The following is a 113,706-nucleotide window of genomic DNA, read 5'->3' as shown; positions in this document are numbered from 1 at the left end:
CAGGCGTAGCGGATGCGGTCGGCGCCGGAGGTGTTGCGGATGGTCAGGTTGAGGTTGGTGCCGCTGCCGCTGAGGGCGAACATCGAGTACCAGTCGTAGCCGATGTTGCCGGGCTTGCCGCCGAGGGCCGGCCAGTAGGTGCCGCCCATCTGGTTGTCGCGCATGACCTGGGCCATGGCCCGGATGTGGCGCACGAAGTTGTCGGTGCTGTTCGCGTCGCCGTAGTTGAGGCCGTTGTCCATCGGCGCGCCGAACTCGGTGGCAACCGCGCGGGAGGCGCAGTTGCCCAGGCGGGTCTGGATGTGGCTGCGGAACGCGTCGTACGTCATCGCGCCGTAGAAGAACGCGTAGTGGTGGAAGGAGAACAGCGTTCCACTGAAGCGGCTGTCGTTGCAGACGTCCCGCAGGTCCTGACTGAAGCCGGTACCGCCGATGAGCACCCGGCCCGGCACCGCGGAGTAGTGGTAGCTGAGCCAGTTGGCGGCGACGTCGCGCCACTCCGCCGAGCTGTACCCGTGCGGCTCGTTCATCGGCTCGAAGTACACGTTGGTGTTCGAGCCGTAGGCGTTGGTCACCGTGGACCACATCGTGTTCCACGCCGCGAGGTTGGTGATCCGGCCGCCGGAGGCGGCACCGTCCTCCCAGTAGGCGAGGATGACCTTGAACCCACGGGCGATCGCCGCGTCGATGGCGCCCCGGTAGGCGTTCCACCATGTCGTACCCACCGTGTGGGTGTTGACCGGCAGCCGGACGGTGTTGACCCCCATCGTGGTGGCCATGTCGTCGTAGAGGGCGTTCGCCTTGGCCTGCACCGTCGCGTTGCTGTCGGACTGGCTCAGGCCGTGTAGGACGAGCGGGCCGGTGCTGAAGTTGTCGCCCAGTACGGCCCAGTTCATCCCTCGAAACTGGCGGGTGGCAGCGGTGGCCGGCGACGAGATGACCACGACGCTACCGAGTGCTGCCAGCGCGGCCACCACAGCAACCGTGAACCAGCGCACCTTCTTTGTCCTGAAATGTCCAGTCACCAAATCTCGCCCCTCTGGTCCGGACATCGGCTGATGTCGTTTCGGTTACATCGGTAACGGAAACAACAACGTGACGCCAGACTTCGATCCGAGACGTTCGGGAACGTTCAGGCTCGAACACGGGCGAACGTCCAGAGGTCGCGGGCGATGAGCGGACCCACGATAGCCGATTTCGACGCGGAAACCGACGCGAGTGCGCTATACGCGTTACGGTTTGGTGATGACGGAGAATCTCGTGGCCACTCCCCCAGCGGCGGGGACGATCAACATCCCAGGCCTGGTCGACGAGGTCCTGGCCGACTTCCTGGCCACCTCGACGGCCACCTTGGCCGCGTGGGATTCAGCGCTGTGCTGGCTGGCGGACGCCGCCCGCGACGCGGTGCTGGGCGGAGGCAAGCGTCTTCGTCCCACGTTCGCCTACTGGGGCTGGCGCGGCGTGGCCGGGCCGGCGGCGCCGGTCGACACCGTGCTGCCCGCCCTGGCGGCGCTGGAGTTTCTGCACGCGTTCGCGCTCGTGCACGACGACGTGATGGACGCGTCGGCGACCCGGCGCGGCCGGCCCACCACCCACCGGGCGTTCGCCAACCTGCACACCGGCCAGGGATGGCGCGGCGAGGCGGACCGGTTCGGGGACGGCGCGGCGATCCTGGTCGGCGACCTGTGCCTGGTCTGGGCCGACCAGCTGATCGCCGCCAGCGCCCTGCCCGGCCACCGGCTCGCCGCGGCCCGGGCCTGCTACGACCGGATGCGCCTGGAGGCGATCGCCGGCCAGTTTCTGGACCTGCTCGGCGGCGCCCAGCCGGCATGGACCGTGGAGCGTTCCCTGCTCACGATCCGGCTCAAGACCGCCAGCTACACCACCGTGCGTCCGCTGCATTACGGCGCGGCTCTGGCCGGCGCGCCACCGGGCGACAGCCTCCACCGCGCCTACACCGGCTACGGGCTGGCCGTCGGCGAGGCGTTCCAACTCCGCGACGACCTGCTCGGCCTGACCGGCGACCCGGCCGAAACCGGCAAGCCCGTCGGTGACGACAGCGCCGGCCACAAAGCGACCGTCGTCTCGCAGCTGGCCAGGTCCCTCGCCGAAGGACCCGACGGCGACCCGACCCCCAGCCAGACGGCGGCGGCGGTACGGCGAAGTGGCGCGGTCGACCGGGTCGAGGAGATGATCGCCGAGCGGGTCGCCGCAGCCCTGGCGGCGCTCGACCAGACGCCGATCCACCCGGACGCCCGCGCCGCGCTCACCGACCTGGCCAAGATCGCCGCCTGGCGGTCGGCGTGACGCCCCGCGCCGGGCACCGCGTCGTCAGCTGACCCACACCGTCTTGACGTTGACGAACTCGCGGATGCCGAATCCGGACAGCTCCCGCCCGTACCCGGAGTCCTTGATCCCGCCGAACGGCAGCTGGGGGAACGACGCGGTGTTGCCGTTGACGAACACCGCGCCCGCCTCGATCCTCGCGGCGAGCGCGGTGATCTCGTCGGGGTCGCTGGTCCAGACGCTGGAGCTGAGCCCGAACGGCGAGTCGTTGGCCCGCTCGACCGCCTCGGCGAGGTCGCGCACCGGATAGAGGCAGGCCACGGGGCCGAAGCACTCCTCGCGGTAGATGCGCATCCGCGGCGTCACTCCGGTCAGGACGGTCGCCGGGTAGAACCAGCCCGGCCCGTCCGGGACGGCACCACCGGTACGCACGGTCGCCCCCTTGGACCGGGCGTCCTCGACGAGCGCGTGCGCGTCGGCGCGGCCCTGCTCGGTGGCGAGCGGCCCGAACGACGTGTCCGCGGCGAACGGGTCGCCGGCCTTCTGCGCGGCCATACCGGCGACGAACCGCTCCTCGAACTCCGCGTACACCGCCTCGTGCACGTAGAAGCGCTTGGCGGCGATGCAGCTCTGCCCACTGTTCTGGGTGCGGGAGGCGACGCCCGCCTCGGCCGCCTTGGCGACGTCGGCGGACGGCAGGACGATGAACACGTCGGTGCCGCCGAGCTCCAGCACGCTCTTCTTGATGTTGCGGCCGGCCGCCTCCGCGACCGCCGCGCCCGCGCCGACCGAGCCGGTGAGCGTGACCGCCCGCACCCGCGGGTCGTCGAGGAGCCTCGTCGTACGGGCGGCCTCCAGCAGAAGCGTCTGGAAGGCGCCGGCGGGGAAGCCGGCGCGGGTGAACAGCTCGCCAAGATAGAGCGCGCACTGCGGCACGCTCGACGCGTGCTTGAGCAGCGCCGTGTTGCCGGCCATCAGGGCCGGCGCGGCGAAGCGGATGACCTGCCAGAACGGGTAGTTCCACGGCATGACGGCGAGGATCGTGCCAAGCGGCTGGTACACCACGCGGGCGTCCGAGGCGCCGACCTCGGCGGGCGGCACCGGCCGCTCGTCGGCGAGGTACGCCTCGGCGTGCTCGGCGTAGTGGCGCATGCCCCGGGCCGACTTCGCCACCTCGTACGCGGCGGTCGGCAGCGTCTTGCCCATCTCGGTGGCGATGAGCGCGGCGAGCTCGGCCGCCTCGGCGTCGAGGAGGTCCGCGGCGCGCCGCATCCACGCGCCGCGCTGGGCGAACGTGGTGGCCGCGAGCGCGCCGTTCGTGGCGTGCGCGCGGGCGAGGATCCGCTCGACCTGCTCCGCGGTGTGCGCCTCGAACGTCTTGAGGGTCTGTCCGGTCGCCGGGTTGACGGTCGCGATGGGCATCGGGGCTCCCTTCAGGGTGTGACCAGCCGGCGGGCCAGTGCCAGCGCGCCGGCCGCGGGTGGTCCGGTGAGAAGGTGGACGGTGAGGTCGGGGTGGCGCGCGGCGACCCGGCTGGCGAACGCCTCGTACAGCCGGGGCTGGTGGGTGACCACGCCGCCGGCGGCGACCACGTCACCGCCGGCCGCGCCCCGGCGCACGAGCTGGTCGACCAGTGTGGACAGATGGTCGGCGGCATCCTGGACCGCGCGGGCGGCCAGCGCCGAGCCGCGGTCGGCGGCGGCGAAGACCGCCGGGGCGCGCGGCCCCCAGTTGTCGGTCGTGGGTTCGTCGTTGACGGCGCGGGCGAGCCGCTCGGCGGTGCCGGCCCCGAACGCGTCGCACAGCGCGGAGAGCAGCCCGTCGTCCGGCTCGCCGTCGTCGTGGGCGCCCAGCGCCAGGCGGGTGGCCTCGCGGACCAGGCCGGCCGCGCCACCCTCGTCGCCGATGACCGCGCCCCACCCGCCGGTAAAGAGCCACTGGCCGGACGCGTCGCGGCCCACGCCGATCGCGCCGGTACCGGAGATCACGCCGATGCCGTCGTCGAGCCCGGCCGCCGGTACCAGAAGGGCGGCGTCATTGACCGCGACCGCGCGGTGGCCGCGGGCAGCGAGCGCCGCGGTGAAGGCGTGCGCCAGGGCTGTCGAGTCGAGCCCCTGCGCACCGACCCCGAGCGCCACCACCTCGCACCCGGGCGGTGTGGCGCGGCGCAGGGCGGCGTCGATCCAGCCGGCGCCGGCCTCGACCGGCTCGGCGTTCCAGCCCGTCGACGGTATGTCCACTGTGGCCACCCGGCGGCCGTCGAGCGCCTCGACAAGGATCGTGGTCTTGGTGCCGCCCGCGTCGATCCCGGCGATAGCGGCGCTCACGCCTCGACCTTGATGTCGTTGTTGTGAAACACGAACTCCTCGACGTCGACGCCGCGCACCCCGGCGACGGCGGCGGCGAGCACCTGCATGACCAGCGCCTCCAGCACCGCCCGCTGGTTGGGCGGCACGGCCGGCAGCTTGACCGCGCGAATGCCGCGCTGCTCCGGCACGTCGGCCGCGGAGACGAGTACCACGCGGTGGCCGGCGCCGGCGAGCGTGTGCGCCAGCGCGACCTCGCGGTCGTCGCCGAAGAGCACGTGAACGCCGTCTCCGGCCGACTCCATCGCGCCGTGCAGGTACTGCCGGGTGCTCATCGCGGCGGACGGCACCCGCGCGACCTCGCGCAGCAGCAGCGCGCCCGCCTCCGCGGAGCCGACCGAGGGGCCGGCGCCCACGAAGTCGGCCGAGCGGGCGTCGCGGAAGCTCTCGGCGAGCGAGGCGGCCCGCTCCCCCACCACCTTCTCGGTCCACCGGAACAGCTCCGGCAGCCGGGCCCAGCCGGGGTCGACCTCACCACCGTCCCACACCTCGGCGAGCATGCCGAGGGCGGCGACCGTGGCCGTGTACCCGATGGTGGAGGCGTAGCTGTCCGGAATGTTGCCCAGCTCCAGGCGGTGCGCGACGGCGGCGGAGATCGGCGAGGGGTGGGCGTTGACGACCGCGTACCGGCGCCGCGGCTCGACCGAGCCGAGCACCGCGAGCGTCTCGGCGCTGCGGCCGCTCTGCGACACGCCGACCACTGGATGCGGCGAAGCCGGGTAGGGCAGCGGGTGGTCACCGGCCCCGAGCCGCCACGCGTGCACGCCCCGCAGGCGCAGTGTCCACACCGGAGCGCAGGCCGCCGCCAGGCTCGCGCCGATGCCGACGAAGACCGGGCCCGGCCCGCGCAGTCCGCCGGCGTCCCGCTGGGCGCGTACGGCCGTGGTCAGCGTGCCGATCGCGTCCTCGAGCGCCCGTGCCTGGCCCGCCCTCGCCTCCGCGAACGTGATGTAGTCGTGCATCTGCGCCCTTGTCTAGTGGTGGTGGCTGTGGCAGTGGGCGGCCGCCGAAGGCGGCACGTCGAGGGTGGGGTTGCGGCCGAAGAAGCCGTACGGCTTGAGCGTGAACCCGGTGGTGTCGACCGGCATCACCGGCCAGTCCTCCGGCCGTGGAAAGTGGGTGAGGCCGAACGTGTGCCACACGACGATGTCCGCGCCGTCGATGTCGCGGTCGGCGGCCGTCCAGGCGGGCAGCCCAGCCCCGCCGGGGTGCATGTTGACAAGGTCACCGGCGGGATAGAGCTCGGCCGGGTCGTACGCGGTGACCCACAGGTGCTTCGTGGCGAAGGTGGCCCGCCGGTGGATGTCCGACTCGGCGTCGGCGAGCAGCACCGGTTGCCCTTGCGGGTGGAGGGTGTAGCCAACCGGCTGGCCGAGTCTGTTGTGGACGGTGGGGTTGGAGATGAACCAGATCCTGCCCTTGCCGTTGTCGGCCAGCCGCTGCGCCTGCGACTCGGTGCGCAGCCGGGTCACCACCGGGGTGAAGCCGGTGCCGGTCGGGTTGGCCGGGCCGCGCGGCACCAGCACCGCGTCGATCTCGTCGACCGCGTTGACCGGCCCGTCGACCGCCATGTCCAGCCGCGCGCTGAACAGGTGCTGGTGGTGTGGCGCGCCGAGCCCGGGCGCGATCTCGGTGGCGTACGCGTAGCCGGGGCCTGGATAGGCGGAGGTGAAGACCACTCCGGTCGCCTTCACCTCGAACTCGATCGTGCCGTCGAGGTAGAAGTACCAGTAGAAGCCGTAGTCGTAGTTGCCGACGGTGACGAAGAACGACACCACGAGGCGGCGCTGGCGGCGCGAGTCGGACGAGCCGTTCCAGTTGTCGGTGTGCTTCCAGAGGATGCCGTAGTCCTCCTCGTGCACGCAGATCGCCTGCGGGATGGTGCGCGCGTGGCCGTCATTGCCGGCGACCACCGCGTCCAGGTAGGTGATCTCCCCGACGCAGTCGCAGCCGAGCTCGAGGGAGTTGGCGTACCCGCCGAGCAGGTACTCGCCGCAGTCGAAGAAGTTCTGGAACCACCGTTGCGGGCTCGGGTCGCCGTACGGCACGACCATCTCGGCGATCGACGCGCGGTGGACGATCGGGCGTACCCGGTCGCCGTCGGTGATGCCGATGTCGTGCAGCACGAGGCCCTCGCGCTGGTCGAAACCGATCTGCAGGCTCCAGCCGGCCCAGGTGAGCACCTGGTCGGCGTCGATGTCAAAGCTCGGGCCCTCGGGTTGGGTGATCTCGATCGGCCGCAGCCCGGCCCGGCGCGGGCCGTCGTACAGGTGGAAGTTGCCGTCCTCGGCCGGTACCGGCAGGTCGACGTGGTCGACGACGTCGAGCACCTCGCCGGTGACCACGTCGACCATCGCGACGACACCGTCGACCGGGTGGGCCCAGCCGAGGTCCTCGGGCGTGCGCTGGACGAAGGTGAAGCAGCGCTGGATCCGGCGCCCGCGCTCGCCTTCCGCGAGCACGCCGGCCGAGAGCGGGTTGACCCGCAGCTGGGACAGGTCGGTGAGGCCGCGCCGGCGCATCGCCGCCAGCCAGCGCTCGTCGCGGTGCACGACCTCTTCGACGTACCCGAACTCGCGCACGACGACCGGTACCGCGCCGTCGCGGTCCGGGTCGATCCGCCGCTGACTGACCACACGGTCAGCTGCCGGGTCGACCACCACGTCGTGCGACTCGCCGGTGCGCATGTCGATGAGCAGGGCGCGCAGCTGCCGGGGCGCCTGCCCGGTGGCGAGCAGTCGCTTGTCCGGCTCCAGCAGGCCGACGTACGAGAAGTGGGTGTCCGAAGTGGCCAGTCCGGCCGCGAACAGGACCTTCCGGCACCGCTCGAACTCGTCGGCGCGGACCGTGGCTAGGGCAGCTGTCACGGATCACTCCAGTTGACTACATTGGTGAATACCACCGCATACCACTGGTGGGCGCACGGGGGTACACCGGATGCGGAAATGGGCAGGGCTCAGGCGCCGCCGCGGGCGAAGAACGTGCGCAGGCGGTAGCGCTCGCCGCTGTACCGGATCGTCGAGGTGAACAGGGGTCGCTCGTTGCTGTCGACGACGACCTGGTCCATCACGAGGATCGGCTTGTCGACGTCGATGTCGAGGTTTTTGGCGATGTGCGGGTCGGCACCGGTGGCCTGGATCGTCGTGTCGGCGCGGCGCAGGTCGAGGCCGGCCTCGACGAGCTCCTCGTAGAGCGAGCCGGTGGTGAAGTCCTTCTCGGTCAGGTGGGGCGCGAGCTGCGCGGGCACCTTGCTGACGTCGACCGCGATCGGCACGCCGTCCAGCAGCCGCACCCGCTCGAGGTGGAAGAGCGGGCTGCCGGGCGCGACCACCAGCCGCTCGGCCTCGTCGAGGTTGGCCGGCAGCACCTCGGCGCGCAGGATCCGCGAGGTCGCGCTCAGCCCCATCCGCCGGGCGGTCTCGGTGAACGACTCCAGGCTGTTCGGCCAGTCCTTGGCCGGCGGCGCGGCGGTGCCCGCCACGTACCACCCTCGGCCGTGGCTGGAGCGGAGCACGCCCTGCTCGACCAGCTGGGACAGGGCCTTGCGGAGGGTGACCCGGCTGATCGCGAGCTGCTGGCAGAGCTCGCGCTCCGGGGGCAGCCGCATCCCGGGCTCCAGTGCACCGCTGGCGATCTCCGCCTTGATCAGGTTGACCGCCTGGAGCCACATGGGCTCCGGGTTGTCGGGCCTGATCGAGGCCGAGGACGACATCTCGTCGCTCACCTGCGCACGCTCCTCCCCTGACCTGCGATGACCAATGTAGACCGGCCTATCGCCCCGTCGTGTTGACAGGTTCCCATACGCCCGATGCCATGGACCGGTAGCAGGCGTCGATGACGCAGTTGACCACCCAGCCGTCGTGGAACGTCTCGACCGGCGGCTCGCCCCGCGAGAACGCCTCCACGAAGTGCCGCATCTCCTGCGAGAAGCCGTACGCCCGGGTCTCCTCGGGGACCGGGTACACCCAGCCGGTGTCCGCGTCCGCCTTCTCCACGAGGCCGCTGACCGGGTTGCCGACGAAGCCCCAGACCGGCGTGGACGCGGTGTCCGTGACCAGCCGGCCGGCGCTACCGACGATCTCGTGGCGCAGCTGCATGCCACCCTTCTCCACCCAGGACGACTCGATGGTCGCGAGCTGGCCGCCGGCGAACTTCAGCAGCGCGATCGCCGAGTCCTCGCCCTTGGTCTTGTCGCCGTGCACGAGCGTGGCACCCCAGGCGAAGACCTCGGTGACCGGGTTGTCCTTGCCGAAGAACCAGCGGGCCGACTCCACGGTGTGGCAGCCCATGTCGAGCAGGGCGCCCCCGCCGGCCGCCTCGGCGTCCCAGAAATGCGGGGCGTGCGGCCCGGAGTGCCCCTCGCGGGCGCGCATCCAGACCACGTCGCCGATGCCGCCGGCCGCGACCATCTCGTGCGCCTTGGCCACGTTCGGCGAGAACACCGAGCTTTCGGCGTACCCGTGCCAGACGCCCGCCTCCGTGACGACCCGCAGGATCTCTGCCGCCTCGGCGCCGGTCCGGGCCAGCGGCTTGGTGCACACGACACCCTTGCCGGCCGCGGCGACGTGCCGCACCGCGTCGAGGTGCACCTCGTTGGGCAGGGCGATCACCACGAGGTCCACCGCCGGGTCCGCGCACAGCTCCTCCACCGAGGTGTACCAGGTGCGGACCGAGGGCCAGCGGGCGGCGAAGGCGGCGGCCCGCTGCTCACCGCGCGAGTACGAGGCCACCAGTTCGGCATCGCGGACGTCGCGCAGCGCGTCGGCGTACGTCTCCGCGATGAAGCCCGAGCCGAGCAGGCCGACTCCGATCACGTCATCCTCCCAATGGGTCATCGGTGGACCGCTAAGGTAGCACGCAGCAGACCAAAAGCAATACCTCTTGTTACCAGATGGATCGCACTTGTATGCTCCCGCTTCAGGCGCCGGTCGACGGGGAGCCAGGCGAGATCAAGACGATGGCGAGAGAGGCAGCCTCATGCGTGCACTACGTGGAACCGTTGCGCTGGTCGCCGCCAGCGCCGTGGGCCTCGGGCTCACGGCCTGCTCGGACGCCGCCAGCCCGATAGGCGGCGACGGCGGCAAGACCGTACTGACCCTCGGCAGCTGGCGTACCGAGGACCTGACGATGTGGCAGGACGAGATCCTGCCGGTGTTCGAAAAGGCCAACCCCACCATCGACGTGCGGTTCAACCCCATCAACACCAACGAGTACAACGCGGCGATCCAGTCCCAGGTGGACGGTGGCACCGGGCCGGACCTCATCACCTGCCGGCCCTACGACGTCAACCGCGCGTGGATCGGCAAGGGATACTTCGAGAAGCTCGACGGCAAGCCGGTGCTGGACAAGTTCGACGCCCAGTCACTCGAAGCGTGGTCCGGCGACGACGGCGGCCGCTACTGCGTGCCCACCGCGTCGGTGCTCGCCGGCTTCTTCTACAACAAGGACATCTTCGCCGAGCTCAACCTCCAGGTGCCGACCACGCAGGACGAGTTCCTGGCGGTGCTCAAGGCGGTCAAGGACAACGGCAAGTACGAACCGCTCGCGCTCGGCTCGGCGGAGTCGTGGCAGCTGGCGTACAACGGGCTCTACAGCATCGGCCCCGCCTACTGGAAGGGCGAGGAGGGGCGCAAGGGCCTCATCGACGGCACGAAGAAGGTCACCGACCCCGACTTCGTGGCCGCGTTCGCCGCCTTCGACGCGTGGCGGCCGTACCTGCCCAAGGGCCACGAGAGCCTCAAGTACGCGGACATGACCCAGCTCTTCTCACTCGGCAAAGCGGCCGTGCTGCCGGACGGCTCGTGGGACATCAACCAGGTCACCGCAAACGGCATCGAGATCGGCGTCTTCGGCCCACCGGCGGCCACCGCGGGCGGCACGAGGTACCTGCAGGAGATGCCGGACATGGCGATCGGCATCAACGCGGCAAGCAAGCACAAGGCCGAGGCGGAGAAGTTCCTCGACTGGACGGCGAGCACCGAGTTCCAGCAGCTGTACGCCAACAAGGTGCCCGGGTTCTTCTCGATGGGCAAGGAGCCGGTGAAGTACACCAACCCGCTCGCCCAGCAGTTCGCCGACCTCAAGACCGGCGCGCAGCTCACCCCGCGCCTCGGCCTCGACCGGCTCAGCTCGGGCACGCCGCCGTTCGACGACGAGGTGTGGCGGGTGCTGCAGCTCATGTACACCAAGGGGCTCACCCCGCAGGCGGCCACGAGCGAACTGCAGACCGGGCTCCAGTCCTGGTACAAGCCGCAGCAGAGGTGACGTGACCGCGATGCGCTCCCGCTACCGGCACCTGCTGGCGTTCACCCTACCCGCCCTGGCGGTCTACACGGTGTTCGCGGCGTACCCGCTGGCAAGCTCGATCTACCTGAGCTTCTTCGACAGCGACACGGGCGTGAGCCGGTGGGTCGGCTTCGACAACTACGTCTACCTGTTCACGAACCCGACGACCAGCGAGCGCTTCTGGAACGCGCTGGTCAACAACGTCGAGTTCTTCGCCATCCACCTGCTGGTGGAGGTACCCGTGGGACTGTTGCTGGCGGCGCTGCTGACCTCCGGTCGGCTGCGCCGCTCGGCGGCCGTCTACCGCACGCTGCTCTTCATCCCCACCACCTTGTCGGTCGTGGTGGTCGGCTTCATCTGGCGGCTCATCATCAACCCACTGTGGGGGCTGGTGGAACACCCGCTGCTCGGCGACGAGCGGACCGCGCTGCCGACCATCTCCCTGATGTCGGTGTGGCAGTACGTCGGCATCCCGATGATTTTCCTCTACACCGCGCTGCTGGCGATCCCCGGCCCGGTGCTGGAGGCGGCGCGCATCGACGGCGCGAACGGCTGGACCACGTTCTGGCGGGTCAAGTTTCCGCTCATCGCCCCGCAGTTCGGGCTGATCGCGATCCTCACCTACATCTGGACGTTCAACGGCTTCGACATCGTCTTCGCGCTCAACGGCTCGGCACCGGGCCCGAACTACAGCACCGACATCCTCGGCACGCTCTTCTACCGCACGTTCTTCGGCTCCAGCGGCCAGGTCTCCGACCTGGACCTCGGCGCCACGGTGGCGAGCGTCATCTTCTTCCTCATCCTGGTCACCACGGCCGGGTACTTCGTGCTGCTGCACCGCCGTCTGAAGTCCTACGAGCTGTGAGGGGCACCGCATGAGTGTTCTCGCACCGGCCCGTGCCGGCGCGCCCGCACCGGTACCGGAGGCGCGGCGCCGCGGGCGACGGCCGTCCACAATGGGCGGCACGCTCGCGGTGCACGGCCTGCTGCTGCTCTTCGCGCTGCTGGCCATCGCGCCGGTACTCCTCATCGTGTTGAACTCGTTCAAGACGACACCGGCGATCTTCGCCGACCCGTTCGGGCTGCCGGATCGGGAGACTTTCAGCGTGGCCGGCTACGAGCGGGTCTTCGAGCGGGGCAACTTCGCCGCCAACTACCGCAACAGCCTGGTCGTGACCGTCGGTACCACCGCGCTGACACTCGTGCTCAGCACGCTCGCGGCGTTCGCGCTCGTGGAGTACAAGGTGCGGCTGGCCCCGGTCCTCGCCGCGTTCTTCACGATCGGCATCATGCTGCCGATCCGCCTGGGCACCGTGCCGATCCTCAAGCTCGTCGTGTCCTGGCGGCTGATGGACACGCTCACCGCGCTGGTCCTCGTCTACACGGCGATGAGCGTGCCACTCGCGGTCGCGCTGATGATGACGTACTTCCGGGCGGTGCCCACGGATCTCAAGGACGCCGGGCGCATCGACGGCGCGGGCGAGCTGCGCACGCTGCGGCTGACGCTGCCGCTCGTCCGGCCCGGCCTGGCCGCCGTCGCCTCGGTGACGATGCTGCCGGTCTGGAACGACCTGTGGTTTCCGCTCATCCTGGCGCCGAGCCCGGAGCACCAGACCGTCACGCTCGGCGTGCAGCAGTTCGTGGGGCAGTTCCTCAACGACTACCCGGCGCTGCTCGCCGCGCTGACGCTCGGCGCGGTGCCGCTCATCGTGCTCTTCACGGTCTTCTCCCGGCAGTTCATCCAGGGGTTGAGCCAGGGCATCGGCCGCTGAGCCGGCTTCAGTGCGCCGCTGTGCGGGTCAGGGGGATGCCGGCGCCGAGCGGCACCTGGGCCGGCAGGTCCAGCCGCCACGATCGCGACAGCACCCTCGCCCTCTCCACCGCGAGCGTGGCTGTCGCCTCGCAGTCGCCGCCGGTCAGGTTGACGACCCGCCCCGCGCGTACCGTGGCGGCCAGCCCGACGACGACGAGCTCCAGCCGGACTTCGAGGTTCACCCGGCCCACCGGCACCTCGTTGACCAGCACGTCGACGTACGGATGCTGCTCGGACGTGATCTCGTGCCGGGCCAGCTCGACGACGACGCTGGCGGTCGGGTCGGCGCTCGTCGCCCGTCCCGCGTTCTGCAGCGCGGCGTAGCGGGACCAGCCCACCGCCAGAACGGCGCTGAGGTCCACAGTGGATGCGACCGCCGCGACGGCGCCGATCTCGTTGGCGGCGGCAGCTCGGGTGCCTTCCGAGAGTGTCCGCAGCGCCGGGCTCAACGTGCCCAGCCCGCCTCGCCGTCCCAACTCTTCGGCGACGGCGGCGGCTACGTCGCGCTCCGCGCCGAACGCGCAGAACCGGGGAGCGAGGCTTGTCACGGCGGCCTCCGGTGGTCGGGGTCGGCGGCCAGGCGCAGGGTGACGGTGACACCCGGGCGGCCCGGCAGGTCGCGGGCGGTGACACGCGGCGGCGGGTACCCGGCCAGGAACCGCGCCTCGCCGCCGGCGGCCGGCCGCCGCGACCGCCGGTACGCCAGCGGCACGAGCAGCAGCCCCATCACCGCCAGGAGGGCACCGCCGCCGCCGACGTAGGCGACGGTGCTCCAGGGCGGCCCGTCCACTCCGCCGCCGGGAGCCTCCGGGACGCGCGGCGGCGGCACCGACCGGAGGTCCGGCGTCACCGGATCTGCCGGCGCCGTCGCCGGATCCGTGACCGGCGGTTCGGTTGTCACGGGTGGGTCTGTCGAAGGCTGCGTCCCCGGTGGTGGTGGCGTCGACGCCGGGGGGCAGCACTCGGGCGTTGCCGGCTGGGCGCCCCAACCGGCCAGCGGAACCAGCGTCGCCAATGCGGCCAGAGCGAGCCAACGCATATGTACCAGCGTTGCACCCCACCGCTTACGACGGAGGCTGTTTCGTTCGCATTCGGGCGCCGTAGCGGAACGCCGTCCGCCGGATCGGGCCGCGCTGTAGCCTGATGTTCCGGTTATGACTGGAGGCCAGGCATGACTATGCGCCGACTTCGTAACGTACAGACGGGTCCGCTTGGTGAGCGGATCATCAGGATCGCCGACACGATCCGGACGCGTGCCGGCCTGTCTGAGAAAGACATCTACGTCACGTCCGCAATGGACGGTGACCACGGTCCCCGGCCGGATGGCAGCCACCACTACGGGCTGAGCGGGGCTGACGGGAGTCCGTCCGCCGCCATCGACTTCGGCGGCTACGACGACTCGGAAGACAACACCAAGGACCAGCGCGACATGCAGGCCTTCGCCCGCCAGTGGCAGAAGGACATCGGGTCGATCACCCTGGAGCTGATCCACTCCACGCCGTTCTCCGACGACACCGGCTTCTACATCAAGGAGGGTCGCCGTTTCGCCTATGACGCAGGCACCCGCGACTCGCATGTCAACCACGTGCACGCGGCGATGTCCCGCAGGCAGATCGAGGCGGCGGAGAGGAAGCTCGGCAGCGCGCCCGCGGCCAAGCGCGTACAGCCACCCGCCGAAAAGGCGGCGGCCGCGAAGCCGGGCACGCTGCTCTACGGCTGGGACGCGAGCGACTTCGACTGGGATCGGGGCGCACGACCGTCCCACGTCGCGGCGGCGGCGCGTGAAGGCATCCGCTTCTTCACGCACAAGGTGACCGACGGCACAGGGACCGTGCACAACCACGCCGGGCAGATGCTCAACGCGGCCAAGGCGGCGGGCATCCCGTTTCTCGGTGCCTACATCGTGCCCCGTACGCCCGGCAACAACGGCCACGGCTCGATCTCGGCCCAGGTGACCTTCGCGATCCGCGAGACGACCCGCCAGTTTCCGGCGTGGAAGACCTTCCCGGGCTGGTTCTGGCAGGTGGACCTGGAGCACTGGGAGTACGACCAGGTGGCGCCCGCCCACGGCGTGGAGATGGGACGGCTGCTGCGCCAGCGCACCGGCAAGGGCGTCGTGCTGTACGCGCCGCGCTGGTCGTACGGCGACACGTTGACCGGCGACGATCCACTGTGGGCGTCGAACTACCGCGACGATCCCGCGGTGGGCTTCAAGTCCGCGTTCACAAAGGGAGGTGGAGTGCGGCACGCCGGCTGGCATGCCTACTCGGGCCGCACTCCGCGCATCCTCCAGTTCGGCAGCCGCTGCGTCATCGGCGGCCAGCACACCTGTGACGGCAACGCGTTCAAGGGAAGCGAGGACGACTTCGCCCGCATGATCGGCGCTCCGGTGAGCGCAAGTCTGGAAGGCTACGAGCAGATGATCTTCGGCAAAATCAAGGGCAAGAAGGCCATCGTGAAGGCACTCGACAACAACACGTACGTCCCGATGGAGAGCTGGACGGCGTGCAAGAAGGTGCTCGACGCCGGTGCGGCGAAGCTCGTCGAGTTCGACAGCCTCGAGCAGCTTCAGTCCGTGCTCGGTAGCCGCGCCGAGGCGTGACCCTCGGGGAGCACGAGGTCGGCGCGCAGTCCCGGCCTGACGGCGCCGCGGCCGGTCAGGCCGAACGCACGGGCTGGCAGGCCGGTGGCTGCGCGGAGCGCGAGTCCGCCGGCGATCGGTGACCGGCGGCGCTAACGCAGTCCCTCGGCGAAGCCGGTGCGCCAGCTCGGGTACCGCGGCGTCCAGCCCAGCTCGCGTTTGATCTTCTCGCTGGAGATCCCGCAGCCCTTCGTCATCATGTGCACCGGGGCCTGACCGGCCACCAAACGGATCGGCCAGCCCGGCACCCGGCGTGGCGGCTTGGCGCCGAGCGCCCGGGCCAGGACCGGCAGGACGTCGCGCGCCAGCGCCGGCTCGTCGTCGGCGACATGGTAGAGACCCGGCCTGCCGCGCTCGATGGCCGCGACCGTGGCCGACGCGGCATCGTCGATGTGCACCCACGACATCGTCGCGCCGCCGCCACCGATGATCGGCACCCGTCGCTTGCGGACCAGCTCGGCCATGACGGCGCCCGGTGCTTCTTCGACGCCGGTCCCCGGGCCGTAGAAGGCACCGTAGCGAATCGCGATGCCGTCGGCCCAGCCGATCCCGGTCACCGCCTCCTCCAGGTGACGTAGCGCGGCCACCGCGGGGGCGGCGTCCGAGGGCGGGTCCGGGTCGAGTCCGCCGTTCTCGTCGACGACCGGCCCACGGGTACGTTCCACCCAGATCGCGTTGCTCTGCGCCACGAATGTGCGCACACCGACGGCGCGCCCGGCGGCCAACAGGTTGTCGGTGCCTTCGGTACGCAGCCGGTTGGTGGCAGCCGCCATCCGCTTGACCTCTCGAAGCGTCGGCCGCCCGCCGATCGCGGTGAGCTGATTGACGATCACCTCCGGCTGGGCCTTGGCCACCGCCTCGGCCACCGCGCCGGCATCGAGCGCGTCCACCACGACTGCTTCCGCGCCGAGCGCTCGCAGCGCGCCGGTCTTTGCCGCCGAACGCGTCGTGCCCACCACCTCGTGACCGCGCGCCACGAGTTGGGCGACAAGGGGCCTACCGATCGCACCGGACGCGCCGGCGATAAAGATCTTCATGACGTCTCCTGTTCGTTCGTGCTCGCTAACACGAGACGAACCGACTCGACGCCCTATAACCGGCAGTTACCCAACTCACAAAGCGCCTAGCTCGACGGCGGCTGGCAAGCCGTGGCGAGGTCTGGGCGCAGGTCGAGCGCCTCGGCCATGCCGGTGATCGTGAAGACGCGCACCACGCCGGGATGCTTCGCGACCACCCGCAGGCCGGCCGACCGTTCACGCAGGTCACCGCGGGCTCGCACGAGGATCGACAGGGTGCCACAGGACATGAAGGTCACCCCTGACAGGTCACACACCAGCACGGTGGTGGCCGGATCTGTGGTGGCGGCTCTGACAGCGGCCTCAAGCAGCGGCTCGGTGGAGAGGTCGAGCTCGCCGCGAACGGTGATCACCAGGACACCCGGGCGTGGTCGGCTACTGCCAGTCACCAGCGACGCACGTTCCGACCTGTGGCGGTCGCCCTGGCGCGCGGGCCGTGACACCGTCATGCTGTGGCCTCCATGGGTTGCGCCCACCAGCGGTGCTTGCAGGGCGAACTCGTCAGAAGCGCACGGCTGACTGTGTAACCGTGAGCGAGCAGAAGTCTATCCGCCCGAGTGCCGGCCTCCCCGCCCCGGGCGGGCCTGTGCAGGCCATCTACATCACACTGTGACGATGACCGACGAGTTGATGCCGCTGGCCGCGGAGCTGGCCGAGATTACCCGCCTGGTCGAGGGGGATGACTTCGGCGCCACCCTGGACCGTTTCGTGGCCCGGATCGTCCGCACGGTGCCCGGCTGCGACGCCGCGCTCCTGACCGTCCGCTCCAACGGCGTCCTGCAGTCGGCCACGAGCATCGACGCGCTGGGCTTCGATCCGATCCTGCCGGGGCCGATCGTGGAGGCGGCCACCTTCGACGAGCCACGCCGCCTCGACGACGTCGCCACCGACCAGCGGTGGCCCAGCTTCAGCGCGCAGCTGGCCGGTGCCGGCTTCCACAGCTGCATCGCGCTGCCGCTGAGCACCGAGGGCGAGGACACCGCGGTACTCACCCTGCTGTCCCACACCGGCGGCCAGTTCACCGGCATCACCTACGACGTGGTTCTCCTGCTGACCCTGCACGCCGGCGTCATGTTCGACAACGCCGCCGTCTACCACGACAGCACCAGACTCATCGAGCAGCTTCGGGCCGCGCTGCGTACCCGCTCGATGGTCGGCCAGGCGCAAGGCATGCTGATGCGCCAGTTCAACATCGACAGCGAGCACGCGTTCGAGGCCATGAGACGCTCCTCGCAAAACAGCAACACCAAGCTGCGTGACCTCGCCGGCCTGCTCATCGCCGCGCACGAGCAGGGCGAGTTCGAGGAGCAGATAGCCAAGCTCGCACTCACCGCCGCCCGCTAGCCGACGGTCACGTGAGGACGCTAAAGGTCAGATGCGTGACGTTCGGTGACTCGACCGCCGCGGTCCGTTCGAGTTCGATGTGGTCGGTGCCCAGGTTGTCGAACAGGCGCACGCCAGCCCCGAGGAGCACCGGCACGAGCTGCACCACGATCTCGTCCACCAAGCCGGCCTTGACGAACCGCTGACCTGTCGTGGGCCCACCCATGATGAGGACGCTCCGGTCGCCGGCGGCTTGGCGCGCCCGGCTCACCGTGCTGTGGAGCCCATCGCTGACGAACGTGAAGGTGCCGCTGTTCATCGTCAACGGCTCGCGCGGCTCGCGCGTGACCACGAAGCAGGGCACCGGAAACGGCACGTCCTGCCACAGGCCGACGCCGACGTCGAACGTCCGTTTTCCGATCACCACGGCGCCGGTCGTCGCGTAGCGTTCTCGTGCCTGCGCCGCGTCGACCTCGCCGCCGTGAAACAGCCACTCGTGCAGCCGCTCGCCGCCTTTGCCCATCGGCTGTTCGGCGGTGACGTCAGGTCCGGCCGCGAAGCCGTCCAGCGACACGCTCATGCTCAACACCGTGCGGCCCATGTGGCGCCCCCGTCGCTCGCGTCCTGCGGAAACGGTAGGTACCCGCGGCCCCAGCGGTAAGGTCCACTTTCCCACCGCGGGAGTGGGCCACTGTGGCGCACATGCTGCTGCCCACGCCCCATCGCGAGTCGGGGCATGGGCAGCACGTAACGGCGACTACCGGCGCGGGGTGGGCGGTGAGCGTTGCCGAGCCGGCTGTTTGCGGCGCCGCGGCCGGTGGCGCAGCCGCGGCGGCTGGTCTTCAGGCTGTGCCGCACGCCGGGGTGGCGGCCGGTCCGCCGGTGTGGGGTGTGGTGCCGGTGGTGGCGGTTCCCAGGACGTCGCGATCAGCTCGTCGAACTCCGCGTCGACCGTTTCCTGGTCCGCGTACACGAGGTCCAGGAACGCGTCGTTGAGCGCCTTCTCCGCTGTCGTGGGCATCGCCACCACCTCGCACCATGCATGGCCCGGGACAGCGAACCGCTGTCGCCTGGCCGAAACGGGAACGTCAGGCGTGGATGGCCTTTCGATCGCCGGCCGCGGCCACGGCGATCTTGCGTGGCTTGGCCTTTTCCGCGACGGGGATCCGCAGTAGCAGGACACCGTTGTCGTAGCTGGCCTGCACGTGGTCGGTGTCTAGGCCGTCGCTGAGCAACAGCTGCCGGGCATAGACGCCCAGCGGGCGCTCGGACAGCTGCAGCTTCGCGTCCTCGCCGAGCTCGGGCGGGCGCCGCTCGGCGCGGACGGTGAGCACGTTGCGCTCGATATCGATCTCGATCGCGTCCGGTGCGACGCCGGGCAGGTCGAATGCCACGAGGAACTCGTCGCCGGTGCGGTATGCGTCGATCGGCATTGCGGTGGGCCGCGACCAGGTGCCTGTCGGGCCGCTGCCGAGAAGCTGTTGGGTGAGCCGGTCCAGCGTGTGGAACGGGTCAGTGCGCATCAACATCACTCCACCTCCCAATCCGTTGACTATCGGATGGTCAATGCGCTCACACATCTTCTATCATGTCGTCGTAACGATGACAAGCCCCTGTCATCGTGGCGATGACGGAGGAGTAGCGATGGCGGACCCGAAGGATGACGGGGTCCTGCAGGCCCTGGCCGTGCTCCGTGAGCTGCGCGACCTGCTGGACGAGTGGGAGCCTCAGCTGATCGAGGTCGCCCGCGCCAGCGGCTTTAGCTGGGCCGAGCTCGCACCGGCGCTCGGCGTGGCCAGCCGCCAGGCGGCGGAAAAGCGGTACCTCCGGCTGCGACGCACCGATCCCGACGATGCCGGCGTCACCCAGGACCAGCGGGTGCAGGCGGTCCGGGACCGCCGCGCCGGTGACCGCGCGGCTTCGGCCTGGGCCCGCGACCACGGCGCCGACCTGCGCCAGCTGGCCGGGCAGGTGAGCGCGCTGACCGACCTCGGCCCCACGCCCAGCCGAGCCTCGACCGCCTGCACGACGCTCTCGCCTCGGCCGATCCCGGCATGCTGGTGCCGCTCCTCGCGGCGACCCACGAGCACCTGCCCGACACCCACAACGCCCTCGCCGAGCGGGTCGCGCAGGTCACCCGCGACAGCGACCAGGCGCGCCACGACGGCCAGCACAGCCGGCAGCGAGCAGCTCCGATCACCTAGGAAGTCGGACTGGGTTGCCGCGACAGCCTCGGCCGGGTCCACCCCTCACCGGCGGCGACGAGAAACGGCACCAGCAGCACCAGGTCGACCAGGTGGGCGACCCATTCCACGCGCGGAATGCGGCTGACCGGAAACAGCAGCGCGCCGGCGCACAGCAGCAGGGCCACCGGGCGCGGCAGCCGGCGGGTACGGACCAGGCCGGCGCCGAGTGCGAAAAGCGCTGCCGGAAACATCGGGCCAAGTCCCCACAGCAGGATCCCCGCGGTGACCGGATGCGCGTCGAGGGCGGCCAGCGAGGTCTGCTCGTCCAGGCCGTACACGGACTCGAAGAAGCCCTGGAAGCCGAAGGCGGCCCCGCCCATCGCGCCGACGAGGGTCAGCAGAAGCACGACGGCGGCGTACCGGGGCAGGTCGGCGCGCATCCGGTCGAGCAGGGCGACGATCCCGTAAGTCCACAGTGGCATGGCGAGGACGAGCAGTGTGCCACCGGCCGGGCCGTAACGGCCGTCGCTCCAGAAGAACGTCGACGCGGCCAGCAGCGCCGGCCCGCCGGCGAGGCAGGCCCGGGCCAGCGGGGATGGATAGTCGGTCATGAGCCGATCGTGTCCGGCGCGCCGGGCCGTGGCCTCGTGCCCGCGGATGGTCGCGGCGTACGCGAACCGCGTACGCCGACCCTGACCCCTCAGGCGGTCAGACCAGCCATCCCGGCCGCACGAGCCGCGTCTCGTAGGCGAGCACCACCAGCTGCACCCGGTCGCGCGCGCCGAGCTTGGCCTGGATGCGGGTGACGTGCGTCTTGGCCGTGGCCGGGCTCATCCCGAGCCGCTGGCCCACCTCGTCGTTGTTGAGCCCGGCCGCGACAAGCAGCAGTACCTGGTGCTCCCGGTCGGTGAGCCGGTCCAGCCCGGTGCCGTCGACCTGCCGCGGCGGCCGGGCCGCGAACTCGTCGATGAGCCGCCTCGTCACGGCCGGCGACAGCAGGGCGCCGCCACCGGCCGCGGCCCGCACGCCGGCCAGGATCTCGGCGTGGCCGGCGTCCTTGAGCAGGAACCCGCTGGCACCGGAACGGAGCGCCTCGTACACGTACGCGTCGAGGTCGTAGGTGGTCAGCACGACGACCCGCACCGCGTCCAGGGCGGGGTCGGCGACGATCCGGCGGGTGGCGGCGAGCCCGTCCAGGCCGGGCATGCGCACGTCCATCAGCACCACGTCGGGCAGGTGGGCGCGGGCCAGCGCCACCGCCTCCTCACCGGTGCCGGCCTCCTCGACCAGCGCGATGTCCGGCTCGTCGAGGATCATCCGCAGCCCGGCCCGGACCAGCATCTGGTCGTCGGCGACGAGCACGCGGATCACCGGGCGCCGCCCCGTGGGAGCCGTGCCCGTACCAGGAAGCGGCCGTCACCCAGCGGCTCGGCGTGCAGCTCACCGCCGAGCGCCTCGGCGCGCTGCCGCATGCCGGGTATCCCGCTGCCCTGCCGCCCCGCCGTCGCACCGGCGCCGTCGTTCGTCACTTCGAGGACCACGTGCTCCGGCTCGTACCCGATGCTCAGCCGCAGCCGCCGCGGCCTGGCGTGCCGGGCGGCGTTGGTCAACGCCTCCTGGGCGATGCGGACGACGGCGCGTTCCACGGCCGCGGGCAGCGGGTCCGGCGGGCCCGGCGCCGTAAGGTCCACCTCGACTCCGGTGGCGCGGACCCGCTCGGCGAGCCGGGGCAGGTTGTCCAGCGAGACCGGCGGCTCCACCCCCGCCGGCTCAGTGGCGCGAAGCGCGCCGAGCGTGGTGCGGATGTCGCCGAGGGCCTCCCGGCTGGCGGCGCTGATCGTGGACAGCGCGGCCAGGGCGGCCTCCGGCCGCGTCCGGTGGCGGGCGATCGCCGCCTCGGCCTGCAGGTTGATCACGGCCAGATGATGGCTCACCGCGTCGTGCAGCTCGCGCGCGATCCGCAACCGCTCCCCTCGACCGCCCGCTGCCGGCTCTGCTCCAGGAACGCGCGCCGCACCCGATGCGCCTCGCCGGCGGCGACGACCGCGGCGAGCGTGCCGGCCACGCCGAACAGGTCGCCCCAGCTTTCGGCGGCCCCGCGAAGCGCGTCGGCGGAGCCCGCGACGAGGCACGCGGCAGCCACCGCGGCGACCGCGAGCAGCCGCCGGCCGGCCGCGGCGACGGCGAACAGCGCCACGACGAACGGCACGACCTCCGGCCCGGGCGGGAAACCCGCCAGGTAGTACGCCAGCGCGGCGGCGACCGTGAGCGCGAGCACCGCGGTGGGCCGGGTGTGCCGCCAGTACAGGGCGACGAGCGCGGCGGCCAGCAGCGGCACGCCCAGCGGCCAGGCCATCGGACCGTCGCCCGGCCCGGCCACCGACACCGCCAGCAACGCCGCGGTGGCCGCGGCCGCCACGGCCGGCAGCGCCAAGCCCGGCACCCGCCACACGGCCACCACGGTCACGCACCGATCGAACCACCGGCGCCGCTACACCGCCAGCGACGGCGGTACGCCGGGACGCGGTGATGCGCCATCGAACGCGGCTTGCAGCAGGTCGCGTACGCCGGCGCGGGTGACCGGGCGCGGGTTGGCGTAGGCGTCGCGGGTGGCGAGGCCGGCCGCGTGTTCAAGGTCCGCGGCGCGCATGCCCAGCGCACGCAGCGAGGGCGGTGCGCCCACGGCCACCGCGAGCCGGTGCAGGCCGGCTGCGCCGGAGTCCGCCCGGAGTGCCCGCGCGACGGTGGCGTCGGCGTCCGGGGCGTGACCGGCGTTGTACGCCATCACGTACGGCAGGAGCACCGCGTGCAGGCCGGCGTGCGGCAGGTCGAAGGCGCCGCCGAGCACGTGGCAGAGCTTGTGGTGCAGCGACATCGCGGTGCTGCCGAGGCAGGTGCCGCACAGCCACGCCCCGTACAGCGCCCGCGCGCGCAGGTCGGCGTCCGGCGCCGTGACCAGTGCCGGCAGCGCCTCGCCGAGGGCGCGGATGCCTTCCTCGGCGAGCAGGTCGACCGGCGGGGAGCGATCCGGGGCGTACAGCGCCTCGACCGCGTGGGCGAGCGCGTTCAGCCCGCTCGGCCCGGCGACACCGGGCGGTAGCGCGCGGGTCAGGTCGGGATCGTAGATCGCGGTGCGGGGCAGTACCCGCGGATCCCGGCCGGTCTTTTTTACCCCGTCTTCGGTCAGGCCCCAGATCGGGGTCATCTCCGAGCCGGCGTAGGTGGTCGGGACCGCCACGATCGGCAGCCCGTCGGCCCGGGCGATCGCCTTGGCGAGCCCGATCGCGGAGCCGCCGCCGATGGCGACGAGGCCGTCGGCGCGCAGGTCCCGCACGGCGGTGCGGGCGCCTTCGACCACGGCGGCGGGCACGTGCGCGACGGCCTGCGGCAGGTAGCCGGCGATGCGGTGGGTGTGCGCCGCGGTCAGCTCCCGAACGGTGGCCGCCTGCCCGGGCGTGGAGATGATCACCGGCCGGTGCAGTCGCAGCCGGCCCAGCTCGTCGGGCAGGGCACCGGCCGCGCCCTCGCCGAAGACGACGCGCACCGGCGACGGCTGGTACGTGAAGCCGCGCACTGTCACCCTCCACCGAGGACGATGTCGAACTCCACCTGCCGGAACGGGTTGGCAAGGCCGGCGGCCGCCGCCCGCGCCTCGTCGTCGACCAAAGTGAACTCGCGCACCAGGCTCGGCTTGACCGCGAAGACCGCGTCGGAGTCCAGGTACGGCCCGCCGGCCACGAACACGTGCGTGGTGACCGGATGGTGCCCGTCAGCCGCCGCGATGAAGTGGATGTGCGCCGGCCGGTAGGGGTGGCGGCCGGTCAGCCGGAGCAGCTCGCCGACCGGACCGTCGGTGGGGATCGGGTAGTGGCTGGGCACGACGGTGCGGAAGTGGAAGCGGCCGGCCGCGTCGGCGGTGAACAGGCCGCGGCCGTTGCCGGGCGGCTGCGCGTCGGGACGTTGCACGTCGTAGAAGCCGTCCTGGTCGCACTGCCACACGTCCACGGTGGCGCCGGGCAATGGCTGGCCGTCCTCTGCCCGGACGGTGCCGGCCACAAGGCAGGGCTCGCCGCGGCCGACAAGGTCGATCGAGTCGCCGTTGGCGCGCGGCGGCGACGCCACGACGTGGAACGGGCCGAGCACCGTCGACTCCGTCGCGGCGGCGCCCGCGCGGGCGTTGAGCGACTCGACCAGCGTGGAGACGCCGAGCACGTCGGAGAGCAGGATGTACTCCTGGCGCGTGTCGGTGCACGCTTGCCCGGTCGCGGTCAGGAAGCCGATCGCGGCCTCCCACTCGGCCAGGGTCGGCCGCACGTCGCCGACGAACGCGTGCAGGTGGCGCACCAGGCTGGCCAGGATCGTGCGCAGCCGTTCGTCGCCGGCGCCGTCGAAGCTCGCCGCCACGCGGGCGGTCAGGTCGGTCGATTCGGTACCCATGGGCCTATCCTCCGCCCAGTGCCCGCCGCAGCGCAGCTGTCTGCGACTCGCGATCCTGCCGGGACAGCGCGGTGTCGAGCACGTCGAAGCCGCGCACGCGATGCCTTCGTCGCGTAGCGGGTCCAGGTCACAGGTGAGCACGTAGGCGGGCGGGAGTCCGGCCAGGTCGCTCGCCCGCGCGGCGGCCGCGTACGGGCAATCACTTGACGCTGGCGGCGATCCGGTCGCACCGGCACCGCTGACGGCCGTCGGTGGCTCATACGCTCCGGCGGGCCGAGGACACCGGTCCGCTGTCGGTCCACAAGGGACGCCTAGCGGTCCGGCCCGCGGCTCGCGGCTTCGCGGTCGACCGCGGCGATCGGGGGTGCGGCGGCCGGTGCGCGCGGCCGCCTGAGTGGTCGATCAAAATGATGCCCGGCGATGGGACTTCCCACTAATCCCATCGGTTCAGTAGACTACGCGGCCATGAACAGGTCAGCGAACCGTGGCTACAACCGTGCCCGCCGGCGACTCGCCGTGCTCGGCGCCGTCGTGATCGGCGCCGCCGCCATGCTCACCGGATGTGGTGGAGGCGACTCGGGAGGCGAAGCCTCCCCACTGCGGGTGGGCTACCAGCGCTACGGGAGCCTGAGCCTGCTCAAGGCCCGCAACGAGGCGCCCGGCGTGACGTGGTCGCTCTTCGAGAGCGGACCAGCCCTCACCGAGGCGCTCAAGGCCGGGTCGATCGACATCGGCGAGACCGGCGAGGCGCCACCGATCTTCGCCGCCGCCGGCAAGATCCAGTTCAAGATCGTGGCGACCTCGGACGAGGTGCCGGAGGGTGAGGCCGTGCTCGTCAAGGAGAGCAGCGGCTTCAAGACCTTCGCCGACCTCAGGGGCAAGACGGTCGCGCTGAACAAGGGCTCCAACGTGCACTGGCTGCTGGTCAAGCTGCTGGAGGCCAACAACATGACGCTCCAGGACCTCACCGTCAGGTACCTCAAGCCCGCCGAAGGACGGCCCGCCTTCGACTCCGGGCAGGTCGACGCCTGGATCATCTGGGACCCGTACTTCGCGCTGGCCGAACAGCCCGGCGTGAAGGTGCTCGCCGACGCGACCGGGCTGGCCAGCAACCGCGAGTACATCCTGGCCGCGCCCGATGCCGTGGAGAAGAAGGCGGACCAGGTGCGCGACCTGCTCACCAAGCTCGACACCACCACCGAGTGGGGCATCGCCAACCCGGACGAGCGGGCCCGGGTGCTCGCGCCCGAGCTGAAGATCGACGAGGGCGTGGCCAAGCGGTCCCTGGCCCGCAGCGCCAAGCCGCTGGCCCCGGTCACGCCGGCGATCGGCGACGAACTTCAGGCCATCGCCGACGGGTTCGCCGCGCTGAAGCTGATTCCCGAGCCGATCGACATCAAGGCACGGGTGGACACCCGGTTCACCGAGGTGTTCACGTGACAGCGCTGGCCACGCCGCCGGTCGCCACGGTGCCGAAGGCGCGTACGAAGGCGCCCCGGCCCGCCCGGCGCCGGTGGCGGCGGCTCACCATGCCGGTCGTGCTGGTCGTCTTCTGGGAGACCGCCTCGCGCACCGGCCTGCTGCCCGAGGAGAAGCTCTCCCCACCCAGCCAGGTGCTGCGGACGGGCTGGCGGCTGGCCGAGGACGGCACGCTCGCCATCCACCTGCTCGACTCGCTGACCCGCGCCGGCGCAGGCCTTGCCATCGGCGCCGGCCTTGCCCTCGTCCTCGGCTCGGTGGCCGGCCTGCTGCGGGTCGGCGACGACCTTGTCGACCCGCCGGTGCAGATGGCGCGCATGCTCCCGCACCTGGCGCTGGTACCGCTGCTGATCATCTGGGTCGGCATCGGCGAGTCACTGAAGATCACGCTGGTGAGCCTGGGCGTGTTCTTCCCGATGTACTTCAACCTCTACGCCGGCATCCGCGACATCGACGAGCGGCTTGTCGAAGCGGCACGCACCTGCGGGCTCGGGGCGCTGGCCCGGATCCGCCACGTGATCCTGCCCGGCGCGCTCCCGGCCCTCTTCCTCGGCCTGCGCCTCGCCATCGGCGCCGCCTGGCTGAGCCTGGTGGTCGGCGAGACGGTCGCCACGCAGAGCGGCATCGGCTTTCTGATGATGGAGGCCCGCGAGTTCAGCCAGACCGACGTGGTCGTGGTCGGCCTGTTCATCTACGCCCTGCTGGGACTGCTGTCCGACCTGATCCTGCGGATCGCCGAGAGGAAGGCACTGACATGGCGACGCGGCCTGCGGGCGACGTAGTCACCGCGACCGGCGTACGGCGCGCCTTCGCCGACACGGTCGTGCTCGACGGCGTCGACCTGACCATTGCCGCCGGCGAAGTGGTTGCCCTGCTCGGCGGCAGCGGCTCCGGCAAGACCACGCTGCTGCGGATCCTGGCCGGCCTGGACGCCGACGCCACCGGCCACTGGCGGGTCGACGGCAGCCTCGCGGTGGTCTTCCAGGAGCACCGCCTGCTGCCCTGGAAGCGGGTCGCCGACAACGTCGCCCTCGGCGTCACCGGCCCCGACGTGCGCGGGCGGACCGCCGCGGCGCTCACCGAGGTCGGACTCGCCGGCCGCGAGCGGGCCTGGCCGGCCGAGCTGTCCGGCGGCCAGTCCCAGCGCGTCGCGGTCGCCCGCGCGCTGGTCCGCGAGCCGGACCTGCTGCTGCTCGACGAACCGTTCGGCGCGCTGGACGCCCTCACCCGCCTGCGGATGCAGGGCCTGTTCGGCCGGCTCCGCGCCCAGCACGGCTTCGCCGCCCTGCTGGTCACCCACGACGTCGACGAGGCGCTGCTGCTGGCCGACCGCACCCTCGTCCTCGACGGCGGGCGCGTCGTCCACAACGCACCGGTGCCGCTGCCCCACCCACGCGCGCCCGACGCCCCGGGCTTCGGCGCCCTGCGCCGGCAGCTGCTCGAACGCCTGGGCGTGCCCGCGCCGAGCTAAACGGGCGGTCCGCACGGCTGGCGGCGCAACGCGCTGCTAATAATACTTAACGAGTGGGATATGTGGGTTGGGTCACGCGGGCTTGATGAAAGGCCAGCGCCGCGAGCAGGGTTGTTCCGGGTCAACATCCCTATCGAATCCCACTTCTCAGGACGGACGTCAGCCCGGTGATCCGCATCAACGGCCTCCACAAGACGTACCGCGGCCGCGGCAGTGACGTCGTCGCGGTGGACGGCGTCGACCTGACCGTGCGCAAGGGGGAGATCTTCGGAGTCCTCGGCCGCAGCGGCGCCGGCAAGAGCACGCTGCTGCGCTGCGTCAACATGCTGGAGCGCCCGGACAGCGGCACGGTCACCGTCGACGGGGTGGACCTGGGCGCGCTCAGCGAAGACCGGCTCCGCAAGGCCAGGCAGCGGATCGGCATGATCCACCAGCACTTCGCCCTGCTCTCCTCGCGCACCGCGGCCGGCAACGTCGCGTTCCCGCTGGAGGTCATGGGGTGCCGCGGCGCGAGCGGACCGCCCGCGTGCGCGACCTGCTGGAGCTGGTCGGCCTCGCCGCGCGGGCCGGCGCGTACCCGGCGCAGCTTTCCGGCGGCCAGAAGCAGCGGGTCGGCATCGCGCGGGCGCTGGCCGGCGAGCCTTCCGTGCTGCTGTCCGACGAGGCGACGTCCGCGCTGGACCCGGAGACCACCGGCTCGATCCTGGAGCTGCTGCGCGACCTCAACCAGCGGCTCGGCCTGACCATCCTGCTGATCACCCACGAGATGGAGGTGGTCAAGCGGATCTGCGACTCGGTGGCGGTCATGCACGACGGGCGGATCACCGAGGTGGGTACCGTGCCCGAGCTGCTCGCCCGTCCCGACTCCGAGCTGGCCCGCGGCGTCTTCCGGCTCGGTCCCCCGCCCGACCTGCCCGGAGCCACCGTGGTGGACGTGACCGTGACCGGCGATGACGCGTTCATCTCCGACCTGGCCCGCGCCTACGACCTCGACGTGCACATCCTCGCCGGCGCGGTGGAGACGGTCGCCGGCGAGCGCGTGGGCCGGGTCCGCATCGCGCTGCCCGGCTCGCCGGAGGCGAACGAGGCGCCGCTGCGCCACCTGCGCGAGACCGGCCACACCGTGCGGGTGCCGGCGTGAGCTGGTCCGACATCTGGCCGTTGCTGTGGGAGGCCACCAAAGAAAGCGCCTACATGGTGGGCGTCGCCACCGCACTGACCGCGGTGGGCGGGCTGCTCATCGGGGTACTGCTCGTGCTCACCGACCGCGGCGGCCTGCTCGCCGCGCGCCCGGTCAACGCGGTGCTCGGCCTGATCGTCAACATTGGACGGTCGCTGCCCTTCATCATCCTGCTGGTCGCCATCATCCCGTTCACCCGGGCGGTGGTCGGCACGACGATCGGGACCACGGCGGCGATCGTGCCGCTCACCGTCGGCGCGATCCCCTTCTACGCCCGGATCGTCGAGACATCGATCCGCGAGGTCGACCGCGGCGTCATCGCGGCCGCGCGGGCGATGGGCGCGTCCCGGCCGGAGATCGTCCGCAAGGTGCTGCTGCGGGAAGCCCGGCCGGGCCTCGTCGCCGGGCTCACCATCACCGTGATCGCCCTCGTGGGCTACTCGGCGATGGCCGGCGTGGTGGGTGGCGGCGGCCTCGGCGACCTGGCCATCCGCTACGGCTACCAGCGCTTCGAGAACGAGGTGATGGTCGCCACCGTCCTGCTGCTCGTCGTCTTCGTCCAGCTCACCCAGATGCTCGGCGACCTTGTCGCCCGGCGGCTGTCCCATCAGTAGAAAGGCAATCCCGTGCGTCGCACCATCGCCACCCTGCTCGCTGCCACCGGTCTCGTCCTCGGCCTGGCCGCGTGCGGCTCGGACGACTCCGGCTCCGGCGGCTCCGCCTCCGCTGACCAACCGCTCAAGGTCGGCGTCAGCCCGGTGCCGCACGGCGAGATCCTCAAGTACGTGGCCGACAACCTCGCCGCCGCCGAGGGCCTCAAGCTGGAGATCGTCGAGTTCAACGACTACATCCAGCCGAACGTCGCCCTGCAGGACAAGCAGCTGGACGCCAACTACTTCCAGCACGTGCCGTACCTGGAGGAGGAGGTGGCCAGCAAGGGCTACAAGTTCACGCCCCTCCTGCCAGTGCACATCGAGCCGCTCGGCGCGTACTCCAAGAAGGTCAAGAGCCTCGCCGAGGTGCCGGACGGTGGAGTGGTGGCGATCCCCAGCGACCCGTCGAACTCCGGACGCGCGCTCAACCTCCTCGCCACCAACGGCCTCATCACGCTCAAGGACGGCGCCGGCGTCAAGGCCACCGAGGCGGACATCACCGGCAACCCCAAGAACCTGAAGTTCGAGGCGCTGGAAAGCGCGCAGCTGCCCCGCAGCCTCGACGACACCGCCCTGTCGGTCATCAACGGCAACTACGCGATCGAGACCGGCCTCACCCCGGCCAAGGACGCGCTGGCGCTGGAGAAGGGCGAGAACAACCCGTACGCCAACCTGCTCGTCGTGCGAACCGGCGAGCAGGACGACCCGCGGGTGGTCAAGCTGGAGAAGCTGCTGCACTCCCCCGAGGTCAAGAAGTTCATCGAGGACAAGTACGCCGGTTCGGTGCTCGCCGCGTACTGAGATCACCTGGCGGCTCACCGCGCCGCGGTGGGCCGCCAGGTGTGTGCCGGTACGAAGTCGAGCAGCTCCCGGCTCAGCCGGGTGGAGATCGGCACCGCGAACCCGTCCAGCGGTTCGGTGAGGACGGCCTCGGGGTAGTACCGGCGCAGCAGCTCGGCAGTCGGCACCAGCGCGACCGTGTCGGGCGCGGCGACGTGCACGATGGCGTGCCCCTCCACCGGCCGGGTCAGCGCGGCGGCGACCGCGTCCGCCGCGTCGTGCGTTTCGAGCCAACCCCACAGGCTGCCCCGCTGGCCGCCGAGGTCGGCCTGGACGTGCGCGAGATGGTGACGCAGCCGCTCGCCGGTGCCGATGAACGGAAACCGCAGGCTGACGGCCGGGATGCCGAACCTGTTGCTGACCGTCGCCGTGACGAGCTCACCGACCTGTTTGGACAGTCCGTACGGGTCGTCGCCGACGTACGGGTGGTCCTCGGCGACCGGGACCCGCAGCGGTGCGGCGCCCCGCCGCGACCACGCGAACCCGAGGGCGGAAAGGCTGGAGACGTAGACGATCCGGCGCACACCGAGCGTCCCCGCGGCTTCGAGCAGGTGGTACGCGGCGCCGACGTTGTTGTCGAACACCTCGTCGTCCACCGGTGCGGGGATGGCGGCGGCGTGCACCACCGCGTCGATGCCGGCGAGCAGGCGGTCGAGGCCGGAGGCGTCTCGCAGGTCGCCGGCGACGATGTCGTCCGCCGGGCCGGGCGGTGGGGTCCGGTCGTGCGCGCGGACGGTGTGCCCGTCCGCGCGCAGCCGCGCGACCACCGCCTGGCCCACCATTCCGGCGGCGCCGGTGACCAGAACTTTCACGCAACCCTCCTCATGCCGCGTCCACCGGTGCGAAGTTGGCGGTCAGCTCCTGCGCACCGGCGACCGTGAACGTGTACTGCGGCGCCGTGGACACCTCGGTGCCGCCGGCGGTCCAGTTGACAAAGCGGAAGCCGGGCGCGGCCTCGGCCGAGGCGGTGACCTGACTGCCCGGCTCGTAGAAGCCGGGCCGGGTCTCGTTGCCCGCCAGTCGTACCGTGCCCGCGCCGGCCGGAGCCGCCGCGGCGGTGACGCCGTGCTCGACGATGTTGATCACCATCACGTTGTGCAGCGTCGCTGGCCCGGTGCTGGTGGTGCCGTTGTAGCGCATCAGGTTGACGACGGTGACGTCGCCGCCGGCCACCTTCACCGAGTAGCCGTCGGTCCCGAGGTTGTCGGTGCCGAGGTTGAAGACCTCGACGTCGCCGGAGTTGACGACGAGCCCGTTGTGCAGGCCGTAGCCGAACACGTCCACGACGGTCAGCCGGGTCGCGCCGTCCACGGTGACGAGGTCGGCGTGCTCGCGCGTCCAGCCGTCGATGACCTTCGGGAACAGATCCCGACCAAGCACCCAGTTGGGTACGTAGAAACCGGTGCGCACGAACGTGTTGCCGTTGCTGAGCACGCCCTCGACCCGGCCCCGGTCGCTCCTGCCGACGGTCACGCCGTGCCGCACGAACGTTCCCTTGATCTTGCGGACCAGGAAGTGGTCGTTGCGGTGCGTGGCCATGTCGATGGCGTTCCACGCGTTCGGCAGGCCGATGTTGACGGCGTACGTGTGACTGCCCTGGCCGCGGATGGTGAACGGGTAGGGCACCAGTCCCTCCGGTGCCGCCGGGTTGTTCTCCGGGTAGAACACGCGCAGGCCGTTGACCCCGGCGCCCGTGCCGCGCAGCGTGATGGCGGCCGGGTCGGTGTCCGGGTCGGCGGTGTCGCGCCCGGCGTATGACATCAGCACGGTGCCGCCGCTGCGCCCGTCCTGGTCGCGGTTGGGCACCGAGGACGCGCCGCGCAGCTCGACGCCGGCCGGCACGACGAGACGCCCTTGCAGCCGGTACCAGCCGGCCGGGAGGTAGACCACGCCGCCGCCGTCGCGTCCGGCGCGGTCCAGCACTCGCTGGATGCCGGCGGTCGCGTCCCGCGCGGGGACGTAACCGTTGCCGCCCAAGGCGCCGACGTTGTAGAGGACGTCGCGTCTTGGCTTGACCGTGGCGGGCGGGTCCTCCTCGGTGGGTACGGTGCCGGCGAGCTGGTACACGGTTCCCTGGACGGCCCCGGTGAGCCTTGTGTCGGTGAGCTTGACGTAGCCGCCGCCGTTGTTGACCACCGCGGCCTGGCTGCCTTCGAGGACGCTCGCCGCCATCGCCAGCCCCCACCGCGCGTCGAACTGGTCGACCCGCAGGGCGGTGTCGGTCCGCGCGATCCGCACCCGCTGGAAGATGCCGGTGAACTCGGCCCGCAGCCCCTTCACCACGTGGATGCCGACGCGGTAGTCGGCCACGGACAGGTCGGCGAACTGGTCCCACTCCAGGTCGCCGAGGACGAAGCCGGTGCCGTGCGCGCGGGTCCACGCGTCCAGCGCCGCCCGCCGCGGCGGGTGGTACGCCGCCGGGGCCTGCGCCCAGTAGGCGTTGCTGAAGGTGACGTGCTCCCACGTGCCGACGTCGGCGCCGTTGTACGCCTCGACGCCCTCGAACAGGGCCGTGCCCTTGACGTTGCGGACGGTCGCCGACTCGTGGACCTGGCCGTTGCCGGGCGGGCGACCCCGCTCGTCCCGCATGGTGCTCAGGCCGATGCCCCGGTACGAGTTGAGCATCGTGACGTCGGAGACCGTGCTCATCATGTAGTTTTCGTCGCTGGCCCAGGAGCTGCCCGGGATCTCGAACGTGAAGTTGTACGGCACCGGCGCGGTCGCGCTCTGCCGCGGGTAGTAGGTGGTGAGGCCGACGACACCCGCGCTGCCGCCGATCCGGAACAGCACCGGCCCGTCGTCGCCGGCGGGCAGGTCGGCGCTGACCACGGTGCCGTAGGAGCCTCGGCCGCGGTCCGGGTCGCGGCGGTCGCCGTGCAGCGTGCAGAAGGCCGGCACCTCGACCGTGCTGGTGACGCGGTAGGTGCCCGGCGGCAGCCAGACCGTCCCGCCGCCGGCGTCGTAGCAGTCGTACAGCGCGGCGCGGATCGCCGAGGTGGCGTCCTTCCTGCCCGTGGGGTCGGCGCCGTAGGCGGTGGCGTCGAAGTCGGCGACCACGACGCCGGTCGTCGGGTACTTCGTCTTGACGATCCTCGGCGCCGGCGTGACGGTGCGCTGGTGGCGGACCTGGAAGCCGGCCACGTCGAAGCTGGTGAGGCCGGCGGCGTACCCGGTGAGGTTCAGCCGGACGTACCGCGCGGTCGTGGTGGGAAACCGGGTGCGGGACGACTTGGTACCCGGCGCGCCGGAGTGGCCGACGGTGGTGTAGCTGGTGCCGTCCCGGGAGACCTCGACGGTGTAGTCGGGTGAGTAGGCGTTGCCCCACTGCACCAGCACGTCATTGACCGGCCGCGCCCGGCCGAGGTCGGCCCGCAGCCACTCCCCCGCGCCACCGCCCGCGCTGGTCCAGGTGGTGGTGGCGTCACCGTCGTTGGCCGCGGCCGGGCTCGAACCGGCGGCACTGCTGCTCGCGGTGACCGTGCCGGGCCGGGCCAGGTCGGTGTCGACGGCCGAGGCGAGGAACGTCCGATGTGCGTCGTACAGCGCCTGCAGCGCGGCAGCCACCTGCGCTTCGGTGGCGGAATCGTTGTCGAGCACGCCCCGCGCCTGGGCGATCGCCGCCGCGAGTGCCGCCTTCGAGCCGGGCGGGTACTGGCCGTCGCGGGTGCCTTCCCGGGCCGCGTAGTGCGCGAGCTCGGCCGTGGCGACGAGGTCGCGCAGGCCGGCCTTGAGGTCGAGCTGGCGCGGCACGACGGTCACCCGTACGGCGGCAATGGTCAGCTCGACCGGGGAGCCGTCGTGGGTGAGCCGGAAGTCCGAGCCGTTGCTGCGGTTGGTCAGGATGGCGTCGTCGAGGACGAAGTCGTGCGTCTTCCACGTCTGGCTGTCGCCATAGGACAGTGCCGGCGACGCCTTGAACATCTCGGGGATCGTCGCGCCCGGCGAGTCGTAGTGCAGGAAGAGGCTTCCGTTGCCGGCGTCGAAGTAGTCCACACTGACCATCACGATGTCGCTGGTGTTGTAGGCGTAGCTGTCGGCGACGTTCATGTACAGGTAGTTGGTCGCCGGCGGGGCGCGGCGGCGTTGGTCCGCCAGAAGCCGCGGCCGGCGATCGTGCCGGTCACGAGCCCCGCCTCGTTGTCGCCGGCCCGCGCGCTGATGCCGGTGTCGGTCGCGGTGGGCCCGAGGGTGGTCTGCGGCCCGGTCCGGGTGATGCGGACCTGGGCGACGGTGATGTCCGTGGGGCGTCGCCGCCGACCCCGGCGAGGCGCAGCTCTCCCCCGCCGAGCGCGGCGCCGTCGAGGCCGACCGCGGCCAGCCGCCAGGCGTTCGTGCCGGCGAGCGCGGCGACGGCCGTCGTCTGGCCCGCCGCGGTGCGCAGCGTCAGCTGCCCGCTGCCGGCGTCGTGGTAGGTGACCACCACGACGACCGACGCGCCGGCCACGCTCGAGGCGTAGCCGGCGTCGGGGGTGACGCCGACGTACGAGGTGCCCGCGGCGACCTGGGTCTGCCAGTACGTCCGGCCGTCCAGCGTGCCGGTGCGCAGCCCGGCCGGGTCGTCGCCGCCGCGCACCGTCACGCCGAGGGCGGTGACGTCCGGGCCGAAGTCCGCGCCGATGCCGCGCGGGTACATGACCGGGCCCGCCGCGTGCGCGGCACCGGCGGGCGCGACGAGTGCGGTCACCAGTAACAGCAGCGGCCCAACCAGGGACCTAATTCTCACGGGTTGCCTCCGGGCTCGTTGGCTGCGGCGGATCGGTCAGGACTTGACCGCGCCGATCAGGCCGTTGACGAAGTACCGTTGCGCGGCGATGAACAGGATGATCACGGGCACCACCACGATCAGGGCGCCGGCCATCAGGACGTTGTAGTGCAGCACCGCGCTGGACTGCAGGTTCTGCAGCGCGATGGGCAGGGTGTACGCCTCGGGGTCGTTGAGCGAGACCCGCGTGAGCAGGTACTCGTTCCAGGTCGGGATCGCGGTCAGCACCGCGATCGTGATCAGGACCGGCCGGGACAGCGGCAGGTAGATGGTGGTGAAGATGCGCAGTTCGCTGGCGCCGTCGACCCGGGCCGCCTCGCGCAGCTCACCCGGGATCGAGGAGAACGCGTTTGTCATCAGCAGGATCGACAGCGGTGCCGTTCCGTTGACGAACGGCAGGATGAGTCCCCAGTGGCCGCCGAGCAGGCCGAGCTTGTTCTCCAGCAGCACGACGGGCAGCAGCACGGTCACGCCGGGCACGAACAGCAGCGCCAGAAACAGCCGGTACAGCGCCTTGCGTCCGGGGAAGTGCAGCACCGAGAACGCGTACCCGGCCGCCGAGTAGATCACCAGCACCAGCAGCACGGTCAGCCCGGTGACCTTCAGGCTGTTCAGGAAGTAGTCGAAGAAGTGCAGCTCGTTCCACGTCTCGGTGAGCGTGCGCAGGGTCGGCCGGTGCGGGATCAGGTGCCCGCCGGAGACCACCTCGATCTCGTCCTTGAACGCGGCCGACACCATCCACAGGAACGGGTAGAGGCTGATCGCCGCGTACAGCAACAGCAGCACGCCGACCGTGCCACGAGCCAGCACAGTGGACAGTGACAAGTGGACTCTCGACCCGCGGGCGGGACGGCCGGTGTCGGGTGCGCCGGTCGCGGCCGGGCGCAGGGTGTCGGTGCTCACGTGACCCTCCGCAGTACTCGCACGTTGATCGCCGCGAGGACCAGCGCGCCGACGAACAGCATCCAGCCCAGCGCGCTGGACAGCCCGAGCGTCGGACTGAGCTGGGACAGGAAGGCCAGCCGGTACGTCTGCAGGCCCAGGACGTTTGTGTGGTTGCCGGGTCCGCCGTTGGTCATGATGAGGAACGTCTGAAACCCCTGCAGCGAGTCACGCAGGGCCAGCAGCACGACGATCGCGGTGATCGGTCGCAGCAGCGGCCACACGATGCGCCGGGTGACCTGCCAGGTGCTGGCGCCGTCGACGCGGGCGGCCTCGATGAGCGACGGGTCGACCGCCTGGAGGCTGGCCAGGTACAGCAGCATGGCGACCGGTACCGACGTCCACACGGTGATCACGATGAGGGTCGGCAGCGCGGTCGTCGGGTTGCCCAGAAAGCCTTGCGGCTGCTGGAGACTGCCCAGGCCCAGCGAGCGCAGCAGCAGGTTGATCGCGCCGTCCGGCTGCAGCACGTACACCCAGGCGAAGTAGACGGCGATGCCGCTGGTCACGTGTGGCAGGAAGTAGACCGAGCGCAGCACGGTCTTCAGCCGCCGCACCGAGTTCAGCAACACCGCCAGCGGGAAGCTGACCAGGACGGTGAGCACCGGTACCGCGATCATCACCCACATCGTGTTGAGCGCGGCCTGGTGCACCAGCGGCGCGTACTGGGGGTCGGCCCACAGCAGGTCGGCGTAGTTCTTCAGGCCGACCCAGCGCCACTCCGGCGTGAAGCCGTTCCACGAGGCGAAGCTGAGGGAGAACCCGTACACGATGGTGTAGACGCCCATCACCGCGAACAGGGCGATCGCCGGCAGCACAAACGCGTAGCCCCAGGCGGTCTCCGAGCGGCGGTACCTGCTCCTGCCGCGGCTCGGGGCCCGCCGGGTCGGCGACGGGCCCTTCGCGATCGTCGATATCGCCATTACCGCATTACCGCCATTACTGCTTGGCCCAGAAGGCGTCGATCTGTTTGGCCATCTGCGCACCGGTGTCCGCGGCGCTCTTCTTCTTCAGCGGCGAGAAGTCCATCAGGGTCGATGCGACCGGGACGCCGTCGTACGCACCGGGCCGGTATGAGGTGTCACCGGGGTTGTACGCCGAGGGGCCGGAGCCGAACGACGCGATCATCGCACCGAGCACCGGGCCGACCGCGGTGCTGGGGTCGGCGCCGAGGTCGGTCGGCGGGATGTCCAGCGCCTCCTTGGCGAAGGTGGCCGACACGTCCGCCTTGGCCAGGTACTTGAGCCACTGGATGGCACCGTCGCGGTTTTTGGTGGTCGCCGAAACCGACACCCCGGTGAGGGTGAACGGTGCCAGGCTCAGGTCCTTGACCGCGCCGTTTGCGGGCGCCGGCACCGGGAAGGTCACCACGTTGCTCGGGTCCATCCCGTTCTGGGCCAGGAACGCGAGGGTGAACGTGCCGCCGATGTCGAAGCTCGACTTGCCCTGCGCGAAGGCCAGGTCCGCGGCGTCGATGTCCAGGCTCTGCGTGCCCGCCTGCCAGTACGGCGTGATCTGCCCGTAGGTCTCCAGCACCTGGGTGCCGGCCGGCGAGGAGAAGTTGCTGCTCTTGTCCTTGCCGAACAGGGCGTGGAACTTGTCGGGGCCGAGCAGCCCGTACGCCATCGGCTGCATGAACCACTCCAGGCCGGTGGTGGGAGCCTTGAAGCCGATGGTGACGCCACCGTTGTCGGGGTTCTTCGCCTTCACCTTCTGCAAGGTGGAGATGAAGTCTTCCCAGGTGGTCGGCGCGGTGGTGACGCCGGCGTCGGTGAGTCGCTGCTTGTTGGCGTACACGATGCCGAACGTGCCGATCGTGAGCGGGACGCTCCACCGCTGGCCCACCTGGATGCCCTTGGTCTTGGCGTCCTGGGCCAGCGACTTCTGGTAGAACTCGTCGTTGACCAGGCCGTCCTGCCGCACCGTCGGCAGGTAGCTGTTCAGCCAGGCGTCGTCGACGTCCTTGGCCAGGTCGGTGAGCAGGCCGGCGGCGCCCCAGGCGAAGTCGTCGCCGGTGGTGTGCACCTCGAAGAGGTCGGGCAGGTTCTTGGTCTGCGCCGCGGCCTGCACCTTGGTCACGAAGACGTCGTCCGGCCCGTACGCCTCGACCTTGACCGTGACGCCGGTTTCCTGGGCGAAGCCCTCGGCGACTTTCTCCAGTGCTTTGACGTGGGACTGCTTGAAGGTCCACATCACCAATGTCTTGCCGGACGAGCTGCTGTCGTCCGAGTCACCGCCGCACGCGGCGGCGGTTGCGGTCAGTGCCAGTGCTACCAGGACGGCCAACGCCGGCCGCCGTGCGCGTCGTACGTATGTCATCACGGGTGCCGAGCCTTCACGTCGAGGGCGCCATCGACATGCGCCACCTTAGGCTCGGAAACCTAAATCGAATCGATGTACTGTGTCAACGGCGTCACGGCTACGTTGTCAAAACGTTAAGACCGCCCGTGACCTCGGGTAACGTAAGGCCCCCAAGATCGGCTGGTCAGCCCAGCAGCAGCGACTGCGGTTGGACCGACAGGATCTGGTCCAGGACCAGGCACGCCGCACCGATCGCGCCGACATCGACGCCCAGCGCGGTCGTGGTGACCACGGTCGGATGGATCCGCTCCACGAACGGCGAGCTCTCCACGATGCCCGGCACGATCGCCATGAACCGCTCCTCGAGCAGCGGCCAGATCGGCCCACCGAACACGATCATCTCCGCGTCCACCAGCGTCGCGGCGGCGCTCACGCCACGCCCGACGCGGACCGCCCAGCGATCGATGATCTCGCCGGCGGTCACGTTGCCGGCCGACGCGTGGCGGGACAGGTGCCGCAGGCCCTCCTCCGCGTCGCGCGGGCCGGACGGCGTGAAGTCCGGGCCCAGCACCTGCTGCTCGATCGCCTCGGCGACAAGGGCGTTTGTCGTGCAGGCGGCGTAGAGCCCGCCGACCTCGCCGGCGTTGCCGGAAAAGCCGCGCAGCACCACGTCGTCGACGACCAGCCCCATCCCCGAGCCGGTGCCCAGGTAGAAGAACAGGAAGTTGCCCGTGTTGCGCGCCGCGCCGGCCCACCGTTCGGCGACGGCCGCGGCGATCACGTCCTTGTCCAGCAGCACCGGCAGCCCGGTCGTCTCGGCCAGGTGGTCGCGCAGCCGCACCCGCCCCCAGCCGGCCAGCTCGGGTGGCGCGATCACCTGCCCGGAGGCCACGTCCAGCGGTCCCGGCGCGGCGATCCCGAGCCCCAGCACCGCCTCCCTGGGCACCCCGGAACCGCCGATGAGCGCGGCGATCGACTCGCTCATCTCGGTCAGTGTGTGGTCCGGGTCAGCCACCTCGGGCGTGGGACGCTGGGCGCGCGCCACCACGTTGCCCAGCAGGTCGAGCACCACAAGGGTGAGCACCGCGGGATCGAGGTGGACGCCGACCGCGTACCGCGCGTGCGCGTTGACCTGCAGCAGCCGCCGCGGCTTGCCGCTGCCGGAGCTCTTGGTGCCCGCCTCGCGCGCCAGGCCGGTGTTCAACAGGCGCCGGCAGATGTTCGACACGGTCTGTGCGGACAGGCCGGTGGCCTCGACGAGCTCCACGCGGCTGAGCCCGTCCGGCACCCGCCGGATCGCGTCGAGCACCACCGACTCGTTGAAATCGCCCATCCGCGGCAAGTTGGTGCCACGCCTGGTCGACAACCGCTTGTCCACTGTCCTCCCCAGATCGGTCGGCGCTCAGACTTCCTCCATCAAATCGATTTACCGTATCATTGCGCGCGCCGAGCCCTCACCAAGCCGCCGGCTCTGGTTTGCGCGTCACTGAGGGTGGCGTTTGTCCGGATCCGTGGCGCGGCGGACGGGCGGATTGCGTGGCCGCCACGGCGGCGAGTGGCCGTGATCGACCGTGGCAAAATCGCTGGGTGCAGATCGGGATACTTGGACCATTCGAGGTACGCGCGGACGACGGCGCCCTGGCTGACGTACCGGGTGCCCGGCTGCGCGGGCTGCTGGCCGCCCTCGCGCTCGAACCCGGTCGGGTGGTCCCGAAGGCGACGCTCGTCGACTGGATCTGGGGCGAGCAGCCGCCCTCCGACGCGGCGAACGCGCTGCAGCGCCTGGTTTCCCGGCTGCGCAAGGCCCTGCCGGACGGTGCCGTCGAAGGCCTGCCGGAGGGCTACCGCCTGAAGGTCGAGCCGGACGCTGTCGATGCCGTGCGGTTCGAACGCCTCGTCGGCCAGGCCCGCAACGACGACGACCCGCGGCGGCTGCGCGAAGCCCTTGCCCTGTGGCGCGGCGCGGCGATGCAGGATGTCGGCTTGCAAGACAGCGCCGCCTTCGACGCCGCGGTCACCCGCCTCGACGGGCTGCGCCTGGCGGCCATGGAAGACCGGTTCGACGCCGAGATCAGCCTGGGCCACGGCGCGGAGGTGGTCACCCAGCTGACCGACGTCGTGGCCGCGCACCCGGTGCGGGAGCGGCTCGTCGCCGCGCTGATGCGCGCCCTCGTCGCGTCCGGCCGCGACACCGAGGCGCTGCTGCTGTACGAGCGCACGCGGGAAACCCTCGCCGACACGCTCGGCGTCGACCCCTCGGCGGAACTGTCCGCGCTGCACGTCGCACTGCTGCGCGGCGAGCTGGGCCGGCGGGAGGAGACCCGCACGACCAACCTGCGCGCCGAGCTGACCACCTTCCTCGGCAAGGACGCCGACGTCGCCGCGGTCCGCGAGCTCGTCGCCGGACGCCGGCTCACGACCCTGATCGGGCCGGGCGGCTCGGGAAAGACGAGGCTCGCGACCGAGACCGCGCGCACGCTGCTCGACGACCTGCCGGACGGGGTCTGGATGGTCGAGCTCGCGGCCATCGGCGCCGACGGTGACGTCGCGCAGGCCACGCTCGGCGCGCTGAGGCTGCGCGACGCGCTGCTCGGCGAGGCACCCGACGCGGAGCCGACCGACCGGGTCATCGCCGCGCTGCGCGAGCGGACGATGTTGCTGGTCCTGGACAACTGCGAGCACGTGATCGAGTCCGCGGCGACGTTCGCCCACCGGGTGCTCGGCGAGTGCCAGCGGCTGCGGATCCTCGCCACGAGCCGGGAACCGCTCGGCATCACCGGTGAGGCGCTGTGGCCGGTCGCGCCGCTGGTGCTGCCCGCGCCGGACGCCCACCCCGGCGAGATCGAGTCCTCGCCGGCCATCCGGCTGCTGCAGGACCGGGCCAGCGCGGTGCGCAAGGATCTCGGGACCGACGCCCGCACGCTGTCGACGATGGCGCGCATCTGCCGGGCGCTGGACGGGATGCCGCTGGCCATCGAGCTGGCCGCGGCCAGGCTGCGCACCATGTCCCTCGACCAGCTCGCCGTCCGGCTCGACGACAGGTTCCGGCTGCTGACCGGCGGCAGCCGTACCGCCCTGCCCCGGCACCGGACCTTGCGGGCGGTGGTCGACTGGAGCTGGGAGCTGCTCAGCGACGCTGAGCGGATGGTGCTGCGCAGGCTCTCGGTGTTTTCCGGCGGGGCGAGCCTTGAAGCGGCCGAGCAGGTCTGCGCCGGCGCCGCGGTCGAGCCCTGGGAGGTGCTCGAGCTGCTGACCGCGCTCACCGAGAAGTCGCTCGTGGTCACCTACGGCGAAGGCGCACCGCGCTACCGGATGCTCGGCACCGTCAAGGAGTACGCCGAGCAGCGCCTCGCGGAGGCCGGGGAAACGGACCTGACACGCCGCGCCCACCTGGCCTACTTCACCGCCCTCGCCAGCACCGCGGATCCGCACCTTCGCCGCGCCGAGCAGCTGGAATGGCTCGCCACTCTCGAGGTCGAGCACGACAACATCGGCGCCGCCATGCGCGGTGCCATCGCGGCCGGCGACGCGGACGGCGCGATGCGGCTCGCCGCCGCCGGCACCTGGTACTGGTGGCTGGCCGGGCACCGCACCGAGGGCAACGAGCTGATCATGGCGGCCGTCGCGCTGCCGGGTGAGGTGGACGACGAGACGCGAGCCGTGGTGTACGCGTTCATCGTGCAGTTCGTCTCCTCCGGCAAGGGCGACCAGTTCCAGGCGGAGGAGTGGATCCGCAAGGCGTACGAGATCAGCCAGCGTGTGCCGAGCCACCACATGGCGCTGAAGTTCGTCCCCGCGCTGGAACGCCTTCTGCACGGGCCGGACGCGCTGCTGTCCGCGTTCGAACCGCTGACCGCCGACGACGATCCCTGGGTACGGGCCCTCGCCCGGCTGCAGCTCGGCAAGATGCGAATCATGCTGGGCGTGGGCGGCCACGAGGCGGACGCACACCTTGAGACCGCGCTCACCGAGTTCAGCGCGCTGGGCGAACGGTGGGGCATCTCCTTCGCCCTGACCGAGTTGGCGAACCGGATGGCGGTGCGCGGCGAGTTCGCCGGCGCGTGCGCGCACCTGGAACAAGCGGTCGAGGTCGTCACCGAGGTCGGCGCCATCGACGATGTGGTGCCGATCCGCTCGCGGCAGGCCCAGCTGTACTGGCTGATGGGCGACGAGGACGCCAGCGCGGCCGCCATGGCCGAGGCGCAGCGGTACGCCGAACGGGTCCCCTGGCCGAACGCGCTCGCCGAGCTGGCCCTGGCGAAGGTGGAGCTCGCCCGCTGGAAAGGCGAGACCGAGCAGGCACGCCGGCAGCTCGACGTCGCGACGGCGATGCTCGGCAACGACGTCGAACGGGCCAACATCCGCCTGTTCGTGGAAGACCTGCTCGGCTATCTCGCCGAGGATCTCGACGCCGCGCGTGAACACCGCATCGCCGCCTTCCAGGCCGCGTCCGAGGCGGGGCATTCCCTCGGGATCGCGGCGATCCTCGTCGGTATCGCGGATCTGGCCCTGCGCAAGGAGGAGTACGAGCAGGCCGCGGCGCTGATCGCGGCGAGCACCGCGGTCCGCGGTCTGCGCGATCGTTCGCAGCCGGACGTGGCGAGGATCGAGCAGGCCACGCGAAGTCGCCTCGGTGAACCGGGGTTCACCGAGGCGACAGAACACGGTGCGCGGGCGGACTGGCGCGAGCTTGTGGCGGTCACGCTCGCTTCGTGAACGTGTGTGACGCCCACAGGTAGCCCACCAGGGCGATCGCGGCGCACCAGGCCAGGGCGGGGATGACGTCGCTGGCCGCTGGGGTGCCGTTGAGCAGGCCGCGCAGGGTTTCGATGATCGGTGTGAAGGGTTGGTACTTGGCGAATTGGGCGAGGCCGGGGCCCATTTTGTCGGCCGGGACGATGGCGCTGCTGAAGAACGGCAGCATGACCAGTGGTACCGACGCCAGCCCTGCGGTTTCCGGCGACTTCGCGGCCAGGCCGAGGGCGACGGTGAGCCAGCCGGCGGCGAAGCCGAGCAGGACGACCATGCCGAGCACGCCGAGCCAGTCCAGGACGCTGGCGGACGGGTCGAAGCCGAGCAGGAACGCGACCGCGATGATCGCGCCGATGGCGACGAGGTTGGTCAGCAGGCTGGCGATGACGTGTCCGGTCAGCACCGCGCTGCGGGGGATGTCCATGACCTTGAACCGGTTGATGATGCCTTTGGTCATGTCCGAGTTGACCGCGGTGGCGACCGAGCCGAGGCCGTAGCAGACGGCTAGCAGCAGCAGGCCGGGGGTGGCGTAGTCGACGTAGTCGACGCCGACGTTGAACGCGTCGCCGAGCATGTAGACGAACATCAGCATGACCACGACCGGCATCAGCACGGCGTTGAACACCGAGGTCGGGTTGCGGGCGATGTGGGTGAAGTTGCGGCGCAGCATCACGAGCGAGTGGGATTTCATTTTGCGACAACCTCCGTGGTGTGGCCGGTCAGGGCCAGGAAAACGTCATCAAGGTCCGGGGTGTGCACCGAGAAACTCTCGGCCGCCACCGCATGCTCGTCGAGCAGGTCGAGCAGAGCCCGCAACGAGGCGGTACCGCCGTCGCTGGGCACCCGCAGGGTCAGTGCCTCGTCGTCCCGGGTGGCGCCGGGCAGGATTTCGGCGGCCACGTCGAGCTGCGCCGCGGTGGCGAAGCGGAGCCGGACGTGGGTGCCGGGGATCTGCCGCTTGAGCTCGTCGGGCGTGCCCTCGGCGACAAGCCGGCCCTGGTCGAGCACGGCGATCTGGTCGGCGAGCTGGTCGGCCTCTTCCAGGTACTGGGTGGTCAGGAAGATGGTCACGCCGTCCGCGACCAGGCCGCGGATGATCTGCCACATCGTGCGCCGGCTGCGCGGGTCCAACCCGGTCGTCGGCTCGTCCAGGAAGATGATCCGCGGGCTGCCGACCAGCGTCATCGCCAGGTCGAGCTTGCGCCGCATGCCGCCGGAGTAGGTCGCCGCCGGCTTGCCCGCCGACTCGGTCAGGTCGAAACGGTCCAGCAGCTCCGCGACGATCCGCTTGCCCTCGGCCGTGGGGAACCGCTTCAGGTCCACCATCAGCTGCAGGTTCTCCCGCCCGGTCAGCAGCTCGTCGACCGCGGCGAACTGGCCGGTGACGCCGATCGCCGCGCGCACCGCCTTGGCCTCGCTCGCGACGTCGTGTCCGGCGACGCGGACCGTCCCGCCGTCGGCGGTCAGCAGCGTGGTCAGCACGTTCACCGTGGTCGTCTTGCCCGCGCCGTTCGGGCCGAGCAGGGAGAAGACGGTGCCCGCACGAACCTTCAGGTCGATGCCGTCGAGAACGACTTTGTCTTTGTAGGACTTCCGTAGGCCGGAAGCCTCGATCGCCAGGTCTGTCATGCCGACCACCGTCGTCGGGCGTGCCGCCACCGCCCTGACACGCCCCTGACACGGCCGTCGAGCCCAGACCCGCACGGTGGCGGGCAGGTGTCAGAGCGTCCGGCGAACCTGGCTACATCGCTCACCCGGCACTGTCAGGAGGACAGCCCGATGCCTACTTTCCACACTCCCGGCCCGATCTCGGCGACGGTCGACATCGTCCTCGGCAACATCCAGTTCAAGGCCAGCGACCGCGCCGACACCGTGGTCGAGGTGCGGCCGGCGGACCCGTCGTGGGAGCTGGACGTCAAGGCCGCCGAGCAGGCCAACATCGAGTTCGCCGACGGGAAGCTACTGGTCAAGCACTCGAAGCTGCGTACCGCGTTCAGCAACAAGTACGGCTCGGTGGAGGTGCTGGTGCAGCTGCCGACCGGTTCTGACGTGCAGGGCGACACCGCGAAGGGCAGGTACCTGGTCGAGGGTGTGGTCGGCTCCTGCCAGCTGAAGACCCCGACCGGGGACATCCGGGTCGAGCGGGCCGCCGAGGTGCGGCTGCGGACCACCAGCGGCAAGGTGAGCGTGGACCACGTGACCGGGCAGGCCGACGTGAGCGCGAACGGGGAGATCCGGGTTCGCCAGGTCGACGGCGGCGCGGTGGTCAAGAACATCGGCGGTAACAGCTGGGTCGGCGAGGTCGCCGGCGACCTGCGGGTGAACTCGGCCAACGGCCACATCACCGTCGGCGCGGCGCGTGCCGCGCTCAACGCCAGGACCGCCAGCGGCGACGTCCGCGTCGGCGAGCTGGGCACCGGCCCGGTCGACCTGTACACCGCAACCGGTGAGGTGGAGGTCGGCGTCCCCGCGGGCATCACGGCCCGGCTGGACGCGCACACCTCGGCCGGCCGCGTGCGCAACCAGCTGGAGGCTCCCGCCCCCTCCGACCGTACCGTTAAGGTGCGCGCCCGCAGCCACGGCGGCGACATCACCGTCCACCGCCCGTGACCGATGCCTGGTGGTCGCCCGCTCGACGGGATCGTTCTTGTCCGCCAGGAAATACGCGCGCGTCGCGGTGGCCACGGCGATGTGGCGCCGCAGCACCGGCGCCGCCTGCTGCGCGGACGCCTCCCGGATCGCGTAGTGGCGCGTGGTGAAGCCCCGGCTGAGGCTCACGCTTCCTCCTCCGGCCGGCCCCCACCCACCATGCCACGAGGCTCAGGCCGCGGTCACGGCCACGTTGGCCGTCTGCGCCGCCCCGCCGCGGGTGTAGCTCACCGGTACCGTGTCGCCGGGGTTGTGGCTGCGGATCGCGACCTGCATCTGATCGACGCTGTTGACCGCGGCGTCGCCGATCCTGGTGATGACGTCACCCGCCTGGATCCGCGCGGCGGCGGCGCCGAGTCCGGGCAGCACCTGCTCGACCCGCGCGCCGCGGGGAAGCCCTGTCGCGCTGGCCATCTCGTCGGTGACCGTCACCGCGAGGACGCCGATGGTCGGATGCGTGGCCCGCCCGTTTTCGATGAGCTCGTCCGCGACAGCGTTCGCGAAGGTGATGGGGATGGCGAAGTTCAGCCCGATGCTGCCCCCGCCGCCTCCCGGCACCTGCGCGCCGGCCGTGTTGACGGCGATCTGGCGGCCGGCGCAGTCCGTGAGCGGGCCGCCGCTGTTGCCCGGGTTGATCGCGGCGTCGGTCTGCACCGTGTTGACCAGCGTGGCGGGTCGCGCGCCCTCCCCCACGTCGACGTACCTGTTCAGCGCGCTCACGACGCCGGCCGTGATCGTGCCGGACAGTCCCAGCGGGGAGCCCGCCGCGACGACCGGCTGCCCGACGATGAGCGCGGCCGAGTCGCCGAGCGCGATCGGCACCAGGCCGCCACCGGGCGGCTGCGCCCGCACGACGGCCAGGTCGGTCGCCGGGTCACGGCCGACGATGGCCGCCGCGACCTGCGTGTACCCGCGGGCGAAATCGACCGTCACGGTGCCGCCGGGCACCGCCTGCGCGATCACGTGGTCGTTGGTCAGGATGTTGCCCTGCTGGTCGAGGACCGACCCGGATCCGTTGCCCGAACCAGCGGGTCCGCGCACGTGGATCGTCACCAGCGAGGGCAGCACCGCGGCCGACACCTCGGCGACATCACATCCCGCGCCGCTGGACGCGGGCCGTTCGGCGGCGGTGTCCGGGTCGGAGCGCAGTCCCGCACCGACCAGCCCGCCGAGCGTGGCCGACAGCACCGCCAGCGCCACCGCACCCACCACCAAGCGCCTGGTCGTGAAGTGCATGGCAGAGCCTCCTCATCCGGAGGCTACAACCATGACAAAAGACGCGAGAGGTACATAGAGCAACGCGCTTCTGGTCGTCGTCAGACGACCGCGACGGCGTCGATCTCAACGAGGACGCCGGGACCCAGGGCCGCGACCACGTGGACCGTGATGGCCGGCGGCGGGTCGGACCTGTCCCACACCTCCTGGAAGGCGGCCACACCCTCGTCGAAGCTCTGGCCCTCCACCGTGGCGATCCGCCAATGCACGATGTTGGCCAGGCTCGCGCCCTCGCTCTCCAGGATTGTCGCCAGGTTGCGGAACGCCTGCCTGGACTGCTCCCCCACCGTGGGACCGACGACCTTGCCATCGGCGTCGACGCCGTTCTGCCCGCCGATGTAGATCGTCTTTGTCGGCTGCTCGACCACGACGGCCTGGCTGAAGGCGGGGCTGCGGTGCAGTCCCTCCGGGTTGATGTGCCGGACACCCATGTCGTTGCCTCCTCGATCGGTGACACCGCTTAAACCGGTGTCTGCTTCCGACACCAGTTATAGTGGGTTCATGCGAGCGGGCGCAACCGGAAGGCTCTTGCAGGACCCCAAGGGCGGGTCGTTCTGGTTCGACGCCGGCGCCGTCTGCCTGGACTTCGCCCACACCGGCGGCGAGGGGCAGTACGCGAAGTTCGAGTCCCTGCACGAGCCGGCCGACCTGGCCGAATGGCTGGGCCAGCCACCGCTGGGGCCGTCATGACGGTCCCCGTCACGGCGGCCGACCTGGCCGCCGCCAAGACCCTGCGCCAGGCGATCTGGGAGGCGGCACACGCCCGGGCGGCGGGCCGCCCGCTGCCCGCCGGAGCGCTGGCCGCCATCAACCGCTCCGCGACCGCGGCGCCGCTGGTCCCGGAGCTCGCCGCGGACGGCGCCACCGCCGGGTGGGCACCGCCGGTCGAGGTGACGCAGGTCCTGTCGACACTGGCCCGCGAGATGATCGAGCTGCTGTCCGGGCCGCTGTCCGGGCGCATCCGCGAGTGCGCGAGCGACAACTGCCCGATGGTCTTCGTCGACTCCTCCCGCCCCGGCGCCCGGCGCTGGTGCGCGATGGAGCGCTGCGGAAACCGCCACAAGCTGCGGGCCCTGCGCGCGCGGCGGGCCACAGAGCCGTAGCCTGCCGGCTCCGCACCAGTCATCTGACAGATGCCCGCGCCGGCCCGCGAGCCGTAGCGTCCCATGCCAGCGACGAAGGGAATCGACATGGCGCAAGGCGCGTACGCCCAGGTGAACGGCATCGACCTCTACTACGAAATCCTCGGCGCCGACCGGCCCGGCCGACCGCTGATCATGTTGCATGGCGGCGTGCTCACGTTCCATCTGAGCTTCGACGCCTTGCTGCCGACGCTGACCGCCGAGCGGAAGGTGATCGGCGTCGAGCTGCAGGGACACGGACACACGGCCGACAGCGACCGGCCGTTCTCCATCCGGCAGTGCGCCGAGGACGTGATCGCGCTGCTCGACCAGCTCGGCATCGAGCAGGCCGACTTCTTCGGGTACAGCCTGGGTGGGCTTGTCTCCACCGAGGTCGCCGTCCGGGCCCCGGAGCGGGTCGGCCGGGTCGTGCTGGCGGCCTCGCATTTCCGGCCGGACGCCTACTACCCCGAGATCACGGCGCCGGAGGGGGATTCGCCTCGGCTGCCGACCGAGGAGGAGTCCGTGGCCATGAAGCGCGCCTACGACGAGGTGGCGCCGAACCCCGAGGACTTCTTCCCGTTCGTGGAGAAGATCCAGCCGGCGGTACACGACTTCGAAGCGTGGACCGACGAACAGCTGGCCCGGATGACCATGCCGGTACTCATCATCATCGGCGACACCGACTTCATCCGGCTCGAGCACGCCGTCCAGATGAAGCAGCTGGTGCCCAATGCCCAGCTGGCGATCCTGCCAGGCACGAAGCACATGCATGTCATCCGGCCCGAGTTCGTGCTGCCGATGGTGACGGCGTTCCTGCGGCAGTGATCAGAGCCGAAAGGGCCGGCGCGCCATGCTCCGCCGTTTACGGTGAAACGGTGAGCGATGGCTGGCTGCGCCGTCTCGGTGGGCTGACGCTGATCTGCGGCCTGCTGGGTGCGTGCGCCGACCAGAGCCCGGCCCCGGCCGGCACACCCGCGGACTCGCGCGTCGCCCTACCGGCGACAAACCAGGCTTGGCGGCCGCCGCCGGCCAACGCGGTCTTCGACTACCAGATCGGCGGCCCGTACCCGCCGGCCGAGGAGGTCGGTGTGCTCGTCCGGGACCGTGCGGCGCCGCCGGTGTCCGGGCGATACACCATCTGCTACGTGAACGCGTTCCAGACCCAGCCTGACGACAACTCGTGGTGGCAGTCCCACCACGACTCACTGCTGTTGAAGGATCGCGGGGGGCGGTACGTCGAGGACCCCGACTGGCCCGGCGAACACCTGCTGGACATCTCCACCCCGGAGCGGCGGACCGAGCTGGCCGCCATCGTCGGCGGCTGGTTCGCCGACTGCGCCGCGCACGGCTTCGACGCGGTCGAGCCGGACAACCTCGACTCCTGGACCCGCTCCGACAGCCTGCTGTCCCAGGCCGACGCGGTCGCTTTCGCCCGCCAGCTTGTCGAGGCCGCACACACGCGGGGACTGGCCGTCGGGCAGAAGAACACCCCGGACCTGAGCCAGACCGGCCGCGACGACATCGGCTTCGACTTCGCCCTCGCCGAGGAGTGCGCCGTCTACGAGGAATGCGATCTCTACCAGGCCGCCTACGGCAACCAGGTCTACGAGATCGAGTACACGGACAACGGCACCGACGCCTACCGTCGCGCCTGCGCCGACCGCGGTGCCCAAATCTCGATCATCCTCCGCGACCGGGACGTCGTCCCCGCGGGCGCCAGCGGCTATCACCACGAACACTGCTAGGCCCTGCGGCCGGTGGGTCACAGAAGGTCGGCGAGCAGTGCGGCCGCGCGGGCGGCGCCGTCCGTGGGAACGGGACGGTACCGCACCTCGCGGCCGATCTCGGCGGTGATCGCGTCGGCGAGCGAGTCGGGCGTGAGGTCGGCGTAGTCGAGGCGGCGGCCCGCGCCGTGGCGGCGGAGCCGGTGCGCCACGTGGAAGTTCTGCTCGAAGTGTTGGCGCAGCGGCACGTAGATGAACGGCCGGTTGGTGGCGGTCAGCTCCATGCACGTCGTCAGGCCGCCCTGCACGACGGCCAGGTCGCAGGCCGCGAGGTGCCGGTGCAGGTCCGGCACGTACGGCCGGATCTCCAAGCCGTCGCGGGTCGGCAGCGAGCCCGGGTCGATGCGCGGGCCGGTGACCACGATCATCCGCAGGCCGGCGACGCGGCGGGACGCCTCGGGGAAGGCGTCGACGACACGGCGCAGCATGTCGGTACCGACGCCGGAGCCGCCGACGGTCACCACGCAGACCCGCTCGCCGGGCCGGTAGCCGAGCTGCGCCCGCAGCGCCGCGCGGTCGGTGTAGTCGCCGGGGTCGAAGCCGGTGACGTACCCGGAGAAGTCGTAGTGCGCCTGCGTCCACTCGCGAATCGGTGGCAGGTCCCGGCCGAAGCGGTCCGGCACGATGTCGTCCGGGTCGCCGACGTACACCGCGCGGTCACGCAGCCGCGGGAAGCGCGCGATGTGGCCGATCATCTCGGCGTTGTAGTCGGCGGCGACCAGCGGCTCCCGCTCGCCGCCGCCGGGCATCGGCAGGTAGCCGACGAAGTCGGTCAGCCAGGCGTAGGCGAACCGCTTGAGCTCCGGGTTTTCGTGCAGGAAGTGGTCGACGTCCCAGGCCTCGTCGCCGACGACCAGGTCGTACCGCTCTTCGGTGACCACGTCCCGGAACACCATGAAGTTCGACAGCAGGATCTCGTCCATCCGGCGCAGCGCCTGGAAGCAGTGCAGGTCGTGCTCACCCGCCTCGCTCTCGATGTGCTCGGACTCGTTGGCCAGCCACCGGCTCGCCGGATGGACGTGCTCGCCGGCGTCGTCGAGCATCCGCGTGACCGGATGCTGGGTCAGCCAGTCGATTCGCGCGTCCGGGTGGCGCGCGCGCAGCTCGCGGGCGATGGCCAGGTCGCGCCGCGCGTGTCCCAGCCCGATCGGAGAGCACAGGTAGAGCACCCGCTTGCGCCGCCGGTCCCACCGGGTCCACGTGCGGCGGGACGGCGCCGGCGGGCGGAACCGCTCGGCGAACGCGCGGATCAGCAGGTTGAGCCGGACCGGATCGCGGGCCATCGGGATGTGGCCGGCGCCTTCCAGCACCACAAGCTCGCCACCGGACAGCTCGGCGACCCGCTCACCGCAGCGCAGTGGGATCACGCGGTCCTCGTCACCGTGGATGGCCAGCAGTGGTGACGCGATGCGCGCGCACCAACCTTCGACGGTTTCCCGCTTCGGGTAGGCCGCGGCCGACTCCGCGGCGAGCACCGCGCCGCTCGTCTCCAGACCCCAGGCGACCGCGTCCTCGATGGGTTTGGTGGAGTGCGCCTCGCTGAAGCACTGTCCGAAGAAGAACCAGAGGAAGTCCTCGTACCGCTCCAGCCAGTACTCCCGGTTGTATTTCGCCCAGTGCTCGCCGGGGTCGGTGCCGAGCGCCGGCACCCCCGACGGTTCGAGCAGCGGTGCGGGCCCGGTCAGCGACATGTGCGCGGCGCGCACCGGGTCGCGCGGCGCGAGCGGGACCGCGGCGCCGACGACGATCGTGCCGTGTACCCGCGACGCGTGCTCGGCGGCAAGCTCCAGCGCCCAGTTGGCGGCCCGCGACAGCCCGACGACGACGGCCCGGTCGGTGCCGGTGGCGTCGAGGACGGCGAGCGCGTACGCCACCTGTGCCGCCTGCCCGTACGCGGCGGGTGTGACCGGCCGGTCGGACTGCCCGTTGCCCGGACCGTCGTACACGACGACCCGGAAATGCCGGGCCAGGTAAGGCACCTGGAGCTTCCAGAATCGCTTGTGGACGATCGTCCAGGTCGGCAGCAGGAGGATGGTGGGCCCGCCGGACCCGTGTACCTCGTAGTGGATTTTGACGCCGAGGTGCTCGACGAAGCCTTCGGTGTCAGCCTGCCTGGCGTGCATGCCGCCGCCTCCCCCCGATTGCGCTTGGGCGCGGCACAAAGCGCGGTACACGCGCAAGATACCTCTCGTACGGCTCGCCGAGCTGGCGGCGCAGGTCGTGCTCCTCCAGCCGCACGGCGACGAGGATGTAGCCGGTGGCCGCCGCGGCGAAGAGCAGCCGTCCGGCGCTCATGTCGGGTGTGACCCAGAAGGCGATCAGGAAGCCGACCATGAGCGGGTGGCGGACCAGCCGGTACAGCCACGGCTCGCGAAAGTCGGGCTCCGCGTAGCGGCGCTCGCGGGCCCGCGACAGCACCTGCCGCAGGCCGAAGAGGTCGAAGTGACCGATGAGGAACGTGCTGAGCAGCAGGACGGCCCAGCCCAGCGCGTACCCCGCCCAGAGCAGTGCCCGCGCCCAGGTGACCTCCACCGACCAGATGTGGTCCGGCAGCGGCCGCCATTGCCACAGCAGCAGCGCGACGACGAGGCTGGCCGCCAGCACGTACGTGCTGCGCTCGATGGCCGGCGGGACGGTCCGCGTCCACCACCGCTTGAACCAGGGTCGCGCCATCACGCTGTGCTGGACGGCGAAGACGCCCAGCAGCGCCAGGTCGACGAGCACCGCTCGCCAGGCCGGGCCGGCCGGGCCGTCGTCGACGTCCTTGGGCACGCCCACGCCGGCGAGAAAGCCGACCGTGTAGACCAGCACTGCGACAAACAGGGCGTACGCCGCGAGTCCGTACGCCAGCACCGATGCGCGGCGAAGCATGTCCATCCCCTCCCGTTCGGTCGACCGACCGATAAGATGGGACGCTAGCATTCGGTCGACTGACCGACAAGTGTCGGAAATCGGCGACGGGAGCGTGCGATGGCGGAGCGAAGCGGCGAGACGGCGGACCGGATCCTGCAGGCCGCGCGCGACGCCCTGCTCGCCGACGGCTACGCGGCGCTCTCCACCAGGCGGGTCGCCGACCTGGCCGGCGTGCCGCTCAGCCAGATCCACTACCACTTCGGCGGCAAGCAGGGCCTGATCCTCGCGTTGCTCGACCGGGAAAACGCCCGGCTGGTCGAGCGCCAGCGCCAGATGTACGGCACGGAGACGCCGCTGTGGAAGCGCTACGAGCAGGCGTGCGACTTCCTGGAGGACGACCTCGCCTCGGGGTACGTGCGGGTGCTGCAGGAGATGATGGCCGCCGGCTGGTCCGACCCGGCGCTGGCGCGGCAGGTCGTGGCGCTGCTCAACGCGTGGTTCACCGTGCTGGAGGAGGTGGCGCACGAGGCGCAGGGTCGGTTCGGGTCGCTCGGCCCCTTCACACCCGGCGACCTCGCGGGCCTGATCGGCCTGTCGTTTCTGGGCGGCGAGGCGGTCATCCTGCTCGGCGAGGAGCAGTGGAGCCGGCGGGTGCGCGGCAGCCTGCGCAGCGTCGGCGAGCTCATCCGCCGCTTCGAGGAGCCTTCGTCCGGGGATGGCTGATGACGCCGTCCAGGATGGTGGTCAGGCTGTGGTGGAAGGTCACCTCGGCGTCGAGGTGGGCGCCGTCGACGACGAGCCGGGCGACGGTGGGATAGCGGCCCGTTTCGAGCATGCGGGTCAGGTAGGGCCCGAGGGCGGCCTGCCAGGTGGACACGTCGGTGCCGGTCGAGCGGGCGGTGCGGCGCTCGGTGACCTCCCTGCGGAGGGCCCCGACGATGAACGCGTTGAGGACGCCCAAGGCCCGCTGGAGGTCGTCGATATCGCGCACGCCGGGGGCCCGGCTGAGCGCCGCCGCGGTCGCCTCGCCCACGGCGAGCGCGTGAGGTCCCAGGTGTGGCCTTCCGCCGAGCAGGTCGACAAACCACTCGTGGTCGAGAGCGACCTCGCGGGTCCGGTGGACGATGGCCAGCACCGTGGTGCGCCACCCTGAGTGCTGGCCGGCCTCGGCGATCCGGGCATACACGGCGTCGACCATCAGATCGAGCAGCTCGGACCTGTTCACCACGTAGTCGTAGAGCCGCATCGGACCGACGCCGAGCTCCTTCGCGATCTTGCGTACCGACAGCCCGTCGAGACCGTGCGCGTCGGCGATCCGGATCGCCGTGTCGGCGATCTTCGCGCGGCTCAGTGGCACCGGCGCCGCCCTCGGCGCGGGCTCGGGCCGCTCCCAGACGGGCAGTGGCGCGCTACCGTACGGTGTATCCACGAAATACAGCGTACGGTAAGGATGGTAGAGATGCGAATCGCGATCGCCGGCGGCGGCCTCGGCGGCCTGACGCTGGCCCGGATCCTGCACCGGCACGGCATCGACGCGGTCGTGTACGAGCGCGAGGAAGGCCGATCCGCGCGGTCACAGGGCGGGATGCTCGACCTGCATCCCGAGTCCGGGCAAAAGGCGCTGGCCGACGCCGGCCTCACCGGCCACTTCCGGTCGCAGGCGCGCCCCGAGGGCGAGGAGCACCGCATCCTCGACCCGGCCGGCCGCGCCCTCGTGCACCACACACCGGAGCCCGGCTCGTTCTCCGGACGCCCCGAGATCGACCGCGGGGCACTGCGCGACCTTCTGCTCGACTCGCTCCCCGATGGCACGGTCGCGTGGCACCACCGGCTCATCGCGGCGACACCACGACCCAGCGGAGGCTTCGCGCTCACGTTCGACGGCGGCCGCAGCGCCGACTGCGAGGTCCTCGTCGGCGCGGACGGCGCACGCTCGGCCGTCCGACCGCTGCTGACCGACGCGACACTGTCCCCCGTCGCCACCTTGGTGGAGCTGAGCATCGCCGACGCCGACCGCCGCCACCCCGAGCTCGCCGAGCTCGTCGGCCCCGGAAACCTCTGGTGCATCGGCGTGAGCCAGATCCTCGCGGCGCAACGCCAGGGCGACGGCAGCATCCGCGTCGGGATCTCCCTACCCGCCGACGACCGTCCCCTGGACGCCTACCGCGGCAAGCGCGCCCTGCTGGCCATGTTCGACGGCTGGGCCCCCGCCTCACGGCACTCATCGAAGCCGCCGACGGCCCGCCCGCCCCACGCCGGATCGAGGCGATGCCCACCGCGGCACGCTGGACCCACAAACCGGGCCTCACCCTCATCGGCGACGCCGCCCACCTCATGCCGCCGGTCGGCGAGGGCGCCAACCAAGCCATGCTCGACGCCGCCACACTCGCCGCCGAGCTCGCCGCCAACCCCGCCGACCCCGACTCGGCGATCCAGGCGTACGAGGAGGCGATGTTCGCCAGGATCCACCCGATCGCCGAGATGTCCGCCCGGGTCCAGGCCATGATGCTCTCCCCCACCGCGGCCGACGACGTCGTCCGCTTCTTCGCACCGCACCCCACCAGCTAGAGACATGTCCGCGGTGGTAGCCGCTTCAGAGGAATCAATTCGAAACGGATCCGGGCTACCGCGATGCCCGTCGTGGTCCGGACCGTTGCTCCCGCGGCCTCACCCGCCGCGGTGGGCAAGCCCACCCCAACCCCCGGTTGCCGTTGAGATCGTGGTCGTTTGCCGCCCACCGTGGGGGCAGCGACCACGATCTGCTCTATGGGCCTTTGTTGACACCGACCAAGGAACCACTGTGGTCCAGACCGTTGTTCACCCCCGCGGCCGCCCAGCTCAACCCGGGAGCCCGCTCCGGCAGATCTGCAAGTTGGGCGTCGAAATGGCGCGCCTCGACCTCCGGAGTTTGTCGTTGTCTGGGGGTGTTTCGCGATCAAGGTGGATGTGAGCTGCCGCTATGCCCGCGGTTGCCGCCTCACCCTCCGCGATCGCTCAGCTCAACCCAGGAGCCGCTCCAGGCAGATCTTGGCAAGTTAGCGTCGAAATAACGCGCCAACTCACCAAGATCTCGGGGCTCACATCGCCTGCAGCTGATCGACAGTCACAGACCGCGACGACGGTGCCGAACCGCGGGTGGACTCGCGCAGTCCCGCCTCGAAAGATCTGCCGAAGCACGGGTTGGGGGAAGATCAGAGGCTGCTGCGGCGCGGACACCGCGAGCTGGAAGACACCGGAAGCTGTCGCGCGGGAAGTAAACCCAAACTCCGACGTCGAGCGACCGCTAGGTCTCCACGATCTGCGGGAGCGGGGTGAGCTAAGGGACCGCGGAGGGTGAGGCCGCGGGAGCAACGGTCTGGACCACCGCGGGCGTCGCGGTAGCTCGCGTCTCGTTTGGGTTGGGTTTACTGAAGGCCGCGGAGACAAACGTGGTCGGGGTCGCCATCGGCGACCCCGACCACGCTCCCGGAGGAGGTCAGATCATCCAGCGGTTCTTCTGGACGAAGGGCAGGCGGGCCCAGAGCCGGCCCAGGCCCCAGGTGTGCCCGGCGTAGGTGAGCGCCAGCACCACCAGGACGATCGCGTAGATCAGGTGGTAGTCCATGAACGGGTTGGTCGAGCCCGACGCCTCACCAGCGGCGGTGAACCGGTCCGGCGGGAACTCCGCCGCCCACATCATCACCATGATCAAGGAACCGGCGGCCGCCGCGACGCGCAGGCCCACACCGGCGATCAGGGCCAGACCGACAGCACCCATACCGATCATGAACAGGGCGTCGACCCACCACAGACCGGCCATGTCGTGGGAGATCGACTGGAACGGGCCGACCTCCACGCGGGACAAGAAGCCCTTCGTGGGGGAGCCACCGTTGATCCACGCCCGCTCGTCCGGCGTGGCGAAGCCGAATCCGAACGTCTTGTCCAGGAACGCCCACAGGAACACGATGCCGGTGCTGATCCGCAACACCGCCAACGCCCGGGCGGCAGCAGTAGTAAGCATGTGGCCGGGAGCCTCGGCCTTCTCCAGCGCGTGCGCCGGGACCTTGACCTGGCCGGTGTTGGTGGTCATCGTTGCCTCCGGGAGTGGAAGTCTCACTTTTTCTTTGACACCCACAGCCTCTCGCCCCCCGCCCGTGCGCACCTGAGCCGGAACTCCCGACCTCCGCAGGACCAAGGTCCCCACCTTCCCGGGACCAACGGAAAAATCCTCGGCCCGCCCCCAACCTTTTCTGGCCGACCGTCGTCTTGGCTGGTACATCACCCTCAATGTCCGTCGAGAAGAGGCGCACGTGGACGCTCTCGCTCCTGACTTCGACGCGTTCGTCCGGGCCAGGACGCCAGCGCTGCTCCGGTCTGCGTACCTGCTGACCGGCGATCAGCACCTGGCCGAGGACCTCGTCCAGACCGCGCTCGGACTCACCCACCGCGCCTGGCGCAACCTGCACGCCACCGGCAACGCGGAGGCGTACGCCCGCAAGACGATGTACCACCTGCAGGTCTCCCGCTGGCGGCGACGGCGCATCGTCGAGTCGTTCACCGGTGACGTGCCGGACCGGAGCGGTGTACAGGTCGACCACGCCGAGCAGACCGTGCTGCGTCTGTCGTTGCGCAGCGCGCTGTCCCGCCTCACCGCCAAGCAGCGCGCGGTCATCGTCCTGCGGTTCTTCGACGACCTGACCGAGGCGCAGGCGGCCGAGACGCTGGGTGTCAGCGTCGGCACCATCAAAAGCCAGACCGCGAAGGCACTGGAACGGCTGCGCGACCTCGCGCCCGAACTCGCCGGCGTCAACGTGAGCGGAGATGCGCGATGACCGAGATCGACAACCTGCGCCGCGGTCTGAGCGAGCTCGCCACCGAGGTCGAAGCCGTCGACCTGCGCGAGCGGGCCCTGGCCACCTCCCACCGCATCCGCGTCCGCCGCACGGTCACCACCGCCGTGGCCGGCCTCGCGGTCGCCGCGGTGGCGCTGGGCACCGCCGTCACCGTCCAGGCCGACCGTTCACCACGTCCGCCGGCCGTCGACCCCGCGCCCTCACCGACGGTGCTGCCGACCGAGCAGCAGGTCAGCCCGGACCTGGGGCCCTTGAACTCGGCCACCCTCACCGTCCCCTCGTGGGGCGCCGGCGCACACGCCGGCTGCGTCACCGGCCGCATCACCGTGACCAACGGCCAGTACGTGCGCGACGCCGCCCACAAGACGGTGAACATCCTGTCGTACGTGACCGCGGACGTCGACCGCGACGGCACCGAGGACTACGTCGCCTACCTGATGTGCGGCGAAGGCCCGGAGTCGGGCGGCCGGCAGATCGTCGCGTTCCGCCGTAGCGGTCAGGAGCTGGCGCCGATCGGACGGGTCGTCGGCACCCAGGACGGCTTCGCGATGATGGACTACTTCGAGGCACGCGACGGCGGCCGGATCGCCGTGCTTGTCTCCGAGGAGTACACCGACATCGGCCAGAACGCCGTGCCGAACCAGTGGCGCACCTACGCGTTCCAGGACGGGCGGTTCCGGCAGGTGGAGGGTCCCACGACCTTCCCCGCTCAGCCACCGTCCGCGCAGCTGTCCGTCGAAACCTCCACATTGGCCTTCCAGCGGCAGGGCGGCGCGCTCACCGGCCAGCTGACGGTCACGGTGCGCAACACCGGCGCCATCGACGTCGCCCGCGTGGAGATCCTGTTCATCCTGCCGAGCCAGGTACAGCCGTCCGGAGACGACTGGCGCGACTGCACCGCCCGCCCAAGCCCGGACCATACGGCGCTGGTGTGCACCGTCCCCGGCCCGCGAGCGCAGTCCCGCGTGTCCGTGCCGTTCACCTTCGTGGCCACCGCCAAGCCGGTCCTGCTCGGCGACCCGATCACCCTCGGCAACCACTACCTGTCCCTCACCCAGGCCCCGCCCTTCAACGGGCAGGTCACCATCGGCACCCCGGAGACCGTCATCCCGATCACCGCGCCCTGAGCGCGGGCCCCCGCTTGCGGAGGCTGCGCACGATGATGCGGTGAACACCCGCGGCAGCACCGGCGACGCGCATCCTCCAGCTCGATGGTCGCCGGCGGAGCGGGCGATGTGGCGGGCGTACAGGCAAGGAGAATGGTGCACCCCCGCCGCCGGATCGACCGATCCCGCCCTGCGGGCCGACCGGATCTGGGGCGCCGTGCAGGACCTCGCGGTCGGGTACGGCTACCGCCCCGGGCGCGCGGCCGCCATCTTCGGGGCACTGCTGCTCGGCGGTACCGCCTACTTCGCGGCCGTGCCGGACTGTGCGGGAGCCGGCGGCCTGTGTCCGGTCAACGCGGGCGACCAGCGCACCTGGGACCCGTTCCTGTACGTGCTCGACGTCCTGGTGCCCATCGTCGACATCGGCCACGAGAAGGCCTGGAACCCCAACGGCCCGGACAAGGTCGTCATGATCGCGTTGCTGGTGAGCGGCTGGGTGTACGCGACCGCCCTGGTCGCGGCCGCCGGCCGGGCGCTGAGCCGGTCCTGACCGGCCGCCTGATCCGTTCGGGTCTGAGGCGCAGCCAGACCACCGTGCCGTGGGCCGACCTGCGCCTGGCCGACCGCCCCTGACCTCGTACCCGCTCAGTCGCCTGCCCGGGTGATCTCGCCGTTCCAGGAGCGGGCCACGTAGCCACCGGTCAGCTCCTGCAGGTTCAGCTGTACCTCGATCAGGGTGTTGATCTCTTGAAGCACCTCGTCGAGGTCTTCGAAGGTCACCTCGTAGCGGCTGCCGTGACCGGCCAGCTCCGGCTCCCCATGAAGCTGCGCAAGCTCGTCGGAGTCGGCGGCGACCTGCGGCCCGGTCGCGTGGGCGACCCACATCAGCGGACCGTCGTCGGCCCAGCGCACCGTCAGCCGGTGCTCGTCCTCGGCGATGACGAGCCCCTTGAGCTGCTGGGCGGCGTCGGCGAGCGTGAAGGCGCCGGTGAAGTAGACCTCGAAGTAGTCGCCGGCGTCGAACTCGGACAGCGCCTGCGCCGCGTGCTCGAAGACGGCGACGGCGTCTCCGGGCCGCGCCTGCGCCTCGCTGAGCGGCAGCTCGAGCTGGGGATCGAAGGCGGTCAGGCCGGTGACGGTCGCGACCACGTGCCCGACCCGGTAGAGGACGGCGACAACGGCCTCGGCGTCGGCCCCGGTGTACCAGAAGGGCACGCTCACCGATGCCCGGTCGGCCCGGCAGCGCACCTGGATGCCGCTGCGCTCGTGCGTCAGCCCACGCTCGGCCCCCGCGTCGTCCGTGCTCACGTCGCCGACGATCTGCTCGACCTGCCCGACCAGGACGTCCCACAGCGCCGGATCGAGACCGTCGCCCGCCGCAGCGGGCTCCGCTTCGAGCGCCTCGGCCCAGGACTGCCCGTCACGCTTGGGCACGATCACGAGGTCGTAGCTCATGGCCGCCAACCGTAGCCCAAATGGCATCAGCCACGGTGAATCCCGCCGCGAACCGCCGGTCTCGTCTCACAGATGGATTCCCGTTCGCCGTTAGAAGCCGCACCTCGGGGGTAACGGCGAATCCTCGAACACCCACCGGTAAGGAGCCGTCGTATGGATGCGCGCAAGCCCGTCGAAGTGGTCAAGGAGGCGGCGGAGAGCGCCGCGACCAAGCTGACCGGCGCAGGTACGCCCGTGGTGCCCGGCTCCCCCGGCAGCGGCACGCCGGCACTGGAGGAACCGACCGAACCGCGCGAGCCGCTGCCACCCAGGCCCGAGCAGGGAACGCCGGAGACGAGGACTCCCACCGGGGCTGTCACCGGATGCCCGGCCAGCGCGTTCGGCCAGCAGGGAGCGTTTCTCACCACCGCCAACGGGGCGCGGCTGCGCGACAGCGACCACTCCCTCAAGGCCGGCCCGCGCGGTCCGATCCTGCTGCAGGACCACCACTTCCGCGAGAAGATCACGCACTTCGACCACGAGCGGATCCCGGAGCGGGTGGTACACGCCCGCGGCACCGGCGCACACGGCGTGTTCACCGCCTACGGCACCGGCGCGGCGATCTGCCGGGCCGGGTTTCTGAAGAAGGGGCGTGAGACGCCGGTCTTCGTCCGCTTCTCCACCGTGCTCGGCTCGCGCGGCTCGGCCGACACGGTGCGCGACACTCGCGGGTTCGCCACGAAGTTCTACACCGACGAGGGCACCTTCGACCTGGTCGGCAACAACATTCCGGTCTTCTTCATCCAGGACGCGATCAAGTTTCCGGACATCATCCACGCGGGCAAGCCGCATCCCGACCGCGAGATCCCGCAGGCACAAAGTGCCCACGACACCTTCTGGGACTTCGTGTCGCTACACACCGAGGCGCAGCACCACACCATCTGGAACATGTCCGACCGGGGCATCCCCCGTTCGTACCGGACGATGGAAGGCTTCGGGGTACACACCTTCCGGCTGGTCAATGACGCCGGCGAGACGGTGCTGGTCAAGTTTCACTGGAAGCCCAAGCTCGGCGTGCACTCCCTGACCTGGGAGGAGGCGCAGTTGATCAGTGGGGTCGACCCGGACTTCCACCGCCGTGACCTGTACGACGCGATCGAGGCCGGCGCGTTTCCCGAGTGGGAGCTCGGCCTGCAGGTCTTCCCGGACAACCCGGAGGAGACGTTCGCCGGCATCGACCTGCTCGATCCCACCAAGATCGTGCCGGAGGAACTGGCCGAGGTGCAGCCGGTGGGCCGGCTGGTCCTCAACCGCACACCGACCAACTTCTTCGCCGAAACCGAGCAGGTCGCCTTCCACCTCGGAAACCTGCCGCCGGGTATCGACGTGACGAACGACCCGCTGCTGCAGGGCCGCCTCTTCTCGTACGTGGACACGCAGCTGACCCGCCTCGCCGGTCCGAACTTCACGCAGATCCCGATCAACGCCCCGCACGCGCCGGTCAACGACATGCTGCGCGACGGCTTCCACCAGCACGCGGTGCACGCCGGGGTCGCGCCCTACCGGCCCAACTCGCTCGACGGCGGCAACCCGTTCGAGGCCGGCGACGCGGAGAACGCGTTTGTCGACGTGCCGGTCCGCGTCGCCGAGGCGCCGAAAATCAGGGCCAATCCCGCCTCTTTCGACGACCACTTCAGCCAGGCACGGCTGTTCTGGCAGAGCATGTCGGCGGTCGAGAAGGAGCACATCGTCGCGGCATACACCTTCGAGCTGGGAAAGTGCTACGAGCAGGTGATCAAGGAGCGGCAGCTGCGCTGTCTGGCCCAGATCGACCCCGTGTTGTGCGAGCAGGTCGCGGTCGGCCTCGGCCTGCCGGTGCCCGCACCGGCGTCCGAGCTGGCCGACGTCACCGCCAGCCCGGCGCTGTCCCAGCTGGGAGCCGAGTGGCCGGCCGACGGCCGGATCGTCGGCATCGTGGCCGGGCCGGGCGCCGACCTCGTCGCGGTCACCGCGGTTCGCGAAGCCGCGCTCGGCGCGGGCCTGATGCCGCTGGTGATCGGGCCGCACGGCGGTCAGCTGGGCGACCTGGCCGTGCAGCGCACGTTCGACACCGCGCGATCGGTCGAGTTCGACGCGCTCCTGCTGGCCGACGCCCCCGGCCCGGCGCCCGGAGCGGTGGCCGCCCGCGACGCCAAGGCCGGCACCACCGCCCCGACGGCGATCGACCCGCGGGTGCTGCGCCTGATCGACGAGGCCTGGCGCCACGCCAAGCCGATCGGCGCCTGGGACGGCGGGACCACCGCGGTGCGGCAGGCGGGCATCGCCGACACACCCGGCGTCGTATCGGCGGGCGGGGGCGCGGATGCCTTCACCGCGGTACGCGAGCTGCTTGCCGGCCACCGGGTGTGGCACCGCTTCCTCACCTCGATCGCCTGACGCTGCCGCGCGGTCAGGCGTGGAGCCACGATGAGGCATTCGCATGGAGCTATCGCCCTAGTATCGTGGCCTCGTGCCTGACCGCGCCGCGGGAAACCTCACCGCACGGGGCGAGATCGAAAAGCTGCCCAGCGGTTCGCTGAGGGTGCGGGTCTACGCGGGCGTCGACCCGGTCAGCCGGAAGCGCCGCTACCTGGTGGAGACCGTCCCGGCCGGTCCGAGCGCGGCCGCGGACGCAGAGGCGGTGCGGGCACGCCTGGTGCGGGAGGTCGACACCCACCGCGCCAGCCGCACCAGGACGGGTGGCGCACCGGGCCCGGCCGCGCCGGCCGGCGGGCAGGCGGTGACGCCCGCTGTCGCCCGGCAGCGCGAGCGCCGCACCAGCGACCTGACCGGGGCCACGATCGCGCGGCTCGCCGGTGTCTCCACCGCGACGGTGTCCAAAGTGCTCAATGGACGCTCCGGGGTGGCGGCGAGGACCCGCCAGCGGGTGGAGACGGTGCTGCGGGAGCACCACTACCGCCGGCCGGACTCGCCCGCGCGGGCGGCGAGCATCGAGGTTGTCTTCTACGGCATGCTCAGCAACCTGGCCATCGCGGTGATGCACGGCGTGGAGCAGGTCGCCGGTGCCCACCACCTGTCGGTCGGCTTCACCGACGTGCTCCAGCTGTCGACCCATCGCTCCTGGGCGCAGGACCTGCTGGCCCGGCGCCCCACCGGCGTCGTCACCGTGCACCTCACCTCCCCCACCGAGCCGCACACGCTGCTGACCGCCAGCGCGATCCCGCTCGTCGCGCTCGATCCCACCGGCGAGCCCCAGCACCCGGTCCCGTCGGTCGGCGCAACCGACTGGAATGGCGCTCTGGCCGCCACCCGCCACCTGCTCGACCTCGGCCACCGCCGCATCGCCGTCATCACCGGGCCGCCTGACCGGCTGTGCGCCCGGGCCCGGCTTGACGGCATCCGGGCCGCGCTGGACGCCGAAGGGGTGCCGCTGGACCAGCGGCTGGTCCGCACGGGCCTGTGGTTCGCCTTCGAGGACGGCCTGAACCATGGGCGCGAGCTGCTGCGCCTGGCCGACCCGCCGACCGCCATCCTCTGCGGCAACGACCTGCAGGCGCTCGGCGTCTACGAGGCCGCCCGCCAGGCCGGCCGCATCATCCCGGACGAGCTCAGCGTCGTCGGGTTCGACGACATCGCCCCCGCCATGTGGTGCGGGCCGGCCATGACGACGGTGCGGCAGCCGTTCACCGAGATGGGCGCGACGGCGGCCAAGCTGGTGCTCGCCATCGCCGCCGGCAAGCCACTCGGCCACGACCGCGTCGAGCTCGCCACCACTCTCATCGTCCGCGACAGCACCGCGCCGCCGCGGCCGCCGGCGTGACAGGCCGTCCACCCCAGGAGTGCGAGCGGTGCCCCTGGCGTTTCGGCGACGTCAGGGACACCCGGATTACGTCCGTCAGCTCGCGTGGATCACGCGGCCGGCGCTCCGTCAGCTGATCCGGACGAGGCGCCAGCGGTTGTCGGCACTGCCGTTGTCGGGGTCCTGGACGGCCTGCGCACCCCAGGCGGTGTTGCCGTTGAGGACGCCGAGGAGCTTGCCGCTGTTGGCGTTGCGGATCCGGTAGGTGCCGTCGCCGTTGTCGACGAGGATCCAGCGGTGGTCCGCGGTGCCGTTGTCCGCCCACTGCAGCACGCGGGCGTTGTCCGCTGTGGACATGTTCTCCACACCGAGGACCTTGCCGCTGTTGACGTTGCGGAACCGCACCGCGTTGCCGTCGGTCACCATCACCCAGTTGTGGTCGGCGGTGCCGGTGTCTCCCCACATGACGGCGAGGCCACCGTCCGCTGTGGACATGTTCTGCACGCCCAGGACCAGGCCGGTGGCGGCGTTGGTCAGCTTGTACGTGCCGCCGGTACCCCCGCCGGATCCGGTGTTCCAGTAGACGGTGTAGTTGAAGCCGTGCGCGTCGTGGAACGGACCGAGGTTGACGGTGGTGCCGTTGGCCGTCGCGGTGAACGCCAGCGAGCCGGTACCGGTACGGGTGATCGTCGAGGTGTTCAGCGACGGCAGTGAGCCGAGCGTGGAGTTTCCGTAGTTGCCGCAGAGCACGACCGGGCCGTACGTGATCGCCTGCACGTTTGTGTTGTCGTTGGCGGCCTGCATGATGACCCGCATCGGGAGACGCACCGTGATCTGGTCACCCGCTGCCCAGGTCCGGGTGACGGTCGCATAGCTGCCCGGCGTCGTCGAGACACTCTGCGCCTGCCCGTTGACGCTGATCGTCGCGCCGCTCGTCCAGGCGGGGATGCGGATCCGGATGCTCCACGAGCCGCTCACCGAGCCGCCGAGCGTGAGCGTCGTGGTGTCGCTGACCGGGTACGTGGTGCTCTGGGTGACGGTGATCCCCCGCTGCGTCCAGTCCAGCACCGACGGCACGAACAGGTTCACCGTCAGGGTGGTGCCGTTGTAGAAGTAGATGGAGTCCATCAGCTTCGTGTTCGTCTCGATGCCGGTGCCCTGGCAGCACCAGAAGGAGTTGTAGTCGGTGCTCCAGGTGCCGCCACCCCACGCCGGGCCGACACCGCGCCGCCCGCCGGGGTTGAGCGGTGTGAAGTACGTGATGTGGCCGCGGCTGTCGCCGGGGTTCTGCGCACCGATCAGGTGGTTGAGCAGCGCCCGCTCGTAGTAGTCGAAGTAGGCCACCCGGTTCGGGTCGATCAGCCACAGCTCCCGGGTCAGCCGCAACATGTTGTACGTGTTGCACTGCTCGCAGGTGTCGGTGTTGAGGTAGCCGGCGATCGCGTTCGGCGCGCGGAAGTGCTCGGCCTGGCTGTTGCCGCCGATCACGTACGTATGCGCGTTGACGGTGATGTTCCAGGCGTTGCTGGCGATGTCACGGTACCGGGTGGTGCCGGTGGCCTTGTACTCGCGGGCGGCGCCGATCCACTTCGGCACCTGCGTGTTGGCGTGCAGCCCGTTGAGCTGGTCCTGGTTGGACGCCAGCGGGTTGAAGACCGAGGCGTGGTCGAACCGCTGCGCGGCGGTCAGCCAGCGGCCGTCGCCGGTCTGCTGGTAGATGTCGGCGAGCACCTGGTTCATGCCGCCGAACTCGGTGCCCAGCATGCTCTGCATCTGGCTGGAGGAAAGCCGCGAGGTGCGCGTGTCGACCCAGCCGGCGAGCGCGAGCAGGACCGTCCGCGCCTGCGCGTTGTCGAGGTACCGCCACGCGTCCAGCAGCCCCTGCAAGGTCTTGTGGATGCAGTAGTACGGGACGTTGCCGTTGCTGAGCGTGCGCGCCTCGAGCGCCGTGAAGTCGGACTCCGGGAAGCCGGACAGGTAGCCGGCACCGAACCCGGCGGCACCGTTGTTGGCCTGGCACTTGGCCAGCTCGGCCACCATGTAGTTCGCCTTGTCGCGGCAGGTGGTGTCGCCGAGCACCGCCCACGCCTGCGCCCAGGCGGTCAGGAAGTGCCCCTGCATGTGCGTGCGGAACGGGAAGGTGGGGGCGTCCCAGCCGCCGTTGGACGCCGCGCCGTTTGTGGAGAGCCGGTGGTTGGCCCGGAAGTTGTAGAGCAGCCGGTCAACGTCGACGAACCGCAGATAGTTCAATGTGCGGGTCTGGTTGTCCATGAACCGGCCGGAGTTGAGCCGGACCTGGCCGAGCGCAAACGGGTACGCCGAGACGCCGATGTCCGCGCGGGCCGGGGGCAGCTCGGCGGCCGAGGCCGGTCCGGCACCGAGCAGTTCGGCACCCGTCGCTGTCACGAGGGCGCCGCCGGCGGCGGCCTGCATCAACCGCCGCCGGCTGAGGGGGTGGGAAGCCATACGTTCTCCAGAGGTTTCAGGGAGTGGTGAGGTCGAAGCGGCTCACGGTGACCGCCCCGCCGAGAGCGGAGGTGGCGTAGTTGAAGATGCCGAACCGGTAGCCCATGAAGAACTGCCACGCGTTGTTGAGCGTGAAGGCCTGCCCCAGGTTGGTAAACGTCGAACCGTTGGTGCTGTACGAGAACGTCGCCTGCCGGCCGCTACCGGGTCGGATGTCAGCCGAGACGCGCAGCCAGATCCGCCCGCCGGAGATGGCGGCCGATGCCTGCTCGCTGCCGGTGCCGGTGGTGGCCCAGCTGGAGTTCATCGTCAGCCCGTTGGTCATCGACACCCGGTAGGCGCCGTTGTCCCGCCGGACCCCGATCCACGCCGACGAGTCGCGCAGCATCGCCAGGCCGGCCCGGTCGCCGTTTGCCATCGTGGAGTAATCCAGCTCGATCGTCGCCGTCGACGACGGTCCCTGGATCCGATGCGTCAGCGTGTTGCGGGCGCTGTAGAGGTCGTTGGTCACCGTCGCGGTCTGCAGGCGCAGGCCGTTGCCGACGGAGTAGCGGGACGTGTCCGGGTTGTGGTTCCACTCCCACCGGTGCCCCAGCGTAGGGCCGGTGAACGTCTCCGGGCCGGTCATCGGTGCCACGGTCCGCGTGGTGGTGATGTTCGGCCTCGGGTAGTTGACCGCCCAGCGGCCGTTGACCGTCTGCACGCTCGGCCAGCCGTCCGACGACCAGGACAGCGGTGCCAGCGTCGGCATCCGGCCACCGGGGTAGGCGTCGGTGAAGGCCATGTAGTACCAGTCGCCGTTCTGGGTCTGCACGATCCCGCCCTGGTGCGGCACGCCGCCGCCGGAGATCGGACCGGGCAGGTCGAGCAGCACCTGCCGCTGCTCGTACGGACCCCACGGGCTGGTCGAGCGCAGCACGTACTGGCCGTTGGCCGGCCGCGTGAGCCAGATGTAGTAGTAGTTGCCACGCTTGTACATCCGGGCGCCCTCGAGCGTGCCGATGCTGGACGGCGTCTGGTACACGGTCTGCGCACGCACCTGGCTGGTCAGGTCCTGCGAGAGCTGCGCCACGCTGATCGTGCCGTTGCCGTAGGCGACGTACGGGGTGTCGTTGTCGAACAGCAGGCCCGCGTCGTAGTAGCAGGGAAGCCGCGACCGCTTGGTCCACGCGCCGTCGACGGCGGTGGCGGTGTACACATAGGAGCGGTTGAACTCGATGCAGCCCAGCCAGTAGTAGGTGCTGTTGCTGGGCCGGTAGTTGAGCGTGGACGCCCAGATGCCCTTGACGTACGCGCGACCACCGCTCATGTCGTACGCACCGGACTCGAAGTCCAGCCGGGGTACCGAATGGCCGGCGTACTCCCAGTCGACCAGGTTGTACGAGCGCAGGATCGGCGCGCCCGGCGAGTAGTGCATCGTCGAGGCCGAGTAGTAGTAGGCGTCGCCGACGCGGATGATGTCACCGTCGGCGAAGTCCTGCCACACCACCGGGTTGGTGAACTGCCCTGTGTTCGGCGGTGGAGTGGTGGGCGTGGTCGTGGGCGGAGTCGTGGGCGTGCTACCGCCGACCTGGACGAGCTGCCACTGCTGGTTGTTGCCGCCCCAGTCGGTGTACTGCACGATGTTCGCGCCGTCGGCCGTGGAGGCGTTCTGCACCTCGACGGCCTTTCCGCTCTGCCGGCCGATCAGCCGTACGTAGCCCCCGGCCGAGTCGGCCAGCCGGAACTGCTGGTTCTGACCGTTGCCGTCGGCCCACTGCACGATCGCGCCACCGTCGGCGGTGGAGAAGTTGTAGACGTCCAGCACCTTGCCCGAGTGCCGCGACTTGATCCGGTAGTAGCCGCCGCCGGAGTCGACGAACTGCCACTGCTGGTTGTTGCCGTCACCACGCGTCCACTGGGTGATCCGCCCACCGTCGTTCGTGGCGAAGTTGTACACGTCCAGCGCCTTGCCGCTGTTGCGGTTCACCAACACGTACCACGCGTTGGTGTCCACCGTCGCGGCCGAGGCCGACGTCGCGGCGACCGTTACGAGCGTGCCACCGACGACCACCGCGGCCGCCACCGCGGCCAGCCCTGCCCGCCAGCCTCGACGCCGTTGCCCGGAAAGCCCTACCGGCATCCGTGCCTCCTCTCAGAGCCTCTTGTTAGCGTTAACAGCATCGCTGGGCTTGCCATGCGAGCAGCAGATATCCAGGACTTGAGGGGCCGCGAGTACCGGCCCGAGCGCGGAGGGGCACCCCTCGCACATGGACTGTGAACGATAACAGTGATGCACGTCAAGGTGTGTCGTAAATGTTTCGCGGTTGACACCATGGACCCGCAGGTCACGCACTGAGCCACGAATCTGGCTCCACGAACCGGCCGCCGTGGAGCTAATTTTGGAGACGTTATGGAGCCATGACCGCGGTGAGGGCCAGCCCTGTAGCGGTGGAACGGGGCCCGGAATTACCGGCTCCATGTATCGCCGTGGAGCAGCTCCACGACAAGCTCTGGTGCTGCCACTTGTCAACGCTAACGGTTTCGATCGATACTGCTAACTGTTTTGGAGCCGGGCACGGTCTGGGAAGGGCACCCACGACCGCCAGCGGCGGAGCCGGCCGGCTTCGCCGAACGAGCAGCACGAGGAGGCGCCGCACAGTCCCGCTGAACCCATCGCTGCGCCATCACAGCCGTCCGGTCGCCTTTCAGCACCGGGACCGCGGGTGTGACGGCCAGCCTGGCGTGGACGTCCGGTCGCCGCGCTGGCATCGCGCCGGCGCACCCTTCTGCCTGCTGCGCGCCACGTCTCGTCTGTCGGGCATCAGGAAGCGCTCCCCGCGCCCGCACGAAGGCGGCCCGTCCCCCTTTCAGGAGAAGTCGTTTATGCGAAAACCTAAAGTTCGTAGCGCCGCGTTGGTGTCGGCCGGTGCCGTTGTGCTGGCATCGGCCGCCGCCGCCGTGGCGCTGCCCGCCGGGGCCGCGGCCGCCGGTTGTTCGGTGAACTACACGGTGGCGTCGCAGTGGCAGGGCGGCTTCGGTGCCAACGTCACCATCACCAATCTCGGTGACCCGGTCACGAGCTGGACGCTGACGTGGTCGTACACCGCCGGCCAGACCGTGACGCAGGCGTGGAACACGACGCTGACCCAGAGCGGCGCCGCGGTCACCGCCCGGAACGTCAGCTACAACGGGACCATCGCCACCAACGGCACGGCCTCGTTCGGCTTCAACGGCTCGTGGACCGGTAGCAACCCGGCACCGACGAGCTTCGCGTTGAACGGCGTGACCTGTACCGGCGGCGTGGGGCCGACGACGGCACCGCCCACCACCGCACCGCCCACCACCGCGCCACCGACGACCGCGCCGCCCACGACCGGGCCACCCACCGCGTCGCCGGACATCACGGTGAACGCCGGCACCAGGTACCAGACCATCGACGGGTTCGGGGCAGCGACCTCGATCTGGGGCAGCGCCTGGTCGACGGCCGAGACACAGACGCTGGTGGGACTCGGCGCCAACCAGCTCGGATTGTCCATTGTGCGCACCGGCATCTCGCCGGTCTCCAGCGAGTGGGCGACCCACGTGAACGCCTTGAAGACAGCGAAGTCGTCCGGATCCGGCGTGAAGATCCTGGCCTCGCCGTGGACCGCACCGGCGGCGTGGAAGACCAATAACAGCCGGACCAACGGCGGCAAGCTGCGGACCGACTACTACGACGACTACGCCAACCATCTGAACAGCTACGTCCAGTACATGCGCGGCCAGGGCGTGACGGTCGACGTCACCTCGGTCCAGAACGAGCCGGACTGGCACCCCGACTACGACTCGATGGACTGGAGCGGCGCCGAGCTGCGCGACTTCGTGCGTGACCAGGGTGCGAGGGTGCAGAACACGAGGCTGATGGTCGCCGAGGCGGTGAACCTGAACTACAGCTACACCGACCCGACCCTCAACGACGCGACCGCCCGGAACAACATCGGCTACATCGGCGGCCACCTGTACGGCACCGAGGCGTCGGGCCGGCTCAGCCCGTACGCGTTGGCCAACCAGCACAACAAGCCGGTGTGGATGACCGAGTGGAACCTTCACGAGGCCGACGGCAGCGGCTCCAACATCTGGGGCAACCCCGCCAACCAGACGGTCTGGAACGAGACACTCGACGACATCATGCGGACGGTCCACAGGTCGATGGAGTCCAACTGGAGCGCCTACATCTGGTGGTACGGCAAGCGCTACTACTCCTTCATCGGCGACGGGGAGTCGGCGTTCGGCACCACCGCGGGGACTCCGCTGAAGCGCGGGTACGCGTTCTCGCAGTTCGCCAAGTACGTACGCCCCGGCTACCAGCGCGTGGCCCTGACCAAGAGCTCCAAGGCCTCGCCGCTGGAGGTGACCGCGTACCAGGGCGGCGGGAAGGTCACGCTGGTGATCCTCAACCGGTCGAACAGCGCCGTCAACAACGCCGTCATCCAGGCGCCGCAGAACGTCACCCGGGCGGAGCACTACCTCACCTCGCTGAACGCCAACGCCGCCAGCCAGCCGACCAGCGTGAACGGAGGGCAAGTCACCGTCAGCGTCGGCGCGCGCAGCATCTCGACAGTCGTGTTCACGCTCTGAGGTTTCCCTGCGTGTGAACGTGAACATTGCCAACCATCCCGATGGAGGATCTGATGAAATCCCCACCCCCACGCACCCGATCCCGGATTGCGGCCGCCTGTGCCGCTGGCCTCACCCTGGCCGGAGCCACCGCGGTGCTGACCGCGAACACGGCCCAGGCGGCCGCCGGCTGCCGCGTCGACTACGCGATCTCCAGCTCGTGGCCGGGCGGCTTCGGCGCGAACGTCACCATCACGAACCTCGGCGACGCGGTCAACGGCTGGCGGCTCACCTGGTCGTTCGGTGCCGGGCAGACCATCACCCAGCTCTGGAACGGGTCGGTCACCCAGTCCGGCGCACAGGTCACGGTCACCAACGCCGGCTACAACGGCAGCATCCCCACCAACGGCACCGCCGCATTCGGGTTCAACGGCTCCTGGAACGGCTCCAACCCGGCACCCACGACGTTCGCGCTGAACGGCACGACGTGTACCGGCAGTACGGCGCCGACCACCGGAGCCCCGCCCACCACGACGGTACCGACCACGGCACCGCCGACCACCGCCCCACCGACCACCGCCCCACCGACGACCCCGCCGCCGAACAACTGTTCGCTGCCGTCGAGTTACCGGTGGTCGTCGTCGGGTGTGTTGGCGAACCCGCGGTCGGGGTGGGTGTCGTTGAAGGACTTCACGCACGCGCCGTACAACGGTCGGCAGCTGGTCTACGCCACCACCCATGACACCGGCACCTCGTGGGGGTCGATGAACTTCGGCCTGTTCACCAACTTCTCCGAGATGGGCTCGGCCAGCCAAAACCAGATGCCGTTCTCCGCGGTCGCACCCTCACTGTTCTACTTCGCCCCCCGCAACCTGTGGGTCCTGGCCTACCAATGGGGCGGCCCCGCCTTCTCCTACCGCACCTCCACCGACCCCACCAACGTCAACTCCTGGTCAGCACACCAAACCCTCTTCTCCGGCAGCATCTCCAACTCCAGCACCGGACCCATCGACCAAGCACTCATCGGCGACAGCCAAAACATGTACCTGTTCTTCGCCGGCGACAACGGCCGCATCTACCGCGCCAGCATGCCCATCGGCAACTTCCCCGGCAGCTTCGGCAGCAACTACACCACGATCATGACCGACAGCACCAACAACCTCTTCGAAGCCGTCCAGGTCTACAAAATCCAAAACCAAAACCTCTACCTCATGATCGTCGAAGCCATCGGCTCCCAAGGCCGCTACTTCCGCTCCTTCACCGCCACCAACCTCGGCGGCACCTGGACCCCCAAGCCACCACCGAAAACAACCCCTTCGCCGGCAAAGCCAACAGCGGCGCCACCTGGACCAACGACATCAGCCACGGCGAACTCATCCGCACCAACGCCGACCAAACCATGACCATCGACCCCTGCAACCTCCGACTGCTCTACCAAGGACGCTCACCCAACTCCGGCGGCGACTACGGCCTCCTCCCCTACCGCCCCGGCCTACTCACCCTCCAACGCTAAACACCACCCACACAGGCGGGCCCGGCACAAAACCGGGCCCGCCCTGGGGTGGCGCACGCCGCCTAGGGTGGACCGATGACCGGGATCGACCTGGATGTCGTACCCGTGACCGCCACCGGGCGGCGTCCGCCGCGGTGGCGCCGCTGGCCCGCGGTGACCGCGATATCCGTGGCGGCTCTGCTGCTCGGTGGCGGCGCCGCACCGGTGCGGCGGCCCTGGGACCGGCCGGTCACGCTCGACGCGGTGCCGCCCGGCGGGATGGTCGTGGTTGACGACAGCCTCTACCTGGTCCGGCCGGACGGTGTCGTGACGGCTTACGCCGCCAGCGGGGAGAAGCGCTGGAGCGTGCCCCTCGGCGCGGCCAACCTGTACCACGCCGAAGCCGTCGCAGATCTCGTCGTGCTGGGCGGGATAACCGGGGGCGCCGATCCCGGCAGCGGGTTCACCGTGGCGGTCGAGGCCGCCACCGGCGTGCCGCGATGGCGCCGCAGTGGTGCTGTCCGTCTGATCGACCGCGCGGCGGGGCTTGTCGTGATCGACGAGCCGAGCCGGCAGGTCGCCCGGCCGCGGGCGTCGTACCGGCTGCTGGAGCTGGCAACCGGGCGGGACGTGTGGCCCTGGGCGACCCGCCCGGTCGACGAGACGCTGACCCCGGTCGCCGATGACGGCGGCCGCCTGGCAGGGCTGCTGCAGCGCGACGCGTCCGGCCGCACGCTGCTGCTCGACGCCGGCACCCGGCAGGACCGGCTACTGGCCGACGCGCCGCGGGTGGCGGACGCCTACCGCTCCGGCGACGACCTGCTGCTGCTCACCGACGGGACCGGCGCGCAGCTGGTCATGTACGACTGGGAAACGCTGCGGCCGCGCTGGCGGGTCGCCGCGCCGGTGGGTCCGCTGTCGGGCCGGTGCGGGCCCTGGCTGTGCGTGGTCGACGAGGACGGTACGGCCGCCGTGGATCCGGCCACCGGGCAGGTCCGCTGGCGGCACTCGGGCGTGCCCGCCGTCGTCGGGCAGCCGCTGGTGCTGCACGAGTTCGGCGGTACCGCCGCCCGCCTGACGCTTGCCGACCCGACCAGCGGGCGGCCCTTGCTGGAGCTGCCCGGCTGGACCGGGATCGGCGCGCCCGCGGCGGGCCGGCAGGTCGCCAGCCGCTGGAGCGACGACGGCCGCAACCACATCGTGGCGGTCGAGTTGGCGTCACGGCGGGTCCAGCCGGTGACCACCGTGGTGGTCGCCACCGACTCCTGCGCCTCGTCCGGATTGCTGCTGGCCTGCCGCGGCCCCGGAACGCTGACCATGTGGCGGCTGGGCTGACACCTTCACGCCCAGGCACGCAGGCGGTCATCCGGCTTCGCACCGCCACTTCGCCGGCCGGCGGAAGTCTGGCGCAAAGTCGCTGTTGGCCACGATCGTGCGGCCGCCGTCGCCGACCCAGGCGGCCTGCGCGCGTGCGGCCTCGACGCCGTCCCGGTTTCGTGGAAAGAGCACCTGGCCATCCGGCCCGAGCAGCGCCGTCTTCTGTTCGGAGAGCTGAACGGACATCCAGCCGGTCTCGGTCACGGCGTCGACGATCGGCATCATGCTGTCGGCGGTGATCGCGGATCGCAGCTCGACCTCACCGGTGCTGAGGCGCCAGCGCGCCGGCGCGAAGGTGGCGCCGAAGGGCCTGTCGCGGGTCGTCGCGCTGGCGTAGACCGAGCCCAGCACCCAGTCGCCGTGTACGCCTCTGGGGAGGCCGCCGTCCCAGCCCGCCGGCACCGCCAGCTCCCGACCCACTCCGTCCGGCGGCCAGGCGTAGGGCGTGCCCCCATTGCCCGTGACCGCGAACCCACGCGGGTCGTCGGCGCCGACGGACCCGACGACGGTCCCGTCCTCGGCGATGTCGGCCAGGTCCAGGTCGGCGAAGGAGGTAGGAAACACGCGGGGCCGGTCCGGTGCGCTCGCCGGCCACACCACCACCGCGAGCCCCGTCGCGCCGCTCGCGGGGGCGGCGATGTCGCCCCGCTCGTTGATGAACGCCGGGCCTCCGGCCCGATACCCCGATGGGTTCGGCAGCTTCGTGACAGTCCCGTTCCGGTAGCTCCAGGCGAACGTCCTGCCGCTTGCGGTGCCGGAGGCGCCGCCCACCACCGTGCCCGCCGAGTTGACGTCGGTCGGATCCGTGAACGGACCCGCGCCGGGCACCTCGAAGGTAGTCGGGGACTCGTCGACCCACACGACAACGCGGACCTTCTCCGTCCCGTCCTGCAGCGCGTTTCCGACCAGATGGCGGCCGGTCGCGTCCGCGGCGACCAGGCTCACCGGGCGGTAGCCCTCCGGGGCGGGCAGCACGGTGACCGTGCAGGCCACGGGGGTGGCCGTCGGCGATGGCGTGACCACCGGGCGGTCCGGGCCCTGGGGAGCGCCGACGCCGGCGACGACCGCCCCTGATCCGACGGCCACGGTCGCCGCCGCACCCGCCGCCGTCAGGATCTGCCGCCATCGCCTGCCCCGCCGTCCGGTCCGCACGGCACGGTCGATGTCCAGTCGGGACGGTGGCAGTTCGACGCGCGCCATCAGAGCGCGTACCGCTTTCGCGCCGCGGTCGTCGTCGGAGGTCATCACTGTCTCCCGCCGCTCAGCTGTCCGGGGTGGACAACTCGTCGATTTCGTACACGTGCCGCAGCGCCGCCAGGCCCCGGGTCGTGTGGCTCCGCACGTTGCCCGGCGAACAGCGCAGCACGGTGGCCACCTCGTCGACGGACATGTCGCAGGCGAAGCGGAGCACCAGCACGGTCCGCTGGGTCCGGGGAAGCCGGGCCAGGGCCGCTCGGAGCACCTCCCGCTCCTCGACGCTGGCCGCCGGCGACGCGGGCGCCTCGGGCGTTTCCGCGACCAGCCGGACCCTGGACCAGGCGAGCCGCTGATCGTCCAGGTACTTGCGGACCAGGATGCGATGCACGTAGGCGTCGATGTTGTCCGCGGCCCGCGCCCTGTGCCAGTGGCGGTACAAGGCCGTGATGGTGTTCTGCACCAGGTCGTCCGCGCGGTGGCCGTCGCCGCACATCAGGTAGGCGGCCCGGCGTAAGACCTCCTGGCGCGCCGTGACGTACTCGACGTACTGACGTTCGTCGTCACCGCGCATCAGCCGCCTCCACCCGGACAGGACCCTCATCATGGTGACGGCGCGGCGACCTCGCGGCGCTGCAACCGGAATAAGTCCGGCAGAAGGAGCGAAATACCGAAAAAGCCTTGCGCTACACCGGGCCCAGGGCGCGCAGGCCGGCGGCGAGCAACGCTGGTACGGCCTGCTCGGCGCGCGCCGAGCTCGGGTCGGCCGCGGCGCCCTGCCGGGCGCGGTAGCTGATGCCCTGCGCGATGACGGCGAGCTTGAAGTTGGCCAGCGCGAGGTAGAAGGGCCAGTGGTCGAGGTCGACGCCGCGCCGGCGGGCGTACGCCTCGGCGATCGCGTCGCCGTCCGGCAGCCGGTCGCTCGCCCAGGCCGCGTCGAGGCCGAGGATGGGGTCGAGCTGCGGCTGGCGGTAGACGCACATGAGCGCGATGTCGGTGAGTACGTCGCCGACGGTGGCCAGCTCCCAGTCGACCACGGCGAGCACCTTGCTGATGTCGGCGCTGTCCAGCAGCGTGTTGTCGATCCGGTAGTCGCCGTGCACCACGCCGATCTGGGTCGAGCTGGGTGGCAGGGCGGTGACCAGGCGCGAGTGCAGCCGCGTCGCGTCGGCGTGGTCCTGGTTCTTCACCTCGGTCCACTGCCGCCACCACAGGCGGACCTGGCGCTGCAGGAAGCCGTCCGGGCGGCCGAGGCCCTGCAGGCCGACCTCGTGGACGTCGACGGAGTGCAGGTCGGCCAGGACCCGGACCAGCTCCGTGACGCATGACTCGAGCTCGGCCGAGGTGTAGACGTGCAGCTGCGCGCGGGTGCGCACCACCTCGCCGGGGATGAACGCGGTCACCGCGAACGGCGCGCCGATCACGTCCGTGTCCTCGCAGAGGGCCACCGCCGGAGGTACGGGTACGGCGCTGAACTGCAGGGCCTGCGCGACCCGCCATTCGCGCGCCACGTCGTGGGCCGACGGGGTGAGGCCGGAGTGTGGCGGCCGCCGCACGACCCAGCGGTGGGTGCCGTCGGTGACGACGTAGGTGAGGTTCGACTTGCCGCCGCTGACCAGCTCACTGGTCAGCGGCCCGGCCACGGGGACGTGCTGCCGTTCGAGAAAGGTGCGCACGCCCCGCACGTCGAGGGGCGGTGGGTCGCCGTTCATGCCTGCTGTCCCCGGGTGCCGGCGCGGCCGATCACGATCTCGTTGATCACGGTGCGCGGTGACATGTCCAGCAGTGCGGTCACCGCCGTGACGAGGTCGTCGACCGGGATCATCGTCTCGGGCGGCACCGTGTCGTGGACCCAGGCGCTCATGTCGGTGTCGACGTAGCCGGGAGCGATCGCCGTCGCGGTCACGCCGGCGGCGGACTCCTCCGCGTTCAGGCCGCGGCACAGCGCCAGCAGCGCGGCCTTGGTGGCCCCGTAGACGGTCAGGGACGGTTCGGCGTAGACCCCGGCGATCGATGCCAAGGCGATGACCCGCGCGCCCCGGGACGGGCGCTGCCGCGCCGCGGCCCGCAGCAGCGGCAGCGCCTGGCTGACCAGAACGAACGGCGCGCGGGTGTTCAGCGCGAACTGCTTGTCGTACCGCGCGGCCGAAAAGCTGTCCAGCGGCCCGGCCGAGCCGACGCCGGCCGCGAGGACGAGAGCGTCCATGCTGTCGTACCGGGCGGCGTGCGCGGCGACGGCCGCGGCCGGCGCGTCGGGTGCGGCGAGGTCGGCCTCGACACAGTCCACATGCGACGCTCCGGCCGCCCTCACCTCGGCCGCCGCGGCGGCCAGCCGTGCCGGGTCGCGAGCCACCAGGGTCAGGTGCCAGCCCCGCTTCGCGAGCCCGAGCGCGATGCCGCGCCCGATTCCCCGGGAGGCGCCGGTGACCAGCGCGGACCGGGCCGGCTCAGGCGTCGGGGTCATCGCGGCTGTCCCGGCTCTGTCTCCTCGGTGATGCCGACGATCGAACGCGCGATCGTGAGGTAGCGGTCGAGAAGAGCGTCGACGGAGAGGCTTCCGTCCGGCCGGTACCAGGACGCGACACCCACACAGAGCGAGGCGATGGCCCGGCTCGCGTCCTTGGGGAACGGCGTGGCGAAGATCCCGTCCCGCACGCCGTCGAGGATCACCTTGTCGAGCATGCGTTGCTGCTCGTCGCGCTTGGCGACGTAGCGCTCCCGGTTGCCCGGCTCGAGGCTGCGCAGCTCGGCCGTCGACACCATGGCGCCGGTGCGCCGGTACATGTGGAACCGCAGCAGCGACTCGACCAGCGCGTCGAACTGTGAGCGCGGGTCGGCGGCCGATGTCGCCAGGGCCTGCCGGCTGCGGACCAGCAGCTCCTCGATGATGACCATCATGAGGTCGACGAGGATGTCCTGCTTGGAGGGGTAGTAGTGGTAGACGCCGGGTACCGAGAAGCCGGACCGGCGCGCCAGGTCGCGGGTCGTCGTGCCGTGGTAGCCGTGTTCGTAGAAGGCCTGCAGAGCGGCTTCGAGGATGCGGGAGAACTCGAGCGGTCCGTACTCCCGCCAGTCAGACTCGGCAGACATCGACTCCGTCGTCACCTCTCTGGTCGTGGACCTCACGGCTCACGCCGCTTCGCGGCGCGCACCGAGGCGATGAGCGTGTCCAGGGCCGCCGGGTCGTCGACCGCGCTGCGGTCGATGACGCGTTCCGGGTCGGCACCCTGAAGGATTCGTTTGACCGGGACCTCCAGGCGCTTGCCGGTCTTGGTGTGCGGCAGTCCCGGCACGACGATCACGTCGTCGGGCACGTGTCGGGGCGAGGCCCGCTCGGCGATGCGGCGGCGGATGCGGCTGACGAGATCGGCCGGGGTGTGGTCGCCGTCGGGGACGACGAACAGCGGCATCCAATACCCTCCGTCCGCCTCCTCGACGCCGACCAGGAGGGCGTCGGCCACCTGCGGCAGGTCGCTGATCGCCGCGTAGATCTCCGCGGAGCCCAGCCGGACCCCGTGCCGGTTGATGGTCGCGTCCGAGCGACCGAGGATCACGACGGTGCCACGTTCCGTGATCGCGGTCAGGTCCCCGTGTCGCCACACGCCGGGAAACATATCGAAATAGGTGTCTCGTAGCTTGCGGCCGTCCGGGTCGTCCCAGAAGCGCAGCGGCATCGACGGCATCGGTTCGGTGATCACCATCTCCCCCGGCGTGCCGGCCGGGGCGGGCGCACCGTCACCGTTCCACACCTGGACCGCCGCGCCCAGTGCGGGGGCGCTGATCTCGCCGTCGTACACGGGGGTGGTCGGTGCGCTGGCGACGAAGATGCCGACGATGTCCGTCCCGCCGCTCATCGACCCAAGTTGGACCCGCGCGCTGACGTGTTCGCGGAACCACTCGTTGGCGGTGGCGGGCAGCACCGAACCGGTCACGCCGACCAGCCGCAGGGCCGCGAGGTCAAGGTCCTTGCCGGGCGTGAGGCCGGCCCGCTGGGAGGCTTCGAGGTAGCCGGGGCTGGTGCCGAACACGGTGACGCCGAGGTCGGCGACGAGGCGCCACAGCGCGTCGGGGGCGGGGTAGGTCGGCCGGCCGTCGTAGAGGACGGTTGTCGCGCCGTGCAGCAGCCCGCAGATCTGGGCGTTCCACATCATCCAGTTCGGCGTGGTGTACCAGAAGAAGACGTCACCGGCGTGCAGGTCCATGTGCAGGCCGGGTGAGACGAGCTGCTCCAGCAGCACTCCCCCGTGCCCGTGGACGATGCCCTTGGGCTTGCCCGTGGTACCGGAGGTGAACAGCACCCAGAGCGGGTGGTCGAAGTCGACGGCGACGCCACGCGGATCGGGCTCGGCGGCGAGCGCCTGCGCCCAGGTGCTGGTGTCGGCACCGGCCGCGGGGTGGGCCAGCCCCGCGGTCGGGACGGTGATCGTGTGCCGCAGCCCGGGAAGCAGCTCGCGCAGCTGCTGCGCGTCGCCGCGGCGGTCGTGCACCTTCCCGCCGAACCGGTAGCCGGAGCCGGCGATCAGCACGCGCGGCGACAGCTGCCCCATCCGGTCGGCCGCCGCGGGTGCCGCGTAGTCCAGGCCGGTCTGCGCCCACACCGCGCCGACCATGGCGGTGGCCACGAACGCGACCACGCCTTCGACGCAGTTCGGTAGGTAGGCGGCGACCCGGTCTCCGGGCCGGACGCCGAGGGCGCGCAGGTGTCCGGCGACGGCGGCGGCCTGCTCGCGCAGCGCGGCAAACGTGATCGACGATCGTTCGCCGGTCTCCGCGACGAGGATCACCGCGTCCTGGTCGTCCTGGCCGGCGCGCAGCATGTGCTGGCCGAAGTTGAGGGTGCCGCCGGGAAACCACACGGCGCCGGGCATCCGGCGTTCGGCGAGGGCGGTGTGCGGACGGCTCTGCCAGTCCACGCCGAAGAAGTCGGCGACCGCGGCCCAGAACGGCCCGGGCGAGGCGACCGACCACGCGTGCAGTGCGCGGTAGTCGGTCACGTCGTCGAGCTGCGCGCGGCCGTGCTCCACGAGCCACCGCGCAAACCGCACGATCCGGGTCTGCTGGACCCGCGCGGGGTCCGGCACCCAGCTCGGTGCATACGAGGTCATGGTCAACGCCGCCCCGGCAGCAGGGATCCGCGGGTGAGGACCACGTCGACGGCAACCGCGACGATGAGTACCGAGCCGGTCGCGAAGTACTGCACCTCCGTCGACAGTCCGAGCAGCTGCACGCCGTTGCTGATCGAGCCGATCACCAGCGCGCCGAGAACCGCCGACCAGATCGATCCGCGCCCGCCGAACAGGCTGGTACCGCCGACGACCGCGGCCGCGATGGCGTTGAGCATCAGCGGGCCGGAGCCTGAGGTGACCGAGACACCGAGCTGGCGGGACGCGTCGACCATCCCCGCGATGGCCGCGCAGGCGCCCAGGACGAGGAACGAGTAGAGCACCATCCGCCGCACCGGAATCCCCGCGCGCTGGGCCGCCTCGCGGTCGCCGCCCACGGCGTACAGGTGGATGCCGTAGCGGGTCTGTGTGGTGAAGTACCAGGCGATCAGCAACATGACCGCGACGATCAGCACGGGCATCGGCAGCCCGCGCTGGCGGGTCAGCGTGAACACCCCGCCGAAGAGCACGGCGGCGACGAGCGCGGTGGGTACGAAGACCGTGGCCAGCGAGGCTAGTGAGCCGGTGGACAGCCGCTCGCGGTACTGGAACAGCCGGTACGCCGCGAACGCCACGGTGGCCGCCGCGGCCAGCGCGTAGCTCGTCCCGGCCGGGATCGCGGTGCTCGCGATCTTGGCGAACGGGGTGCCGGCCACGCTGATCGTGAACTCGGGCGGGAGCACCACGAGGATCAGGCCCTGCAGGATCACCATGCCGCCGAGCGTCACGATCAGCGACGGCACGCCGAACATGATCACTTGGGCCTCGACGAACGTGATGGCCATGCCCGCGCCGATCGCCGCCGCGATGCCGACCGGCAGGGGCAGGCCGCTGTTGACGGTCAGCCCCGCGGCCACCGCCGCGCACACCCCGGACAGCACCGCCGAGGACAGGTCGATCTCGCCGACCAGCAGGACGAAGACCACGCCCAGGGCGAGGATCGCGGTGGTCACGATCTGCAGCGTGAGGTTGGTGAGGTTCTGGAAGCTGAGGTACGCCGAGCTCTGGCTGTAGAAGGCGACCCAGATGATCGCCAGCACGACCAGCACCGGGATGCTGCGGTGCCCGCGCGCGGCCGCCTCGATCGCCCGGCTGACCCGGGTGCGGCTGGCCGCCGGCGCACCGACCGCGGGTGATGTCGAGATGCTCAAGACCGTCCGTCCTCATCATCGCTGGGCTCGTGCGCGCCGGTCATCGCGCTGACCAGGTCTGACGGCGTGTACCCGCCGCGGTGGAACTCGGCGACCTTCGCGCCGAGCCGCAGGACCACGATGCGGTCGGCGACCTGCCGCACGTCCTTCATGTCGTGTGAGACCACCACGACGCCGCGCCCCTGGTCGCGCAGGCGGCGGATCAGGTCCAGCACCTCGGCGCGCTGGGACACCCCGAGCGCCGCGGTCGGCTCGTCGAGGATCACCACCGCCGGGTCGCTGATCAGCGCGCGGCAGATCGCGATGCCTTGACGCTGACCGCCGGACAGGGCCACGACCGGGGTGCTGAGCGAGCGGAGCTTGACCGACAGCGACTGCAGCACCTTCTGGGCCTGCTCCTCCATGACGTGGCGGCGGATCCGCCGGCCGGACCAGGCCGAGCCGTGCCGCTCCTGCCCGAGGAACAGGTTCTGTACGGCGTCGAGGTTGTCGCACAGCGACAGGTCCTGGAACACCGTGCGGATCCCCGCCTCGGCCGCGGCCCGCGGCGACTCGAGGCGCGTGCTCTGCCCGCGCACCCGGATCTCCCCCGTCTCCGGAGACTCCACACCGGACACGATTTTGACCAATGTGGACTTGCCGGCGCCGTTGTCGCCGATGAGGGCGACGACCTCACCCGGGTGCACCGACATGTCGACCTCGTGCAGTGCCCGTACGCCGCCGAAGTGCTTGGTGACCTTGGTGAGCTCGAGTAGGGGCCCGGAAGTTTGCGTCATGGTTGTCCTCCGCGCGGGCGGTCGGCGGCCACCGACCGCCCGCTGCCGATGGGTCGGGCTACTTGTTCCTCGTCTTGCAGGTCTCGGTCTCCGCGGCCGGGCCGGTGCAGATCTGCGCCCAGGTGAACATGCCGAGGTCGACCGCCTTCTGCACCGCGTCGCCGGGGTCCTTGCCCTCTTCGAGGTGGATGAGCGTGGCGTCGAGCTTGGCCGTGGGCACCTGCATCGCGCCGTTGTCGATGGTGTCCTTGACGAGGTCGGCGGGCGGCTGCTGGCCGGCCACCGCGGCGAGCGCGATCTTCGCCGCCGCCTCCGCCTCGACGGAGAACGCCTTGAGCACGTTGTCCTGCTGGTCGCCGGTGAGCATGTACTGCAGGCCGGTCAGCTCGGGGTTCTGGCCGCCGTACACCGGAGTGTCGAGGTTTTTGCCCTTGAGCGCCGCGATGATGCCCGCCGTGATGCCGTCGTAGAAGCCGAGGAACGCGCCGACGCCGTTCTGCGTCTTGGTGAGGCACTGCTCGGTGGCCTTGGTGGCGTTGTCCGGTGCCCAGTCCTTGATGTAGTCCTCGCAGACCACCTGGATGTCACCGCTCTGGATCAGCGGGTCGAGGATCTTGTTCTGCCCGGCCAGCATCTGGGTGGTGTAGACGTCGCCCTTGTTGCCGTACTGGCGGGCGACCTTGACCGGCTTGGCGCCCAGCGCGCCGCTGGTGACCTGCTCGGCGAAGTAGGTGGCCTGCTGCGCGCCGACCTTCTCCGGGTCGAAGATGACCTGCGCGTACAGGGTGCCCTTGACGGGCGGGTTCTCGTACCCGATGACCGGCACCTTGGCCTGCTCGGCGGCCTGCAGCAGGCCCGCGCTGGTGTTCGGGTCGGCCGCGACGACGACAAGCGCCTTGGCACCGGCGGCAATCGCGGCGTTGGCCTGGGCGAGCTGCTGGCTGGAGTCGCCGCCGGCGTTGACGAACTTGACCTCGACGCTGGGGTCCAGCGCCTTGATCGCCTTCTCGAACGCCGGGCCGTCCTGCTGGATGTACCGGGTGGGTGTGGTGTTGGGCGCCATGAAGTAGACGAGCTTCGAGCCGCCGCCGCTGTCGCCGGTGCCGGAGTCGTCGCCGCCACAGGCCGCGGCGGAAAGGAGGCCGGCGCACGCCACGGTGGCGATTGCCGCTCTGGACAAATGACGTTTCACTGGGTAACTCCCCTGCTTAACCGGAGTCCCGCGTGCTTCGCGGTGATCTGTAGAGCCAGGTGCTTGGCGTAGATGCGGACCCAGGCGAGCGGGCCGCCCATGTACCAGAACGCCGGGTGACCCGTGCGCCGGTAGAGTCCGCCGAGCTCGCCGTCCTCGCCGACACCGAGGACGAGCGGGAGCCGGTCGGCGACCTCGTCGCCGAAGAGCCGGCGAGCCGTCTCGCGCATGTTCCTGTATCCGGTCGCGAGCACGACGAGGTCGGCCTCCAGGTGCCGGCCGTCCTCCAGCGCGATGCCGTCGGGGGTGAACCGCGCAAGCCCGGATCCCTGGGCGAGCTTGACCTTCCCGTCGGCGATGAGCCGCGAACAGCCCACGTCGATGTAGTAGCCGCCGCCGTACGCGAGCGCGTAGCCCATCAGCCCGGTGCCGTCGGGCCCGTCGTTGCGCTTGAAGCCGACCGCGTCGAGCGCCGCCAGCAGCTCCGCGTCCTTCTTGGCGGTGTCCTTCACGCCTTCCTTGGCCATCTCCAGCACCAGCGGCCACGGCGTGCCGCTGGCCAGCAGGTCCGCGTACTTGGTCGGCGGCCCGCCCTCGACGAAGTTGCTGCCGAAGATCGCCGGGATGCCGTGTTCCTGGCTGATGATGTGCGTGGACGAGCGCTGGACGAGCGTGACGTCCGCGCCGGCTTCGTAGAGGTCCTGTGCGATGTCGTGGCCGCTGTTGCACGCGCCGACGACGACGGCCTTCTTGCCGGCCCAGCTGGTGGCGGAGCTGTGCTTGCTGGAGTGGTAGCTGATGCCGGTGAACAGCTCGCGCCCCGGCACGTCCGGAACGTTCGGCTCGCCGGCCGCGCCGGTGGCGAGGATGACCTCGCGCGGGTGCAGCTCGCGCTCGCCGTCCGGCGTGCGGACCCGCAGCGTCCACCGCTGGCTGGACTCGTCGTAGTGGCTGGCGGTCAGCTCGGCCGACGTCCAGACGTTCAGCTCCATCGCCGCGGCGTACGACTCGAACCAGTCGGCGATCTTGTCTTTGGGGCAGTAGACCGGCCACGACTCGGGGTACGGCATGTAGGGAAGGGCGTCGGCCCACACCGGGTCGTGCAGGACGAGGGAGTGGTAGCGCTTGCGCCACCCGTCGCCGACCCGCTCGCTCTTTTCCAGGATCAGGGTGTCCACGCCCATGAGGCCGAGGTTCGCGGCGACCGACAGGCCGCCCTGGCCGGCGCCGATGACGACGACGTCCGGGTCGGTACCGGCGTAGCGCACCTTCTCCTCGCGCTCGTCCCGCCAGTTGCGGCCGCTGTTGCCGGCCGGGTTGTGCCGCGGACCTCGGGAACGGTGCGGGCCGATCGCCCGCTCGTGGCCGCGCAGGTCGTCGAGCTCGGTCATCACCGTCCAGGCCACCCAGGCGCCGTTCTCCCGGATCAGCCGGACGGCGCCGCGCCCGAACCCGAGGGGGGTCTCGAACGTGATGAAGCCTTCGACGATCTCGTTGTCGCCGCCCTGGTAGCGGGGGCCGAACTCGGTGACCATACGGATATTTACGAAGGAACCGGGCGCGAGGTGCTCACCCAGCATGGCGGTGACCGCGTCCCGGCCGCGGTAGGTGCCCAGGTCCCAGGTGAGCGCGAGCAGGTCCCGCCACCAGCACTCGTTCGCCAGCAGTTCGACCGTCTTCGCCGCGTCACCGGCCTCGAGTGCCGGCGCGAGCCTGTCCAGCCAGGCGGCGAACGTGGCCTCAGCGGTGGCCTCGGCGGCGATGGGCTGGTGTGTCTCTGTCGCCATTGACGCGCCCTTCCGTCCGTATGATCCTGATACCGTCCGAGCGCTCGCTCGGTAGCCAAGAGTGTGGACCTTGAACTGGGTGACGAGCAACACTCCCGCGAAACTTTCTCGCAACGAGATCGTCACGGCTCACCCGCGCCGGTCCGCCGACAGCGAGGTGCCCATGACCAGCCAAATCGACGACCTTGCCGCCCGTACGCGCGCCTTCATCGACGCCCATGTGATCCCGGTCGAGGACGAGTTCGACGGTGACGTCGCCGCCGCCGGCGGTGAGCGGCTCCGCATCGACCTTCAGCGCAAGGCCCGCGCGGAGGGCGTCTTCGCCCCGCACGCGCCCCGGGAGTACGGCGGGCACGGCCTGGCCATGCGCGAACGCGCCGCGGTCTTCGAGGCCGCCGGGCGTTCCCTGTTCGGCCCGATGGCGCTCAACCTCAACGCCCCCGACGAGGGCAACCTCCACCTGCTCGACCAGGTCGCGTCCGGCGCGCAGCGGGAGCGGTACCTCGCCCCGCTGGCCCGTGGCGAACAGCGCTCGGCCTTCGCGATGACCGAGCCGCCGCCCGGCGCCGGATCAGACCCGAACGCGCTGCGGACGCTGGCCCGGCGGGACGGCGACGGCTGGCTGGTCAACGGCCGGAAGAAGTTCATCACCGGCGCCGACGGTGCCGGGTTCCTCATCGTCATGGCGCGGACCAGCGGCGAGCCGGACTCCCCCGGCGGCGCCACGATGTTTCTCGTGCCGGCCGGCCACCCCGGGATCCGCGTGCTGCGCCACGTGAACACGATGGACAAGTCGATGCTCGGCGGCCACTGCGAGATCGAGCTGGCCGACGTGCGCGTCGGCCCCGAGGACGTGCTCGGCGCGGTCGACGAGGGCTTCCACTACGCGCAGGTGCGGCTCGGCCCGGCCCGGCTCACCCACGTGATGCGGTGGCTCGGCGCGGCGCAGCGGGCCCACGAGACGGCCGTCAGGTACGTCAGCGAGCGCTCCGGCTTCGGCCGCCCGCTGGCCCAGCACGGGATGGTGGAGCACATGATCGCCGACAACGAGATCGACCTCGCCGCCACGCGTTCGCTGCTGCTGACCGCGTGCGAGGCCCTCGACGCCGGGCGCGCCGGCCGCGAGGAGACCTCGCTGGCCAAGGTCTTCGGCGCCGAGGCACTGCACCGCGTCGCCGACCGCGCGGTACAGCTGTGCGGCGGCGCCGGCGTCTCGGCCGACCTGCCGACCGCGCGGATCGCCCGCGAGATCAGGCCCTTCCGCATCTACGACGGCCCCTCCGAGGTACACCGCATGTCACTGGCCCGACGCGCCGTCCGCCGGTACGGCGTACCTGGTGAACGGGCGCAGCGAGAACCGTGACACGCGCGGCACCCAGCGCCGGTACGGTGCGGCCCGGTGCAGGGTGAGGTGACCGCGGACGGCGGCGAGCTGCTCGGGAAGGCCCGGCGTCGCGGCGAGGACCTCCCAGATGTCTGAGTCGTCGGGCGCGTCGAGCACCGCCTCGAAGGTGCGCTCGACGTCCGGGCCGCGCCCCACGAGGATGCCCAGCAGCACGACGGCCGCCTGGTACTCCCCTCCACCTTCCGGCGCGAAGTCGTAGCGCTCCTCCTCCGGCACGGACACGCGCAGCATCCGGTAGATGTTCACCAGCCGCTTGGCCGCGCGGGGCGTGGGCACGAGCGCGTCGAGCTCGTGCAGCAGCCGGCGTTCCGCATCGGAGATCACCAGCGCTTCCGGTGGTGGTGGCGGCGCCGCCGGTACCCGTGCGGTCGGCCCTGCCGGCGCTGGCGCGGCGCCGCCCGTCGCCGCCTGGTCGGCCACCGCCTCGGCCCCTGTCCCCGCGTCCGGTGCGCCGCCCGGCGTGGCGGCCGGCCCACTGTCCACAGTCGACTTCAGGTCGCCGGCGCTCTTCGGCGAGCGGGTGTGCTGGTCGACCAGGTCCCGGAAACCGGTTCTGGTCATCGGGCGCAGCGCGTACGGGATCTGGAAGATCTTCTCCAGGTAGCTGTCCGGCTCTTCGAGCAGGTCGTGGTAGTGCTCCTTCAGCGACTGCTTGAGCCACCGGCTGTCCACCCCGACGACGACCACGAAGAGTTCGAACGCGAGCAGCAGGTGCACGGCCTGGAGCACGTCCACCACCTTGGCGTGCGGGCAGCGGTCCAGGTCGTCGATGAACAGCACGATCCGATCCACGTCGGCCACCTGCGGGAGCAGCGCGACGAGCCGCTCGAAGTCGCGGCGGACGATCGAGATCACGCCCAGCTGACCCCGGTAGTCGGAGCTGGAGGCCCGTCCCCGCAGGAAGGTACGCAGCTGCAGGTCGTCGTCGCGCAGCTGGGCCAGCTGCTCCTCGCGTTCGGCGACCTCCCGCTCAGCCGCTTCCTCGGAGGCGCGGGCCCGCACCAGCTTCTCGGCCAGCGGCCGCTCCCTGGCCTCCCGCGCCTCCCGGACCAGGGACAGCACGCGCAGCGCGCCGTCCAGCGCCGGTGTGAACGCGGCCGCGACCGCGGCGGCGATCGCCAGGCCCTTGGCCAGCGGCGACACGTTGGTGACCGCCGCCATCACCACGGCGGCGCCGACCAGGGTGGCCAGCGTGACGAGCGTCAGCCGCAGCCGCCGGTGCAGCACCTCCTGCCGGAACAGGCGCCAGACGGTCCGGGCCCGCGCTCCCACCCCTCGACCGCTCCCAGCACGGCGACGAGGCGCTGGGTGGCCACGTCGGTCTGCGCCGGCGCCCGGGTCGCCGTGCGCAGCTTCTTGAGCAGGTCCGGGTCGTCGCGCACCGCCTCGATCGCGACCGACGCCGCGGTGAGCACGGCCCGCCGCGACCCGCCCGCGCCGGCCGCCAGGTCGCGCTCGAGCCGTTCCCGCTCCGAGCGGGCCACGCCGGCCTTCTTGCGCGCCTCCCCCAGCTCGTCGAGCTTGACCTGGGCCTCGTTCGGCGCGTCGGCGCGGGCCAGCCCGTCGAACAGCGTGTCGGCAAGGCTCGCCCACAGGTTCGCGTCGGTGTAGTGCCACGCGTTGAACCGGATGTGGCGCACCGTCCGGCAGTAGGGCGCGGCCTCCGGGTGCTCGCCCTTGGCCAGGTCGGCCAGCTCCTGCATGCGTTCCTGCAGCTGGGCCATGAAGAAGCTCTTGCCGCTGCCCCAGTCGCCGAACAGCCCGACCGCCAGGGGCAGCGGGGTCTCCCGCGCCAGCAGCACCGACGCCAGCGCCTCCACCTCGGCGGTGATGCCCAGCCGGTCCGCGGCACGCACCTGGCCGTCACCGGGCACCGGCACCGTGTCGGCAGCGGTGCCGGCGAGCTGGGCGGCCCGCACCGTCGACGCGTCCGGCACCTTCCACGCCTCGACATCGTCGGCGTGCACGCCGCGCTTGGCCAGCGCCTCCACGATGGTGCAGCCCGGCACCGACAGCGCGCCGTGCACCACGTGCCGGCTGTTCACCACCGACGAGCCGATCGCGTTGGCGAGGTTGATGCCGTGGTCCAGTGCTTGGCGGGCGTGCCCGGACAGCGGCGGCATCGCATCCAGCGGCGCAGCGTCCAGCGGCGGGGGCGGTAGGGGCTTGGCACCCTCCGCGATGGCCGCCTTGAGGCCGGCCGCGCCCACGCCGGCCCGGTCGAGCAGTGTGGAAAGCGGACCGGCGTCCTGCTGGCCCAGTGCGGCGAGCAGGTGCTCGATGTGCACCATGGAACGTCCGGCCGCCTTCCGCTGCGCCTCCGCCCGCGCGAGCGCGGCCCGCAACGCCGACGACAGCCGCCGCCAGTCGTCGGTGCCGGCGTCGGCGCCCACGGCCCGCCCGCGCTCGGACAGCGATCGCGCCCGAGGCGTCAGCAACGAGTCCAACGGCTCGGCGAGCTCGGCACCGACGGCGTCGAGGTAGCCGTCCCCGGACAGCTGAGCGGCCAGGCGGGTGTCCAGGAGGGCGAGGCCGATGACGACGAGCCGGCCGTGCAGCCTCGGCGCCGCCGCGGTGTCGAACAGGCTGCGCACCTGGGCCAGCCAGTCGACGGCGCCGAGGCGTACCTCACTCGGCTCGGTCACCAGGTTCGGCCGCTGGCGGCCGCGACCGTACTCCGGATGCCGGCCGAGGACGCGCCGGACAACCTCGGACGCCGCCAGCGCCGGCGGGGCGGAGCGCAGCACGCCGGCCACCGTGTCGGACAGCCGCAGCTCGCCGGCGAACAGCGCCCGGCTGGTGACGGGCCGAGCAAGCCGTCCACCGTGAGGCCGTGGATGTGCTGGAACGCGCGGACCGCGGCGGCGGTGTCCGGGCCGTAGACCCCGTCGGTGCGGCCGGGGTCGAAGCCCGCCATCCGCAGCCGCTCCTGCGCCTGCCGCACGTCCGCGCCCTCGATCGGACCGACCAGCGTCTTGCGTAGCCGCGATCCCCGCGTCGCGCTGCCCGTCTCGGTGCTCAGGCGCTGCCACGTGGCCGGACCGACAAGGCCGTCCACCCTCAGGCGGCGAGCGGTCTGGTACCGCCGGACCGCGGCCGCCGTGTCGGGGCCGTAGACACCGTCGATCTCACCCGGGTCGTGGCCGAGGGCCTGCAGCGTCCGCTGCACGGCCTGGACCTCGGGTCCGCTCGACGCGCCGTGCAGCAGCCGACCCTGCGCCTCGACACCGCTGTCCGCCATCTCGGCCTCCCTCACCACCACCGCACAGCTTCCCGCCCGTCCGGGATGGACGAGGACAAGAACCCGACAGTCGCGGGAGGATCTTCAGTCCGGTGCGGTGACCGCCCGGCGGGCGCGCCCGCGGCGTACACCGCCGAGGATCAGGTCCAGCACCAGGAAAGCGGCGAGCGTGAGGCCGAGCAGCGGCAGCGCCCAGCCGACCGCGACGGCCACGAGCAGCAGCACCGCCACCGCGGCCGGGTGCGCCTCGCGCCAGGCGCCGCGGGCCGGCGGCGCACCGAGCGGCGCGGCACGGTCGGTGCGGGTGGGGCGGCGCTGCCACCACATCCGGTACCCCCAGACGATGACGCAGAGCAGGCCGGTGGCGAGAGCGACGAGCAGGACCTGGTTGACGATCCCGAACAGGAACCCCATGTGGAACGCGACGCCCAGCTTGGACAGCTGTGCCAGCAACGGCCAATCGGCGAACTCGCTCTTGGCCACCACCGTGCCGGTGGCGGGGTCGACGGCGACGCGGTCCCAACCGTACGGCCAGGCCGGGTCGTCCTGGTTCACCGTCCACGCGGTACCGGCCTCGGAGGGCGGGGTGACCTCCACTTTTCCGCCGACGCCCGCCGCACGCGCGACCAGCGTCACCCGGTCCACATCGGACACGTTGTAGACACCGTTGCCGCTCGTAACACCGCCCTCGTGATGGCCACCGCCCTCGGTGCTGGCGCCGCCCGTGCTCGCGCCGGCCAGCGCGGTGTCCAGCGTGGGGCTGTGCGCGTTGAACCCGTCCTGCAGGATGTCGAAGTTGCCGCCCGCGTACCGCGACCAGGTCAGCCCGGTGGCGGAAAGGGCGAGCAGGCCGACGGCGAGCCACACACCGGTGGCGGCGTGCCAGCCGCGCGTGCGGCGCACACCCACCTTCGCCGCGAGGTCGGGCAGCACCGTGCGGCGCAGTTTGCGCCGTCCGGTCCACTGTCGACGCAGCCACAGGAACAGTCCACCCAGGACGACGAGCCACAGCCAGCTCGCCGCGAGCTCGGAGTAGTGCCGGCCGACGTCGCCGAGCTGCAGGTTGCGATGCAGGTCGTCCAGCCACGTCTGCAGCGGCGTCTCCCCGTACCAGGTGGTGAGGGTGCCGCGCACCTCGTTGGTGTACGGGTCGACGTAGACGGTGTGCTGCTTCTCCCCAGGTCGGGCATGTCGAAGACGACCCTGGTGGTGTCCGTCGCCTCGACCGGCGGGATCACCGCGGCGAAGGTGCCGTCCGGGTGCGCGGTCCGTGCGGCGGCCACCTGCTCACCGAGCGGGCGGGCCGGCTGGGCGCCGATGTCTACGCGGAGCTCGTGGGCGTAGACGAGGCGGTCCAGCTGGGGGGTGAACACGAACGCCAGGCCGGTGAGCGCGGCGACCACCAGGAAGGGTGCGACGAGGATGCCGGCGTAGAAGTGCAGGCGCAGCACCAGCGGCCCGATCGACCGCGGCCTCGCCTGCGGTCTGGCGCGCGGCGGACCGGCGAGCGTGGGCAGCGTCTCCGGGCTCGTGGTGGTCGACAAGGAGTCCTCCAAAGTAGGTGGTCAGGCGGTCCGGACGGTGCCCGGAGAGGTAGTCGGAAGCGGAGGCGGTCTGGTTCCCGGAGGGATGACCCGCGTCAGTGCGAAGTCACCGAAACGCAGGAGGGCCGTCCTACGGTGCGTTCGCCTGAGTGCTCCTGCCTTGCAACCGACACACGGGGAGAACTGAATGCGGAACAACAGTCCGCGCCGCCTGTTGGCGGCGCTGGTGACGGCTGCCGCCAGCCTGGCAGCGGTCGTGTCCACAGTGGGTGGTGTCGGGTCACCGGCCACCGCCGCACCGGGCGGAAAGGCCGGCGCACCGCCCGTGACGTGCGTCGACGACGGCACCAGCGGGCACCGGATCCAGTGGCTGTACACCTACGAGCCGGGCACCAGCCGGTTTGCCGAGCGGGAGGCGGACATCCGGGCCGCGGCGTGGGTGGTCGAGCAGAACGTGAACGACAGCGCGCGTCGCGACGGCGCCGAGCGGCGGCTGCGCTACCACACCACGAAGACCCGGTACGGGGACTGCCACATCACCATCCAGCAGGTGCAGGTCCCGACCGGCCAGACCAACGTCGGCGTGTGGAAGGAGACGCTCCGCTCGCTCGGGTACGCCAGCGGCAACCGCATCTACATGGTGGTGTCGGAGAACTTCCGCGGCTGTGCCGGCGTGGACAACGACAGCGTGGGCAACGACAGCAGGCCGAGCACCGACAACCTGTACAACCAGCGGGCGATCTGGGCGACGTTCGAGCCGGCCTGCCTCAACGGGCACACCGTGACCCACGAGTTCGCCCATGCGCTCGGCGGCGTGCTGCCGGGTGCGCCGAACTTCGTCCAGGGCGGGCACTGCAGCGACGCGAACGAGACGCTGTGCCAGGTCGACACCCCGACCGCCTGCCCCGACCCGCTGGCCGTGCGGCTGCTGGACTGCAACCGGGACGACTACTTCGCGGTCAACCCGCAGGGCCCGTACCTGCCGACCCACTTCAACGCCGCCCTGCACAGCCTGTACCTGCAGCCCGGCGCCTCCGTGCCGCCGATGACCACGATCCCGCCGCTGGCACCGCAGAACCTGCGCGCCACCGACGTGGAGGGCACCTCGGTCGCGCTGTCCTTCCTGCCGAGCATCGCGCCTCGGGGTGGCGGCTTCACCGAGGACTTCCAGCTGCTCAGTGACGGTGTGGTGATCGCGACGGTCCCGGCCTGGCGGCCCGCGGTCCGGGTGACCGGGCTGATCCCGGGCAGCACGGCCACGTACACCGTCCGGCACCGCGTGACGGTCGGCGGGGCCGTCCGCACCTCGGCGCAGTCGCCTCCGCTGACCGTCACCACGGGCAGCGGGACCGCACCGGCCGGCGCGGTCGAGTCGGGCGCGGTGTTGATGTTCACCAGCGACCTGGTGGACGGCAACGGCGCCAACATGGCCATGGACCTGTACGACTTCCGCGAGAACGACGGCGCCAGCCTCGTCAACTGGCCCGGCACCGGAAAGCTCAACGAGCAGTGGCGGGTGGACACGACCGTCAGCGGCGCCTACCTGTTGACCAGCCGGCACAGCCTCAAGTGCGTCGCCGTCGAGGGTGGGGCCGCGGTGGCGGGCGCGCTCGTGGTGCAGCAGACCTGCACCGGCACGCAGTCCCAGCAGTGGACGTTCGCGGTCCAGTCCGGCGTGACGTACCAGGTCCGGCCGGCCGGCTCCGCCAGCCTGTGCGTGGGCTCCGACGCGACCTACGCCGGCGCCCCGCTGAAGCTGCTCAACTGCTCGACCGCCGAGCCGTCGCAGCGCTGGACCGCCAACCGGATCGCCTGACCACCCGCACCGGTATCGGCGTGCCGCGGCCGGCGTTTTCGCCGGCCGCGGCACGCTGCCGTGGTCCATAGATAGCTGTATATTCTCGGTGGGAGGACCGGACGTGGGCCAGGAGCGCGCGACGACCCGCCTGGCGCTGGCCGCCGGGCGAGGCGATCACGCCGCTGCCGCCGCGTTCGTCCGCGACACCCAGCAGCAGATCTGGCGGTTCGTCGCCCACCTCGCCGGTCGTCGCGAAGCCGACGACCTGACGCAGGAGACGTACGCGCGGGCGCTGCGCAGCCTGCCCCGGTTCGCCGGCCGCTCCTCCGCGACCACCTGGCTCTACGCCATCGCCCGCCGCGTCGTCCTCGACCACCACCGCGCGGCGGCCACCCGCGCCCAGCCCGCGAGCTTGGAAGACTGGCAGGTCACCGCAGACTCCCGCGGCAGCGACCGCCACGCCGTGGAGGACCGGGTGGTGCTGCGCCGGCTGCTGGACGATCTGCCACCCGAGCGGCGCGAGGCGTTCGTCGCCACCCAGATCGTCGGCCTGTCCTACGCCGAGGCCGCGCAGGTCTGCGACTGTCCCACCGGCACCATCCGCTCCCGCGTCGCCCGCGCCCGCGACGACCTTGTCGCCGCCATGACGGCCGCCGAGCAGACGAGCGCGCCCCGGCACCGTCCCGCGTGACGTATTTGACCTTGTAGCCGGCGCTTTCGAGATCCATCACGAGGTTGCGTGCCGCCTGGCCGCGGATCCGGCGGATGGCGTATTCGATCACCGTCCGGCGATTCACGCGGCGGCGCTACCGAGTGATGGCTTGACAATCCACAAGAAGTAATCCCCGCCAGACTCCCATAGTTTCATCACGTTGGTTATCGGAACCCAAACGGGAAAGGATATCCCGCGATGGCAATCGATCTATGCAACAAGTCACCGGCAGCACTTGCCCGGACTGATCCTGGTGCGTGGGAAGAGGCAGTACCGTCCGAGGCGGCACCCGTCCTGGTCGACGACCTGAACGTCGATCAGCGCGACGCCCTGAACTTCGCCTACCGGACCACTCTGTCCTCTGTGGACCCACGGTTCGTGGCGGGAGACCCGGCGGCATGGGCCAGTGACTTCGGGTACGCGCTCAACCGCGCGGCGATCCGGCTCGACAACCGGACCAACCAGGAGCTGCGCGAGCAGGCGCTGTCGCACCCGGACGCCGCCATGCGCGAGCAGGCGCTGTTCGAGTACGCAGACCGGGACTTGCCCGACGCGATCGAGCTGCTGGAGCAGGCCGTCCTGCACGACGCCAACCGCGAGCTGCGGTGGGACGCGCTGTGGGCGATCGAAAAGCTCGGTGGCCCCCACGCGTTGGCGACGCTCACCCGGTTCAGCAAGGATGCCGACCCGGAGATCGCCGAGTGGTCCACGCTGTTCCGCAGCGAGCTGCAGACCGGCGACCCGGCATTCGACGGACGCTCCGGCAAGTTCACGCCGGGCCGGACCTTCGACGAGACGATCTACCTTCTGATCCACTGCGACCTGTACGTCCGCCTGGACGACTCCAACCAGCACTGGGGCAAGATCTCGCTGGCGCCGCAGGGCCTCGCGCGCATCTACGGCCAGGCGCACGCGTGCCCGAACGTCGAGACGCGGGAGAAGCAACTGGTCATCGCGAAGACCATCTCGGGCCTGCACGCCGACGGTTCGCCCCACTGCGACAACTACCTGTTCCGCGGCTTCACCGACCGGACCCGTCGCGACCGCGGCAACTTCTTCTTCGAGTCCCTCGTGCCCCGGACGTTCTTCAAGTCCGGCCACGCCGACGACCCGAGCGAGGGCACCCGCCAGGCCTCGATCGGCTTCGCCCGCTACGGCACCTGGCACCTGGAGCCGAAGTTCCAGATCCGCGAAGAGGCGGCCATCCGCTACGTGCGCGGCCGCTTCCAGGGCTGGGGCTACGTCAACCTCGCCCGGATCGCCGGCAAGACCATGGACGAGGTTCTGCTGCCGGGCAACGGCGTGCTGTCCACTCTGCACGACCCCGAGATCGGCCACATGACCAACGCGTTCATCCTCGGCACGTTCAAGGGCAAGCTCAACGACTGGGACAACGACGGCGCCATCGACCTCAACTCCCGGGACGTCTACTCGACCGTTGACGGCGAGATCGACATGGACCAGGACGGCGTGGCCGACCGCACTGGCCTGACCTGCTGCGACCACACCACCCTGATGGCCTGACCGCTTTGCGGCGACTCGGAAAGGACTGCCATGACCACCAGTACGCAGCCGTCTGTCGTCTACGGACGGCCGGTCAACACCGACGGCGTGCCCAACCTTTACGAGGGCACGACCGTGGTGCCCTGGACCCCGCCGGAGCCCGGCATCGACAACCTCGGTATCAGCTCAGTGGACACCTTCGCCGTTCCCGGCGTGGGCGAATACACCGTTGAGTTCGACGGGTACGTCCGGGTCGTCCGCTCGGAGCCGACGTCCTCGGAGTGGGCGTCCGCCGAGGTCTACACGAACCTCATCGAGATGAAGATGACCGGTGAGTGCGAGGAGCTCGGCAAGATCACGGTCACGCTGAACCCCGACTGCCTGTCGACCGGCCAGATCCGTACGCCGTTCGACCCGTACGCGGGCGAGGGCCCCTCGGCCAAGGCCTGCCGGATGGCGGTCGGCGCGATCTTCGACATGCCCAAGCTGGGCCTGAAGCTGATCAACCGTGAGCCGATCATCCTCACGATCGACGACGTCCGCCAGATTCCTCCGGCGGGCTCACCCGGCAAGGGCCAGATCTACCGGATGCTGCCGCTGCACGACATGAAAAACCCCAAGGGCGAGCCGGTGGCGTACGTCACCAGCCTGCGGTTCCGGATGGGCGGATACCTGCCGCAGGAAGCCTTCTGACATCGCAGTCGACCGGCTGGCGGGCTAGGTGCCGAAAGAGCCCTGGCCCGCCAGCCCAGCTTGCGTTTGCGGCTCGCCGATCCGGAGGTGCTCATGCCCGGAGAGACCATCCGACCCGACGGCGGTCAGACCGGCCGCGCCGACCTGGAGGCGCGGCCGTCGCGGCTCGCGATGGCTGTCCGAGCGGGGACCATCGCGTTGAGCTGTGCGGTGTTCCTGCTCCCTCGGCGGTCGCTGCGACGGTGCTGCGGATCGTGCGAGGCCGCACGGCCGCGGCCGGCTTCTTCTACCGCCGGCTCGTCCGTCAGGTCGAGCGCCTGGGTCCCGCGTTCGTCAAGTTCGGCCAGATCATCGGCACCAGGCGGGACATCCTGCCGCCGCTGCTGTGTGACGAGCTCGGCCAGTTGCACGACCGCGTCCGGCCGATGACGCGACGCCAGGCGAGCGCGGCGCTGGCTGACGTGTACGGTCCGGAGCTGCACCGGATCTTCGCCGAGGTCGAACCCGAGCCGGTCGCCAGCGGCAGTGTCGCCGGGGTGTACCGGGCCACGCTCACCGACGGGCGGCTGGTCGCCGTCAAGCTGCGAAGACCCGACATCCGCCGCCGCATGACGCTGGACCTGGCGATCCTGCACGGCCTTGGCAAGTTCGCCGAGCGGCTCCCGCCTGCGCGTGGCGTACCGGTCGGCGAACTCACCGGCTTCATCTGCACGGCGATCCTCGGCCAGCTCGACTTCGCCGCCGAGCGGGACAACCTGGCGACGCTGGTCCGCAACTTCGACGACGCCGAGTACGTCTGGGTGCCGGAGCCGGTGACCGAGCTGTGCCGGCCGCAGTGCCTCGTCATGGAGTACATCCCGGACCTGGCCGCGGCGCCGGTGTCGACGATTTCCGCGGCCCGCCGTCCACAGTTGGCACTGCGCATGCTCAGCGCGGTCTATCAGATGCTGTTCCTCGACGGCTTCGTCCACTGCGACCTCCACCCCGGAAACGTCTATCTCCGCGGTCCCCGGGTGGTGATTCTCGATGCCGGGTTCAGTGTGCGGTTGAACCCGACGGTTCGCCGCCAGTTCGCGGAGTTCTTCCTCGGGCTCGCCTTGGGACGTGGCCCGCGCTGTGGCGAGGTGGTGGTGGAGAGCGCCGTGCGGCTCGCCCCGGACGCCGACGTGGCCGGTTTCGTCGCGAGTGTGGCGGAGCTCGTGCACCGAAACTCCGGCGTGCCGGCCAAGGACTTCGAGCTCATGCGGTTCGGCACGGACCTGTTCACACTCCAGCGCGACTACGGCCTGTACGCCGCTTCGGAGTTCGTGTTCCCGCTGATGTCACTGCTCGTGATCGAACACACCGTCCGCGAGCTGGACCCGGAGGTGGACTTCCAGGCCGCCGCCCGTCCCATGCTCCTCAAAGCCGCCGCGGCCACTGCGCACCTTTCCCGGCCATCCGCATAGGTACGGCTCCGCCATCCGCGCAAAGACCCTCGCCGATTCCTTTGCCGGGCCAACCCACTAGGTATACCTTTTTGAAGTAACGGAGCGTGAGGGGGACTGATGGCATCTACCCGCATCACGTTGCGCGCGCTCGTTCCCGTGCGGGTCCCGGTGCGGGTGTCGTCGCGGCCGGTCCGCTGGCGGGTCGTCGGCTCCGACGACCACCCGTTCGTCCGGCACCTGCGCGCCGCGTCGCCGGGCGTCGACGGTCCGACCGTGGACGTGGTGGCCCTGGGCACCTCCTTGTCGGACGAGGCGCTTCCCACGCTGCTGGCCGCGATGTCGGCCGGCCCCGGCGCGCGCCATGTCGTTCTGGTGCACAGTGGCGCGGGCGGCGGCACCCTGCTGCGTGGCCTCGCGGCCGAGCAGTCAAAGACGGTGGCGACCGTCATCGAACTCGCCGACCCGACACCGGCCGCGTTGGCCACGGCCACCGGACTGCTCGGTGCGCCGCCGTACGCGGTCGACGACCTCGCCGTGCACGGCGACGGCACGGTCACCACCGATGGGTGGCGGCCGATCCCGCTGCCGGCCGGCGCGCCGGACCTCGCCGGCCAGGCCGTCGTCGTGACCGGCGGGCTGGGCGGGCTCGGCATCCGCGTGGCGGTCGCGCTCGCCGCGGCCGGAGCGGTGCCGGTCGTCGTCGACGTCCGCGCGGAGGCGGAGGCGCCGATCGACACGCAGCGGTACGTGTCCATGCTGCGGCGGCTGGCGCCGGAGGCGCAGGTCGTGCAGGTCGACCTCACCGACCGCGAGGCGGCCCGGCGGTGCCTCGCCGGGCTGGCGCCACGCGCCCTCGTGCACTGCGCGGGGCGTGTCGTCGGCGGGACGGGCCGGAAGCTCACCGTCGAGGAGATAAGCGCCATGGGCGCGGCCAAGGTGGGCACGCTCCAGTCCGTACTGTCCGCTGTGGACCATCGCCACCTGCGGGCAGTGCTCGCGTTCGGCTCGGTCACCGCCCGCGGCGCCCACCCCGGCCTGTACGGCTACGCACTGGCCAACGAGTCGCTGCGCCGTGAGATGGGAAGGCTTGCCGCCGCCCACCCCGCCGTGCGTTGGTGCACCGCGGAGTGGTCGCTGTGGTCGGGCGCCGGGATCGCCCGCGGCGTGCGCGCCGCGGCACGCCTCATGGGCATGGTGCCCATCCCTGTCACGACCGGCGTCGCCGCCACGGTAGAGTTGCTCGGCGCGCTGACCGCCGCGAAGACCAACGGCGGGGCGCCCGTGCCTGGCTCGCTTGTGATCGCCGCCGAGGTGCGCGGCGCCGAAGGCCGCTGGTCCGGACGGCCCGAAGGGATACCCGGGATCGACACCGCATACGTCGTACAACCCGGCGCCAACTTCGACCAGGCGCGGCTGGACAAGCTGGCACGCATCGTCGCGGCCGCGGCCGTGCCAGACGCCGCCCTCGACCGCCTGACCGCCGCCCGCGAGGCCAGGCCTGCGGGGACCGCGAGCCCGGCCGGCGCGCCGCTGCTGCTGCGCGCGGCGGTGGCCGGTGACCGGGTCGACTGCGTGGTCCTGTCCGGCGTTTCCCCGGGACCTCTGCCCGCCGCGGAACCGATCCTTCGTTACCAATACCAGATCCGGCGTACTCGACCGGTCTTTGAATAAGGAGTTCCTGCCATGTCCGGTGACTATGTGGCGCTGCCGAGCGACTGGGTGCGTGTGAGCTGCACTGTGCCGCTTCCGCCCCGGGAGGTATGGTCCGCGCTCACCGAGCCCGACCGCGTCGCGCAGTGGCTCGGCAGCCTGAACGCACGGATGACGCCCGGACACAATGTGGTGCTCGACTTCGGCGATGGTGATTTCTTCGACGTGGTGGTTCATGACGTGCGGGCCGAGGACCGCATCGCGTTCGAGTGGCGGTTTCTCGGCGTGGGACCGGCCTCCGAGGTCCGCTGGTCGCTGTCCACAGAGGACGGACACAGCACGGTGACGGTCGACGACAGCTGTCCCGGACGGCCGCCGTCGGAGACGGCCCAGCTGCGGGCGGGTTGGCTGGACTTCCTGAACCGGCTCGCCACCCACCTGACGACCGGCGAGTCCGCGCGGTACCGCTGGCGCGAGGTCATCGACGGCGGCGCCGACCTGCCGGCCGGGACCTGGCGGCCGTTGCGGGACGGCTCGATCACCGACTGGCTGCCGGTGGCTGCCGAGAGCGGAAAGCCGCGCTGGTTCTTCGTGGTCGACTCTGACGGTCCCCGCCGGTTCGCCATCCGTGACTGGAAGCTGATCCCGGACAAGTCCCTCACCTTCGCCGTGGCCGTGCCACAGGCCACCGCCGTGACCAGGTGCGAGGTGCTGGCCACCGAGACCGAACAGGGAAGCCGGCTCGCCATCAGCCACACCGGCTGGTCCGAGCTGGGTCTGGGCGACCTTCAGGCACGCGGGCTACGGCACCGCTTCGCGGCGGCCTGGACCGCCGCGCTCGCCCTCGCCGAGGATCACGCCCATCGGACGGCGCGATCGGGTCCGCGATGAGCTCCCAGGCGCTCGGCCGGCGGCACTCGCCAGCGGCCGTCGAACAGCACAGGGACGCCATCGCGCACGTCGTGACCGTGATGCGCCAGCGGCTCACCGAGCCGCTCACGCTCAAAGAGCTGGCCCAGGTGGCGTACATGAGCCCGTTCCACTTCAGCCGGGTCTTCCGGCTCGTCACGGGCACGCCACCCGGCCGGTTCCTGGCCGCGCTGCGGATGGCCGAGGCCAAGCGGCTGATCGTGTCCAGCCCGATCAGCGTCACCGACATCTGCACCAGCGTGGGCTACAGCAGCCTCGGCACCTTCACCACCCAGTTCGCGCAGCAGGTCGGCGTCGGGCCGCGGGAGCTTCGCCGGCTCGGCGGCCAGCTCGGCGAGCAGGCGGTGACCGATCTGCTCACCCGCATGCCGCATGTGTCCTCCCGGAACGGCGGGTCCGTGGTGGGCACCGTGCACCTTCCGTGGCGACCGGATCTCGTGGTCATGATCGGGCTGTTCCCCGGCCCGCTCGCCATCGGCCCGCCTATCGCCTGCACCGGCGCGGACGGTTCGGGGGACTTCCGCATCGACGTGGTGCCGGACGGGACGTACCACCTGTTGGCCGCCGGCCACCCCACCACCACGACCGTCGTCGAGGTGCTCGCCGGCGACCTCGACGGGCAGCAGTGGGTGGGCGCCGCGGACACGGCCGTCGCCGTCCGCGCGGGTCGGACCGCCGGCCCCGTACACGTGACGTTGGCGACCAGCACCGGCACCGAACCGCCGATCGTGGCGGGGCTGCCGCTGTTCGGCCCGAGGCTCGCCGCCTGACACCGCGGTACCGTGCGCCCCGCCGGCCACCCGGCGGGTGCCGCTACCGCGCCGCGCCGCGGGCCTTGTACCGCAGCGGACACGGGCTCGCCGGCCGGGCCAGCCCCAATCCCTTGGCGGCCGGCGGATCGGGGTGCACCAGCTCGAGCGTGTACGACCGCAACAGCATCGCCGTGACGGCCTTCATCTCCAGCTCGGCGAAGCGTCCGCCAAGGCAGCCGTGCCCCCGCCGCCGAGGTTGAGCAGCCCGCCGGCGGCGCGGCCACCGGGATCGCGCGAGCCCGTGAAGCGGTCCGGATCGAACAGGTCGGGCTCAGGGTAGAGCTCCGGCACCCGGTGGGTCACCGGCGGGCAGAACATGGTCTGCCAGCCAGCCGGCACCGTCCAGCCCCCCACCTCGAACGGTGTCATCGTCTCCCGCGTCAGCATCGTGGTGACCGGCCGCAGCCTGTGCGCCTCCAACTGGCACCGGTACAGGTAGTCGAGGCGTCGCAGGGCCGCGAGGTCCGGTACCTGGCGGTCGGTGCCCACGACCCCGTCGATCTCCGCTTCGACCAACTTCAGATGCTCGGGGTTCTGGAGCAGCAGGATCAGCGTCCAGGCGAGTTGCGCGGCGGTGGTCTCGTACGCCGCGTAGACCAGGATGAGGATCAGGCCCATGATCGTGTCGTCGTCGAAGCGGTGGCCGTCCTGGTCCACGCCGGCGACCACGTGTGCCAGGAACCCGTACCGCTCCCGGTCCGGGTCGGACCGGACCGCGTCGAGGTGCGGCTTCAGCAGAGCGAAGAGCTTGCGCCTCGCCCGGTCCCGGCGGATCAGTCGGGGTATCGGCAGGTTCGCCGGCAGGAACAACTCCATCCCGGCCGCGACGTCCAGGAACAGCGCGTGGAACTCGGCGCCGTTGCGGTTACGGAAGTCGGCGCCCAGGAACAGCCGCAGGGCGATACGGAACGAGAGCGCCTCGATGTCGCGGGCGGCGTCGATCGTGCCTTCCGTGCCCAGCTTTCCCAGCCACTCGTCGATCTCGGCCGCCATCGACTCGACGTACGCGGTGTAGTTGCGGCCCTGGAACGCGGGTAGCAGAGCGGTTCGCTGGGCCACATAGCGCTCGTACTCGGCGGCCTGCATCACGTCGCCGAACATCGGCTTGACCCACTGGTACACCGGCCGCACGGCGAGCGTCGACTCCGGAAGCGCGATGACATCGCGGCTCTCCTGTGGACCGACCACCACCGCGGCGCGCTTCGGCCCCAACTTGAGCGAGAAGACCGGACCGTGCACGCGATTGCCGGTGCGGACCAGCGCCACCGGGTCGCGGAAGAACGCCATCGTGTTGCCGAGAACGGGAAGACCGGCCAGCGCCGGAGGTGTGGATTCCATGGCCGACCCCTATTCGCCGCCGCCGCGTGTGCCGTACGTGTTCCACACGTTCCAATGGATGACGAACCGTCCGCGCTCGGCGCGCACCTTTTCCATGCGTTCGAACGCCGCCGCCCGCGCTTCCGGCAGGCGCTCGTCGGCGATCCGTTCCAGCACCACCCGGCCTCCGGTCTGCCACAGCCAGTCCCACCACTGATGTGGACCGTCGAAGGCGACATCGAGGTGCTCGTCGGCGACGCGCACTTGGTCGAACCCGGCCGCCCGGACGAGGTCCGCCACGCCGTCCATGGTCCGCAGCGCCCCGCCCTGCCGGCCCGGCACCGGGGGCATCGGCCCGTCCAGATAGGGCAGCACCGCGGCCGTCACCTCGAAGAACTTGGGGTCGTCGACGCCGAAGGTGCTCATGCCGAAAACACCGCCGGGCCGGAGCAGGTCATGGATCGCGCGAAGCGCGGCGGCCGGATCCGGCAGCATGAAAATGACCAAGCCGGCCACGATCGCGTCGAACCATCGGGCCGGGAACCGCGGTGCGGCCGCGTCACCCTCCACAAAGGAGACGTTCTCCAACCCGATCCTGGCCGCCTCCCGTCTGGCCGCGGCGAGCATCTCGGTCGAGGCGTCCAGACCGGTGACCGAACCCGTCGAGCCGACGGCAACGGCCGCCGGGTGCGTGCAGGCGCCGCGGCCACAGCCAAGGTCGAGCACCCGCTGCCCGGGCCGCAGGCCCAAGCCCGCCACGAGCCGCTCGCCGAGCGGTGCGTAGAACTGGACGCCGGCCTGCTCGTACCGCGGTGCGGCCCGATCGAAGACCTTGCCGATTTCCGGCGCTGGCCGTGTCCCGTCGGTGGCGCCTGCCTGGGTCTCCATTGATGCCATCCGATCATCGATGCCGGTGATATCCAAAGTATTCATCGCGCGGCACCCTGCGGCTTCTTACGCCTTGCGGCATTTCCGGCACGTGCCGAGGTCGCTGAACATGGCGAGCGCGCAACCCATGAGAAGTATCGGATGGGCTACACGCATACCGTCAAATCCGATGCTCCGTCACTAGGATTGGAGAATGCAGTGGGCGTCTTGGGTTTGCACAATGAATGCCCCCCCACCGACTACGCAGCAGCAGAGGCGGCCGAGATCGCCGTTGGCCTGGTCTCCGACGCCGTCGCCACCGGCGAAACGTTGCGCACGGTACGCGACTGTATGGAGGCCTTGGCAAGCCTCGACGACACCGTGCGCTGTGTCGTGGAGGCATCCGCCGGCGCGGTGTCGGCGAGCGGTGAGTTCGACCGCACGGCGGTGGCGGCGAAGATGAGCGAGGTGCGGGGCACGTATGACGCGACGTTCGCCGCGCTGGCCGGCACCGTCGCGCACATCGACCGCGCCATCGAGGAGTACGAGAACCTGCAGGGTTACGCGGCTGTCGCGCTGGCGAACGGCCGCGACGACTGCTACGAAAACCGGCTGCGCCAGCTCGGCGAGGGTGGCTTTGCGGGGATGGCGCAGGCCCGTATCGCCGCGCTGCGCAAGCTCCGGGTGAGGGTCCAGCTGCTCCAGCGCATGGAGCCCTTCGGCCAGGAGATCCTCGAGAAGTACGACTTCCGGTCGTTCTTCCTGATGTTCATGCAGCCGATGCGCGACCTCGGCGTGAGCGCGCAGGAGCTCTACAACGAGGTCGTCCGGGGCGCCCTGGTGGCATACGACACCCTCGTTCGGGTGTGCGACATGCGTGAGGGTAACGCCGCGACGACGTTGCGTCGGGAAATGGTCGGAGCCAGCAAGGGCTGATCATCTTATTGGTCCTCGGCATCGGGAGTTCGCCCGGTGAATGAGCCCGCTCTTGCCTGCGCCATCTGGCCGGATGGGGTAGGCTCTGCGGCGATAGAAACGGCGTTCTCTATTTGAGGACTGGAGATTCCATGGGGATCAGCCACATCACGCTCATCACGGTTCCGGTAACAGATCAAGATCGCGCCAAGGAATTCTACGAGAAGCTGGGATTCGGCGTCATCAATGATCATGAGATGGGGCCCGAGGAGATGCCGCCGGAGCCGGGGCTGCGCTGGATCCAGCTGGCCGCGCCCGGCGGTGGCACGACGATCGTCCTGGCCACCTGGCAGGTCGGCGGGCTCAAACCCGGCGCGCAACATATGTCGGTCGCCTGTGCGGACGCGAAGGCGATGCATGTCGAGCTGACCGAAAAGGGAATCGACGCGTCGCCGCCCTTCGACGCCCCGTGGGGCGCATTCTTCCAGATCAGCGATCCGGACGGAAATGGCGTCATGATCGTCGAGGAATCGAAGAGCTGAGGCCCGCACGTCACACGGCTGGAGGTCCGCTGTCATCGGACCTCCAGCCGTGTTGTTTATGGCTTCGGTATCAGGGCACCCAACGGCCGCCGCGCATTGTGGACCAGGGGTCCGAGCCGTCCGCCTTCGCGCGCGACTCAGCCGCCGCCCAGGCGTAGATGCCGCGGGCCATGAAGGACGGCGCCCCCTTTTCCAACTGTCCGAAGACCCGCGATCGGGCGTCGTGTACCTCGCTGTCCTCGGGCGCGCTCAGGGCCGCCAGCTCGGCCAGGTGACCGGCGAGCGGCAACCGTCCCTCGTCCGCCAACGCCAGGGCGCGGGCCGCGAGCCGTCGGCTGCCGCCGGCGAGGTCGGCGATCTCGGTGGCGAGGTCGGCGCGCGGTGCGGGCTTGACCGAGGACGGATCCCCGTCGTACCAGCCGCCGTACATCCGCCAGACGTTGCGGACGATGAACTCGGGCTCGTCGTAGCTCGGCCGCAGGTACGGGCGGCGGAGCAGCTCCTTCACCCGCGGCGGGAGCAGGTCGGCGTGCAGGATCTCGTCCAGCGTCGCGCCGGCGTTCATCCGCTCCAGCACCGCGTCGTGCAGCACGGTGAGTATCTCCGCCGCGCCCAGCAACGTCATCGAGATCCGCTCGGCACCCACGATGGGCACGCCGTGCCCGGGCAGCAGCATTTCCGCGCCGAGGCCGGCCATCCACTCCAGCATCCCGGCCCACTCGGCGACGTACCGCTGAACCTTCTGTGGGTTTCCCGCGTTCGGTGCGTTCCACGCGTAGAAGTCGCCGCAGCACAGGATCCGGTGCTCCGGCAGCCACGCGACGGTCGCGTCGTCGGTTTCGCCCCGACCGTGCCGCAACTGCAGGCCCAGCCCGCCGATGTCGAGCTGCAGCCGGTCCCTGTACGTGCGGTCGGGCTGGCGGAACACGGTCGGCCAGACCAGGCCCGGCGCCCGGAACTGGCGCTGGTTGACCAGAGCGTTGTAGCCCGCCGTCAGCCGGTACCGGTCGAACCGGCGGGGAACCGCCTCGTGCGCGACCACGGACACCGGGACGACGGACCGCTGCGCCGCCTCGGCGTCGAACGGGCCGACACCGAACACGTGGTCGATGTGCCCGTGAGAGTAGATGGCCGAGACGACCGGCGCCGGGGACACGGCGCGCACGGCGGCAAGCAGCTTGTCGGACGAGTAGCGATCGCCGGTGTCGAACAGCACGATGCCCTCGGAGGTGGGAACACGTAGACGTTGCCCGTCGCCGGCCACATCCACACCTGCTCGGTGAGCTGCGAGAGGCCGTCCTTGCGAAGTTCGCCCGAGAAGTACGCCGCGAGCGTGTCCTCGCCCCGCCAGACCCGATCCGCGTAGGCCAACAGGTCCTGCATCCCTCGTCCTCCCACACTTCAGCACCGCACCGCCGCGGGCGGCACGGGTACCGACAGACGTACCTATCTACGGTGTTTCGCTGGAGGTCTGCTTCGCCGACGCGCTGCGGCCCCTCAGCAGCCGGCCAGCGGCACGGAACGGCTCAGTGGCCAGTCGGCCGAGCCCCTGTGCGACGAAACCCTTTACCGTCTTGTCGAAGGCACGCTGATCGTTGTCGTGTGGGAACGGCTCGAAGGTCACGCCGACCCCAAGGAACTTACACAATGGCGGCCATCCTTCCTCGACTCGATAAACCAACAGGCGGTCCGCGGGCACCGTCTGCTTGACCTCCCGGACATGCCGGTCGAAGACCTCGGCCGCGTAGTCCTCGTCATCGATCGGCCCGGAGCCGAAGTGGCGACGGAAGACACCGTCGAAGACGGGGTTGAAGTTGCGCAGCTGGCGGTTGGCCATCATCAGCGGTATCCGCATCAGGCTCACGGCGATCCGACTGGGCAGATCCCTGCGGTACACCATGAAGATGGTCCGCATGCAGGACCTGTGCCACGCCCGCGGCTCCCGGACGGTCAGTATGACCCGTGCCTCCGGGTACTTTTCGATCAGCTCGCGCCAGAAGGCGGCCGCCGGCCAGTCCACAGTGGATCGATAGCCGTCGAAGACCTTGTCCCAGTCCATCTCCGCGCCGGAAACGGCCGCGTCCCAGTCGGCGAGCCTGCGGGGGTCACGGAAGATCTCACGAGTGTGGTAGGTCGGGCCGAAGCCCAGGATCTCCAGCGCCTTCTTGAGCGACGCGGTCCCGGTCCGGCCGAAGCCGACCCCGATCACCTCCATCGTCCACCCCTTCCTCGCGGATGCTCGCTGCTGCTCTCAGGACTTGGACGTCGCCCGCTTGAACAGAATCGTCGAGACCGGCACGAAGACGATCAGCAGCCCGATCGACCACAGGATCGACTGTGTCGCGTCCGAGCCGGGCGACTCGCCGTTGAACCACGCCCGCGCCGAGTTGATCGTCACCGTCACCGGGCTGTTGTCCGCGAACGGGCGCAGCCAGCCCGGCATGGACTCGGACGGCACGAACGCCGAGCTGACGAACCCGAACAGGAACGCCCACGGCATGGCGGTCGACTGCGCGGCCTCCGCGCTGCTCGCGGTGACGCCGACGATGGCCAGCACCCAGGCGAGGGCGAAGCCGAACAGCAGCAGGATGCCGATGCCGGCCAGAGTCTCGACGATGGTGCCCTGGAACCGGAATCCGAAGATGTAGGCCACCGCGCCGGTCACCACGACCGCCACGAGGTTGCGCGCCGTCTCGGAGACGGTGCGCCCCAGCAGCACCGCGGAGCTGCCCATGGGCAGGGACCGGAAGCGGTCCATCATGCCGTTGCGCAGGTCCTCGGCGATGCCCACGCACATGCCGGCGATCCCGCCGAAGACGACGATCTGCCCGAACACTCCGGGGAGGACGAACTGCTTGTAGTCGCCGCCGGGCACCTCGATGGCGCCGCCGAAGATGTACGTGAACAGGATGAAGAACATGATCGGCTGAAGGACGGCGGCCATCAGCTGGTCCGGGCGCCGCCGGACGTGTCGCAGGCTGCGTCCGGCCAGCAGCCGGGCGTCGTTGACGTACCAGAGCAGGCCGCTGCGGGCCTCCGCCGGCGACTCCAGCGGCTGCGACCGGTCGGCGGCGGTCATGGTCTGTTGTGAGCTCACCGCTTGGATCCTTTCGACCCGGCGCCGGTCTCGGCACCCTGCTGCGGGCCGGATCCGTTGGATCCGGCGCCGGAGGCCTTGATCCGTGACCCGGTCAGGGCGAGAAACGCGTCATCCAGGGTCGGCTGACGCACCACGTGGGTCACGATGTCGATCCCGCCCTCCCGCAGGGCCAGCAGCATCGGTGCGACCGCGGTGATGTCGCCCTTGAGCCGGGCGGTCACCTGCGCCAGCGTCCGGTCGACGCTGAGCTCGCCGTCGGCGCCGGCATGGTCGCGGAGGATGGCCTCCGCGCGGTCGAGCGCGGCCGGGTCGGCGAGGGTGAACTCCACGCGATCCCCGCCCACCCGAGCCTTGATCTCGCCGGGCGTGCCCTGTGCCACCGTCTGACCATTGTCGAGAACCGTTATCGAGTCCGCGAGAGTGTCGGCCTCGTCCAGGTACTGAGTGGTGAGCAGAACCGTGGTGCCGGCGGCGACCAGCTCCCGGATCTCTTTCCACAATTCGCGACGGGATTCGAGGTCGAGCCCGGTCGTGGGCTCGTCGAGGAAAAGCACGCGCGGTCGGATGAGGACGCTGGCCGCCAGATCCAGCCTGCGACGCATTCCGCCGGAGTAGGTCTTCACCTGGTTGCCGGCGACCTCGCCCAGCCCGAACCGCTCCAGGGTCTCGGTCGACCGCTGCTTGGCCGCGGCCCGGCCCATCCGGTAAAGCTGGGCGACCAGCTCAAGGTTTTCCCGCCCGGTGAGCACCGGATCCACGGCGGCGAACTGGCCGGTGAGCCCGATCATCCCGCGCACGCGGCGGGGCTGCGCCAGCGCGTCGACCCCGCAGATCGACACCTGGCCGGCGTCCGGACGAAGCAACGTGGCGAGAAGGCGCACCGACGTCGTCTTGCCCGCTCCATTTGGACCTAGCAGTCCGACGATGGAACCTTCTCGGGCGTTGATAGAAAGATCTCGAAGGGCCTCTGTCTTCCCCAGTTTCTTGCGTAAGCCCTGCGCATTTATCGCATCAGCCATGACGACACCCTAGCAGGTTGATATATGAAACTGGAGCATTAGTAGTAGTCAATCAACCCGCGAGCGTGACCGGAAGCGAGTTGAAATCGCGTAGCGGAACCGAGCGGCGGCGGACCGGCGGACCGGCCAGGGCCAGATTGGGCGCCGCCTTGTACAGCCGCGGCAGGAGCACCCCCATCTCGAGCCGGGCCAGGCCGGCGCCGAGGCAGTAGTGGATGCCCGAACCGAAGCTCAGCGGATGCGGACCCGTGCGGCCCGGGTCGAAGACGTCCGGATCACGGTAGGCGGCCGGGTCCCGGCTGGCCGCGCCGAGCATCAGCCGCACCTGCGCGCCCTCGGGCAGTTCGTACCCGCTGAGCTCCACCGCCTCGGCCGCGAACCGGATACCCGGCGCCACCTGCACCGACGGCTCGTACCGCAGCGTCTCGTCGACGAAGGCCGCCGTCCGCTCCGCGGTGTCCAGCCAGGCGGCCCGGCTCGGCTCCTCCAGCAGCAGCAGGACGGCGTTGTCGATCGCCGTGGCGGTGGTCTCGAACCCGGCCGCCCACAGGCTGAACAGCAGGTTGCGCAGCTCCGCGTCGGTCAACCGATCGCTGCCCTCGTCACGCGCGGAGACCAGCGCGGAGACCAGGTCGTCACGCGGCGCGCGGCGACGTTCCTCGATCAACCCGTCGAAGTAACCGCCGAGGTCCTGGAAGGCCGCGTCGGCGGCCAGCACCGCCTCCGGCGAGGCCGCCGGGTCGACCACGTTCATCATCTCCGGGACCTGCCTGGCGAGCTGGCGCCGGTCGCTCTCCGGCACGCCGAGCAGGTCCGAGATCATGTGCATCGGCATGGGCAACGACACCGAATTGTGCAGGTCGACCGTCTCCCCCGCGTGCAGCCGCTCGACAAGTTCGGCGAGCATCCGATCCGACCAGGCCTCCATGCTCGCCCGCAGGTCGGCCACGCGCCGCGCGGTGAAGCCGTTGCCGACCAGGTGGCGCAGCCGGGTGTGCTTCGGCGGGTTGCTGCCGACCAGCGAGGTCACCAGCACCTCGTACGCCTCGTGCTCGGCCGCCTGCGGGAACATCTGTTCCATCGCCTCGGGGTGCACGCCCGGAAACAGCTCCGGGTGCTTGAGGACGAACTCGGCGTCGGAGTACCGGCACACCAGGTAGGCGCCGAACTGGCTGCGGTAGATCGGGGAGTGCTCCAGCAGTTCGGCGTAGATGGGGTACGGGTTCTGCACGGCGTCCGGCATCATCAGCCGGATCAGGACGTCCTGCGTCGTCGCGAGGTCTTGGTCGGACATGGTCATGGCGCGTCACCTGTTCCGGCTGATCGGTCCGAGGGTGTACGGGCGGTGCAGCGGCGGCCTACGACCAGCCGTGCGGGTGCGACGGGGCCGGCCGGGGGCCGGTCATCTGCTGCGCGCGAACCATGGAGTCCCGGAAGAAGCCAGCGATGATCTTGCGCTCCTCGAGCTGGATGTCGGCCGGCAGGTTCTCCCAGTTGTCGACGAAGATCTGGAACAACGCGCGGTTGAGCCCGGCGTGTTCGATGTAGAGCTTTCCGGACAGCTCCACGGGCCACGAGGCGCGCTTGAGCCCGAACTCCAGCCACGGCAGGAAGGAGGGGAACTTCTGGTTGGGCTCCACGTGCTGGTGGACGACCATCTCCACGATTCCGCTGGCGTCACCCATGATCAGGGTGAGCTTGTCACCGGTGGCGAAGCTGCCGTACCGGCGCTGAAGCCAGTAGCGCAGCGACTCCGGCTTGGACAGCATTTCCCACGCGTCGTACGGCGTCGACTCGAGCTCGATCTGCACGTAAGGGCCCATCCGGCGCCACGGCCACCGCCACGTGGTACCGGTGCGCAGGTAGCCGGCGAGCTGGTCGAGGATGCCGGGCCAGCCGTTGCCGTTCCAGCCGCGCCAGTCGTTCGGCGGGTTGAACGACTCCTCGGTGGCGCTGATCCGGGTGGTGCCGTCCGCCGTCGCGGCCAAGTCCCACCGCACGCGAGTGGCCGGCCCGACGCCGACCCAGCGCCAGAAGTACGACAGCGACGCGGTCGTGCCGCCGCGCGGGGGCTCCACCTCGGTGGTCAGGCAGTGGAAGAACTCGCCGTCCTCGAAGTCGTAGTGGAACTCGGCGTCCACCTCGGCGATCGTGCCGCGGACCACCGCCAGCCAGTGCCGGACGTGATCCGGCCCGGTCAGGACCTCCCACACCCGTTGGATGTCGTGCGGCGTCTCGGCGACGGCGACCAGCCGTTCCCACCGGTCCTGCACGATCGACCGGGCGGGATTGATGTTGAGCGGCGGGAACTTCGCCTTCGCCTGCTCCGGCTTGAGCTCCGAGAAATCGGGCCAGGAGTCGACGTGCGGCAGGTTCGGGGCGGTCGACTCGACGGAATCTAAGGACACGACAGACCTCCCAGATCGTTCGACCAGCACATGCGGGACATGGAGCGGCTAGGTGCCGGAAGTCGTCCTGTCATGCTAGGAAGGCGTCGACCTGCGAAGCTTCTTCTCCCTTGCTGACCACCGCGGGCAAGGTGGCGCCGACCGAAACTCAGCCCTTGAGCGGCCGACCCTCGGTCAACATGTCGATGGCCTTGGAGATCCTCGCCTCCCGCGTCTCCGCCCGCTTCGCCTCGGTGATCCAGGCGACGTACACCTTCTTGCGGGAGTACGAGAGCCCGTCGAAGTACTCCAGGGCGCGCGGATGGTCGGCGAGCGCGGCGGCCAGGTCGTCGGGGACCTCGACCGTCCGTACCGCGGTGTCCTTGCTGAGGGTGACCTGCACCTTGTCACCCGCCGTCACCCCGGCGGCGTCCCGGACGGCCTGGTTGACCACGACGTACCGGCTGCCGCCCGGACCGGACATCACCGAACCGGTGAACGCCGCGCCGTTGACCGCCCCGGTTACCGGGATGCGGGACTGGCCCCCGAGCCGGGACACCACGTCATCGGGCACGGAAACGTAGGTCCACGCTCCGACTCCCTCGCAAACCAGCGTGCCGGCGAACTTCTCCGCCATGTGCGTCCTCCATCATGAATGGGTGCCGGCCCGGGACTCCCGCTCCGGCGTCGCGAGCCCGGCGGGCGGGTCCTTCGCCAGCCCGATCAGCCACAGGCATCGCATCACAGCAGGCCCCGAGCCGGTGGCCTGGACGGCGCCGGTGACGAGGGCCTCGACCGGATCGAGCTGGCGCAACCCGAGCTTGAAGAAGCTTGTCGCGTCGGTGCGGACGGTCAGCGTCGGGTCCGTGGCGGGACCGGCCAGCGTGCGGACCCGCCCGAAGTCGACGGCGACGTGGAAGACCTCGTCGTCGACCTCGAACTGGTACGTCTCGGCCAGGTCGGCGGCGCGTCGCTCGTCCACCATGGCCTCGATCGCCAGCTTGGCCCAGGCGCCCGTCACGACCGATCCCGGCGCCGGCCGCTCTCGCGCCGCGTAGGTGAGGCCGAACCGGGCCAGGTCGAGCACGGCGGGTCGCAGGGATCCGCCGAGCTCAGTGAGCTCGTAGCCGCTCGTGCGACGGCCGGGCTCGCTCTGCACGACAAGCCCGCGGTCGACCAGGAAGGCCAGCCTCTCGGCCAGCAGGTTCGACCCGATGCCCGGCAGGGCGTCCAGCATCGCGCTATAGCGCTGTGGACCGGACAGCAGCTCCCTGATGATCAGGAGAGTCCACCGCTCGCCGATCACGTCGAGGGCGTACGCCAACGCGCACTGCTGATCATAGGTGCGCCGCGCCACGTGCCCCGTCGTCCTTCCGGTCACCGCTCGTGTTGCTTCACTATCCTAGACGGCTGCCGATGCACAGTCGACCTTGGTGACCATTCGCGCCGGGTGTTCCCCGGGACGCCAAAGGTGCACAGCCCCGCAGAACCTCCAGCGCGGTGATGCCCAATGTCGGGATCGGTACCCCTTTTAGGAGGTCGCGGGCGGCGCGTCAGTCGCGGGCTAGCGCGCCCAGACCGCGACCCGGGCGGTACCGGCACACGCGACGAACACCGCCGTCGACCGGCAGCGCGGTGCGGGCAGCCAGCTTTCCCACACGCCCACCACCGTCCGGGAGCCGGTTTCCACATCCACCTTGGCTATCAGGCTCGTGCCGTCGCTGTGGAGATGCTGCACGATGGCCAGCCCGGGGGCCGAGCCCAGCACCCGCCACGAGCCGAACTCGCGGACCCGGCGCCCTGTCCGCGCGTCCAGCACCCCGGCCGGCGCGGCCGTAGAGGCGTCGACCGGGTCGCCGGCGGTGACGACGATGTGCCGCTCGTCGAGGGTGCCCGCGAGGTGCCAGTCGGTCTGCCGCCAGAGGTGCAGGCCGGTGCGGGGATCCACCGCTCGCGTGCCGGACCCGGCGAGGTCGCACAGCGCGTCGGCGCACGGACCCAACCGGGCGGTCGGCTCGGCCCGCCACAGCACGCGGCCGGACCCCAGGTCGACCGCCACCGGCGCGGCGGGCTCCGGCTGCGGCACGGGGTACAGGATGGCCACGTCGCCGACCACCAGAAGGCCGCGGACCGGCCAGGTGACGTCCACCTTCACGTTCCAGCGCAGGTCGCCCGAGTCCACATCGCGAACCTGCACCGTCCCGTCCGCCAGCACGACGGCGACGCCGGAGCCGACCACCGGCGCGAACCCGATGTCCGGCGGGCCCCCGGCCCTCGTGCCCGGCGGCACCTGCGCCGACCACCGCACGACGCCGTCGTCGCTGGCGAAAGCCACCAACTCCGGTACGGCACCGCTGCCCGCATGCGGTGGTGCGGCGAGCACGACCGCGTCCGTGACGGCGACGCGCTCGTACCCCGGGCGGCTCCAGACGGCCAGCCCGTTTTCGGTGTCGAGCCCGGCCAGCACCGGACCGGAGCCAGCCGCGTCGTCGTCGGCCACCGTCAGGCGGCTCTCACTGGCGTGGACCAGCCGGACGCCGGGCTCCAACACCCAGGACCACCGCAGCTGCCCGCCCGGAAAGCGGTACGCCTCGACGAGGGTGCCGCGCGGTTCGGCGTACCGCGCGAGGTAGAGGCTGTCGCCCCTGGCCAGGAAGTCCAGGACCGCGCCATCGAGCGTGAACGCCGGCGCGAGCGGCCGGCCCGGCGCCGAGCCCCGACGAGCGCGAGGACCGCGACGAGCGCCAGCGGCACGGTGAGCCACCGCCGCAGCCGCGGCCGCACCGGCGAGGCCGGCGGCTGCCACGGGGCCGCGACATCGAGCTCGATGACGATCGGCACACCCTTAGCGTCGCACGCTCCTTGCCGGCCCTGCGCGTCACAGCGGCCGCAGGTGTTCGACCGCCACCCGATGCTCGTCGGCCAGCCGCTGCGCGATCAGCGAGCGGTGGCAGGCCTCGGGATCGCGCTCGACACAGAGCAGCGCCGCGGTCCGGCCGCCCGACAGCGCCGACACG

Annotated in this window: 104 protein-coding genes and 5 pseudogenes (2 of these 109 only partly in view); 42 read left to right on the top strand and 67 right to left on the bottom strand. The window is 70.9% G+C overall.

The window, feature by feature from the left end; genetic code table 11:
* Window positions 1-974 carry the 5' portion of an RICIN domain-containing protein gene (locus Phou_RS28090; RefSeq protein ID WP_246273906.1) on the bottom strand. It extends 457 nt beyond the left edge of the window, so only the first 974 of its 1,431 coding nucleotides appear in the window; the start codon lies at window positions 972-974; its stop codon lies off the left edge, out of view.
* Window positions 975-1,245: 271 nt separating this feature from the next.
* Between Phou_RS28090 and Phou_RS28085 the strand changes: the two genes are divergently transcribed.
* Complete coding sequence (locus Phou_RS28085; RefSeq protein ID WP_173061088.1) at window positions 1,246-2,307, top strand: polyprenyl synthetase family protein; 1,062 nt, start codon at window positions 1,246-1,248, stop codon at window positions 2,305-2,307.
* Window positions 2,308-2,331: 24 nt separating this feature from the next.
* Here Phou_RS28085 and aldh read toward each other — a convergent pair whose 3' ends face one another.
* The 6 genes from aldh to Phou_RS28055 all read right to left on the bottom strand — a co-directional run bounded on the left by aldh (window position 2,332) and on the right by Phou_RS28055 (window position 9,487).
* Window positions 2,332-3,708, bottom strand: coding sequence for an aldehyde dehydrogenase AldH (gene aldh, locus Phou_RS28080; protein ID WP_173061085.1), 1,377 nt, complete (start codon window positions 3,706-3,708; stop codon window positions 2,332-2,334).
* A gap of 11 nt (window positions 3,709-3,719) precedes the next feature.
* Window positions 3,720-4,613: an N-acetylglucosamine kinase gene (locus Phou_RS28075; protein ID WP_218579229.1), complete on the bottom strand. Its 894-nt coding sequence runs from the start codon at window positions 4,611-4,613 to the stop codon at window positions 3,720-3,722.
* Window positions 4,610-5,614, bottom strand: a complete 1,005-nt coding sequence (locus Phou_RS28070) for an SIS domain-containing protein (RefSeq protein ID WP_173061082.1) — start codon at window positions 5,612-5,614, stop codon at window positions 4,610-4,612. Before Phou_RS28070 ends, Phou_RS28075 begins: the two co-directional genes overlap by 4 nt.
* Before the next feature lie 12 nt (window positions 5,615-5,626).
* Window positions 5,627-7,519 carry a primary-amine oxidase gene (locus tag Phou_RS28065; RefSeq protein ID WP_173061079.1) on the bottom strand — a complete coding sequence of 631 codons (1,893 nt, stop codon included), beginning with the start codon at window positions 7,517-7,519 and terminating at the stop codon, window positions 5,627-5,629.
* Window positions 7,520-7,608: 89 nt separating this feature from the next.
* Window positions 7,609-8,376 (bottom strand): GntR family transcriptional regulator, encoded by a 768-nt coding sequence (locus Phou_RS28060; protein ID WP_246273905.1) that lies wholly within the window; start codon window positions 8,374-8,376, stop codon window positions 7,609-7,611.
* A gap of 46 nt (window positions 8,377-8,422) precedes the next feature.
* Window positions 8,423-9,487, bottom strand: coding sequence for a Gfo/Idh/MocA family protein (locus Phou_RS28055; RefSeq protein WP_218579228.1), 1,065 nt, complete (start codon window positions 9,485-9,487; stop codon window positions 8,423-8,425).
* 142 nt (window positions 9,488-9,629) lie between these two features.
* Between Phou_RS28055 and Phou_RS28050 the strand changes: the two genes are divergently transcribed.
* The 3 genes from Phou_RS28050 to Phou_RS28040 are packed head-to-tail and all read left to right on the top strand — an operon-like array spanning window position 9,630 to window position 12,709.
* Complete coding sequence (locus Phou_RS28050; RefSeq protein WP_173061073.1) at window positions 9,630-10,916, top strand: ABC transporter substrate-binding protein; 1,287 nt, start codon at window positions 9,630-9,632, stop codon at window positions 10,914-10,916.
* Window positions 10,917-10,926: 10 nt separating this feature from the next.
* Window positions 10,927-11,802, top strand: coding sequence for a carbohydrate ABC transporter permease (locus tag Phou_RS28045; protein WP_173064632.1), 876 nt, complete (start codon window positions 10,927-10,929; stop codon window positions 11,800-11,802).
* A 10-nt stretch (window positions 11,803-11,812) separates the two neighbouring features.
* Window positions 11,813-12,709: a carbohydrate ABC transporter permease gene (locus Phou_RS28040; protein WP_218579226.1), complete on the top strand. Its 897-nt coding sequence runs from the start codon at window positions 11,813-11,815 to the stop codon at window positions 12,707-12,709.
* Between the two features lie 7 nt (window positions 12,710-12,716).
* Here the strand turns inward: Phou_RS28040 and Phou_RS28035 are convergent, their stop codons facing one another.
* Both Phou_RS28035 and Phou_RS28030 read right to left on the bottom strand, forming a co-directional pair.
* Complete coding sequence (locus tag Phou_RS28035; RefSeq protein ID WP_173061071.1) at window positions 12,717-13,298, bottom strand: hypothetical protein; 582 nt, start codon at window positions 13,296-13,298, stop codon at window positions 12,717-12,719.
* Entirely contained in the window at window positions 13,295-13,600 is a 306-nt protein-coding gene (locus Phou_RS28030) for a hypothetical protein (protein WP_173061068.1), read from the bottom strand. Before Phou_RS28030 ends, Phou_RS28035 begins: the two co-directional genes overlap by 4 nt.
* A gap of 321 nt (window positions 13,601-13,921) precedes the next feature.
* Here Phou_RS28030 and Phou_RS28025 point away from each other — a divergent pair, with 321 nt between their 5' ends.
* Window positions 13,922-15,352: a glycoside hydrolase family 25 domain-containing protein gene (locus Phou_RS28025; RefSeq protein ID WP_173061065.1), complete on the top strand. Its 1,431-nt coding sequence runs from the start codon at window positions 13,922-13,924 to the stop codon at window positions 15,350-15,352.
* A 131-nt stretch (window positions 15,353-15,483) separates the two neighbouring features.
* Here the strand turns inward: Phou_RS28025 and Phou_RS28020 are convergent, their stop codons facing one another.
* Window positions 15,484-16,428 (bottom strand): NAD-dependent epimerase/dehydratase family protein, encoded by a 945-nt coding sequence (locus tag Phou_RS28020; protein ID WP_173061062.1) that lies wholly within the window; start codon window positions 16,426-16,428, stop codon window positions 15,484-15,486.
* Window positions 16,429-16,514: 86 nt separating this feature from the next.
* Entirely contained in the window at window positions 16,515-16,916 is a 402-nt protein-coding gene (locus Phou_RS28015; protein ID WP_281365090.1) for an STAS domain-containing protein, read from the bottom strand.
* 166 nt (window positions 16,917-17,082) lie between these two features.
* Here Phou_RS28015 and Phou_RS28010 point away from each other — a divergent pair, with 166 nt between their 5' ends.
* Window positions 17,083-17,811 (top strand): GAF and ANTAR domain-containing protein, encoded by a 729-nt coding sequence (locus Phou_RS28010; RefSeq protein ID WP_173061056.1) that lies wholly within the window; start codon window positions 17,083-17,085, stop codon window positions 17,809-17,811.
* A gap of 7 nt (window positions 17,812-17,818) precedes the next feature.
* Here Phou_RS28010 and Phou_RS28005 read toward each other — a convergent pair whose 3' ends face one another.
* The 4 genes from Phou_RS28005 to Phou_RS27990 form a co-directional block, all read right to left on the bottom strand.
* A complete protein-coding gene (locus Phou_RS28005) occupies window positions 17,819-18,370 on the bottom strand; it encodes a dihydrofolate reductase family protein (protein WP_246273904.1) in 552 nt (183 codons plus the stop codon).
* A gap of 177 nt (window positions 18,371-18,547) precedes the next feature.
* Window positions 18,548-18,811: a hypothetical protein gene (locus Phou_RS28000; protein ID WP_173061050.1), complete on the bottom strand. Its 264-nt coding sequence runs from the start codon at window positions 18,809-18,811 to the stop codon at window positions 18,548-18,550.
* Window positions 18,812-18,878: 67 nt separating this feature from the next.
* Entirely contained in the window at window positions 18,879-19,319 is a 441-nt protein-coding gene (locus Phou_RS27995; RefSeq protein WP_173061047.1) for an Hsp20/alpha crystallin family protein, read from the bottom strand.
* A gap of 43 nt (window positions 19,320-19,362) precedes the next feature.
* Window positions 19,363-19,731, bottom strand: coding sequence for a hypothetical protein (locus tag Phou_RS27990; RefSeq protein WP_173061044.1), 369 nt, complete (start codon window positions 19,729-19,731; stop codon window positions 19,363-19,365).
* A 113-nt stretch (window positions 19,732-19,844) separates the two neighbouring features.
* Between Phou_RS27990 and Phou_RS27985 the strand changes: the two genes are divergently transcribed.
* A complete protein-coding gene (locus Phou_RS27985; RefSeq protein ID WP_173061041.1) occupies window positions 19,845-19,994 on the top strand; it encodes a hypothetical protein in 150 nt (49 codons plus the stop codon).
* On the opposite strand, the gene Phou_RS27980 is transcribed toward Phou_RS27985, so the two are convergent.
* The 7 genes and pseudogenes from Phou_RS27980 to Phou_RS55690 all read right to left on the bottom strand — a co-directional run.
* Complete coding sequence (locus Phou_RS27980) at window positions 19,991-20,587, bottom strand: hypothetical protein (RefSeq protein WP_173061038.1); 597 nt, start codon at window positions 20,585-20,587, stop codon at window positions 19,991-19,993. The two genes, Phou_RS27985 and Phou_RS27980, sit on opposite strands and share 4 nt — an antisense overlap.
* 97 nt (window positions 20,588-20,684) lie before the next feature.
* A complete protein-coding gene (locus Phou_RS27975) occupies window positions 20,685-21,347 on the bottom strand; it encodes a response regulator transcription factor (RefSeq protein WP_173061035.1) in 663 nt (220 codons plus the stop codon).
* Complete coding sequence (locus Phou_RS27970) at window positions 21,344-21,940, bottom strand: sensor histidine kinase (protein WP_173061032.1); 597 nt, start codon at window positions 21,938-21,940, stop codon at window positions 21,344-21,346. The genes Phou_RS27975 and Phou_RS27970 overlap by 4 nt, the downstream gene beginning before the upstream one ends.
* A complete protein-coding gene (locus tag Phou_RS27965) occupies window positions 21,907-22,443 on the bottom strand; it encodes a hypothetical protein (RefSeq protein WP_173061029.1) in 537 nt (178 codons plus the stop codon). Before Phou_RS27965 ends, Phou_RS27970 begins: the two co-directional genes overlap by 34 nt.
* A 24-nt stretch (window positions 22,444-22,467) precedes the next feature.
* Window positions 22,468-23,550, bottom strand: coding sequence for a maleylacetate reductase (locus Phou_RS27960; RefSeq protein WP_173061026.1), 1,083 nt, complete (start codon window positions 23,548-23,550; stop codon window positions 22,468-22,470).
* A gap of 2 nt (window positions 23,551-23,552) precedes the next feature.
* Window positions 23,553-24,413, bottom strand: coding sequence for a dioxygenase family protein (locus Phou_RS27955; RefSeq protein WP_173061023.1), 861 nt, complete (start codon window positions 24,411-24,413; stop codon window positions 23,553-23,555).
* A gap of 99 nt (window positions 24,414-24,512) precedes the next feature.
* Window positions 24,513-24,617, bottom strand: a pseudogene (locus tag Phou_RS55690) (alpha/beta hydrolase fold domain-containing protein); the annotation flags it as partial.
* 261 nt (window positions 24,618-24,878) lie between these two features.
* Here Phou_RS55690 and Phou_RS27945 point away from each other — a divergent pair.
* The 7 genes and pseudogenes from Phou_RS27945 to Phou_RS27920 all read left to right on the top strand — a co-directional run bounded on the left by Phou_RS27945 (window position 24,879) and on the right by Phou_RS27920 (window position 29,997).
* On the top strand, window positions 24,879-25,853 hold the full coding sequence (locus Phou_RS27945; protein ID WP_173061020.1) for an aliphatic sulfonate ABC transporter substrate-binding protein: 975 nt from the start codon (window positions 24,879-24,881) through the stop codon (window positions 25,851-25,853).
* On the top strand, window positions 25,850-26,674 hold the full coding sequence (locus Phou_RS27940) for an ABC transporter permease subunit (RefSeq protein WP_246273903.1): 825 nt from the start codon (window positions 25,850-25,852) through the stop codon (window positions 26,672-26,674). The genes Phou_RS27945 and Phou_RS27940 overlap by 4 nt, the downstream gene beginning before the upstream one ends.
* Entirely contained in the window at window positions 26,647-27,363 is a 717-nt protein-coding gene (locus Phou_RS27935) for an ABC transporter ATP-binding protein (protein ID WP_173061017.1), read from the top strand. Before Phou_RS27940 ends, Phou_RS27935 begins: the two co-directional genes overlap by 28 nt.
* Before the next feature lie 167 nt (window positions 27,364-27,530).
* A pseudogene (locus Phou_RS55685) lies at window positions 27,531-27,976 on the top strand (methionine ABC transporter ATP-binding protein); the annotation flags it as partial.
* A gap of 153 nt (window positions 27,977-28,129) precedes the next feature.
* Window positions 28,130-28,504, top strand: a complete 375-nt coding sequence (locus Phou_RS55680) for an NIL domain-containing protein (RefSeq protein ID WP_371872233.1) — start codon at window positions 28,130-28,132, stop codon at window positions 28,502-28,504.
* Complete coding sequence (locus Phou_RS27925) at window positions 28,501-29,157, top strand: methionine ABC transporter permease (protein WP_173061014.1); 657 nt, start codon at window positions 28,501-28,503, stop codon at window positions 29,155-29,157. Before Phou_RS55680 ends, Phou_RS27925 begins: the two co-directional genes overlap by 4 nt.
* A gap of 12 nt (window positions 29,158-29,169) precedes the next feature.
* A complete protein-coding gene (locus Phou_RS27920) occupies window positions 29,170-29,997 on the top strand; it encodes a MetQ/NlpA family ABC transporter substrate-binding protein (protein ID WP_173061011.1) in 828 nt (275 codons plus the stop codon).
* 14 nt (window positions 29,998-30,011) lie between these two features.
* Here the strand turns inward: Phou_RS27920 and Phou_RS27915 are convergent, their stop codons facing one another.
* From Phou_RS27915 to Phou_RS27890, 7 genes are all read right to left on the bottom strand, one after another.
* Window positions 30,012-30,848 carry an NAD-dependent epimerase/dehydratase family protein gene (locus Phou_RS27915; RefSeq protein WP_173061008.1) on the bottom strand — a complete coding sequence of 279 codons (837 nt, stop codon included), beginning with the start codon at window positions 30,846-30,848 and terminating at the stop codon, window positions 30,012-30,014.
* A 10-nt stretch (window positions 30,849-30,858) separates the two neighbouring features.
* Window positions 30,859-34,083, bottom strand: coding sequence for a discoidin domain-containing protein (locus Phou_RS27910; protein WP_218579225.1), 3,225 nt, complete (start codon window positions 34,081-34,083; stop codon window positions 30,859-30,861).
* A 73-nt stretch (window positions 34,084-34,156) separates the two neighbouring features.
* On the bottom strand, window positions 34,157-34,759 hold the full coding sequence (locus Phou_RS51330) for a hypothetical protein (RefSeq protein WP_218579224.1): 603 nt from the start codon (window positions 34,757-34,759) through the stop codon (window positions 34,157-34,159).
* 36 nt (window positions 34,760-34,795) lie between these two features.
* Window positions 34,796-35,701 carry a carbohydrate ABC transporter permease gene (locus Phou_RS27905; protein WP_218579223.1) on the bottom strand — a complete coding sequence of 302 codons (906 nt, stop codon included), beginning with the start codon at window positions 35,699-35,701 and terminating at the stop codon, window positions 34,796-34,798.
* The gene (locus tag Phou_RS27900) at window positions 35,698-36,663 is read right to left on the bottom strand and encodes a carbohydrate ABC transporter permease (RefSeq protein WP_173061005.1); all 966 of its coding nucleotides are present in this window, start codon (window positions 36,661-36,663) and stop codon (window positions 35,698-35,700) included. The genes Phou_RS27905 and Phou_RS27900 overlap by 4 nt, the downstream gene beginning before the upstream one ends.
* 16 nt (window positions 36,664-36,679) lie before the next feature.
* Window positions 36,680-38,026: an ABC transporter substrate-binding protein gene (locus Phou_RS27895; RefSeq protein WP_218579222.1), complete on the bottom strand. Its 1,347-nt coding sequence runs from the start codon at window positions 38,024-38,026 to the stop codon at window positions 36,680-36,682.
* A 199-nt stretch (window positions 38,027-38,225) separates the two neighbouring features.
* Window positions 38,226-39,374 (bottom strand): ROK family transcriptional regulator, encoded by a 1,149-nt coding sequence (locus Phou_RS27890; protein ID WP_173061002.1) that lies wholly within the window; start codon window positions 39,372-39,374, stop codon window positions 38,226-38,228.
* Window positions 39,375-39,628: 254 nt separating this feature from the next.
* Between Phou_RS27890 and Phou_RS27885 the strand changes: the two genes are divergently transcribed.
* Window positions 39,629-42,757, top strand: a complete 3,129-nt coding sequence (locus Phou_RS27885) for an ATP-binding protein (RefSeq protein ID WP_173060999.1) — start codon at window positions 39,629-39,631, stop codon at window positions 42,755-42,757.
* Here the strand turns inward: Phou_RS27885 and Phou_RS27880 are convergent.
* Window positions 42,741-43,484 carry an ABC transporter permease gene (locus Phou_RS27880; RefSeq protein ID WP_173060996.1) on the bottom strand — a complete coding sequence of 248 codons (744 nt, stop codon included), beginning with the start codon at window positions 43,482-43,484 and terminating at the stop codon, window positions 42,741-42,743. The two genes, Phou_RS27885 and Phou_RS27880, sit on opposite strands and share 17 nt — an antisense overlap.
* Complete coding sequence (locus Phou_RS27875; RefSeq protein ID WP_173060992.1) at window positions 43,481-44,422, bottom strand: ATP-binding cassette domain-containing protein; 942 nt, start codon at window positions 44,420-44,422, stop codon at window positions 43,481-43,483. The genes Phou_RS27880 and Phou_RS27875 overlap by 4 nt, the downstream gene beginning before the upstream one ends.
* 150 nt (window positions 44,423-44,572) lie before the next feature.
* Between Phou_RS27875 and Phou_RS27870 the strand changes: the two genes are divergently transcribed.
* The gene (locus Phou_RS27870) at window positions 44,573-45,403 is read left to right on the top strand and encodes a DUF4097 family beta strand repeat-containing protein (RefSeq protein WP_173060989.1); all 831 of its coding nucleotides are present in this window, start codon (window positions 44,573-44,575) and stop codon (window positions 45,401-45,403) included.
* Window positions 45,404-45,613: 210 nt separating this feature from the next.
* Here the strand turns inward: Phou_RS27870 and Phou_RS27865 are convergent, their stop codons facing one another.
* Both Phou_RS27865 and Phou_RS27860 read right to left on the bottom strand, forming a co-directional pair.
* Complete coding sequence (locus Phou_RS27865) at window positions 45,614-46,678, bottom strand: S1C family serine protease (protein ID WP_173060986.1); 1,065 nt, start codon at window positions 46,676-46,678, stop codon at window positions 45,614-45,616.
* A gap of 80 nt (window positions 46,679-46,758) precedes the next feature.
* The gene (locus Phou_RS27860) at window positions 46,759-47,148 is read right to left on the bottom strand and encodes a RidA family protein (RefSeq protein WP_173060983.1); all 390 of its coding nucleotides are present in this window, start codon (window positions 47,146-47,148) and stop codon (window positions 46,759-46,761) included.
* 70 nt (window positions 47,149-47,218) lie between these two features.
* Between Phou_RS27860 and Phou_RS53100 the strand changes: the two genes are divergently transcribed.
* From Phou_RS53100 to Phou_RS27845, 4 genes are all read left to right on the top strand, one after another.
* Complete coding sequence (locus Phou_RS53100; protein ID WP_246273901.1) at window positions 47,219-47,407, top strand: ABATE domain-containing protein; 189 nt, start codon at window positions 47,219-47,221, stop codon at window positions 47,405-47,407.
* On the top strand, window positions 47,404-47,820 hold the full coding sequence (locus tag Phou_RS27855) for a CGNR zinc finger domain-containing protein (RefSeq protein ID WP_246273900.1): 417 nt from the start codon (window positions 47,404-47,406) through the stop codon (window positions 47,818-47,820). The genes Phou_RS53100 and Phou_RS27855 overlap by 4 nt, the downstream gene beginning before the upstream one ends.
* An 87-nt stretch (window positions 47,821-47,907) precedes the next feature.
* The gene (locus Phou_RS27850) at window positions 47,908-48,666 is read left to right on the top strand and encodes an alpha/beta fold hydrolase (RefSeq protein WP_173060980.1); all 759 of its coding nucleotides are present in this window, start codon (window positions 47,908-47,910) and stop codon (window positions 48,664-48,666) included.
* Between the two features lie 50 nt (window positions 48,667-48,716).
* On the top strand, window positions 48,717-49,586 hold the full coding sequence (locus Phou_RS27845) for an endo alpha-1,4 polygalactosaminidase (protein WP_173060977.1): 870 nt from the start codon (window positions 48,717-48,719) through the stop codon (window positions 49,584-49,586).
* A gap of 17 nt (window positions 49,587-49,603) precedes the next feature.
* Here the strand turns inward: Phou_RS27845 and Phou_RS27840 are convergent, their stop codons facing one another.
* On the bottom strand, window positions 49,604-51,748 hold the full coding sequence (locus tag Phou_RS27840; protein WP_173060974.1) for an alpha/beta fold hydrolase: 2,145 nt from the start codon (window positions 51,746-51,748) through the stop codon (window positions 49,604-49,606).
* On the bottom strand, window positions 51,729-52,496 hold the full coding sequence (gene mddA, locus Phou_RS27835; RefSeq protein ID WP_173060971.1) for a methanethiol S-methyltransferase: 768 nt from the start codon (window positions 52,494-52,496) through the stop codon (window positions 51,729-51,731). Before mddA ends, Phou_RS27840 begins: the two co-directional genes overlap by 20 nt.
* Window positions 52,497-52,595: 99 nt before the next feature.
* Here mddA and Phou_RS27830 point away from each other — a divergent pair, with 99 nt between their 5' ends.
* Complete coding sequence (locus Phou_RS27830) at window positions 52,596-53,201, top strand: TetR/AcrR family transcriptional regulator (RefSeq protein ID WP_173060968.1); 606 nt, start codon at window positions 52,596-52,598, stop codon at window positions 53,199-53,201.
* On the opposite strand, the gene Phou_RS27825 is transcribed toward Phou_RS27830, so the two are convergent.
* Window positions 53,161-53,907 (bottom strand): TetR/AcrR family transcriptional regulator, encoded by a 747-nt coding sequence (locus tag Phou_RS27825; protein ID WP_246273899.1) that lies wholly within the window; start codon window positions 53,905-53,907, stop codon window positions 53,161-53,163. The two genes, Phou_RS27830 and Phou_RS27825, sit on opposite strands and share 41 nt — an antisense overlap.
* Window positions 53,908-53,928: 21 nt before the next feature.
* Between Phou_RS27825 and Phou_RS55675 the strand changes: the two are divergent.
* Window positions 53,929-54,423, top strand: a pseudogene (locus Phou_RS55675) (FAD-dependent oxidoreductase); the annotation flags it as partial.
* 323 nt (window positions 54,424-54,746) lie between these two features.
* Window positions 54,747-55,046: an FAD-dependent oxidoreductase gene (locus Phou_RS55670; protein ID WP_218579221.1), complete on the top strand. Its 300-nt coding sequence runs from the start codon at window positions 54,747-54,749 to the stop codon at window positions 55,044-55,046.
* A 907-nt stretch (window positions 55,047-55,953) separates the two neighbouring features.
* On the opposite strand, the gene Phou_RS27815 is transcribed toward Phou_RS55670, so the two are convergent.
* On the bottom strand, window positions 55,954-56,478 hold the full coding sequence (locus tag Phou_RS27815; protein WP_246274068.1) for a hypothetical protein: 525 nt from the start codon (window positions 56,476-56,478) through the stop codon (window positions 55,954-55,956).
* Between the two features lie 289 nt (window positions 56,479-56,767).
* On the opposite strand from Phou_RS27815, the gene Phou_RS27810 reads away from it, so the two are divergent.
* Genes Phou_RS27810 through Phou_RS27800 form a run of 3 tightly spaced genes read left to right on the top strand, consistent with a single transcriptional unit; the run spans window position 56,768 to window position 58,966 of the window.
* Window positions 56,768-57,289 (top strand): SigE family RNA polymerase sigma factor, encoded by a 522-nt coding sequence (locus Phou_RS27810; protein WP_173060965.1) that lies wholly within the window; start codon window positions 56,768-56,770, stop codon window positions 57,287-57,289.
* Complete coding sequence (locus tag Phou_RS27805; RefSeq protein WP_173060962.1) at window positions 57,286-58,437, top strand: hypothetical protein; 1,152 nt, start codon at window positions 57,286-57,288, stop codon at window positions 58,435-58,437. The genes Phou_RS27810 and Phou_RS27805 overlap by 4 nt, the downstream gene beginning before the upstream one ends.
* 40 nt (window positions 58,438-58,477) lie before the next feature.
* Complete coding sequence (locus tag Phou_RS27800) at window positions 58,478-58,966, top strand: hypothetical protein (protein ID WP_173060959.1); 489 nt, start codon at window positions 58,478-58,480, stop codon at window positions 58,964-58,966.
* A 95-nt stretch (window positions 58,967-59,061) separates the two neighbouring features.
* Here the strand turns inward: Phou_RS27800 and Phou_RS27795 are convergent, their stop codons facing one another.
* Window positions 59,062-59,871, bottom strand: a complete 810-nt coding sequence (locus Phou_RS27795) for a hypothetical protein (protein WP_173060956.1) — start codon at window positions 59,869-59,871, stop codon at window positions 59,062-59,064.
* Between the two features lie 153 nt (window positions 59,872-60,024).
* Between Phou_RS27795 and Phou_RS27790 the strand changes: the two genes are divergently transcribed.
* Together Phou_RS27790 and Phou_RS27785 are read left to right on the top strand one after the other, a co-directional pair.
* Window positions 60,025-62,286 carry a catalase gene (locus tag Phou_RS27790; protein ID WP_173060953.1) on the top strand — a complete coding sequence of 754 codons (2,262 nt, stop codon included), beginning with the start codon at window positions 60,025-60,027 and terminating at the stop codon, window positions 62,284-62,286.
* Window positions 62,287-62,359: 73 nt separating this feature from the next.
* Window positions 62,360-63,670, top strand: coding sequence for a LacI family DNA-binding transcriptional regulator (locus Phou_RS27785; protein ID WP_246273898.1), 1,311 nt, complete (start codon window positions 62,360-62,362; stop codon window positions 63,668-63,670).
* Window positions 63,671-63,778: 108 nt separating this feature from the next.
* Here Phou_RS27785 and Phou_RS27780 read toward each other — a convergent pair whose 3' ends face one another.
* A complete protein-coding gene (locus tag Phou_RS27780) occupies window positions 63,779-66,115 on the bottom strand; it encodes a beta-L-arabinofuranosidase domain-containing protein (RefSeq protein ID WP_173060950.1) in 2,337 nt (778 codons plus the stop codon).
* A gap of 16 nt (window positions 66,116-66,131) precedes the next feature.
* Window positions 66,132-68,237, bottom strand: coding sequence for a family 43 glycosylhydrolase (locus Phou_RS27775; protein ID WP_173060947.1), 2,106 nt, complete (start codon window positions 68,235-68,237; stop codon window positions 66,132-66,134).
* 743 nt (window positions 68,238-68,980) lie between these two features.
* On the opposite strand from Phou_RS27775, the gene Phou_RS27770 reads away from it, so the two are divergent.
* The 3 genes and pseudogenes from Phou_RS27770 (at window position 68,981) to Phou_RS27760 (ending at window position 73,520) form a co-directional block, all read left to right on the top strand.
* Window positions 68,981-70,714, top strand: a complete 1,734-nt coding sequence (locus Phou_RS27770; RefSeq protein ID WP_173060944.1) for a cellulose binding domain-containing protein — start codon at window positions 68,981-68,983, stop codon at window positions 70,712-70,714.
* A 41-nt stretch (window positions 70,715-70,755) separates the two neighbouring features.
* Window positions 70,756-72,206, top strand: a pseudogene (locus Phou_RS27765) (non-reducing end alpha-L-arabinofuranosidase family hydrolase).
* A gap of 75 nt (window positions 72,207-72,281) precedes the next feature.
* A complete protein-coding gene (locus tag Phou_RS27760) occupies window positions 72,282-73,520 on the top strand; it encodes an outer membrane protein assembly factor BamB family protein (protein WP_173060941.1) in 1,239 nt (412 codons plus the stop codon).
* Window positions 73,521-73,547: 27 nt separating this feature from the next.
* Here Phou_RS27760 and Phou_RS27755 read toward each other — a convergent pair whose 3' ends face one another.
* The 10 genes from Phou_RS27755 to Phou_RS27710 all read right to left on the bottom strand — a co-directional run bounded on the left by Phou_RS27755 (window position 73,548) and on the right by Phou_RS27710 (window position 84,824).
* Window positions 73,548-74,807: a hypothetical protein gene (locus Phou_RS27755; protein WP_173060938.1), complete on the bottom strand. Its 1,260-nt coding sequence runs from the start codon at window positions 74,805-74,807 to the stop codon at window positions 73,548-73,550.
* Window positions 74,808-74,823: 16 nt separating this feature from the next.
* The gene (locus tag Phou_RS27750) at window positions 74,824-75,330 is read right to left on the bottom strand and encodes a SigE family RNA polymerase sigma factor (RefSeq protein ID WP_173060934.1); all 507 of its coding nucleotides are present in this window, start codon (window positions 75,328-75,330) and stop codon (window positions 74,824-74,826) included.
* 112 nt (window positions 75,331-75,442) lie between these two features.
* On the bottom strand, window positions 75,443-76,468 hold the full coding sequence (locus tag Phou_RS27745) for a phosphotransferase family protein (RefSeq protein ID WP_173060931.1): 1,026 nt from the start codon (window positions 76,466-76,468) through the stop codon (window positions 75,443-75,445).
* The gene (locus Phou_RS27740) at window positions 76,465-77,220 is read right to left on the bottom strand and encodes an SDR family NAD(P)-dependent oxidoreductase (RefSeq protein ID WP_173060928.1); all 756 of its coding nucleotides are present in this window, start codon (window positions 77,218-77,220) and stop codon (window positions 76,465-76,467) included. Before Phou_RS27740 ends, Phou_RS27745 begins: the two co-directional genes overlap by 4 nt.
* The gene (locus tag Phou_RS27735; protein ID WP_173060925.1) at window positions 77,217-77,846 is read right to left on the bottom strand and encodes a TetR/AcrR family transcriptional regulator; all 630 of its coding nucleotides are present in this window, start codon (window positions 77,844-77,846) and stop codon (window positions 77,217-77,219) included. The genes Phou_RS27740 and Phou_RS27735 overlap by 4 nt, the downstream gene beginning before the upstream one ends.
* A 32-nt stretch (window positions 77,847-77,878) precedes the next feature.
* The gene (locus Phou_RS27730) at window positions 77,879-79,861 is read right to left on the bottom strand and encodes an acetoacetate--CoA ligase (protein WP_173060922.1); all 1,983 of its coding nucleotides are present in this window, start codon (window positions 79,859-79,861) and stop codon (window positions 77,879-77,881) included.
* A gap of 2 nt (window positions 79,862-79,863) precedes the next feature.
* On the bottom strand, window positions 79,864-81,069 hold the full coding sequence (locus Phou_RS27725) for a sugar ABC transporter permease (protein ID WP_173060919.1): 1,206 nt from the start codon (window positions 81,067-81,069) through the stop codon (window positions 79,864-79,866).
* Window positions 81,066-81,845, bottom strand: a complete 780-nt coding sequence (locus Phou_RS27720) for an ATP-binding cassette domain-containing protein (RefSeq protein ID WP_173060917.1) — start codon at window positions 81,843-81,845, stop codon at window positions 81,066-81,068. The genes Phou_RS27725 and Phou_RS27720 overlap by 4 nt, the downstream gene beginning before the upstream one ends.
* Before the next feature lie 58 nt (window positions 81,846-81,903).
* The gene (locus Phou_RS27715; RefSeq protein ID WP_173060914.1) at window positions 81,904-83,037 is read right to left on the bottom strand and encodes a substrate-binding domain-containing protein; all 1,134 of its coding nucleotides are present in this window, start codon (window positions 83,035-83,037) and stop codon (window positions 81,904-81,906) included.
* Complete coding sequence (locus tag Phou_RS27710; RefSeq protein WP_173060911.1) at window positions 83,034-84,824, bottom strand: flavin-containing monooxygenase; 1,791 nt, start codon at window positions 84,822-84,824, stop codon at window positions 83,034-83,036. The genes Phou_RS27715 and Phou_RS27710 overlap by 4 nt, the downstream gene beginning before the upstream one ends.
* A 163-nt stretch (window positions 84,825-84,987) precedes the next feature.
* Here Phou_RS27710 and Phou_RS27705 point away from each other — a divergent pair, with 163 nt between their 5' ends.
* Complete coding sequence (locus Phou_RS27705; protein ID WP_173060908.1) at window positions 84,988-86,187, top strand: acyl-CoA dehydrogenase family protein; 1,200 nt, start codon at window positions 84,988-84,990, stop codon at window positions 86,185-86,187.
* On the opposite strand, the gene Phou_RS27700 is transcribed toward Phou_RS27705, so the two are convergent.
* The 4 genes and pseudogenes from Phou_RS27700 to Phou_RS27685 form a co-directional block, all read right to left on the bottom strand.
* Window positions 86,122-87,501: a P-loop NTPase fold protein gene (locus Phou_RS27700; RefSeq protein ID WP_173060906.1), complete on the bottom strand. Its 1,380-nt coding sequence runs from the start codon at window positions 87,499-87,501 to the stop codon at window positions 86,122-86,124. The genes Phou_RS27705 and Phou_RS27700 overlap by 66 nt on opposite strands.
* Window positions 87,432-88,976, bottom strand: a complete 1,545-nt coding sequence (locus Phou_RS27695) for a Clp protease N-terminal domain-containing protein (protein WP_173060903.1) — start codon at window positions 88,974-88,976, stop codon at window positions 87,432-87,434. The genes Phou_RS27700 and Phou_RS27695 overlap by 70 nt, the downstream gene beginning before the upstream one ends.
* Window positions 88,871-89,470: a peptidoglycan-binding domain-containing protein gene (locus Phou_RS27690; RefSeq protein WP_173060900.1), complete on the bottom strand. Its 600-nt coding sequence runs from the start codon at window positions 89,468-89,470 to the stop codon at window positions 88,871-88,873. The genes Phou_RS27695 and Phou_RS27690 overlap by 106 nt, the downstream gene beginning before the upstream one ends.
* Before the next feature lie 84 nt (window positions 89,471-89,554).
* Window positions 89,555-90,873, bottom strand: a pseudogene (locus Phou_RS27685) (PepSY-associated TM helix domain-containing protein).
* A 328-nt stretch (window positions 90,874-91,201) separates the two neighbouring features.
* Between Phou_RS27685 and Phou_RS27680 the strand changes: the two are divergent.
* The 8 genes from Phou_RS27680 (at window position 91,202) to Phou_RS27645 (ending at window position 100,500) form a co-directional block, all read left to right on the top strand.
* Complete coding sequence (locus tag Phou_RS27680; protein ID WP_173060897.1) at window positions 91,202-92,830, top strand: RICIN domain-containing protein; 1,629 nt, start codon at window positions 91,202-91,204, stop codon at window positions 92,828-92,830.
* A 103-nt stretch (window positions 92,831-92,933) separates the two neighbouring features.
* The gene (locus Phou_RS27675) at window positions 92,934-93,503 is read left to right on the top strand and encodes a sigma-70 family RNA polymerase sigma factor (protein ID WP_173060894.1); all 570 of its coding nucleotides are present in this window, start codon (window positions 92,934-92,936) and stop codon (window positions 93,501-93,503) included.
* Window positions 93,504-93,722: 219 nt separating this feature from the next.
* Window positions 93,723-95,048 carry a HEAT repeat domain-containing protein gene (locus tag Phou_RS27670; RefSeq protein ID WP_173060891.1) on the top strand — a complete coding sequence of 442 codons (1,326 nt, stop codon included), beginning with the start codon at window positions 93,723-93,725 and terminating at the stop codon, window positions 95,046-95,048.
* 30 nt (window positions 95,049-95,078) lie between these two features.
* Window positions 95,079-95,720 carry a DUF6073 family protein gene (locus Phou_RS27665; protein WP_173060887.1) on the top strand — a complete coding sequence of 214 codons (642 nt, stop codon included), beginning with the start codon at window positions 95,079-95,081 and terminating at the stop codon, window positions 95,718-95,720.
* A 254-nt stretch (window positions 95,721-95,974) separates the two neighbouring features.
* Window positions 95,975-97,168, top strand: a complete 1,194-nt coding sequence (locus Phou_RS27660; RefSeq protein WP_218579220.1) for an ABC1 kinase family protein — start codon at window positions 95,975-95,977, stop codon at window positions 97,166-97,168.
* A gap of 99 nt (window positions 97,169-97,267) precedes the next feature.
* Window positions 97,268-98,821, top strand: a complete 1,554-nt coding sequence (locus tag Phou_RS27655) for an SDR family NAD(P)-dependent oxidoreductase (protein ID WP_173060884.1) — start codon at window positions 97,268-97,270, stop codon at window positions 98,819-98,821.
* 12 nt (window positions 98,822-98,833) lie between these two features.
* Window positions 98,834-99,691: an SRPBCC domain-containing protein gene (locus Phou_RS27650; protein WP_173060881.1), complete on the top strand. Its 858-nt coding sequence runs from the start codon at window positions 98,834-98,836 to the stop codon at window positions 99,689-99,691.
* The gene (locus Phou_RS27645; RefSeq protein WP_173060878.1) at window positions 99,688-100,500 is read left to right on the top strand and encodes a helix-turn-helix domain-containing protein; all 813 of its coding nucleotides are present in this window, start codon (window positions 99,688-99,690) and stop codon (window positions 100,498-100,500) included. The genes Phou_RS27650 and Phou_RS27645 overlap by 4 nt, the downstream gene beginning before the upstream one ends.
* A gap of 43 nt (window positions 100,501-100,543) precedes the next feature.
* Here the strand turns inward: Phou_RS27645 and Phou_RS54555 are convergent, their stop codons facing one another.
* The 3 genes from Phou_RS54555 to Phou_RS27630 are packed head-to-tail and all read right to left on the bottom strand — an operon-like array spanning window position 100,544 to window position 102,792.
* Window positions 100,544-100,687 carry a hypothetical protein gene (locus tag Phou_RS54555; protein WP_173060875.1) on the bottom strand — a complete coding sequence of 48 codons (144 nt, stop codon included), beginning with the start codon at window positions 100,685-100,687 and terminating at the stop codon, window positions 100,544-100,546.
* Window positions 100,684-101,880 carry a cytochrome P450 gene (locus tag Phou_RS27635; protein WP_173060872.1) on the bottom strand — a complete coding sequence of 399 codons (1,197 nt, stop codon included), beginning with the start codon at window positions 101,878-101,880 and terminating at the stop codon, window positions 100,684-100,686. Before Phou_RS27635 ends, Phou_RS54555 begins: the two co-directional genes overlap by 4 nt.
* 9 nt (window positions 101,881-101,889) lie before the next feature.
* Window positions 101,890-102,792, bottom strand: coding sequence for a class I SAM-dependent methyltransferase (locus tag Phou_RS27630; RefSeq protein ID WP_173060869.1), 903 nt, complete (start codon window positions 102,790-102,792; stop codon window positions 101,890-101,892).
* Between the two features lie 96 nt (window positions 102,793-102,888).
* Between Phou_RS27630 and Phou_RS27625 the strand changes: the two genes are divergently transcribed.
* A complete protein-coding gene (locus tag Phou_RS27625; protein WP_173060867.1) occupies window positions 102,889-103,662 on the top strand; it encodes a hypothetical protein in 774 nt (257 codons plus the stop codon).
* Between the two features lie 131 nt (window positions 103,663-103,793).
* The gene (locus tag Phou_RS27620) at window positions 103,794-104,183 is read left to right on the top strand and encodes a VOC family protein (protein WP_173060863.1); all 390 of its coding nucleotides are present in this window, start codon (window positions 103,794-103,796) and stop codon (window positions 104,181-104,183) included.
* Window positions 104,184-104,253: 70 nt separating this feature from the next.
* Here Phou_RS27620 and Phou_RS27615 read toward each other — a convergent pair whose 3' ends face one another.
* From Phou_RS27615 to Phou_RS27570, 10 genes are all read right to left on the bottom strand, one after another.
* The gene (locus Phou_RS27615) at window positions 104,254-105,453 is read right to left on the bottom strand and encodes an alkyl sulfatase dimerization domain-containing protein (protein ID WP_218579219.1); all 1,200 of its coding nucleotides are present in this window, start codon (window positions 105,451-105,453) and stop codon (window positions 104,254-104,256) included.
* Window positions 105,454-105,633: 180 nt separating this feature from the next.
* On the bottom strand, window positions 105,634-106,398 hold the full coding sequence (locus tag Phou_RS27610; protein ID WP_173060860.1) for a sulfotransferase family protein: 765 nt from the start codon (window positions 106,396-106,398) through the stop codon (window positions 105,634-105,636).
* Window positions 106,399-106,434: 36 nt separating this feature from the next.
* Window positions 106,435-107,280, bottom strand: coding sequence for an ABC transporter permease (locus Phou_RS27605; protein WP_173060857.1), 846 nt, complete (start codon window positions 107,278-107,280; stop codon window positions 106,435-106,437).
* A complete protein-coding gene (locus Phou_RS27600; RefSeq protein WP_173060854.1) occupies window positions 107,277-108,302 on the bottom strand; it encodes an ATP-binding cassette domain-containing protein in 1,026 nt (341 codons plus the stop codon). Before Phou_RS27600 ends, Phou_RS27605 begins: the two co-directional genes overlap by 4 nt.
* Window positions 108,303-108,354: 52 nt before the next feature.
* A complete protein-coding gene (locus Phou_RS27595) occupies window positions 108,355-109,602 on the bottom strand; it encodes a cytochrome P450 (protein ID WP_173060850.1) in 1,248 nt (415 codons plus the stop codon).
* Between the two features lie 58 nt (window positions 109,603-109,660).
* Window positions 109,661-110,710 (bottom strand): SRPBCC family protein, encoded by a 1,050-nt coding sequence (locus Phou_RS27590; protein WP_173060847.1) that lies wholly within the window; start codon window positions 110,708-110,710, stop codon window positions 109,661-109,663.
* A gap of 148 nt (window positions 110,711-110,858) precedes the next feature.
* On the bottom strand, window positions 110,859-111,326 hold the full coding sequence (locus Phou_RS27585; protein WP_173060844.1) for a YdeI/OmpD-associated family protein: 468 nt from the start codon (window positions 111,324-111,326) through the stop codon (window positions 110,859-110,861).
* A 12-nt stretch (window positions 111,327-111,338) separates the two neighbouring features.
* The gene (locus Phou_RS27580; RefSeq protein WP_246273897.1) at window positions 111,339-112,070 is read right to left on the bottom strand and encodes a winged helix-turn-helix transcriptional regulator; all 732 of its coding nucleotides are present in this window, start codon (window positions 112,068-112,070) and stop codon (window positions 111,339-111,341) included.
* 183 nt (window positions 112,071-112,253) lie between these two features.
* The gene (locus tag Phou_RS27575) at window positions 112,254-113,495 is read right to left on the bottom strand and encodes an outer membrane protein assembly factor BamB family protein (protein WP_173060841.1); all 1,242 of its coding nucleotides are present in this window, start codon (window positions 113,493-113,495) and stop codon (window positions 112,254-112,256) included.
* 72 nt (window positions 113,496-113,567) lie between these two features.
* A protein-coding gene (locus Phou_RS27570) for a DUF488 domain-containing protein (protein WP_173060838.1) crosses the window boundary here: on the bottom strand, window positions 113,568-113,706 show its 3' end. The gene runs 356 nt beyond the window's last position; only the last 139 of its 495 coding nucleotides appear in the window; its start codon lies beyond the right edge, outside the window — the gene reads right to left on this strand; it ends in the stop codon at window positions 113,568-113,570.

The sequence above is a fragment of the Phytohabitans houttuyneae genome (genome assembly GCF_011764425.1).
Lineage (GTDB): Bacteria > Actinomycetota > Actinomycetes > Mycobacteriales > Micromonosporaceae > Phytohabitans > Phytohabitans houttuyneae.
This window is presented reverse-complemented; position numbering and strand designations above follow the sequence as displayed.

What these genes read in the sequence shown, in the direction of transcription:
- Phou_RS27745 (WP_173060931.1), bottom strand. Translation starts at nt 76,468, where the DNA reads ATGAACGGCGACCCACCGCCCCTCGACGTGCGGGGCGTGCGCACCTTT.
- Phou_RS28055 (WP_218579228.1), bottom strand. Translation starts at nt 9,487, where the DNA reads ATGACCCATTGGGAGGATGACGTGATCGGAGTCGGCCTGCTCGGCTCG.
- Phou_RS27865 (WP_173060986.1), bottom strand. Translation starts at nt 46,678, where the DNA reads ATGCACTTCACGACCAGGCGCTTGGTGGTGGGTGCGGTGGCGCTGGCG.
- Phou_RS27710 (WP_173060911.1), bottom strand. Translation starts at nt 84,824, where the DNA reads ATGGCGACAGAGACACACCAGCCCATCGCCGCCGAGGCCACCGCTGAG.
- Phou_RS27840 (WP_173060974.1), bottom strand. Translation starts at nt 51,748, where the DNA reads ATGCACGCCAGGCAGGCTGACACCGAAGGCTTCGTCGAGCACCTCGGC.
- Phou_RS27995 (WP_173061047.1), bottom strand. Translation starts at nt 19,319, where the DNA reads ATGTTGATGCGCACTGACCCGTTCCACACGCTGGACCGGCTCACCCAA.
- aldh (WP_173061085.1), bottom strand. Translation starts at nt 3,708, where the DNA reads ATGCCCATCGCGACCGTCAACCCGGCGACCGGACAGACCCTCAAGACG.
- Phou_RS27860 (WP_173060983.1), bottom strand. Translation starts at nt 47,148, where the DNA reads ATGGGTGTCCGGCACATCAACCCGGAGGGACTGCACCGCAGCCCCGCC.
- Phou_RS27775 (WP_173060947.1), bottom strand. Translation starts at nt 68,237, where the DNA reads ATGCCGGTAGGGCTTTCCGGGCAACGGCGTCGAGGCTGGCGGGCAGGG.
- Phou_RS27935 (WP_173061017.1), top strand. Translation starts at nt 26,647, where the DNA reads ATGGCGACGCGGCCTGCGGGCGACGTAGTCACCGCGACCGGCGTACGG.
- Phou_RS27680 (WP_173060897.1), top strand. Translation starts at nt 91,202, where the DNA reads ATGCGGAACAACAGTCCGCGCCGCCTGTTGGCGGCGCTGGTGACGGCT.
- Phou_RS27740 (WP_173060928.1), bottom strand. Translation starts at nt 77,220, where the DNA reads ATGACCCCGACGCCTGAGCCGGCCCGGTCCGCGCTGGTCACCGGCGCC.
- Phou_RS27780 (WP_173060950.1), bottom strand. Translation starts at nt 66,115, where the DNA reads ATGGCTTCCCACCCCCTCAGCCGGCGGCGGTTGATGCAGGCCGCCGCC.
- Phou_RS28010 (WP_173061056.1), top strand. Translation starts at nt 17,083, where the DNA reads ATGACCGACGAGTTGATGCCGCTGGCCGCGGAGCTGGCCGAGATTACC.
- Phou_RS27735 (WP_173060925.1), bottom strand. Translation starts at nt 77,846, where the DNA reads ATGTCTGCCGAGTCTGACTGGCGGGAGTACGGACCGCTCGAGTTCTCC.
- Phou_RS27645 (WP_173060878.1), top strand. Translation starts at nt 99,688, where the DNA reads ATGAGCTCCCAGGCGCTCGGCCGGCGGCACTCGCCAGCGGCCGTCGAA.
- Phou_RS27625 (WP_173060867.1), top strand. Translation starts at nt 102,889, where the DNA reads ATGGGCTACACGCATACCGTCAAATCCGATGCTCCGTCACTAGGATTG.
- Phou_RS27850 (WP_173060980.1), top strand. Translation starts at nt 47,908, where the DNA reads ATGGCGCAAGGCGCGTACGCCCAGGTGAACGGCATCGACCTCTACTAC.
- mddA (WP_173060971.1), bottom strand. Translation starts at nt 52,496, where the DNA reads ATGCTTCGCCGCGCATCGGTGCTGGCGTACGGACTCGCGGCGTACGCC.
- Phou_RS27630 (WP_173060869.1), bottom strand. Translation starts at nt 102,792, where the DNA reads ATGAATACTTTGGATATCACCGGCATCGATGATCGGATGGCATCAATG.
- Phou_RS27655 (WP_173060884.1), top strand. Translation starts at nt 97,268, where the DNA reads ATGGCATCTACCCGCATCACGTTGCGCGCGCTCGTTCCCGTGCGGGTC.
- Phou_RS27870 (WP_173060989.1), top strand. Translation starts at nt 44,573, where the DNA reads ATGCCTACTTTCCACACTCCCGGCCCGATCTCGGCGACGGTCGACATC.
- Phou_RS28045 (WP_173064632.1), top strand. Translation starts at nt 10,927, where the DNA reads ATGCGCTCCCGCTACCGGCACCTGCTGGCGTTCACCCTACCCGCCCTG.
- Phou_RS27665 (WP_173060887.1), top strand. Translation starts at nt 95,079, where the DNA reads ATGACCACCAGTACGCAGCCGTCTGTCGTCTACGGACGGCCGGTCAAC.
- Phou_RS27790 (WP_173060953.1), top strand. Translation starts at nt 60,025, where the DNA reads ATGGATGCGCGCAAGCCCGTCGAAGTGGTCAAGGAGGCGGCGGAGAGC.
- Phou_RS27805 (WP_173060962.1), top strand. Translation starts at nt 57,286, where the DNA reads ATGACCGAGATCGACAACCTGCGCCGCGGTCTGAGCGAGCTCGCCACC.
- Phou_RS27795 (WP_173060956.1), bottom strand. Translation starts at nt 59,871, where the DNA reads ATGAGCTACGACCTCGTGATCGTGCCCAAGCGTGACGGGCAGTCCTGG.
- Phou_RS27830 (WP_173060968.1), top strand. Translation starts at nt 52,596, where the DNA reads ATGGCGGAGCGAAGCGGCGAGACGGCGGACCGGATCCTGCAGGCCGCG.
- Phou_RS27770 (WP_173060944.1), top strand. Translation starts at nt 68,981, where the DNA reads ATGCGAAAACCTAAAGTTCGTAGCGCCGCGTTGGTGTCGGCCGGTGCC.
- Phou_RS27600 (WP_173060854.1), bottom strand. Translation starts at nt 108,302, where the DNA reads ATGGCTGATGCGATAAATGCGCAGGGCTTACGCAAGAAACTGGGGAAG.
- Phou_RS28085 (WP_173061088.1), top strand. Translation starts at nt 1,246, where the DNA reads ATGACGGAGAATCTCGTGGCCACTCCCCCAGCGGCGGGGACGATCAAC.
- Phou_RS27610 (WP_173060860.1), bottom strand. Translation starts at nt 106,398, where the DNA reads ATGGAGGTGATCGGGGTCGGCTTCGGCCGGACCGGGACCGCGTCGCTC.
- Phou_RS28040 (WP_218579226.1), top strand. Translation starts at nt 11,813, where the DNA reads ATGAGTGTTCTCGCACCGGCCCGTGCCGGCGCGCCCGCACCGGTACCG.
- Phou_RS28050 (WP_173061073.1), top strand. Translation starts at nt 9,630, where the DNA reads ATGCGTGCACTACGTGGAACCGTTGCGCTGGTCGCCGCCAGCGCCGTG.
- Phou_RS27750 (WP_173060934.1), bottom strand. Translation starts at nt 75,330, where the DNA reads ATGCGCGGTGACGACGAACGTCAGTACGTCGAGTACGTCACGGCGCGC.
- Phou_RS27945 (WP_173061020.1), top strand. Translation starts at nt 24,879, where the DNA reads ATGAACAGGTCAGCGAACCGTGGCTACAACCGTGCCCGCCGGCGACTC.
- Phou_RS27910 (WP_218579225.1), bottom strand. Translation starts at nt 34,083, where the DNA reads ATGAACGTCGCCGACAGCTACGCCTACAACACCAGCGACATCGTGATG.
- Phou_RS27635 (WP_173060872.1), bottom strand. Translation starts at nt 101,880, where the DNA reads ATGGAATCCACACCTCCGGCGCTGGCCGGTCTTCCCGTTCTCGGCAAC.
- Phou_RS27690 (WP_173060900.1), bottom strand. Translation starts at nt 89,470, where the DNA reads ATGGCGGACAGCGGTGTCGAGGCGCAGGGTCGGCTGCTGCACGGCGCG.
- Phou_RS27985 (WP_173061041.1), top strand. Translation starts at nt 19,845, where the DNA reads ATGCTGGTGCCGCTCCTCGCGGCGACCCACGAGCACCTGCCCGACACC.
- Phou_RS27855 (WP_246273900.1), top strand. Translation starts at nt 47,404, where the DNA reads ATGACGGTCCCCGTCACGGCGGCCGACCTGGCCGCCGCCAAGACCCTG.
- Phou_RS27720 (WP_173060917.1), bottom strand. Translation starts at nt 81,845, where the DNA reads ATGACGCAAACTTCCGGGCCCCTACTCGAGCTCACCAAGGTCACCAAG.
- Phou_RS55670 (WP_218579221.1), top strand. Translation starts at nt 54,747, where the DNA reads ATGCCCACCGCGGCACGCTGGACCCACAAACCGGGCCTCACCCTCATC.
- Phou_RS27620 (WP_173060863.1), top strand. Translation starts at nt 103,794, where the DNA reads ATGGGGATCAGCCACATCACGCTCATCACGGTTCCGGTAACAGATCAA.
- Phou_RS53100 (WP_246273901.1), top strand. Translation starts at nt 47,219, where the DNA reads ATGCGAGCGGGCGCAACCGGAAGGCTCTTGCAGGACCCCAAGGGCGGG.
- Phou_RS28020 (WP_173061062.1), bottom strand. Translation starts at nt 16,428, where the DNA reads ATGAAGATCTTTATCGCCGGCGCGTCCGGTGCGATCGGTAGGCCCCTT.
- Phou_RS27730 (WP_173060922.1), bottom strand. Translation starts at nt 79,861, where the DNA reads ATGACCTCGTATGCACCGAGCTGGGTGCCGGACCCCGCGCGGGTCCAG.
- Phou_RS27595 (WP_173060850.1), bottom strand. Translation starts at nt 109,602, where the DNA reads ATGACCATGTCCGACCAAGACCTCGCGACGACGCAGGACGTCCTGATC.
- Phou_RS28015 (WP_281365090.1), bottom strand. Translation starts at nt 16,916, where the DNA reads ATGACGGTGTCACGGCCCGCGCGCCAGGGCGACCGCCACAGGTCGGAA.
- Phou_RS27815 (WP_246274068.1), bottom strand. Translation starts at nt 56,478, where the DNA reads ATGCTTACTACTGCTGCCGCCCGGGCGTTGGCGGTGTTGCGGATCAGC.
- Phou_RS27980 (WP_173061038.1), bottom strand. Translation starts at nt 20,587, where the DNA reads ATGACCGACTATCCATCCCCGCTGGCCCGGGCCTGCCTCGCCGGCGGG.
- Phou_RS27890 (WP_173061002.1), bottom strand. Translation starts at nt 39,374, where the DNA reads ATGGGCGATTTCAACGAGTCGGTGGTGCTCGACGCGATCCGGCGGGTG.
- Phou_RS27900 (WP_173061005.1), bottom strand. Translation starts at nt 36,663, where the DNA reads ATGGCGATATCGACGATCGCGAAGGGCCCGTCGCCGACCCGGCGGGCC.
- Phou_RS54555 (WP_173060875.1), bottom strand. Translation starts at nt 100,687, where the DNA reads ATGAAGGCCGTCACGGCGATGCTGTTGCGGTCGTACACGCTCGAGCTG.
- Phou_RS28025 (WP_173061065.1), top strand. Translation starts at nt 13,922, where the DNA reads ATGACTATGCGCCGACTTCGTAACGTACAGACGGGTCCGCTTGGTGAG.
- Phou_RS27670 (WP_173060891.1), top strand. Translation starts at nt 93,723, where the DNA reads ATGGCAATCGATCTATGCAACAAGTCACCGGCAGCACTTGCCCGGACT.
- Phou_RS27955 (WP_173061023.1), bottom strand. Translation starts at nt 24,413, where the DNA reads ATGGGTACCGAATCGACCGACCTGACCGCCCGCGTGGCGGCGAGCTTC.
- Phou_RS28070 (WP_173061082.1), bottom strand. Translation starts at nt 5,614, where the DNA reads ATGCACGACTACATCACGTTCGCGGAGGCGAGGGCGGGCCAGGCACGG.
- Phou_RS27760 (WP_173060941.1), top strand. Translation starts at nt 72,282, where the DNA reads ATGACCGGGATCGACCTGGATGTCGTACCCGTGACCGCCACCGGGCGG.
- Phou_RS27705 (WP_173060908.1), top strand. Translation starts at nt 84,988, where the DNA reads ATGACCAGCCAAATCGACGACCTTGCCGCCCGTACGCGCGCCTTCATC.
- Phou_RS28000 (WP_173061050.1), bottom strand. Translation starts at nt 18,811, where the DNA reads ATGCCCACGACAGCGGAGAAGGCGCTCAACGACGCGTTCCTGGACCTC.
- Phou_RS27880 (WP_173060996.1), bottom strand. Translation starts at nt 43,484, where the DNA reads ATGAAATCCCACTCGCTCGTGATGCTGCGCCGCAACTTCACCCACATC.
- Phou_RS55680 (WP_371872233.1), top strand. Translation starts at nt 28,130, where the DNA reads ATGGAGGTGGTCAAGCGGATCTGCGACTCGGTGGCGGTCATGCACGAC.
- Phou_RS27585 (WP_173060844.1), bottom strand. Translation starts at nt 111,326, where the DNA reads ATGGCGGAGAAGTTCGCCGGCACGCTGGTTTGCGAGGGAGTCGGAGCG.
- Phou_RS27755 (WP_173060938.1), bottom strand. Translation starts at nt 74,807, where the DNA reads ATGACCTCCGACGACGACCGCGGCGCGAAAGCGGTACGCGCTCTGATG.
- Phou_RS28005 (WP_246273904.1), bottom strand. Translation starts at nt 18,370, where the DNA reads ATGAGCGTGTCGCTGGACGGCTTCGCGGCCGGACCTGACGTCACCGCC.
- Phou_RS27875 (WP_173060992.1), bottom strand. Translation starts at nt 44,422, where the DNA reads ATGACAGACCTGGCGATCGAGGCTTCCGGCCTACGGAAGTCCTACAAA.
- Phou_RS27650 (WP_173060881.1), top strand. Translation starts at nt 98,834, where the DNA reads ATGTCCGGTGACTATGTGGCGCTGCCGAGCGACTGGGTGCGTGTGAGC.